Genomic DNA, 107820 nt, shown 5'->3' with positions numbered 1-107820 from the left:
CGTGACGCAGATGGGTATCCTGAAAATGATTTGAGTGGTTTACACCAAGCGTACCTGGAACGCATCCGACTCGCCGCAACGACCCCCGATGGTGGTAGAGCCATTCCTCTCATCGTCGAAAGTCAGCATTTTCAGACAATCAACGATATTCCCGTTCGCGATCTGTTGACTGCGATGTCCGCCGAGGGATTAACCGCCTTCGATCAAGGCATCAAAATCACTTTCCCTGCGCCAGGACCACGCGGCCGCGACACTACCTATTGGCAGAACGTCAAAGACAGCATCCAGTATGAGCTGGAACAGCAACTCAAGCGTCGCGGCGGCACCTACGGCGACTCGCCCGCGCTGGCAGTAGTCGGCTTGGCCGACATCCCGGCTTTGATGATGCTGGGCCAGAGTATCGGCGACCGTTCCAAGCGCTTGATCTTCTCCTTTCACCGCGAACATCGTTTGCGCTGGCCCGATCAGTCCGCTGAGCCGCCCGTTTTTTTGTTTACACCTCCCCCCGAAGGCGACGGGCCACTGGCGCTGGTGCTCTCCATTTCTGCGCAAGTCCCAGTTCGCGACGTGACCGACGCTCTGCCGGGTGCACGTATTGCAGAGCTGTCGATCCCAGAACCAAGCTATGCGATGGTACAGAACCGTCGAGTGATTCATGCCTTTCGCGACGCACTTCAAATACGACTGAGTCAGCTTGAAGCTCTGACTCCTGACCCTATCCACGTCTTCGCCGCTATTCCTGCGGCATTGGCCATCGAGTTTGGCGCGTTGCTCACAACGCAGCATCAACATACGTACCTGATCTTCGATCGGGACAAAGAAAACCAGGATCGGTTTACGCAAACACTGCAATTGGGCTCGGTGGCCCAGGAGGCTAGGTAAATGCTATTGAGCAACGAACAGACCAAGCGCAGCAGTTGGGAATATTTTCTGCTTCGCGCCGCGCGGGAAATCTCGCTGTCGGAAGCGCAGTACGAAAAAATAAATGACCGCTACTCCCAACTGGAAAAAATCCTCTCGGCTTCCGACAACCCGCTACTCGCTGAGGCCCATATCTTCGTTCAAGGCTCGATGCGGCTGAAAACGACCATCAAGCCAATCCCCGGCGCGCCTGCGGATCTGGACACCATTGATGCGGACGCGATCATCTGGTTCCCTCACGCTCAAGGCGCTAGTGCGAAGGAAGTTCTAGAGGCGATTGAGCAGCGTTTTAGGGAAGGTTCCCGCGTTCAGGAAGAAGTTAAACAATTACGTCGGGGCATCCGCATCGTTTATGCCGACGAAAATCCAGGCTTCCACATCGACGTCACGCCTGCCCGCGCGATCAACGGAAATGGCGAAGCCAACGGCGAGGGTAAGCTGGAGGTTCCGGATCGGGTCACAGGGTGGAAAGCAAGCAGCCCTATCCCTTACTCGAATTGGTTACAGGTTGCTTCTGCCCAGGAAATCTCTCTAGAAAGCTTGGTAGTTGCCAAGAGCCAGCGGATGCTCGATGCCGCGACGCAAGATCCTTTGCCGCATTATCAGGATTACATCGATCAAGATCCCCTGCGTGCGACTATAAAGCTGCTCAAGCGGCATCGCGATGAATGGGCCATCAACACAAGGAGCGCTGATACTCGCCCCATATCGGCGGTCATCACCACCCTGGCCACTCACGCATACTTGGATGTCGTGAAGGAATCGCAGTCGAAGCCTTTGGCGCCGCTCGATGCAATTTTGGAAATCGTTCGCAGAATGCCGCAGCACATCGCGCAAAGAGGTAGCGATTGCTTTGTCTGCAACCCTGCCGATAACGGCGAAAACTTTGCAGAAAAGTGGAATCGACCAGGCGAAGGGCAAGGCTATCGCCAAGCATTTGCCAAGTGGCATGCGGACGCCAGTGCATCCGTATCATTGGGTTTGGAAAGTTTTGAATCCAATGATTCCTTTGCCGAGGCAGTGAAAAAGAATTTCGGTATAGCACCGGCATTCATTACGGCAGTGAACAATGAGATCCCTGCGAATTGGACCATGCCCGGCCGACCGGAAGGCACTACTCGAAACTCTGCTTCGATGGGTTCGCTCTTCGGAGGGGCCAGCGGTGGCGCAACCTCTCAGTCGAGCGTAAAGCCAGTTGGACGCCTTGGCTGATCCTATTACGACGCCACTGCAGCGCGGAATCGCCGCACTGCGAAATACCCTAGGTCAGGACGCTGCCGATGCATTGCTCCAGCCCGCACCCATGCGGGCTGACGAAGCGGCATCCTTTTACTTTCCCTTGCCCATCGATTACACGGGGCAGGAGCGGCGACTGCGTATTGGTTTCCCCTCCAATTTTCCCCGTGGGCTTTTGCGGCTGAACGTCGAACCCTCTCCATGGCTGGTTTGGCCGCATGCCACCAGGTCGGGGCTTTGCCTTCATGGCTTTCAGGAACGCCCCATCATGGGCTCCCCGGAGGTTGTGGTAGAGGACAGCCTTGCTCGCTTGGCACAGATCGTTTCGTTGTCCAAGATGGGATCAAGCCAGGCAACGCGCGATATCGAATTTCAGAACGAGATCACTACCTACTGGTCTTTTCAGCACGGTCAGTCATTCCAGAACCTCTTACTGTTGGATCGACCTCAGGCTGCCTCGCAGATGTTTGCGCTCAGCGATCCGCGCCGGGCTGTGCCATCCGGTCAGGAAACGGTTTGGTTAGCATCGAACGTAGCTGCACTCAAAGGGCATTACCGACGGGTTGTCGGACGTTCCGCTGTCATTCGCGCGGCCGAAACTCCCGGTTTTTACGTCAAGCTTCAGACTTATCCGGATATCCGCACCCCGGATCCAGAAGATTTATTGCCGTGGCTAACGCCCCACCTTACACCAGACGATGCCGAGCAATTGCTGGCATGGTTTGAGCAGAATGGAACGTTGGCGAGTCGATGGATTGTTCTGGAGCTTCCAGGAGGGGCAGATGCTCCAACATATTGCCTGAATGTGCGCTCGCTCGGCGTCCAGCAGGAGCGGGGAGCAAAGTTTGGCCTGCGTACAGCGCGGCGCCGGCCAGCTATCGCAAATGCACATCCACCGGCGCTCGTCCGAGCAACTACCCTGGACGTGCTTAATCGAGCGTCCATTCTGTCCCGCGATATAAGCGGCACTGCGCAGCACCTTGAAAATGCTCGGGTAGTTTGCGTTGGTGTTGGCTCGCTAGGCAGTGCAGTGGCAATACAGTTGGCACGATCCGGTGTCGGCCACCTTACTCTCATCGATCCTGACACTTTGGTGTCAGCCAATCTGGGAAGGCACGTTCTGGGAGCGGATAGTCTAGGGAGACTGAAAGCTTCATCGTTAAGGGACAAGATTCTGTTAGATCTTCCGACGACAGAATGCACCGCATATTCGACTTTTGCCGAAGTGGTAATGAGCAGCAAACCAGAAGTGTTCGATAACGCAGATCTGGTGGTGATCACGACAGCAGACTGGCAGTCGGAAGTCACTGTATGGCGAGTCAAATCCAGCGGCGCTCCTTGGGGGCTTGTACAAGCCTGGAGCGAGCCGCATACCCAGGTAGGTCATGCGCTATTTGCACCAGCCGGCACCTTTGATGGCCGTCATCTATTCACGGACGTCGGCGATTTCGTGCATAGATTCACAGAATGGCCGGGAGGAGGTGTTGTTCCGCTGCCCGCCTGTGGGGAGAGCTTCATCCCAGGTGGCTCACTGGGGATGACCAATATCGCCTCTATGGTGTCGCACACGGCCCTACGCGCATTGACTGGCAACATCGCCACTGCATCTTGGATCAGCAGCATTTACAGACCTGAAGATGTGCTGAGCCTGGGAGGCCAATACCAAGGGCCCAAACTGCCAGAGGGGGCGCAGCAACTCCTACTCGAGCGTGGATGGCCGGAAGATAAGGACGAAACGGTATGACGGATATCGCATGGCGCTGGCGATGGCCGGAGGTGAATTCCGAGCTATTGGTGTCCCAAGCTGTCGCGGACATCTTGGTTAGTCATCGGCAGGGCCTTTTTGGCGTGGAGCGAGGGGGACAGTTATTCGTCAACCCGGTTGATCCGAAAGGGTTGCTGCTGGCCTTGGCCACGGTGCCTCATCGCGCCGATCGGTCAGGCTGGTCTTGGCTAGAGTTGGATGCGGAGCGGTGCCGCCAGGAGATCCAGGCTGCCAACGAACAAGGGTTACGTCTAGTGGGGTATTGGCATACGCATCCCCAATCCGTTCCGGTGATCTCTCCGGCAGACATCGGCAGCTTCTCCAAATTTGCTGCACGTTACACGCAGGATCTGCCGCGCCCGATAGCCGTTATTGTCGGCAAGTCCGAAAAACCCGAAGGTATCAAGGCGTGGTCGTTCAGGGACGGCAGATATGTTGAGGCAACCTGGGTCAGATGAGCTTTAAGTCCGTGAGGGTGGAAGGCAGGTCAGCGTTTACCTTTACCCGCTAGCATCAGGGCGAAGAGCTCTGCCTGAAAGCGGGCATCATCCAATGCGTTATGGTTCGGCTCGCTGAGTGGCTTCAGCGCAGCGGTCATTTTGGATGATTTTGTTTCCTGCCAGCTGCAACCTACAGCGCCCATAAAGTAGGCCTTCATGTCGATAGCGGTAAACCCAAAGGGGTTGGTTTCCAAGTATTTATGAAAGTAGTAGTTGACGAATGACCAGTCAAACGGTGCATTGAGTCCTACGAAAATGACCTTTTGCCCCGTTTTGCAGGACGACTTCAGCCACTTATCAAATGTCAGCATCGCCTGTTGCGGAGCGAGGCCATCGCGCTCCAGCTTCTCCAAACTCAGCCCCGATACTGCCAGCGCTTCGGGGTCGTGTTTCGGACTGTCAGGTCGTAGTTCAAGATAGATGAACGTTTCAGGTTGGGCTACAAGACAAGCGCCAATGGAAAGCAGACTGTATTCGCCTGGTATAGGCCCAGACGTCTCGACATCGACGGAAACATAAAGCTCATCAGGGTGCATGTCATATCCTTTCGTGTAGTTACCTGATCACGCTCAGGCTTAGCCATGTGAAGGTGGAAAGGCAGGTATTGCCGTTGACCCATTTTTTGCCCTTTCACTCGCTATCCGGCGTTCGAGCAGCGGCAGTGCCTGGCTGTCAGCGGATCGCCGATTTTCCTTTGGTCAGCTCTGCGCCCAAGCATAATGATGTATGTCATTCTGATGGCGGATGAGGGCCGGACGATCATGAGTGAAAACGAGCGTTGGATAGTCAAGTGCCAAAAAACTGAGGACGGCACTGGCGATATCATCATCGATCTGCCTCAAGAGTTGCTTGACCAAATGAGGTTAGGTGTTGGGGACGACCTGGAGCTAACCGTAGCGAATGGCACATTAGTGCTAACGCCCGTGCACAACGCAACATCAGTGCGGCCCATGGTTTCTGTCGTCCTGCGTCAGGATGTCTATCATGCTTATCGCATGCGTCTGGAGAGGCTTCTTCATATCTCTGTCAATGCCTCGGATCTGGACATTCACGACATGATAGTAGCTGGCTTCTCGGTCAGCCTGATCAAAATGCTTTGTGATGATGGAACCTTAAGCGACGAAGAGCGCGACAGAATCATTCAACCCAAAACGCTAAAAACAAGATTGTCAGCCAATCAGCTTTTAACGCTGCCTGAGAGCGACCGCCTTTTCCGGTTTGTACATATTACCGCCATGGCCGAGGTGATCTTCGGTGACAAAGTTAAGGCCAAACAATGGCTATCCAAACCCAAAGCCCGCTTTTTGGGAGAAAGTCCATCGTCGATGGTCGCTACAACCTTTGGCACACATCTAGTCGAAGAAATGCTGATTCAGGTGTCTGAGGGCATGTCGTTTTAATCCAGTCGCACCCGAGTAGAACCAACACAGCTGGCATTGTTAAGGCGACTGCTCCGTTAAGTCAGTTGCCCTCGGAATTGGTGAATATTTTTCTGACCTATCTTCAGATAGAGCGCTGATTCACTCGCTTCGACAGCTCTTCAACCGACTCTTTGCGTTCCGAGTAACGGTCTACCAAGTAATCTTTACGGTCACGCAATAGCAAGGTGAACTTCATAAGTTCCTCCATCACGTCGACCAGGCGATCGTAGTAGGAGGAAGGCTTCATACGCCCATCCTCGTCGAATTCGGTAAACGCTTTGGGCACTGAGGACTGATTGGGGATTGTCACCATCCGCATCCAGCGACCCAGTACCCGTAACTGATTCACCACGTTGAAAGACTGAGAGCCGCCGCAAACCTGCATTACTGCGAGGGTTTTACCTTGGGTTGGACGTACTGCACCCATCGCCAAAGGCACCCAGTCAATCTGAGCTTTAAAAACGGCGCTCATCGATCCATGACGCTCCGGAGAACACCACACCTGTCCTTCCGACCATTGCATTAGCTCGCGGAGTTCCGCGACTTTCGGATGGGTATCCGGAGCATCATCAGGCAGTGGTAATCCTGACGGGTTGAAGATTCGCGTTTCCGCACCGAAATGCTCCAGCAACCGCGCGGCTTCTTGGGTAACCAACCGGCTGAACGAACGCTCACGGGTCGACCCGTAGATCAGAAGGATGCGCGGTTTATGCATGGACGGTTCACGAGGATTGAGTCGTTCCATGCTTGGGACGTCGATGAGATCTGCTTCGATGTTGGGAAAATGGTCTTTCATAGTAACTCCTGGCCCCTGCGACGCTGGGCTTACAACGTGCCGATGCGGGTTAGCTCATTTTTAAGGTCTGCCTCGCTCAACGTAGCGATAGGCAACGAAATGAACGCGTTGACCCGCTCTTGGATTTTACTCAGGGTTTGCTGGAATGCCGCCTCGATTTGCGCTTCAGATCCCGAAGCTTCGGAGGGATCTGCCAGCCCCCAGTGAGCCTTGAGCGCCGGGCCGAAGAAAATCGGACAGGCTTCGCCGGCAGCCCGATCGCACACCGTGATCACGATGTCTGGTGGCGACCCTTCAAAGGCATCGGATGCTTTACTGCTAAGACCTTCAGTAGGGATACCAGCTGCTTTGAGCGTTTCAATCGCTCGCGTGTTTACACGACCACTTGGGAAGCTTCCGGAACTGACGGCTTCCATCCCTTCAGGGGCAAGGTGATTGAACACCGCCTCGGACAAAATGCTCCGGCAGCTGTTGTGGGTGCACATGAATAGGACTTTCATCGTGGTCTCCTGGAATCAAAAGCTGAGGCGCAAAGCCAAGGCGCTCAGGGTGGCAATGAGGATTGGAAGCGTGAGCACCACACCGGTCTTGAAGTAGTAACCCCAACTGATGGTGATGTTCTTTTTAGCCAGCACATGTAGCCAGAGCAGTGTGGCTAGGCTGCCGATTGGAGTGATTTTCGGGCCAAGGTCGCAGCCAATGATATTTGCGTAGACCATGGCTTGATGAACGACGCCAGTCGCTTCCGTTGCATGGATCGAGAGCGCGCCGATGAGCACTGTTGGCATGTTGTTCATGATCGAAGACAGCACGGCGGTCAGGAGTCCTGTACCCAGCGATGCCCCCCAAATGCCATATCCAGCAAATACGTTGAGCAATTGAGCAATGTGATCAGTCAGTCCGGCGTTCTTCAAGCCATACACGACCAGGTACATGCCCAGCGAGAAGATCACGACTTGCCACGGCGCGCCCTTGAGCACTTTGCTGGTGTTAATGGCGTGACCTTTGGCTGCGATGACATAGAGCACCAATGCGCAGGCGGCGGCGATGGCACTGATGGGGATACCCAGTGGCTCGACAACGAAGAAGCCGACCAGCAACGCGAGCAGCACCCACCATCCAGCCACGAAGGTTGCACGATCTCGGATCGCATCTTCAGGGGCATGCAGTTGTGCCAGGTCATAAGTCTTGGGCAAGTCTTTCCGGAAGAACCACAAGAGCATCCCCAGCGTTGCAGCAATGCTGACCAGGTTGACCGGCACCATGATTGCGGCGTACTCGCTGAAGCCAATGTTGAAGTAATCGGCCGAGACGATATTCACCAGGTTGGAGACCACCAGCGGCAGACTCGCGGTGTCGGCAATAAATCCTGCGGCCATCACAAACGCCAGAGTCGCTGCGGGTGAAAAGCGCAGGGCCAGTAACATGGCGATCACGATAGGAGTAAGGATCAGCGCCGCACCGTCATTGGCGAACAGTGCTGACACAGCTGCTCCCAACAAGATGATGAAGGCAAATAACTTGCGGCTGCTGCCACCTCCCCAGCGAGCGACATGCAAGGCCGCCCACTCGAAGAAACCAGCCTCGTCGAGCAGCAGACTGATGATGATCACGGCGATGAACGTCGCCGTGGCGTTCCACACGATATTCCATACCACCGGGATATCGCCGAGGCTGACCACGCCGCTCAACAATGCAAGCGCGGCACCCAATGAGGCACTCCAGCCAACACCCAGCCCTTTGGGCTGCCAGATAACCAGAACGATGGTGACAATGAAAATGAGTAAAGCGATTAGCATGCGAGCGACTCGTTTCGAAGGTTGGATCAGTCGCACACGGCCTGATTGACTGGACGATCATTCATTTCACAGAGCCGCTTGGTTTCTGTGTCCAGCCACTGCTGGTTGGCATCGACGACACCTTTAAGCACTTCGGTGACCCAGGTCGGCAGTTCGGGATGGAGTCGGTAGTAAACCCATTGGCCTTGGCGCCGATCCGCCAGTAACCCGGAGGATCTCAGCAGCGCGAGGTGTCGAGATATTTTTGGTTGGCTCTGCTCAAGAGCGGCGGTCAGTTCGCATACACAGAGTTCGCCCTCGCGGACGATGAGTAGCGTTATTTTGGTTCGGGTGTCATCTGCCAGGCTTTTGAACAAAACGGTAGGAGTGATTGGCTCGTTCATGAGGCATCCAGGTGTTTGGTATTCACCAATACAAATAATTTGATGCATACGTGGATATCGTGAAGTGCGTGCTTCTTCCGTGTACGGAAAATTGAATATACGACAATTCGAATATGCGGTAAACCGAATATGCATAGAAGATCCCGCGTAATCCTTTCCAAGGTCAGGTGCGAGCTGCTGATTGGTGCGTTGGCTCTGAAACGTCTTCGGCCAAGAGTCGGTGAAAACTTGAGGGAGAGGAGCTACAGCCTATCAATTCAGCAGCATTTGCTTGGCAGAAAGTCGTCACGGCTAAGGTCTTTCAGACCGCAGCGTTGTTCGGTGGCGTTGGCGAAGCGACGAAGCATTTCGATCGCCCCGTCACGTGCTTCTTTCGACAAATCGAAGGCCAGATTGCGAGCTTCACCCACCAGATCCGACCGAATACTTTCATAAATGGCCGTGCCTTCTGGCGTCACCGTGATCGCCAGGGCGCGGCCGTCAGTTGCGTCGGGCACACGGCGAACCAGCCCTTGTTTGGCAAGCGAATCGACCAGCCGACTGGCGTTGCTCTTATCGAGAAAAAGCTCGCTGGCCAACGATTGAACGCGAACCGGCCCTGCCTTAATCACATGCTCAAGTGCGTAGCATTGAGTGACGGATAAGCCCTCGCAGCAGCTGCGATCTCTATCACGAAACTGGTACACGCGAACCAAATGACTCAGCGCTTCATAGAGCTGTTCGGCGTCCTGGTCGATCTGATCAATCTTTGGCATAGCACTCGGCTCGCAATTCCGGGGAAAACGCTAATACCACCTTAGCAGTCGTAGCGACACATTTTTTTGGGCATAAGGGTCGACGAAATTGTTCCAAGATATTAGTTGCGGTGCGCAACGTATTTTGCGATTGTGAATTGGAGGTATGGCTTGCGGGCTTTTTAGAGGCGGCTGCGGTAACGCTTGGAGGTACAGGGATGTTGGTAGAAACGCTTAGGACGAAAACAGGCTCCCGGTTACGAAACCTATGGAGCAGTGTTTCCATTCCTCTACCTGTAGCGATGCTACTGGGCGCGATCCTGATCCCCATTCTTGCCGGGGCTAGCAGCAGTGACGTTTTCCAATCGCTGAGCAAAGGATTCGGAAACAACCTCGGCTATTTCGCCATCGTCATCCTGAGCGCGTTTTTCATTGCTGGCTGGATCTCGACGCAGGGAAGCGCTTCCTTCGGAAAGTTCGGTATATCACTGTCACCTTTGCTCGGTGCCGGCATGGTCTGTCCCGATACCGCCTACGCCTCTCTTGCTCCCATCGCAGGACAGCACAGAAAGTACATTGCGATCGGATGCTACTCGGGGTTCAAGCTTCTGATGCCCGCAGGCCCACTTATCATTGGGATCGGGTTGGGGGCCAATACTCATGATCCGAAATTTCTGTATTTAGGGCTGCTGCTTACGGTCGTTACCTGGGTGGCCGGGACGATCTGGACTTACTGGACGACACGCTCAGACTTTTCATCCCCAAGCGATTTTACTGACTCAGCCGCGCCTCAGGACTCGGTTATCAGAGTCATTCTCCCTCTGGCTGTATTTTTCGTGCTCCTGATCACCGGCTACGTCATTCCCAAGAACCAGCACTCCGTAATCGAGTTCTTCACTACTCCCGCCGGTGCGCTGATCGCCACATCGTTATTGATCGCGATTAGCTGCAAACCTGACGAGGTTCAAGATCTGCTCTCCAAAGCAATGCGTAGAACCAGCTCGTTATTGTTCACCATAGGTTGTGCGTCTGCGTTGGGCCAAGCCCTTGGTATGGTGCTTCCCAAGGATCTGATTCAGCAGGCATTCAGCGCGTCGGGTAGCACCACGCATATTTTGGTTGGGGTGTTTCTGCTGGCAGCGGTATTTAAAACACTGAATGGTTCTTCGCTTGCGACCTTTGCTGCCATCCCACCTGTTCTCTCGCCAATCTTGGCGTCGAGCGGAGTGGATTTGATGAGCGTCACGTTCGCCGTATGCCTGGGATCCTTCGTCGCCATTCTCCCTAACGACAGCTATTACTGGTTGGTCAAAACCGACGCCTTTCCCGAATACAGCACAGGCAGGTACATGCGCCTGGTGACCGCCGGCTCAGTTCTACAAGCATTGATAGGCTTGGCAGTCCTTCTGCTGATCTCGCTTTAACTTCGAATTCCTACAAAACCATCAGTGACTCCAGTCACCGAATCGTCGTGCCTGAGCTCAAGGAGAAAGAGAATGAAGTACCTGGTCGCCAGTACATTCGAAGGGGGGTATCAACCGCTCAACGCGATATCCGCAACCACAGCTCTACTCGATGCAGATATCGAAGCGCAGTTGATCGATATCTACGTCGAGGGACTTGCCCTGGAGAGATTCAGTGACGCAGATTTGGTCTTCATCTGCGTACCGCTTTTTGACTCTCTGACTGCCGGAACGCAGCTGGCCAAGCAGCTTAAAGAAGCGAAGCCCTCCCAGAAAATTTGCTTCTTCGGTCAATACGCGACCATCAATGCAAAAAGCCTGGCCTCCAAATACGGTGACTATGCGATCGCCGGCGAGTGGGAAAAACCCATTGTCAGCTTGGCTAAACACCTGAGTGGCGAACAGGGACAAGATCTACGCGGAGTGATCGATCGGACTCGCGGCCTTTCCAGTGAGATTGTTGTGCCTCAGTTGATCCGTGACGGGTTCCGCCTGCCGCGCAGGGACTTGGCACCGCCTCTACACAAATACCCGCAACCTCAGCTGGAGAAGCTGCTCGGCGAAAAGAAAGTTGTGGGTGGGGTCGAAGGGTCGCGCGGATGTCACCACAAGTGTTCCTACTGTTCGGTGTATGCGGCCTATGACGGCAAGGTGCTTTTGGTCTCCGACGATCTCGTTGAGCGCGACGTGGCGAATCTCGTCGCACAGGGAATGACTCACCTCACCTTTACGGATGCTGATTTTTTCAATGCCAAGAAGCACGGTTTGAAAATCATCCGGACTCTGCATTCGCAGTTCCCCGACCTCACGTACGACTTCACCACTCGCGTGGATCATATTCTGGAGAACAAAGACGCCATCAAGGAAATGGGGCAGCTAGGGCTTGCTTTCATCACCACCGCGTTGGAGTTCCCCAAGCAGGAGGTTCTCGACCAGGTCTTCAAGGAAATGAACGTGCCCATGATCGAGGAGGCGTTGGCGTTTCTGAAGGAGGCCGGCGTCAAGGTTAACCCGACCTTCATCACGTTCAACCCTTGGGTGAGCCTTGAAGACATGGCCGAGCTGCACGATTTCATTGCTCGCAACGAGTTGGAGAACATCGTCGACCCCATCCAGTTTGAGACTCGGCTGCATCTCTACAAAGGTTTACCGCTGCTCAACAACGACACGGTGAAGGAGTTGCAGTTGGAGGAGCACGAGTTTCACTTCGACTGGCAGCATGCGGACTCCCGCCTGGACAAGCTCTTCATGGACTCGGTCACACCGCCAGAAGAAGGTGTGTTCAAACGTTGCTGCCTGAAATGCTAAGGAGATAACAGATGTCGTCACTTACTTTGTTGCAGGCGGCTCTCAGGCTGGCCAACCAAACTGATGGTCTCCAGGTGCCGGGCCATATTGCTTGGCGTGCTCATAACGAGGCGTTGAGCAGGTCGCTGAAGGATGGCAAAGACACTCTTTTCATCTGCTCCGCGAGCCGCAATGACGAACTCACAGCCCAATATGGGCAAGGCTGATGGCGTAGCGTTCAGTTCGAGTGCGAATGGAGCCGATCCCGCTGCGGCCGCGTTCGCGAGCATTTACTGGGAAGGGTTCAATGCTGAGCCCGAGTTTGGCCGAATCGCGCAATCGCTCTACGAGCGACTGCAACGTCATGGTCGCTTGGTATTCCCGGCGATTTTGTCTGACGAGGAAGTCGTATCGCTCCGGGCCTTTACTGTTGAGGGGTTGGAGTGCAATAACGCGCTCACGGAGCCCGCTGTTGCCGAGCAACTCTGCGAGGCGGGTTTCCATGGCATTACCTATGAGCTCACCTCCGAGGTGCCTGTCTCCATTCAGGACGGCATTGAGTTCCGCCTGTTCACCGTGAGCGCATACAAGGGCAAAGCCGGCGTGTGCCTCGACCAGGGACATGCCGTTATCTACAAAGGCCCCTGGAAACATACCGTCGACGACGACGGCCATACCTACCAGCGCGGCATCCGTACAGCGGTGTGCGAGAAGACCTTCAATCTGCTGATGTCCGCGCCTTACCAAGGCCAATTCATCCCAGTGCGTTGCTATGTCGAACCAGCCTTGGACAAGAGCGGTTTCTTCGACTGCAACACGCCTTCAGTTCGAGATCCCAAGGTCACCAAAGGGCTTGTACCCATCGCAGGCTCTGCCGAGGAATCGTGCTGCGCTGATGGTACTTCATGTTGCTAAACGGGAGATGTGACTAATGACTTCTGCAATTGAAAACACAATCATCGCCGACTACACCGAGGCGTTGAGCAACGGCAACGTTGTCCTTGAATCGCAGCTGACTGAGAGCTGCTGCAGCGACGCTTATGGTGCCCAGTACCTGAAGAACATTCCATAGCGAATCATCGAAGCCAACTTCGGTTGCGGTAACCCGACCAACTATGTGCGCGAGGGTGATGTCGTCCTGGACTTGGGCTCAGGGGCCGGTCTGAATTGCTACGTTGCTGCCCAAATCGCCGGCAATAACGGTGCTGTCTTTGGTATCGACATCAACCCAAGCATGTTGCAGATCGCTCGTGAAGAAGCGAAGGCGTTTCAGAAGGCAACGGATAGCGCACCTTTGCGTTTCTACAAGGCATCCGCGAGCAACCTGAGAGTCGATCAGGAGCTGGCCGAAGAACGCCTGCGTACAGAGCCATGTGCTGATTGGGCATCATGGAAAAACTTCGAGCAGTTCATCAGCGATAGCTCCCAGTCCAGGCCTCTTATCGACAGCCAGTCTATCGATCTGGTGATTTCGAACTGCGTGATTAATCTGGTTGGTGAGACCGAAAAACAGAATGTTTTCGCCGAAATTTATCGAGTGCTGAAACCAGGTGGCCGTTTCGCAATCTCTGACAACGTCTCAGATATCGCCATTCCTGACGAATTGAAACGAGACACCAAGCTGTGGTCGGCCTGCTACTCAGGCGTGCTTCAAGAGCAGGAGTTCTACAAGCAGCTTCAGGAAGTCGGTCTCACGGGAATAAAGATTGAGGCTCGGGACGACGCCTCAACCAAGCGAATTGGCTCTGTCCGGTTCTACTCCGTCACTGTCACTGGTACCAAGCCTGAAGTTCAGACTGGGAAGTCCGTGACTGTGATCTACCGAGGGCCTGGGCTTGAACTTACCGGCGATAGCGGCAGGGTTTACAAGCGCGGTGTACCCACGGATTTGGCCTCACAGGATGCCTACCTTTCCACCGACGATGCGCTGTATGTCGTGGAGGGAAGTCAGCCCGTCAAGCCCAAGTCCTGCTGCTCGTAACAGCGCCTGCGGCTACGAGCCAGCTCAGTAGCCGCTACCCCTAAAATCTCTCCTCATAGAGCCTATCCAATGAGTACTTCACGGAAGATCTTGGCTGAGTTTCTCGGTACAGCAGTTCTGCTGTGCACCGTAGTTGGTTCTGGGATCATGGGTCAGCGCCTGGCGAACGGTAACGATGCGCTAGCGCTTCTTGCCAATGCGCTGGCAACTGGCGCGAGCCTGTACGTACTGATCGTGTGCTTCTCCACTTTTTCCGGTGCGCACTTCAATCCGGTGGTCTCTGTAATCGATTATTTGCGCGGAGGACTGAGCAGTAAACAACTGGGCCCCTACGTGGCGGCTCAAACAACGGGTGCAATCTTCGGAGTATTCGCTGCGCATTTCATGTTCGAGCTGCCTGTGGTCGAGTTCTCCCATCATGTTCGCACCGGGCCGTCGCAGTGGTTCAGTGAGTACCTGGCAACGTCGGGATTGGTGCTGACAATTCTGCTGTGCGATAAATATCACAAAGCAAAAGTGCCTCAGGTGGTTGCCGCGTATGTTGTCGCAGCCTACTGGTTCACGTCCTCTACGAGCTTTGCGAATCCGGCGGTGACGATTGCTCGCGGGTTCACCGATACGTTCTCGGGGATACGGATATCAGACGTAGCGCCGTTTATCATTGCGCAGTTTTTCGGTGGGCTGACGGCGCTGTTCCTGGCGAAGGTTCTCGGTGGTAAAGAGGTCGTCGTGGATATCCCACAGCCTGGTCTCCAGGAGCAGAAGCTACCAATTCAGTGAACGGTGCTCTCTGCGGTACGTGGAAGCGGTGAGCCGGTTTGGGGAAAAGTTCACGGTTCTATCGCGACATTCTGAAGGGCTGAGCCTTGCATGGGTCAGCCCTTCAAACACAATTCTTCACAGGGGCAGCAAGGAAAGAAATGAACTACAACGTGAGGGTTGCCACACCCGCTGATGCCTCTGCCATCCAGGCTATCTACGCGCCAATGGTTTTGGACACGGTCATCTCGTTCGAGCTGATACCACCGACTGTTGATGATATGGCCGCACGAATAGCCGCAACACTGCCGACGCATCCCTATCTGGTAGCCGAGGTGGAAGGCAAGGTCGTTGGATACGCTTATGCAAGCCAGCATCGAGCGAGGGAAGCCTATCGTTGGTCGGTGGATGTCACCGTGTATGTCGACCCGGTTGTGCACCGAAACGGGGTAGGTCGTGCGCTTTATCAGCAGCTTTTACCACTTCTAGAGAAACAGGGGTTTCATGCCGCCTATGCCGGCATTGCCTTACCCAACGCGGGAAGCATAGGCATCCATGAAGCGCTCGGCTTCACCCACATTGGCACATACCCTGAGGTTGGGTTCAAGCACGGCCAGTGGCATAGCGTGGGTTATTGGCGTAAACCGCTTTGTGCTGTGACTCCGCCAATAGAAATCATCCCGTTCAGTGAGGTGGAGGGATTGTAAACGTGCAGACTGTGAGGTGACGTTGCTGCTATTCGTCGGCATTGGAACCAAGCGACCCACTGGAAGCTATGCTGATGGATGATTCTCGTTCGAGTCGGTGTTTTGATCGACTGGAGGAACGAATGAATTTGGCTGGGTTTATTTCACTTCTTTCCGCGGGTGAGGAAATAGGCGGGTGCCAACTCGCGCCCTCAGATGCTGTGGCACTCGCCCATCTGCATTTTCCTTCACGTGCCTATTGTCTTGTTGCTGAATGGGCAATATTAGATCTCGACGTTACAACCCTTCAGCGAAAAGCGATCACCGATAGAGAGCTAATCCCTGCTCTGGTTTACGCTGTAACTGTTATCAAAGACAGCAAAGGTCGCTTCCAACCTGGTGATTGGGTCAGAACAACGCTCGGGGTTTCGTTCACCCACGCTTGCTTATTTGAGACGAAAAATACGGTTTATGTGCTTATGGGAGCCGGACGTAGGTTGCGCACAGATATAGACACCGCATTGAGCTTGTGCTGAAGATCGTATGCGCTCCTTCTTCATGACTGCTGCCTCTAACTGTTCGTGTCAAACTATGTTGTGAGCAGCCGGGCACTATATTTGACGCTCAGCCAATCTGTGTCAATCTATGTTGCTGTAGTCTTCACCCCGAATCATCCTACAGACCCCGGTTTACGGGAGGGGTTGTGTCAAACTATGTTGTTGGTAACCATGTGGTTTTTGTGAATTAAAGCTGTCGCTTGTGAATTAAAACCGTCGCAAGCGGCCGCTCTCCCCCTTTTGCGTTCTCATGACGCCGCGAACCCCGCAAGCTCCGGCGCGCACTGAGAGGTCTTGAGCGATCTGTGATCGCATCCTGTGGCGGCTTGGAGTCGTTCAATCTAGGGTCTGAACCGAGTTGATGTGTGGACGCCGGCGCCGAATTGACCCACGCGCCGATGCAACACTGACCCATCTCCAACCTACGCAAATCCAGCACAACAATGATTCGCAACGGATCAGACTGGGTTCAGTGAAATCTCGGCAAACGGGTCAATTCGGCGTCAGCGCCAACAGCTCAGACGTTACCAATGGGCTTGCTAGACATCTGGGGCAGTCAATTACCTACACAGCAATTTCACCATCGCCAAACCGAAGCGGCGCGCGGTAAACCTCTACAGTACGCGGGTTGCAGCGTTCTTCTTTATTCGGACCACGCTGTGCAAAGTCCCAAATACGTAACATGGCACGTCGCCATGCTCACAGGTCAGCTCATTGGCTAGGAAATTTCTGATGTCGGGTTTACCGCCGGCTTGCTTTTAAAGACGAACATCTATTAGGCGCAGAGAAATTGAGCGTACCCTGCGCGCAGAGGGTCTGCGAGCGGTCGGTTCATTTTGAAGCTGATCAGCGTCAGAAAGCGACCGAAGCATTAGTTGCTCAGGTATTGCCCAGTTCATCCCCCCACTTCATAGCGGAGTTTTTGGAATGGTTGCTCGGTGGCAATGGCTATTGATTCAGACGACCAAACGGCTGTGGTTCAGGGCGGGGCTATTTTCGTTGTTGGGGGTGGTGACGGCATTGATTGCAGTGGTTTTTCGAGATCATATTCCGATAGACCTACCAGGTAAGATAGGCGCTGATGCCGTTGATAAGATTCTCGGCATCATTGCCTCCAGCATGCTGGCTGTAACCACGTTCTCCCTAAGCACAATGGTAACGGCATACGGAGCTGCAAGCACCAGCACTACCCCTCGCGCCACTACGCTGGTCATGGAGGACGCGACCACTCAGAACGCTCTCTCGACCTTCATCGGTTCGTTTCTGTTCAGCCTGGTCGGTATCATCGCTCTGAGTACGGGAGCCTACGGCGCCCAAGGCAGAGTTATTCTGTTTGCCGTAACCATCGTAGTGGTCATTTTGATTGTGTATACCCTGCTTCGATGGATTGATCACCTCTCCAGGCTAGGCCGGGTCGGCGAGACGATCGACAGGGTCGAGGCCGCCGCCATCAAGGCACTGACGGACCGGCGCCAGCTGCCCTATCTGGGCGGCTGTGTTTATCCTGATCGGCTAATGCCGAGCCTAGAGATTTGTAGTCGAAAAGTGGGCTATGTGCAGCACATTGATGTGTCAGCGCTGGAAGCTTTTGCGCAGAAACAGGCCGCCATGATTTATCTAGAGATTCTTCCGGGCAGTTTCGTCTACGAGGGCGAACTACTGGCTCAAATTGTGCGCAGTGGCACAGTCCCTTTGGAAGAGTCTCAGGTGACGCAAATCCTGTCCGCCGTCACCATTGGCGTGAACAGGACCTTTGAGCATGATCCCCGCTTTGGCCTGTCGGTCCTTTCCGAAGTCGCGTCTAGAGCACTGTCGCCAGCCGTCAATGATCCGGGCACGGCTATCGACGTCATTGGCAGAGGTATACGCGCTTTCAACGCATACGCCAGATCCAGTGACCCCGAAAAAACGCAAACACTTTGCAGCTGCGTGCATCTTCATGGACTCAGCGTAGAAGACATGTTTGATGATTTCTTCTCGCCTATCGCGCGTGACGGCGCAGCATTGATAGAAGTGAATATTCGGCTGATTAAGGCCCTTGGGAGCCTGGCGCAGTTGAGTCCAGAGTTGTACGCCGACGTGAGCATCAGGCATATGAGCGTTGTTGTGGAGCGGGCGGAAGCGGCATTGAAGCTTGATGCAGACAAGGCAAGATTGAAAGCATGCATTGCCGCTTCGATACCCTAAAATCTGTTGTCAGCCCTTCAACTGTCCTCATTTTTTGCAGGGCATGACCCGCTTCACCAGTGTGCCAATGCTCATACCCTGAACCAGGATTGAGAAGACTACGACCATGTAGGTCAGCGATACCACTACGTCCCGGGCATACCCTGGAGGGAGCGACAGCGCCAGCGCCACTGATATCCCTCCCCGCAGCCCTCCCCAAGTCATTACGCTCCAAGAACCGGCAGGCAGGCGAAAACGCTTGCCCAGTGCCGCGACAGGAGCACCGACAGTCAGCAACCTAGCCAGCAATGTCAATACGATGACGGCCAGTCCCGTTATAGCAAGCGCGCTCGAGAAGCGAATCAACACCACTTCCAACCCAATGAGTACGAAAAGAACTGCGTTTAGAATCTCGTCAATCAGCTCCCAGAACATATCAAGATTTTTCTCGGTTTCTTCCGACATGGCGTAGGAGCGGCCCTGATTACCGACAATGAGGCCCATTACAACCATTGCCAATGGGCCCGAGACGTGCAGATGAATGGCCAGCGCGTAGCCGCCGAGTACAGCTGCGAGGGTAATGAGTACTTCTTCCTGATAGCTGTCGATGCTTTTAAGCATTTGGTAGGTTACATAGCCCAGAACTGCGCCAACCAATGCGCCGCCGCCGGCCTCCTCTACCAGCAGTTGTGAAGCGCCTAGCACAGAGGGCGCGTCCCCACTGATGATCATCGCCAAGATGAGTGAAAACAGCACGACGCTCACGCCATCGTTAAATAGGGACTCGCCTGAGATCACCAGTTCAATGCTGGCAGGTGCACCTGCAGATTTCAGAATGCCCATGACCGCGATGGGGTCCGTGGGTGAGATGAGCGCGCCAAACACGAGGCAGTAAGAAAGGGGTAGTGCCAAGTCGGTGAGCAATAGCAGCCCCCAAAGCGCAAAGCCTACAAACACGGTCGAAATAGTCGTTCCGACGACCGCCAATGATGCCACTTGCCATCGATATGCACGCAGCTGCGACAAGTCCACATGTAGTGCGCCGGCGAATAGCAGCAGCGATAACATGCCTTGCATTAAAAGCTCGGAAAAATCGATGGATTCAACTAATGACGTTTCGAATGTATGCAACGCTTCAAAACCAATTGCACTGAGCGCCATGTTTAGCAGCGAAAGCGCCAGCGCAATGCTCATGACACCAATGGCAGGCGGCAGTCCCACATAACGTCGGTTGAGAAATGCTAGCACCGCGGTGATGCTAAGAAATACTGCGACGGTGTCCAACATCGATTTGAATCTCCGGTTCAGAGGGGGTTGAGGGGGGCAGCGGTTAGAGGCTCGGTACCGTTCGCGCCGCCCTGACTATCCATCTACATCCCGGATCGGGACCTTCTACATAATGCATCACGCGACCATGCATCTGGTTGATGCACCGGCTACCGCCGAGCCGTTTCGCGCAATGGTTTCCGCTCTATCGCCTTAAGCGATCCCCTCGCTTTAGAGTTGAAACGGCAAACGTTTATCCAGTCCTTCATATGAGTCAATGATCATTCCTGTCAGCTCGGCTGGCAGGTCGATCGCTTCCACCCAGCGGATAACTGTCAAACCCATCTCGGGATGTGACGCTTTCAATAAACACCGTCCGGGAGGGATGGGCAAAGGTTACGCCCAGTTCGGCGAAGGCGTCGACGATTGCAAGGTTGATCGCTTGTTGGACATCCATGTAAATGTTGTAGCTGGGATCAAGGACGATGTAGACCGTTTCAAACTCTAGAGCACTGCTCCCGAAGCTGCGGAAGTGACAGCGATCGAAACGGGCCAGTTTTTGTTGCCGAATGATGCCTTCAATACGTTGCGGCACTTCTTTGATCTGTCGAGCGGAGCAGCCATAGGTTAATGATAGTTCGAATACGATCCGGCGCTCCTGCAGCCGCTTGTAGTTTTGGATTGTGCTACCGATCATCTCGGCATTTGCCATGACAATTTGTTCACCTCCGAGGCTTCGGATGCGGGTTGTCTTCAGACCGACGTGCTCGACGGTTCCCGAAAGTGACCCTACGACGATGAAGTCACCTACCTCGAATGGCTTGTCTACAGCAATGGACAGCGAGGCAAACACATCGGCAAGGATATTTTGGACTGCCAAAGCAACAGCGATGCCTCCCACACCTAGACTAGCGACAAATGCTGTGATGTTGACGCCCACATTCGATAGCATCGCCAAGACGACGACTACCCATAGAAATACCTTGGCACCCCATAAGCTCAGGGTCGCAAGCGCGCTGCCCTGATAAATTTCTGCGGTGCTGTGACGGCGAAAATACCGGGCAAGCGTCAGAGCCAGCGCTCGGTTCACCCACAATCCTACTTGCAGCGCCGCGACCACGAACCAAAGGCTGCTTACACGTCCTAGCCATCGCTCCGGTAGATCCAGGACACCCACACCAATGAGAATCGAGGCTAGTAAGAGCAAGGTGTTACTGGTGCCCGATAATACCTCAACCGCAATTTGACTCAGGTGCGCGCTCGGCTTGGTTGACTGCCGACGAAATCTTCTTAGGAAGAAACCAATCACCGTCCTTGCCAATACAAAGCTGATGACAATCAGCGCACCCGCAAGAATCCAGTTGGCTAGGGAGATGCTCAAAAACGTGTAGTTAACGAAAAAGCTGATGACTTCTTGAAACATGTAGTCCTCGATCTGATGCAGAGCCGCCATCGTGGATGGGCGACAGGATTCTGCGTTTTGAACATGAAAGCGGGAGGCAGCCAGAAGCGCGCTAGCGCGATTTAGCTATGTGTTAGCTGCCTGTCGATCGCAAGCTGGGACGGTCGACACCGGGTGACAAAAACGTCTAAATAAGAGCCCGACGAGTGGGGCTCTTATTTACCGATCTGCGCTTATCGCTTCGAAGGCAACGCATAGGCGATAAGCGAGTCACCCATCTTCGTTCCAAACGATCCGTGCCCGCCCGCCATAATCACAACGTACTGCTTACCGTGGCTTTCATAGGTCATCGGTGTAGCCTGACCACCCGCTGGCAAGCGCGCTTCCCAGAGCAGGTCGCCGTTGGTGACGTTGAAGGCGCGCAGGTAGTTGTCCTGCGTACCGGCGATGAACATCAGGTTACCGGCCGTGGATATCGGACCACCCAGCATTGGCACACCGATCTTCAGCGGCGGCAGTTGGATGCCTTTAAGGCTGTCGCGGATGGTGCCAATGCGTTTGCGCCAGACCACGTCGTGGGTCTTCATGTCGACGCCGGCAACATAGCCCCATGCCGGCTCTTTGCATGGCAGGCCCAGTGGCGACAGGAAGGCGTTGATTTCGACGCCGTAAGGCACGCCGTACTGAGGCTGAATGCCCATTTCGGTACCGCTGCCGGTGGCACCTTCTTTAGGCCACAGCGGGTTGTTCGGGCCACGGGGAATCAGCTTGGACACGAACGGCAGGGCCATCGGGTTCATCAACGCAACCTGACGGTCAGCGTTCACCGAGATACCACCCCATTCGAAGACACCCAGATTACCCGGAAACACCAGCGTCCCTTGCTCGGATGGCGGCGTGTACTGGCCGTTGTAGGACAGCTTTTTGAAGATCACCCGGCAGACCAGTTGGTCAAACATAGTCGCTCCCCACATTTCCTTGTCGGACAGCGTCTGGATCGACGTCAGATTGAGGTCCGAGCGCGGCTGCGTCGGGCTGACCCGGTCGCCTGGTGCGGCTTCACCGGCTGGTACCGGCATTTCATGAACCGGCACGATTGGCTTGCCATCGCGACGGTCCAGCACGAAAAGGTTTCCGGCCTTTGTCGGCACGTACACCGCAGGGACGGCTTCGCCGCTGCCGGTTTTCACGTCAGCCAGGGTAGGCTGGGCCGGTACGTCCATGTCCCATAAGTCGTGGTGAGTGGTCTGGAAACTCCACACCAGTTTGCCGGTGGAACCGTTCATCGCGACGATCGAGCTGGCGTAACGCTCCATCACCGGAGTGCGGTTGCCGCCCCAGATGTCGGGCGTCGGATTGCCGGTTGGCACGTACACCACATCGGTTTTCGCGTCATAGGCCAGCGGAGCCCAAGCGTTCGGCGAGTTGTTGACCAGGGTTTTGCCGTCGCCGGGGATGGCGTTCGGGTCTTCGGCACCGGTGTCAAAGATCCACTTCAACGCGCCGGTGTTGACGTCGTAGCCACGGATCGCGCCGGACGGCTCGTGCACCGACAGGTTATCGGTCACCGAGCCGCCGATGATCACGGTGGTGCCCGTTACGACAGGCGGGGAGGTGGGTTCAAGGCCGCCCGGATACGGATAGGGCTGCAAGTGCAGCAGATCGAGCTCGCCGTTTTTGGCGAAGTCGGCGCACGGTGTGCCGTTGTCAGCATTAATGGCGAAAAGGCGACCGTCGTTGACCGGCAGGAACACCTTGCGCGGGCAACTGGTGGCGACCGGTTGGATGCCTTCCAGGCTTTTCGCAAACTGAGTGGTGTCAGCCTGATCGAAGTACGCGACGCCACGGCAGGTCAAGTGCTGGAAGGATGGGTCGGATTTGAGCTTGGGATCGAATCTCCACTTCTCTTTACCAGTGGCCGGGTCCAGCGCCACTAGGATCTGGTGGGTGGTGCAGATGTACATGTTGTCGCCAACCTTGATCGGCGTCAGCTCGTTGGTGGTCTCGCCGGAGTCATTGGCGGTTTTCGATTCACCGCTGTTGAAGGTCCAGGCCACCTGAAGGTCTTTGACGTTGCCTTCGTTGATCTGAGTCAGCGGGGAATAGCGCGTGCCCGACTGGGTGCGGCCATAAGCAGGCCAGTCGCCGTTGGCAATGCCCTCGACAGGCTGATGCTGCGCCGGTTGCGCCGTCGCCATGCTGCCGTTGATTTCCTGCGGGTCGTTGAAGATGGAATAAACCATCACCACGATCGCCAGCGCCAATGTCGCGGATAAAAAGGTTTTGCCCGGCTTCAGACGCTCCGGAATATCACGGGTCACCCCCGGAATCAGTAACCACAGACCCAACACCCCGAGGATGTCGAAGCGCGGCACCAACGCCCAGAAGTCCGTGCCTGCTTCCCACAGGCCCCAGACCACAGTGATCAGCATCAGCGCGCTATAGAGCCAGAGCGATGCCGCGGAACGTCGCCATAACAGGACGGCGAACACCAGCAGCGCGACGCCCAGGAATAGATAATAAAAGGAACCGCCCAGTGAGAGCAGCCAGATACCGCCTGCCAACAGAAACAGGGCGAAGATACCCGCAATGATGGAGGTGAAGCGCCTCAATCCGGAAGCTCTCGAGAAGTTATTCATTGAAGTATTCCCTTGGGGTGTAGGGCATGGACTGTGTGTGGTATAGGGGGTTCAACGCTTCGGGTGCTAATTTTAAAAACGTGAGCTTCCGGCCAAAACCTTTGCCTGTTACCAGCTACCCTTCGCCTAGACCAGAAAATACGCGTGTGAACGCGCTGTCCTAACCTGGCGAATACCCCGATCGACTTGATCTTGCTCGGAAGCTCAGTACGTCCCGAACAGGAAATCGGGCTATTACCGCAGTCGTATTGGACAGTGGCTACCGATCTGCGGTGACGCTAATACCCGGTAGAAATTGTTTTTGATCGCTTCTGTTAAATTAGGGTTTCAGACTGCCAGTATACTGACCGCTAGAAACGCCATTTACGCGCGCCGCTACGCTAAACCAAGCCCGGAATTCTCAATCCTGTGAAGATTAGATCTCAAGCGCGAGCAGGCTACCGTTGACGCTCGACTTCAACTAAATCGGTCGAAAACAGGCTGCCATCGTCTGCAACGAAAACGCTCTGTACCAATCGCGCTGCTGCGTCAGGCAATATCGCGGCTTGGAACCATCATCACAAAAGGAGCTACACTTTCTGACCCGATAACTATCCGGAGAGGAAAGCCGTGATTTCAGACTTGGAAATCAAACATTTACTCGAAGTGGCATTCTTGCCTAATAGGTGTGTTTGTAATATTCCCCCATATGGGTCGATTAGCCTTCAAATTTACGACCAAAAATCTGGTGAGCTGCTTTTGACTCTAATCGGAATTGCTCGTACAGAAATCGCTTCGAGCCGTTCGATCGCGAAACTCGTGGGTGAAATAAGACACGAAATACGTCTGAGAGCGACTGTCGGACTTGACGGCTCGATCAAGAAAAACGGCTAGTACTAATGTGCTCAAACACGCTTTGCGGGAAGAGCCGCCAGTGGTGATGGAAGCGCCTTTGGCTTTTCAGGGTATGTTGACTGACGGCCCGCTGGCCACGCTCGCTGGCGCCTCATCCGTGTTGCTCACATCACTGCGTCGCCAATTATCCAGACTGCCATGCAGACCATCATCAGATTCTCTGTGAGCGAGATGAATCCCAACGGCACATTACTGTCGCCTCCAACGCAGGCACACTTCAAGTCGCGTTTTTCAATATACACCGCCTTGAACACGGAGTACGCACCGACCGCGCCAATGAATAGCGCCAAAGAGGCCGCCAGCCCAGTCAGAACCCCGGCGATCATCAGAACGCCTGAAACTGCCTCAGCGAACGGATAAAAGTACGCGTACCGGACGACCTTCCTGGCTAGAAGGTCGTAGCCCAAGAACATGTTCGAGAAGCTCTCAAGATCCCGCAGTTTCAAAATCGCCAGGATGCACATGCTGAAGGCAATGAACCACTTTACCATCTGGAAAGAAAACAACGCTCCATGAGCAAAATAGCTGATGGCCATGGCCATGGCCATGGCTGCTGCGACAGCAAAGACAGCGATCACCGGTTGATAAGTCACTGCTTCCGGATCACGAAGGGGTTTACCCAAATATCGGCGTAGGTCGTCATATCCTCCAATACGCTTACCGTCGATGAATACCTGAGGTGTTGTTTCGACACCCTCCTGTCTCATGTAAGCATCAGTTTCATCTCGCGTCCTTAACCAGTGGTCGTGAGTATTGAATCCTTCACGTATCAACAAATCCTTAGCCTTCAAACCAAATGGGCAGATGTGGTCCTTCATGACCATTCGGTAGATTGTCGCTTCTTGGCCCATGCTCACTGCTCCGCTTAGCGTTTGCTCGGCCCGGCGCCGCACGCGCTGTTGAGCGTAAATGGACGCCGGTTTATGGAGTAAATGAGGTGTTAAATTCGAGAAGGTTCATCGCAAACTACTGGCCGCCTCCATCTGCGCGTGGCGCGGCGAGCATGGAAAATCCTTGCGAGCTTTTGTGCCGTTGATGTTCGCGCTGGGCGAGGCTTTCCTGTTCGATTGGAGTGAAGATGGTCTGCTGATCGGCGGACTGTTCAGGCGCCTCCCACATGAACCTCTGGGCCAGCCGTGCTTTTTGGCTGGCGGCCTATCCAGCCAAGGTCACGAGATATCGTTTGATGCGTATAACCGTCTCAAGCGACGAATGATCGGACTAGCTCTCCCGTGGCGAGTGTTGTAGGCGAGCTGACCATGCCCTTAGTCAGAAGCGTAGCCGCATCACAAGGGTGGTATGGATGCGTGGGATTCAACCGGCTTTTGCATACCCGTCATTGTTAGGTGGGGAAAAGGGGACTCCGGAGCAGGGCGTAGGCCTAAAACGCGCTGCCACGTACACCAAGCGTGCCACGGCAATGCTGAGTTAGGGGGCTTGTGTTATCGCCGAAGCAGGATTGATCTAGGTAACGAAATTTCGCTGACCTAGGCTCCTGACTCGGGGGATATTTTCAGTGCTGGAATTTTGCCGATTGGGCTTGGGTTAGCGTGGCATCGGCCGTTGGGTCAATCCGGCGTCAGCGCTCACACTCAGCCAGTATTAGCCAGCCTGTAAGTCATAGCGGTCAGCCGATCGTACGAGGTTCGTCCCTCCCCCCAGTCGTTGCTCTTGGTCGGGCGGGAGGCCGCGTCGTTTATGGCGGCGACAGTTTTAATTCTCTAGAGCGTTCGGCGTGACCAGCTCTTTGGGAGGTTGCGACAGTTTTGCGAGATTTCGCAAACGAGCTGGACGCCGCGAAAAACGACGTCCTTCTGCGACAGCTTTAATTCTCAAATTTCAGTTGGGAACTAGAGCTGTCGCCGGTCGGCCATGAATCGATCGGCGACAGCTTTTTACGTTCGGTCCAACAGCCAGTCCCACGTCAAGAAAAGCCACCAGCGGTTTCTCCCCCCAAATTTACGCGCTATAACGGAACCCTTCAGAACGATCGATTGAAACTTCGGCCCCGAGGGCGTTATGGCTAGCAGACCTTCTGTAGAACAACGACGCGAGTTCGGTAAGTTTCTCTCCAGCCGACGTGCTCGCCTTGAGCCTAAGGATTTTGGCCTCCCCGAAGGACCCAGGCGTACGCCGGGATTGCGCCGCGAGGAAGTGGCGGTGCTGGCGGGGGTCAGTGTCAGTTGGTACACCTGGCTTGAGCAGGGCCGTGATATCCAGCCGTCTCCCGACGCGCTGCGGCGTATTTCGAAAGTTCTCAAGCTTGATCGCGTGGAGTCTGCGCATCTGTTTGCGTTGTCCTCACTCGAGGCACCTCAGGCCGAGACCGGCGGCGGGGTCAGCGCAGGGCTGGAAATGCTCGTGCGGGCGATCAATCCCATTCCGGCCTACGTGCGTAACGCTCGGCTCGACATCCTGGCGTGGAACGATGCCATCGCCGATCTGTTCGTCGATTACGGTTCGCTGCAGCCTCATGAGCGCAATACGTTGCGCCTGTTGTTCCTGTACATCCCTTATCGGACCGTGATCCTGGACTGGGAGCAGATGGCGCGGGGTATGATCAGCGCCTTTCGCGCTTCCCGTGCCTTGGCTCAGGACAAGGCGCCATTCGACAGCCTGATCGAGGAGCTGTCCGCGCTAAGTCCGGAGTTTCGCGAGTGGTGGCAGGACACGGAAGTCAAAGGCTTCGACGAAGGCCGAAAACGACTGCTGCATCCGGTCAGTGGTTACATCGACTTCACCTACGTGGCCCTGACGCCAGAGGGCCGGCCGGATCTTTCGCTGGTCACATACATCCCTCGACACACTCCCTATGACTCACAGTCATAGGATAACAACACGCCTTCCTGGCCCTGTCGGGCTTACCTAGAGTGACGGTCATCGCAGCGCAAACAGCGCTGCACCACCGCCAACGAGGTGATACCGATGACTAACCTGAACGCAACTTCGACCCCCTCTGCCTTCGCCACATCGCGTAACCCGGCGACCGGTGAACTGATCGCGACTTACCCGTTTCAGACACAGAGCGAAGTCGAGCAACTGCTGGACGTAAACGCCGCTGCCTTCCGCTTGTGGCGTGCCACGCCGATGCGCGAACGTGTCACCGCCTACCGTCGTCTGTCCGCTGTCCTGCGCGAGCGTTCGGACATCATCGCTGCGCTGATCACCGCTGAAATGGGCAAGACCCTGGTGTCGGCGCGGGCTGAAGTGGAGAAGTGTGCGGCGACCATCGACTGGATTGCCGACAACGGCCCGGCGATCCTGGCCGATGAGCCTGTCAACGTAGACGGTGACGACGAGGTTCACGTTTCCTTCTTGCCGATCGGCACCGTGCTGGCGGTGATGCCGTGGAACTTCCCGCTGTGGCAGGTGATTCGCGCATCAGGGCCGATCATGCTGTCGGGTAACGGCTTCATGCTCAAGCATGCGCCGAACGTCATGGGCTCGGCCTACGCCCTGCAGGATGCCTATGAGGCCGCGGGCTTTCCCAAAGGTCTGTTCGCCAACCTGATCGCGGATAACGATACCGTTGCTCGTACCATTGAAGACCCTCGCATCGCCGGTGTGACGCTGACGGGCAGCATGCGCGCCGGTTCGGCCGTCGCGGCGACGGCGGGCAAGGCGCTGAAAAAGAGTCTTCTGGAACTGGGCGGCTCCGATGCCTTTATCGTGCTGGCCGACGCCAATATCGACCTGGCGGTGAAGGCTGCGGTTGAAGCGCGCTTTCAGAACGCCGGACAGGTCTGTCTGGCGGCCAAGCGCTTCATTGTCGAGCAGCCAATTGCCGAGGAGTTCACCCGCAAGTTTGTCGCGGCGGTGAAGCAGCTGAACGTCGGTAACCCGCTGGACAGCGCCAACAATGTCGGGCCAATGGCTCGCGGCGATTTGCGCGATGAGCTCGACGGTCAGGTACAGCGCACCCTTGCCGCTGGCGCAACGTTGCTGCTCGGTGGCAAGAAGATTGAAGGTCCAGGCAATTTCTACGAGCCAACGGTGCTGGCCGACGTCCAGCCTGGCATGGCCGCGTTCGATGAAGAAACGTTCGGCCCCGTCGCAGCGATTACCGTTGCCAACAATGCCGAGCACGCCATCGTTCTGACCAACACCAGTGATTACGGTTTGGGTGGCAGCCTGTGGACCCAGGACATGGATCGCGCACAACGCATCGCCCGTCGCCTGGAAACGGGTGGGGTCTTCATCAATGGCTTCCCTGCAACCAACGCGCGTATTCCGGTGGGTGGTGTGAAGAAGAGCGGTTACGGTCGCGAGCTCTCGCATTTCGGCTTGCGGGAATTCACCAATGCGCAGGCCGTCTGGGCCAAGAGCATCGATTGAACACCTCCATAACGTGCCTGAATTGCAGAGAGAAAAATCATGAGTGATCGTTTCGCAAGCCCTGTCCTGCAGCCCGTCAAACTGGGCGGACTGCAACTGAAGAACCGCATTGTGATGGCGCCGATGACCCGCAGCCGCGCGGACGATGCCGGTGTTCAACCCGACTACGTCGCCGACTATTACGCCCAGCGGGCAAGCACCGGGCTGATTGTGACGGAAGCGACCAATATTTCGGCCCAGGCCCGAGGCTACACGCGAACCCCCGGGATCTGGACCGAAGCGCAGATCGCTGCGTGGAAGCGTGTGACCGAGGCGGTCCATCGTCAGGACGGCAAGATCTTCCTGCAGCTCTGGCACACCGGACGCATGTCGCACCCTGATATGCACGACGGCAGCCTTCCCGTTGCGCCATCGGCGATCAAGCCTCACGGGCAGATCCGGGTGCATGAAGGCATGAAGGATTTCGTCACGCCCCGGGCACTGGAAACCGATGAAATCCCGCTGATCGTCGAGGATTATCGCCGGGCCGCTGAAAACGCCAAAGTGGCCGGCTTTGACGGTGTGGAGGTGCATTCGGCGAACAACTATTTGCTCGAGCAGTTCGTGCGTGACAGCACCAACCTTCGAACAGACCGTTATGGCGGCTCGCTGGAAAACCGCCTGCGCTTTCCTTTGGAGGTGGTCAAGGCTGTGATTGACGTGTGGGGTGCCGACCGCGTTGGTATCCGCATCTCTCCGGTGACCACTACGCCTGGCGAAACGCCGCTGGACAGCAACACCATGGCCACCTTTGGTGCCTATGTTGCCGCGCTATCGGACCTCGGGCTGCTGTACATCCATGAGATTGAGGGCGTCACTCAGCTAAGCCGCGAAGAGGTCAATGGCGTCAACTTTGCCGAACTGCGGCAGCGTTTCAGCGGCGCGTATATCGCCAACAACCAGTACACGCTGGATCTGGCCGAACAGACGCTGGCAGCGGGGGATGCTGATTTGTTCAGCATTGGTCGTCCCTTCATTGCCAACCCTGACCTGATCTACCGCCTGGCCAGCGGAGCGCCGCTGGCGGAAGCGCCAAAGGCCTATTGGTACGGCGGCGACGCCACGGGTTATTCAGACTGGCCGGCAATGGGCTGACGTCGCATCCCCTCGTTAATCCGCGCTCCATCCCAAGCCGTCGCCCATGCGACGGCTCTTTCATGCTCCCTGTAAACCCTTCTCCCGCCGACCATCACCTCCTGAAGAAAGCACCGTGCATGCTTGTGATCCACGGCAACCTACTGCTCCAGCGCCTCCTGCGCAGGTATTAGATGGATACCCGGACATCTGTTGATAAGCCGTCGTTGTCGCGGGCGATACCTTGCCGGCGTTTGATTTCAACCTCTGATACGTCGGTGCAGTTACCGGCCGTCCTGGCGTGAAGCTCTTGCGCAGCGCGCTTATCCCGGATGCGCCTGCCTACGTGCGCTTCACCTCTAACGGGGACTCGGTTGAACGCGTTGCCCGAGGGCAGCAACGGCAGGGGAGGCTCCTGCTTAATGAGATGGAGTGCCCAGAGGATCACAGACTTGCAAGCGTGAGCCTGCGCGCGAGGACGTTCACATTCGACGGGCTTATTGACTGCGACGCTGTCATCGCGACTTGGCTCATGCCAGAAAAAGCCTTTGGCGCGGGTAGACAACGGGCAAAGGAGGAGCGGTCGCTCAATGAGCTGCGCACAGGCTCTCGTGCCTGACGCGTTTCAAGTTGTCATGTCATGAGCCCGGAAACGACAAAGCCCGACATAGAGTCGGGCTTGGGGAAGTATTCAGGGATTACCAGTTCATGGCATTGATCTCGCGGCAGCAGTGTGTGGAGGGAGGTGTATACACCTCCCGCGTCGGCCAGCGCTCGGACCGCTTACTTGTTCAGTTCAGCGATCAGGGATGCTGCCGCAGGTCCGGAGGAAGCGGGGTTCTGCCCGGTGATCAGCAGACCGTCATTGACCACGTAAGGACCCCAATCCGGGCCTTTCGAGTAGATGCCGCCCAGGGTTTTCAGCACGTCTTCAACCAGGAAGGGCACCACGTTGGTCAAGCCGACCGCTTCTTCTTCGCTGTTGGCGAAACCGGTGACTTTCTTGCCTTGAACCAGCGGCGAACCGTCAGCGTTCTTGACGTGGCGCAGAACGCCAGGGGCGTGGCAGACAACGGCGACGGGTTTGCCTGCTGCGATGAACGACTCAATGAGCTGGATGGAGTGCTTGTCTTCGGCCAGATCCCACAGAGGACCATGGCCGCCCGGGTAGAACACTGCATCGAAGTCCGCTTGCGACACGCTGTCCAGGCGCACGGTGTTGGCCAGTTGTGCGGTGGCCGCAGGGTCGGCTTCAAAGCGACGGGTCAGCTCGGTCTGGAAATCCGGTTCATTGCTTTTTGGATCGAGGGGCGGTTTGCCGCCCTTTGGCGAGGCTAGAACGATTTCGGCGTTGATATCGCTGAATGCGTAGTAGGGCGCCGCGAGCTCTTCCAGCCAGAAGCCGGTAGGACGGCCAGTGTTGCCAAGCGTGTCATGGGAGGTCAGAACCATCAGAACTTTCATCGGATATATCCTTTTCTATCGAAGTTAAAGGTGGCGTTAGCGCTAGGTTAGAGCGTTGAAGCTGTGCGTCAGGCCATTAAGTAGACCAGTCGTCTAATGTTTCGGTAAAACAAAATCATTGGGCGGCTTTGATGATCAAATCCGCGACCGCCTTCGGGTAAGCCAGCATGGCAACGTGGCTCGACGGCACTTCAACTGTAGTCGCGTGCAAGCGTTTTGCCTGGTCTCGTTGCTGTTGTGGCGAAATGATCTGGTCCTTGCCCGCGATAACCACGAACGACGGAACCTTGTGCCATGCGGCGTGAGGAACGGGCTGACTCAGGGCCTTGATGTTCAGGGCGCCCTGGGTCGCAGCGACCAGTTTCTGTTCAGCGCGGGGCAGGTCCGGGGCAAAGAATTTGGCAACGCCTGCGTCGCTCACTTTCACGTAGCCATCGGCGTCTTTCACGAAGGACGCTTGTCCTGGCATCTCGGGGTAGCCTTTCACCGAATCGAAAACGGATTGGCCGTCATCCGGAGCGTAGGCGGCGACGTAAACCAGAGATTTGACCTTCTCGTCGACATTTGCATCGCTGATCACAGCGCCCGCCCAGGAATGGCCGACCAGAACCACAGGCCCTTGAGCCGCTGCGATGGCCCGGTTGGTCACGGCAACGTCGCCATCCAGCGAATCCAGAGAGTTCTGCACGGCGACCACGTTCAGGCCGGCTTTCTGGAGTAGTGGAATCACCTTGTTCCAAGAGGAACCGTCGGCGAAGGCGCCATGCACAAGCACCACCGTTTTGGCCGTCAGGGCAGGGGCTGGACGCTCCTGGGCGTTCGCCACGCCGACGAAAGTGGCCAGTGTCAGCGCGGACACGAGCGCAGCGATTGTGGTTTTGGTTCTCATCACTTCAGTCCTTGTGGCGGGTTAATGTGGGTACACCTTAATCAAGAGTAGACCAGTCGTCTAGTGAAGTTTTCAATTATTTCCAGGACCGGTTTTTCAAAGGGTTTAATTGGGAAGGGAACTGCACAGGCCGGATGCCGACCTGTAGCGGTGCACAACGTGTGGGGTTTACCGGAGAAGACATCGGCGCCGAAGCGCCGAGAGCGGGTGTGCGTCAGGGCAGACGAAGGATGACCCGGGTCGTCGCCATCGCCATTTGGAAGGGCGCAGGACTTTTTTCGATCTTGACCATCACGCTGGCGCCTACCCAGAGCTGGTACAGGCTCTGTGCAACGGCATGGGGATCGCCGCACTCTGGCAGCGAGCCGTCGGCGTTACCCGCTTCGATCGCGCTGGCCAGGCGATCCGTGATGCCCGAAGTGCCGCGCTTGAGCACGGCGCGCATCGGCTCGGACAGATCAGCCACCTCGACGCCCAGCTTCACCGCAAGGCATTTGCCCTGGCAGTCGTGGAACGATTGCGTGTCCTGCCAGATGCGCCAGTAGTTCATCAGGCGTTCACCCATCGTAAGGCCCGGCTCGGCCAGGACCCGGTCGATGTCGGCCAGGTAGCCCTCGAAGTAGTCCTCGAGCAACGCCTCACCGAACGCGTCCTTGGACCCGAAGTAGTGGTAGAACGAACCCTTGGGAACACCCGCAGCAGCGAGAATTTCGTTCAGGCCGACCGCGGAATAGCCTTTGGCGGCCATGATTCGTTGGCCGACATCGAGGATTCCCTGACGGACATCAGATGTCCCGCGGGCAGAAGAACGTGCAGTAGAAGTAGTCATGGGCGAGAAGCATACCTCCTAGCCGATCGGTCTACTAGTGGTGCGTGAGCGCATGAATTTCAGAGATGTGAGGATACTGGCGATCACCGGGCACAGGCGCTTATCCTCAAGCGCTGTTAAACGCCGTTTCAAGTGGATATGTCTTTCACACCTGTTGATAACGTGGACCTGATCAAGCCGCATGCATGGCGGTCACGCGTTTGCCTTCCGATTTACCCGCCTGTTGCACCGCCCACTTCATGAATTCCACAATCGCCCATTCCTCGCGCCGCTCCTTGGCGCAGTACACGAAATAATCGAATTTCAATTCTGACGTCGCGTTGGTGACCTGCACCAGGCGTTTGGATTGCAGGGCTTCGGAGGCGAAGACGTTGTTGACCAGCGCAATGCCCTGGCCGGCGCATGCGGCACTTATCAACAGGGACTCGTCGCCGTAGCTGGAGCCCTGAATCATTTTGCGATTGCCCACCCCGAAGGCGTTCATCCACACCTTCCAGTAATTGCGTTCGGTGTCCTGCAGCAGTGGATAAGTCAGGCAATCCTGCGGGCTTTCGATCGTGCGTTGTTTGGTGAGCAGGTTCGGGCTGCAAACCGGGATCAGGTAAGAGGACCATAAGCGGGTGGCGTGGTTGTCCGGGCTGCTGGCCATTTCTCGCTGGATGGAGATATCCACATGGCCATGCTTGAGGTCCGAAAGGCCGTTGCAGATCTGGATCGAAATTTCGATGGTGGGGCAGCGTTCTTTGAAGTCGCTCAGCGCGGGGATCAGCCAGGAACTGGCGATGGTGGACGTCGTGCCAATGACCAGCCGGGTTTGCCGAGGTTGTTTAAGGGCTGCACCCGACCAGGCTTTTTCGATGACGTCGAAGGTGTCTGACAGTTCGTCGAACAGGCTGCGGCCGCTGGCCGTGAGCTGAATGCCCTTGGCGTCGCGCTCGAACAGGCGCTTGCCGATCTGGTCTTCCAGGCCTTTGATCTGCTGACTGATGGCGGCCGGGGAAACGCACAGATGGTCCGCGGCGCGTTTCATACTGCCGACCTTGCACACCTCGACGAAGGTGCGAAGGGCAATCAACGGGATCGCTCTGCTCATTGTGCATACTCCGCCCAAATGTCACAGCCACTCAGCCAAAGGGTCAATGCGTCTGATCGTGTTGCCATCTCGATACGTCCTAAAACTGTGCGTGTCCCATGGCCGAGAAGAAAAAGCGGGCACGGCCGGGCCCCGTCTGGTTAACGCCACCAGACAACTGCGTTTCGGTTTCAGCTGTGGATAAGTGAAATCAGGTGGCGGCAGGCGAATCCTGCGCGGCCTGTACCGGCTTGGGCTTGCTCTTGCTGAGCACGAACCACACGGCCAGACAGATCAGACCGCCGCCGTAGAGATGGCCGGTGGACAGGTGTTCATCGAGGAACATCACGCCCCACAGCACGCCGAACGGTGGAATCAGGAAGGTCACGGTGAGAGAACGGACCGGGCCGATATCGGCAATCAGCCGGAAGTAAAGGATGTAGGCACATGCGGTGCAGATGAAACCGACGGCCGCCAGCGACAACCAGACAGTGGAGTCACCCCAACTGGCGGGTGGATTGACGGTGGTCGAAATCGCGAAGAACGGCGCCAGGAACACGGTGGCGCCGACCTGACTGCCGAATGCGACCAGTTTGGCATCCAGACCGCCTTTGTCGGCGATCCACTGACGTGTCAGGAAGCCTGCTGCGCCGTAGCAACTGGTGGCGACCAGGCACGCCAGTGCGCCCATCACCACGGTGGTGGTGAAGGTCATCGGGCCGGTGGTGGTCAGCAACGTGATTCCCAGCAGGCCAATGAAAACGCCCGCTGCTTTTTTGGGTGTGAGCGTGTCGTTGAAGAACATCGAGCCAATCAACACGCCCATCAGCGGCGTGGTGGCATTGAGAATGGCGGAGTAACCCGCAGGCAACAGCATGGCGGCCATGCTGTACATCAGGAACGGAATACCCGAGTTGATCACGCCCAGCACCATCGTGGCTTTGAGTTTGCCCTGAAAGTCATGCTGGGTTTTGAGGACGGCGAGGATCACCAGCAAGCCGATCGCGCCGAGCAGCACACGAAAGAACGCCGTGGGTAATGCACCCAGTACGGGAGCCGCCACGCGCATGAACAGAAAACTTGCTCCCCAGATCGCGGCGAGGAGAAGTAGCCGAACATAATCCGATGGCCTCATGACACGTCCTTCCTGAATCTACTGCATTCAACAAAACGACCCGGAAGGTGTAGATTGACGCTCGCCGAGTCAGGGTGTGATGATTTGAGCAGTGTCTGAAGTCGTGCTCAAGCGAGCTTTTCTTAAGCACATTAGATTTTCTTAACTGAGGACCGGCATGAAATTCCCGCCCCTGTACGCCCTGCTGTGTTTTGAAGCGACGGGGCGTCACGCCAGCATGAAGAGCGCGGCGGGCGAGCTTTTCGTCACTCCGGCGGCCATCAGCCAACAGATCGCCAAGCTCGAAAAGGCAGTGGGCGTCACGTTATTCATCCGTAACACCAAGCGCCTGGAATTGACGCCCGAAGGCAAGATTTACCTGCGTGCCATTCGCCCCGCACTCGGGCAGATATCCGACGCGACCCAGCGTCTGATGAGCGATAACGGTCCCAATACCATCACGGTCAGTTGCACCAGCGGCTTTGCAATGCAGTGGCTGCTCCCGCGCTTGCCTGATTTCCAGGCCATCTGTCCCGGTATCGAAGTGCTGATCAGCACCACCAACCGGCTGGTTGACCTGCTCGGTGACGGCGTCGATTTTGCTGTGCGTCATGGCCTGGGCCGGTATCCGGGGCTTGAGGTCGAGATGCTGATCAATGACCGTCTGCAGCCGGTGTGCAGCCCAGGTCTGTTGCCGGATTCGCGTTTCTTGTCTTCGCCCATCGATCTCAAGAACTACAACCTGCTGCACGATGAGCACCGCGAAGACTGGGCGTTATGGCTCAGGGCGGTGGGGATCGAGGATGCCGAAGCCGCCGTGCACAAGGGCTCGGTTTTTGTGGATTCCAACGGCGTGATCGAAGCCGCCCTGGCGGGCATGGGGATTGCGCTGGTACGTCGCTCTTTGATTCGCGAAGAGCTGGCCTCGGGCCGTCTGGTGGTGCCTTTTCGCGCGACCATCGACACGCCGATTGCGTACTACCTGGTGTATGACGAGACGGCCATCCTGCCTAAGTCCAGTCGACAATTCAGGGACTGGCTGGTGTCACAGGCCATCGCCAGCCAGCGCGAGTTTACGACGCGCTGATTTCCTGCCGTCCAGGGCGCAATACGCTTCCGGGCATCACGCTGTCTGGTTTTAATGGCTGTTTTTCTGAGCAGTTAAGCCCTGCTTCAGTGCCGATTGATGGACCAATACCCGCCAGAAAGCTACCTAATTCCTTGATAAGTCGGATGATTAAGCAATGTTGAGTTAAGTCAAACTTAACCGGTAATTGCGTATTTCTTGTTTGCTCCCTTCTGCGATTTTCTTCAGCTTATCCCTCAACTCAACGGCGTTGCCCTGCACGGGCGGACGCCGATAAACAACGAGCAGGGATGCTCCGGGTTGAAGGAGAACTTCATGACAGACTTTCAAATTTTTCGCCCCATGGCCTGGGACAAACTGGTTCATGAATATGACCTGGACGGTTCCCGACTGCTGCCGTGGGACGGTTATGCGACCCCTATCGGCGGTGGCTGGTGCGTCGTGCGCCCGCACACCCAATCGTTGTCGCACACCCAGATTGATCAAGAGTTCTTCATCGGGATAAAAGGCACCGCCAAGCTGGTGGTCGGCGACCAGACGTACCCGTTCACCATGGGCGATATCGCCGCCATTCCCAAACACACCGATCACTATGTGTTGAACGACACGGACGAAGACTTCCATTTTTATGTGGTCTGGTGGGATCGTGATTCCGCCAACCGCTTCCTCGATGAAGACGCTCAGCAAGCCGTGGCGTCGAACGCGTTCGCGTTGCAAAAGGCGACGGTACACGACGTGTCCGAACCGAGGGCCTCGTGATGGGCAAGTTACTGGTTACCATCACGCCGCCAACCCCCAACGGCGACCTGCACATCGGTCACATGGCCGGTCCTTTCCTGGCCGCCGATATCTTCACGCGCGCGCAACGTCAGCGGGGTCATGACTGCACGCTGGTGTCCTACTCCGACGACTATCAGTCGTACATGCTGCGCCGAGGCATCGAACTCGACCGCGCGCCCCAGGAGCTGGCGCTGGAGAACACCGACAAGATCAACGACACCCTGAAAAAAATGGGGATCGAGGTTGATTTCTGGATGCGTCCGTACCGCAACAATTACTTCAAGAAAGCTGTGGAGGAAATGTACGAGTACGCGGTGAAGGCGGGTGCCATTTACAAGAAGGTCAGCCAGGAACCCTACTGCGAGCACTGCGACAAATGGGGCTACGAGGCGTTCGGCCGCGGCAACTGTGACTACTGCGGCTCGGACTCCGATGCGAGCCAGTGCGAAGAATGCGCGCACACGCCCAATGCCTCGAAGATGAGCAACTTCCACTGCAAACTCTGCTCCTCGCAAATGATATGGCGACCGGTAGAGCGCGAGTTTCTGGCGCTGTCCAACTTCCGTAACCACCTCAAGAGCAGCTTCGAGCATGCGCCGCTGCGCCCGTTCATCCGCCGCTTCCTCAACGAAGAGTTCGAGCTGGGGCCGCTGGACTGGGCGATCACCCGTCCGCACGACGGCGGACTGGACCTTAAACCTGATGGCAGTCGACGTATCCACACCTGGGTGATGGGATTGTCCGGCTACCTGGGCGCGTTCCGCGAATACCTCAACGAGCACAAGCACGCGCCATGGGAATACGACGAGTACTGCCGCTCCGGCAAAGGCCGGATGGTGCATTTCTTGGGTTATGACTGCGCCTTCAGCCACATGATGGTGTATCCGTCGTTGTTGCAGACCATGCACGGCTACCGCATGCGTCAGACCTTCTACACCAACCAGTTCCTCACCCTGAACGGCAAGAACCTGTCTACCAGCCGCAACTATGCGATCTGGGCCCGCGACCTGGTTGACGATGCCTGCACCGACAGCGCTCGGTTCTATCTCGCATTGATCGCGCCTGAGCAGGACACCGACGACTTCGACGTGGAGAAATTCGCTGCCTGGCGCGAAGAGACCTTCAAGGAGGTGCTGGTCAAGCTGGCCGCGCAGGCTGAGCGCGAGCGGGTCGACGGCGACAGCCTGAAGGTGACATCGGCTGATGCGGCGGCGATCAAGATCCTCGTTGCGCGCTGGTTCGAGGTCACATCGGTGGATCACTTCACCATGAAAGGCCTGGCCGTGTTGCTGTCCGACGTGATCAATGCGGCCCGTGATCGCCAACTGCTCGGCAAGCGGATTTTGCCGTACATGGCATTGATCGGCGCCATTGGCGCGCCGGTGTTTCCGGACCTGGCCCGGCAGATTCTGCGCTACTGCCGTTTCACCGAGAACGAAGTGTTCCAACAGCTGGTGTACGTCAGCGCAGTGGAATACGAGATCTGATCCGGGAGGCCGCCGATGAAAACCTCATTCGATGTGATCGTGATCGGCGCCGGCGTCATGGGCGCCTCGATTGCCGCCGCGCTGGTCGAAAACGGCCTGGACGTTGCTCTTATGGAGAAGGGCATCGGCGGCGGTCAGGGCGCGACGCGCGATACCGGTGGCATCGTCAGAGGCCTGGAGCTTGACCCTGCACTGCGTCCGCTGACCCGTCGTGGGGCGCACCATGGCAGCACCGGCATTGTTCATGCGTTATTCGAACAAGCGCTCAAGCGCACCGGTGTCGCCTACATCGCAAGCTCCGAGGTGTGTGGTCAGTACCTGGATGCCGTGGGCACCGAGGGCACCCAGAACATCGAGCTGCACGCGTCGGTGAGTGCGTTGGATAACGGACGTTTTGCGGCGTTCTGTCCCGACCAATGCCTGCTCATCGAGCGCAATGGCGGCACGGTCGATGCGCGGGTCACGGTGTCCAATCTGTGCCGCTACGTCAGCGAAAAGGCAACGTTCCTTGATCATCTGGCGGTTGACCGCTGCATCGAACTCGACGGGCATGTGCAGGTTCACGCGGGGAAATTGTGCCTGGAGGCCACGTGGGTCGTTGATGCCTGCGGTGCCGACGGACCGCTGGCGCGGCCTCATGGGGCGGTGCATGCGCGCACCATTCCCTTTACCCGCCTGGGCTGCGACCAGGCGCCGAGCATGCCGGTCATCGCGCACCACCTCAATACCTATCTGCTTCCGCTCGGACGCACTCTGATGCAAGTCGGCGGTCAACGGCGCCAACGCGCGGCGCATGCGAGTCAGCTGAACCTGTCGGTGATGGACAACGAGCAGGACGTGATGGAGCGCGTGGCCAGATTGGGTTACGACAGAGATCACTGCACGCCCGTCGTCACCCAGATTGCCTGGGATGCCTACACCGACGACGGACACCCATTGATTGGCCGCGCCTCCGCTAAAAGCCATGTCTACCTGGCGACTGGGTTCTGCGGCATCGGCTTCAAGATGGCGCCGAGCGTGGCCGAATTGCTGGCCTTCGAGCTGGGGGGGTTGATGTCCGGCACGTCCATGGACGCCGGCCATCGCGCCATCATGCAAGCGTTCTGCCCTTCGCGGTTTACCGAGGTCGCGTTGTCATGATGCGCCTGGGAATCTGCGCGGCGCTGGACGTCGGCACCACGTTACATGCACGCAGTTTTCTGCGGGGCGTTTACCTCTCCAGCCATCTGTTCAGCAACGTGCGCACTGCGCGGCATTTCTACTTTGATGATGGCGCCAATGCCGAAGGTGGAAGGGCGGCGGCGAGGTATTTCATCGATGCGAAAGTCGATGCAGTGATCGGCCATTTCGCCTCCGAGTCAGCGGCTGCTGTGGTGGAAAGTTATGCACAGGCTGGCATTCCCTTGATTCTTCCTGCGTCCACCTGCGCCGCACTGACTGAAAACGGCCTCACAACCTTCAGAGTCTGCGCGTCCGACCGTGTGCTCGCCGGGCGCTTATTGGGATTTGCCGAAACTCAAGGGCTCATGAGACTCGCACTGTTCGCCGATCCGAGTCTTCACGGGCAACAACAGCTACGCGAACTCCAGGCCGCAGCGAAGTTATCCACAGTCGAACTGGTTGAAGACAGTGCGCAGGCAGACGCCTTGGTCTTTTGCGGTCGCTTAAAAGCCAGCCGGCAATTCCTTGTGGAAAACCGGGCATCGGGTTGTGGATTACCCCTCTTTTTTACTGACGATGCGGCGTCGCCTGCGTTGGTCGCGGGATTGACGCACACCGGCACCGTCTATGTCGTCAGCTTCCCGGTGGCCAGCGATCTCCCTGAAGCGCAATCGGTCGATCTGGCTTACCAGCGCCTGTATGGCGAACAGGCCCCGGTGTACGCCATTGAAACGCTGGCGGCGTTTTCGCTGGTGGATCTGGCGGCTCGTCAACGCGGCGGGCTGCTCGATGCGCTGCGCTATGAACAGTTTTCCACACCTGCCGGCCCCATCAGTTTCAGCAATGGGGAGAACGATCACGCCCGGGTTTCGCTGTGGGTCTACGCCGACGAGCGCGTCCATGAGCGACGTTTGCTGAGTTGAATCGAGCCGCTTCACGGCTCGCCAAGTCTTTAAACCTTTCAGGAAGAACCACCATGAATCAGTTTGAAATCGAGGGTTTGCGTCAGGAGCTGGACGTCGTGTCGGTCGGCTTCGGTCCCGCCGGTATCGCGCTGGCCTGTGCGCTGGAAGACGAGGCAGAGGACAACGGCAAGAAGCCGTTTGCGCGTGTGCGGTTTTTCGAGAAAGGCCGCGATTCGACCTGGCATGGCGCGTTTCTGCTGGCGGGCACCGACATTAACCATCATGTGTTTCGCGACCTGGTGACCCCGCGTAACCCGCGTAGCCGCTTCTCGTTTGCCATGTACCTGAAAGAAAAAGGGCGCCTGTACAAATTCGGTTTACTGGGTCGTCCGGCCAGTCGAGTGGAATGGTCCGACTACATCGGTTGGGTTGCCGCACAGTTGAAGGACTATGTGTCCTACGACGAAGGCGTGCTCGACGTACTGCCAGTCGCGGAAAAAGGCATTTTGCGCGCTGTCGATGTGGTGACCGCTCAAGGCACCTATCGCACCAAGCGTCTGGTGTTGTCCCACGGCAGCCTGCCGAGAATCCCCGAGGCGTTCAGCGCTCACTTGGGTGGCCGTGTGTTCCACACCTCGCAATACCTCAAGAACATTCATCTGGGCGGCGGCCCCATTGCCCAGCGCTGGCTGGTGCTGGGCTCAGGCCAAAGCGCGGGTGAGGCCGTGGCGCATCTGTTGGGTGCAGCGCCGACCACCCAGGTGCATTCGGTACACCGGGGCGTGGGTTTCCGGGTTGGTCAGCTGGGGCAGTTTCCCAACATGGCGTTCCTGCCCGAACAGGTGGATTACTTCCATGAACTGGAGCCCGCGCGTCGCAGCAAGGTGTTCGACGAGATTCGTTCGACCAACTACGCGGGCATCGACGCTGACGAGAGTCAGGCGTTGTACTCCTTCCTGTACGAAGGCGAGGTCAGTGGGCATCAGCGCCTGAATCTTCACACCTGGTCCGACGTGGTGTCTGTGGAAAAAGTCGGTGATGCCTACTCTGTGGTGCTGCGTGACAGCAACACAGGTCTGGAGACCACGCTGTACGTCGACGGCATCGTGCTCGGCACGGGCTACGAGCAACTGGCAGTGCCGCCGTTGTTGACCTTGCTGCAGCCGTGGCTGCTGCGCGACGAGGACGGAACCTTGGCCGTGGATCGCCATTACCGTGTGGGTCTTCAGCACAGTGAAGGCGTACAGATTCTCGCCAACGGCACGTCGGAAAAGACCCACGGCATCAGTGATGCGCAGTCGTTTTCGATGGTGGCGTTGCGGGCACAGCAACTGACCGACGCGCTCATGGCGACCCAACCCCGGCAATTGGCCTCCGTGGTCTCGCACCCGGCGCGGTCCAGATCGATACGCGTCGAGGCACGGCCATGAATTTCATTTCCCACATCGTCGGCGATTCGAATTTCGTTCGCCTGAAAGGGCTAGGTTTTGAGAACCTGCATTTGAAGCTCGAGTCCTGCAACCCGGCAGGCTCGATCAAGATGAAAACCGCCATCGGCCTGATCGACGCCTACGCCGAGCGTCGACTTATCCACAAGGACACGGTGCTCATCGAGTCGTCCTCGGGCAACCTCGGGGTCGCGCTGGCAATGATTTGTGCCGAACGTGGCTACAGGTTCTGCTGCGTGGTCGATCCCAACACCAATCTGCACAACATCAAGATGATGGAAGCGTTTGGCGCGCAGATTGTCATCGTCACCGAACGTGACGACAACGATGGCTATCTCGGAACGCGCATTCGCTATATACGCGACACCGTGGCCCGCGACCCGCGCTACCTGTGGCTCAATCAGTACAGCAATCCGGCCAACGCGCGCACCCACGAACTGACAACGGCCCGCTCGATCCATATTGCCTTTCCGGCGCTGGACTATCTGGTGGTCGGCGCTGGCACCACCGGAACGTTGATGGGCTGCGTGCAGTATTTCCGCAAGCATTCGCCGCGCACCAAAATCATTGCCGTGGACAGTACGGGGTCGGTGACATTCGGTCAGGCGCCGGGCAAGCGGTTCATTCCAGGCCTGGGTTCCAGCCAGATGCCACCGATCTTCCGCGCCAATCATTTGCACAAACAGCAGGTGGTGGACGAGCGCGCCACCGTCGCCATGTGCCGTTGGCTGGCCAAGTCCAATGGCGTTCTGGCAGGAGGCTCGACCGGCACCGTGGTCGCGGGACTGGCGGCACCTTCGCTGGGCATTCCAAAGGACGCTGTGGTCGTGGCGATCTCTCCGGACGCGGGTGAGCGTTACCTGGAAACGATCTACAACGACGAATGGGTGATGCAGAAATTTGGCCGCGCCGAACTGGCGGCGCTGAGTTCACAACCCATCAGCCGCTACTTGAAAAACTACGTTCACACCTTCGAGGGAGAAGCGCTGAATGTCTGATTTTCATGTCATTCCAGGGGCGGTGATCAAGGACATTCTCGACGGCCAGTCCCACACCATGGTGGCGAGGGTCGAGCAGGTGTACCTGCAGCATCACGACGGCCAGACCCTCAACCCGGATAGCTATTTCCTGCGTTTTCCACAGCAACCGGCCAACCGCATCATCGCGTTGCCGGCCTCCCTTGAGGGCGACGATGCGGTGGCGGGGATCAAATGGATTTCGAGCTTCCCTGGCAACGTCGCTCAGCAAAAACCACGGGCTTCGGCGGTGGTGATTCTCAACGACCGTGAGACGGGTTATCCCTATGCGTGCCTGGAAGGCGCGCAGATCAGCGCAGTCAGAACGGCTGCTTCTGCGGTGTCGGGCGCTTACTGGCTCAACGGCCGGTCGCACAAAGCGGCGTCTGTAGGGTTCATCGGCGCAGGCGTCATTGCGCGCAACATTGCGCGAATGCTGGCGGTGGAAAACTGGGAAATCGGGCACGCCGTCGTGCACGATTTCGATGATGCTTCGGCCAAAGCGCTCACCGCGTATGTCGAACAGGTCGACTTATGCACAGCCCGCGGCGGGTCGCTGGAAGAAGCGCTGGCCGCTGATCTGGTGATCTTCGCCACAACCGCTGGCGAACCCTACGTGAAGCCGCCAATGGGTTTCCGAGCCGGCCAGGTCGTGCTGAACATCTCCTTGCGGGACATCGCGCCGCAACTGCTGCTGGCGGCCAACAACCTGTGCGATGACGTCGAGCATTGCATGAAGGCTAACACTTCACCTCATCTGGCCGAGCAGCTCACCGGAAACCGTGACTTCATGAACGGCACGCTCGCGGGCCTGATTCGCGGCGAGGTGGCGCTCGACCTTGGTAAAGCGTCGATCTTCTCGCCATTCGGGCTTGGCGTGCTGGACCTGGCGTTGAGCAAGTTCATCGTCGACACCGCGCTGGCTGAGTCACGCGCTGTTGCCATTGATTCGTTCTTTGGAGAAACACTGAGATGGAACTGAGCACCGCGCTGCCAACGGAAAGACTCACTGTGGACGGTGCGCAGAAGCCTGCCATCAAGATCGGTATCGTCGGCTGCGGTTCTCGCGGGCTGACCGTGCTGGAGCGCGTGTGTGCGCTGGCGGGCGCGGGTGAGCGCCGCATCGAGATCAGCCTGTTCGATCCCCATCGACCGGGGCCAGGCCTGCATTCGGTGGAGCAGCCGGAGTACCTGATGCTCAACACCGTGGCGTCTCAGATTTCGATGTTTCCCGATCAGGCTGCACTTGGCGGTTTCAGTGGCCGCCAAGGGCCTGACTTTTATCAGTGGTGCCTGCGCTTCAAATCCGGAGAGCGCAGTGTGCAGCCCAACGCATTTCTGCCTCGTGCGTGGCTGGGGGAGTACCTCGCCTGGACGTATGAGGAGGTGATCCGTTCCCTGCCATCTAACGTGCGGGTGACACACCATGCGCGGGTTGTGGATAACGTGGAGCACACTGATTTGGGCGGATTTGTGTTGTCCACAGGCGCTCAAAAACACCGGGTTGATGGGTTGCTGATAACGGTCGGGCACGCAGAACGTGCTGCATCGGCGAACGACTACCAAGGTGCTACGAAAAGGTTTCAGACTTATCCACAGCCGTATGCGCTGGAGGGCATTTCGTCCACAGATGCGGTTGGCATCGAAGGGCTCGGCCTGTCGGCCATGGATGCGGTGGCGGGCCTGACGGTCGGTAGAGGCGGGCAGTTTGTGCAAGCGCCTGAAGGCTTGCGTTATCAGGCTTCTGGCCAGGAACCCCGACTGTTCATGTATTCACGCAGTGGCCTGCCATACCGGACCCGACCGGACATCACGCCACACCGTGTGGGCGGTTCGCCGCTGATCTTCACCTTGTCGGCAGTTGCTGACCTGCGCGCTGCAAACCCTCAGGGACTGGACTTCGAAGCCCAGGTCCTGCCGCTGCTTCAAGCTGAAATGCTGGCTGAGTATTTCGGCATGATTGCAGCGCTTCAAGGCGAGTTGTCCTTGAGAACCAAATCCGAGATCGCCAACGCCTTTCTGATGGGCGAAATCCAGGCCAAAGCCGTTGAGCTGGCGCAGCGGTTTGCCGTGGACATGCTCGACGAAAGTGCCTTTGACCCTCGATCCCTGCAAGCGCCTGTGGATAATTATTCGGCGTGGGTCAAACGCTTCATTGAAGATGATGTGAAGGAGAGCATCCTCGATCTTGATCACAGTCCGATCAAGGCCGCAGTCGAGGTGTGGAGAAGCTGCCGTGAACAATTGCGTCGCGTTGTGGATAACCAGGGCCTGACGCCTCAATCTCACCGGATTTTCTTCAATGAGTACGCGCCACTGGTCAATCGCCTGGTCGCCGGCCCGCAAAAGGAACGTCATCAGGAGCTCCTGGCCTTGGCTGAGGCGGGCGTTCTGCAATGGGTGCATGGGGCAAACGTTATGCACAGCGCCGGTACATCAGACGTTTCAGTCACGCTCGACGATGGTCACGTGTTAGTGCTCGACGCGTTGATCCGTGCCCACGTCAGCGATAACCAGACCCTCGCCACGCAGCCGCGCATTATCCGGCAACTGCACGAAAGCGGAATTATCCACAGCGTCAAAGGAGGCGGCGAAGCGCCGTACGTCGACAGCCACGGCAAAGCACAGCCCAATCTGTGGATAACCGGCCCTATCGTCGAAGGCGCAACGTATTACAACCACTACGTGCCTTCATCCGGCAGTTATTCGAGAGCGTTTGTGGACGCTGACCGGATAGCGCGGGAGATACTGGGAATGACAGTCATTTCTTAAAAGTTACTTGTAGCCTCGCTGAAGCCCCTGTGGGAGCGAGCTTGCTGACGAATGCGGCGGGTCTGCGATATCAAAGGTGAATGACACGTCGCATTCGTCAGCAAGCTGGACTCCCACAGAGGTATGTTTCAGATCCGGAATCGTCATGAATCCTAGGCTCAACACACCGTCCCCAAACCCGCGCAACTCAAGCCTGCCTTCACCGGCAAATACTGTCGACGGATGCGCTCCAGTTCCCCGCTGGCGCGCAGGGTGTCGATTGCGCGATTGATGGGCGCAAGCCATTGCGCGTGCTGGGGCTGAAGCTTGAACACCAGTGGCGCCTCGCTGAGTTTGGCGCCTTGACGGAACAGGTTGGGGTCCAGGTGGTTGCTGGTCACTAACGCGTTGAAGATGTCGTCGACCATCGCAATGGCGTCGACGCGTCCGTTGCCGAGCAGTTTGATCAACGCATCCTCTTGTGACGTCTCGAGCCGATCGAGCCTGTGGGCCGTTATGGCCGGATCCAGTGCCCAGTAGGTATAGCCGCGCACCATGCCGATGGTGAGCTGATTCAGCTGCTCGATGGACTGCTTGCGTGCGGGATGATCGGCGAGGAAGTAGAGGTGCTCGTTGACCACGGAGTAGGGTTTGGAGAAGACGTAATGGCGCTGTTCTTGCGGGCTGTTCCAGATCAGCGCGTCGGCGTAGTTAATGTCGATTTCGCCTTTCTGCAGCATGGATTGCAGGCGGTTGACCGGGTATGTGACGAAGGTCACGTCGACATTGGCCAGCTCCATCACCCGCCGTGCGATGTCGACGGACACGCCGAGTAAATGACCGTTCTCGTCTTCGTAGGCGTAAGGCTTCCACTGCGCGCCGCCCGCCACGTAAGGCCCTGCTAGAACAGGCAACGCGAGCAAGCAAAGCAAACAACCGCTCAACAGTCTGCGTCGAAATCCCATGCGATCCGTCAGCCCAGGCCCAAAGTGGATCCCAAGGCTACCAGTTGAAAATGTCTGGGATGTGTCGTAATGCCACTATTTGCAGGCGGCTTCACGAAAATCCGCAAAAAAAGCCCGCGCTGACGGGTATCAGGCGGGCTTGAGGTCTCTAGAGCGTCGCAGCGAGGATCAGGCGCCGGGACTTAAACGGATGATCTTGGGAAATTCGGACAGCGTTATCGGGGTCGAGCACTGATCTGCGTTGCATCGCCAGTGCTGTTCGCTGTCGGTCATGCCCTTGTTTGGAGACTGCGTGTCCAGTATGCGGACGGGACCGTTGTTCATCGCCGTGGCGTTGACCTGGTCCTCACGCGATCTCCCGGTTGCCCAGACCACCATGATGCGTTCGCGGCCGTCGCTGAAGGCCAGCTTGTACACGTTATCGGCCTGCAGGCTGTTGCTGGCGTCGTAGTTGAAGTTGCGCAGATAGGGACTGATTGCCTTGAGCGTCGCGTACGCAGGCTTGGGGCTCAGGTCGATATTGAGCAGCCCGAAGTTATGCTCTTGATCGTCCCGCGCCGTGCCGTCGTTGATCAGGTCGTACCACCACATGCCCTTGATGTTGGGCACGGTGCGGGCCAGGAAATAGGCGCGGGCCAGATACGCCGACTGGCGCACCGCGCTGATGCCGCAGTTGCCCTCGTGGCTGGGCCATGCCATCTCGGTCAGGTACAGCGACACAGGCTTGCCGGCTTTGCCGGAGAAGCGACGGTCCAGATCGCGCATCCAGTTGATCCAGCTTTCGGGCGTGTTGTGATCGCGACCTTCGCAATGCACATAAGGGTGCAAAGAGAGGCCGTCCGCATACTTGAGCACGCCAGCGGCCAGCATGCGGTCAACGAAACCACCTTTGATCCCCGCCGACGTGACGGCGCCTGCCAGCACTTTTGCCTGTGGATTGTTCTTGCGAATGATTGGCGCGGCATCCTTCACCAACGCCACATAATCGCTGCTCAGGCGCGCATCACTCGGGCCTTCGATGTCCCACTCGTTCCAGACTTCGTAGTACTTCACCGGGTTGCCGAGCTGCCGGGTGGTGTAGTCGACGTAGCTCAGGTACGGAATTTTGATTTCAGGCTTGCGTGGCTTCGCGTTGCCATTGAACGAGGTGCCGTAGCCCAGAATGACCATGGGGCTCAGGTCCAGCGCGCTGGCGGTGTTAAGCCAGGCGCGCCATTGCGGGATGATGCGCAGTTGTTTCGGTGTCGGCTCGGCCGTGGACCAGAACGCGTCGTCACGTACCGATGTCACCCCTGCCGCCGTTGCCAGTTCAAGGCTGCGCAACGGTTGGGCCAGGTTGTTCATCGAATGGGTGGCGACACCGACGATGAAGGGATCCGCTGCGGCGACGTTAGCCAGGAACAGGCTGGACAGTAACAGCAGGCCTTTACGGCCAATACGCAGTGCATTCATTGGGGAACTTCCGTGTCAGCTCAACCCGGGCAGGCCGGTCCATTGCGCTTGTTCATTCGGCTTTGGGACGGAGGCTTTCGCGTGCGACCTCGCTGCAAGCGCATGTCCGATGGCCATGCCGAGAAACAGGTTGGCCAAGGTCACTTCCAGGGTGTCGGTGGTCCAGCTGACGATGCAGATGCAGAAACCGGTCGCCAGCATGGCGCGTCCATAACGAGTGACGCTGTCGGCCAGGATGAAAAACAGCGGGATGTGCATCGCATACAGGAACAACCCGGCCAGGCCGAAGGTTGCCCAGAGGTAAACCACGGTGCTGTCCGACACCATGAAGATGTCCGCACCGACCACCGGGAACGCCGCCACGGCACTGCCGACCAGCCCGAAGCCTGCACCCGTGTACTCGCGGTCTTCGTTCATCAGCACTCTGATCACGTTGGGCCAGGTGTTGACGAGTCGGTCATAGATCGATGACAGCGAGTTGCCCGCCGAGACTTTGTTGGGGTCGAAGTCGAACGCCATCGCAATGAAAGGCAGTGACATGCCGAGCAGTACCGCTGCGATGATGGCGCCGCGCGTGGTCCAGCGAAACCGCGTGATCATCAGCAGGCCGACGCCGCCGATAAACGCCAGCGCCGGTGCCTTACTGGTGGTCAGCACGACGCCGGCAAAGCCGATGGCGCAAACCCCGATCACCAGCGTTTTTGAACGCAGGGTTGCCATCAGGTAAAGGCTGAAGATGGAGATGATGATTGCCAGCGCACTGGATATCCGGGCAAAGCCGGCCGGGCGGTCAGCTTCTTCCGACGCCCAGGTGGTGTTGGCGCTGAGTTCGGTGCCGCCAATGCTGTAGCTGTAACCCTTCCAGGGCAGGTCGGTGTATTTGTCCAGCGCGATACCGGCCAGAGATGCCAGCAGCGCGAAAGCGATGGCCCACATGAACAGGCGCTTGTGCCGGGTGATCTGGTCGCCGCAGGCCATCCCGAACAACAACGGGCTGATGCCATACAGCGCGAACGCAAAGTTGCCCGCGCTCGCGCCGTTCAACGCCGCCCAGGCCGCAGACAAGAGCAGCACCAGGAAGCTCAACCACACGCCGGGCCCGGCTTTGAAGCTGCGCAGTTCGAGGGCGAAGAACAAGAGGCACGCGACTTTCGGGGCGTACAGCAGTACCGAAATCCCGGCCTTGTCCAGATAGAAACGCAAGGCGCCGGAAAAGGTTTCGACCAGAATCAGGCTGATCGCGACCAGCACGATAGCGGTTGATTTGTCGAACGACAGCATCGACGGCTTTTCAACGTAAGCAGGGGAGGTCGACATCATGGTTACTGCCCCTCGGGAGCGCAGAAATGGGAAGAGATCATCAGACGTGGAGGCGCAAGGCGAGCGCGTCGCCTGCAAGGCAAAGCTACCGCTCATCGAACTCGGCGGTGGCCGTCGATTGAGCTTGAAAAAAATAGATTCAGGCGCAGGCCATATCGAGGAGGTGACCGTGGTTCAGGTCCCTCTCACGCGGTGTGACAGGGGATATATCAGCCTCAGAAGCAGAGGCTGTCAATCAATTAGTCAAATTTTCGGACAGTTCTAAGAGGTCCTGAAATTCGCGATCTGTAACCTGTTGAATTGATTGATAGATAGAAATTTGACGCTATTAAACAGGAGGGGAAATGAGCCATAGGCAGGGCTGCCTATGACTCATTTTCGTTACACGTCAGGCTGAAAACCTGCTTTTGTGAACATCAGGTGTACTTGCGTTTGTCGGGCGCAGGAGGGAAATACTGATACAGCCACGTTTCGCTGAGAGTGCGGTCGCCGGTCTTGATGAACATGCGCATTTCCACCGGGTCCACCGAGTCGCTGGTCGGATACCAGTCGAAGGTCACGCGAAAGCCCTTGATGTCCGGGAGCACCAGGACGTTGAAGTCCTGGACCTTGCCGTTCGACACCGTGACCACCGGCTCGATACCCGAACCCTCTGGCAAGCGGTCGATCCCGCCGCCATTGAAATCCACAGCGAAACGGCGTGCCCAGACGTCCGGGTAATGCTCGCCCGGCGCCCAGCCTTCGATGAAGCCGCCCATGCCCGAACGGGTGGCATGAACCTGAGCCAAGGGCGTGCTCACCGGTGGCAGCGGGCTCCAATACAGCTTGTAGCCGTAGTTCATCGACATGCCGGCCTTGATCGGCACTTTCGGGTTCCAGAATGCAACGATGTTATCCAGCGTCTCGCCGGTCGTTGGCAGCTCCATCAGATCAATCGACCCTTCACCCCATGCCGTAGTCGGTTCGCACCAGAGGCTCGGTCGGCGGTGATACCAGTCGACGGTGTCTTGGTAGGTCTTGAAATCGTGGTCGGTCTGCACCAGGCCGAAGCCTTTCGGGTCTTTGTCGGCGAACGCGTTGAACTGCAACTTCGCCGGATTGTTCAGCGGGCGGCAAATCCACTCGCCGTTGCCGCGCCACATCGCCAGCCGGTCCGAGTCATGAATCTCCGGGTGAAGGGTGTCGCACATCCGGCGTTCATGGGTGCCGCAGCTGAACATGCTGGTCATGGTTGCGATGCCCATCTGTTCGATATCGGCGCGGGCATTGATGTGAGCGTCGATGTCCATGACCACGCGATCGGCCTGACAGTCGATGTCGAAGCGGTACGCGCCGGTTGCGCTGGGCGAATCCAGCAGCGCGTAGACCACGAAGCGCGTGGCGTCCTTGGTCGGTTTCTCGAACCAGAATTTGGTGAAATCAGGAAACTCTTCAGGCTTGTGGGCGTAGGTGTCGATGGCCAGACCCCGCGCCGACAGGCCGTACTGCTTGTTGCTGTCGATTGCGCGGAAGTAGCTGGCGCCGAGAAACGAGAGAATGTCGTTGATCGCAATCTCCGGCGCCTTGAACAGCTTGAAGCCGGCAAATCCCAGATCGCCCTTGAGCTGGCTCTGGTCGATTCGACTGGTTTCGTAATTGAACAGCTCGGGACGGAAGTGCACTTCACGCGCTTCTTGAGAGGCGGGGTCCACGCTGTACATGCGCACGGGGGTCTTGAAGCCCGCGCCGACGTGGAAGAAATGCACGTCGAGCTGGCCTTTGACGTCATTCCAAAGGGAATGGCCGGCGTCGTATTTGATCGCATTGAACTGCTGAGGCGTCATGTTCGCCAAGGTGGGCGGCAGGTTCTGCTTGGTGCTGACATAGGCTTTGCCGGCCATTTGCTTGGCGAGGTCTTGCAAGGTCTTGAAGTCGAAATGCTCGATTTCGCCATCGGCCGCTGCGGCCAATGCACGTGCAGCGTAAAGGCCCGAGGCGGGCAGCGCGCTATAGGCTGCCAACGCCATGGACGCTTTCAGGAGATTCCTGCGATTCATAAGGTGAAGCCTCTGAAGAAATGCTGTGCCTTCCTGCACAAAAAAGTGCGCTTTCCCAATCCTTGCCGAACGCAAATTACCAACAAACAGATAACAATCTCGTCATCTTGTTCGCAAAAAAGATAAAAAATCGTTTCAGAGCACTACTATCGTTTCTTCAGCGTGTTGCGGAGTGTGTCCTCAAGCCTGCTGGATGAACGCCAGGCGCACAGCGAAGCCGATCAGCAGGCTGCCGAACAGCCACTGTTGTATCCGTTGCGCCGTCGCATTGCGCGCCAGCCACCTGCCGATCCAGCCACCCGCCATGGCGTAGACGCTGTCGAACGAGAGGCCGATCAACACCAGAATCACACCGAGTTGGGCGAATTGTCCGGCCACCGAACCCGCGTTGGCGTCGATGAACTGCGGCAGCAGCACCGAACAGAACAGCAGCGCCTTGGGGTTGAGCAGATTCGTCAACAGGCCGCGCAGGATGGCCGTGCGCCAAGAGATGGCCGATTCCCCGGAGGGGCCTTCGCTGGCGCCACTCATGATGCCCGGCTTGAACATCTTCAACCCAAGCCACAGCAGATAAGCCGCCCCGACGATGCGCACCCCTTCAAAGGTCCAGGGTGAGACTTTGAACAACGTCGCCAACCCCAATGCCGCCAGCGCTACATGGCAACCTCGGGCGATGGCCAGACCCAAGGCGGTCGCCAACGCTTTTGCGCGACCTTGGCGCGCTCCGGTTTGCAGCAGCAGGATCATGTCGGGCCCAGGCATCAGCAAGACCATGGACAGGGCGAGGATAAACAGCGTGAGGTTTTCCATTCTTCAGCTCTCCGGCAGGGATAACGGAAGAAAATTCTACGGTCGAAGGCGGGGGCAGGTGGTTGCGTGTTTGACCCTTTAAGCGCTTAGTATTGGCAGTTTCTGCCCTTTACTGCCCTGGAATGGCCGCACCTATGCCAAATCGATTGAACGTGAAACTGGATGCCTACGACCGCCGGATTCTCGACGCGCTTCAGCGGGACGGTCGTTTGACCAACGTGCAGCTCGCCGACGAGATCGGGTTGTCTGCCTCGCCCTGCTTGCGACGCGTTCGCCATCTGGAGGAAACCGGGGTGATTCGCGGGTATCAGGCAACGCTGGATGCCGAGACGCTCGGCTTGGGCCTGACGGTGTTTATCGGGGTGAAGGTCGATCGCCATCATGAAGACGAGGCGCAGAGGTTTCATCAGGTGGTGTCTGAGTGGCCGGAGGTCATCTCGGCGTATCTGGTGTCCGGCGAGTCGGATTTCCTCCTGCATGTGGTGGTTCCCGACTTGCGCGCGTACGACAGGTTTCTCTCCGATACCCTGCTGAAGATGCCGAGCGTGCGGGACATCCGCAGCAACTTCGCGATCCGCACGCTCAAGCCACAAGGGCCGCTGCCGCTCGGGCATTTGCCGGTTTAAAGCCAATGTCCGGTGCGCGACCTCGCTGTAGGAGCCGGCTTGCTGGCGAACGGGTTCTATCCGCTAATGGATCTGTCACTGATCCACCGCTTCGCCAGCAAGCCGGCTCCTACAGGAGTCATCGATCGCGCCATGCCGGTAGTTTACGCCTGCGTCGTATGCCCCCCGGCTCCCATCGCTGCCTGGCGCAGCGCTTCGGAGCGCGTCGGGTGAGGGTGGCAGGTCAGGGCGATATCTTCCGCTGACGCCGCGAACTCCATCGCCACGCAGTATTCGGCGATCATCTCGCTGACGCTTGGGCCGACCAGGTGTACACCGAGAATTTCGTCAGTCTTCTCATCAGCGAGCACTTTCGCGAAGCCATCGGTTTCGTGATTCACTTTCGCCCGGCTGTTGGCGCTGAAAGGGAATTTGCCGACCTTGTAAGCACGGCCTTCCTCCTTCAACTGCTCTTCGGTCTTGCCGACACTGGCGAGCTCCGGCCACGTGTAGATCACGTTGGGGATCAGGTTGTAGTTGAGCTCGCCTTTCTTGCCGACGATACGCTCCATGCATACCGCCGCTTCGTCCTCGGCCTTGTGCGCCAACATCGGCCCCGACGTCACGTCGCCGATTACCCAGATACCGTCGACGGCCGTGCGATGGCCTTTATTGGCGAGCACGCCGCGCTTGTCGACTTCCAACCCGACGGTTTCCAGGCCCAGACCTTTCGTCACGGGACGGCGGCCGATGGAAACCAGCACGTAGTCCGCTTCGATCACTTCAGCTTCACCGCCTGCAGCAGGTTCGACGGTCAGGCTGACGCCTGTATCGCTCGCAACGGCCGAGGTCACTTTTGAGCTCAGCTTGAAGTTCATGCCCTGACGCGACAGCGAGCGGTGCAATGTCTTGCCGGCTTCCAGGTCTGTGCCGTGGGCAACGTGGTCGAGGAACTCGACGACCGTGACTTTCGCGCCCAGACGCCGCCAGACCGAACCCAGCTCCAGACCGATCACGCCGGCACCGATGACAACCAGGTGCTTGGGCACTTCACTCAACGACAGCGCGCCGGTTGAATCAAGAATGCGCACGTTGTCGATGGTCACACCGGGCAGCGGCGTAGGTTCGGAGCCTGTGGCAATGATGATGTCCTTGGCTGTCAGCTCGGTTTCTGCACCGCTGGCGTCTTTGACAATGACCTTGCCGGGGCCTGCAATGCGTCCCCAACCCTTGATCCATTCGGCTTTGTACTTGCGGAACAGGAACTCAATGCCTTTCGTCAGGCCCGTCACGCTCTCGGCTTTCTGCGCCATCATTTGCGCCAGGTTCAACGTGGGCGTGACCTCGATACCCAGCTTCTTGAATTCCTCTCCGGCGGCCGCTTCATACAACTCGGACGCATGGAGCAAGGATTTGGACGGGATGCAGCCGACGTTCAAACAGGTGCCGCCCAAGGTTTCCCGGCCTTCGACACAAGCGACCTTCAGGCCTTTCTGGCCCGCGTGAATGGCAGCGTTGTAGCCGCCTGGGCCGCCACCGATGATGACAACGTCGTAGTGACTCATGAGCGCACTCCTGAATGAAAAATCGACAATGGAGGGAAGCGTAGCCCGCTCTCCAAAAATGTCTCGAAAGAACCGGGATCACTTAAATTATGATCGTAATATGTGTTCAGGTTGGAGTTGAGGTCAAGCACTGTGCTTTTCAAGGGGCATCAAGAGGCAACGTGCTGGTATGAAGTTCGCCTGTGGATAACGTGTTGGCAGGTTGTGTGTAAAGCTGTTGAAACAGTTCGCTCAGTCCGGTGCATAAACCTCCACCGTCGGGGGCTTGGTCACCTCCGCGACGGCGCGACGAATGCGGGCAAAGATGGTGATCAACAGCAGGACAGTCATTACCGCGAGGGCAATATTGATCGGCGCAGTGAGTACATAGCCCGAGCCGATTCCCGCACCGAAAACGCCAAAGCACACCAGACGCATGTCACTTTTCAACGGGCCGTCATGGCGCCGCGATGCCTTGATGAGCGGACCGAGCAGACCTGCAAACTCACTGAAGATTGCCAGTAAGGTGACGGTTAGAATCAGCAGGAGGCTGACCTTTGGAATGACCGCAAACGGCAGGAATAGCGCGGTTTCGGCCACAATACGGCTGAGTTCGTGGGCGCAGGTTCCGAGGCGGGAATGTTGGCCGAATTCGCTGATCAGCACCGCTTCGACGGCATTGAAGAGCATGCGAATGAGTATCCAGATCGGGATCAGAACGAAGATCCAGGGATGAAAGGCGAATGCCGCGACGAGTACGCCGACGGCCACTGAAATGAGTCCTGCGCACGACGTCACATGGATGGCGCGTACGCCGTCATCGAACAGGATTTTGGCCAGCGGATGCAGAAGTTTCTGCAGCCCGGTTCTGAGTGGGGTGAGCATGATCGCAGGCCAGCTCCCTGTGGATAACTGTCTGGGAGCATAGTGCAAGGTTTTTGGTTGTGCAGGCCCGGCATGCTGACGTTGTTATGCGCCCGGAGTAAGACGCGGTCTGCTTAGCAGCCAGATGGGTCCAGCCCATGAAGGGCTAACCTGTCTACGGGCTGTCTGAGTGAATAATTCGTCATGCAGGCCTGCAATTACCAGACGAAAATTTCACTACTTCTGTTATATCGTAACGCCCCGTAAAACGGTGTTTGGGCGTGTTGATAAGCAGGCCTGAAACGAACGGGAAGGGTGATGAATACAGCGTTCAGCAGGTTTTGGAGTGTCGATGCGGGTTGATCTGGATGTTGAAGGGGCTGAGCCGGCAAGCCTGCCGAGGTTCCAGCGTGCGAGTTTTCAGGCCGCGCGCCTGTCGCGACTGACCTACGTGCTGGGCGCCATGGGTGTGCTGGGTCTTGTGGTGTCGTTGTTCGTCGACCTGTTTTCTCCCAATTCGCTGTGGACCGCGGTGCTGACCAACAGCGCGGCCAGTCTGTTGGTGCTCGCTGCGGCGCTGCAGTCGGCGCAGGTCGTTGCGCTGTGGCGCGCCCACGTCATTGCACCTGATGAAGCAGTGATCGCGGTCGATGAGCAAACCGAGAACGAGCAGCCGGGTTGGTATGACCGCCTGCTTGGGCGCATCGGTAGTGCCGGGACGTCGATGGTCGGGCAGATCGGCACGCCGGTGTTCTGGTTGGCGGGATGGGCGTTGCTAGCGCTGATCAGTATTTCGATGATCTGGAACATGACCCTGGTCGGCAGCAGTGTCGGCCTGACGGGGAGCGTGGTCGGTGGATTGTTGCTGCTGATCGGCTTTGGTCTGCTGGTGCTCGAGCGTCAGTTCAGTAACGAATCCGAAGCGAGCTGGCCAGAAGCCGAGCAGTTGGCCCAGATCAGCCGGGTGGCCATTGGTACGTTGCTGATCGCCGCCTTCTGTCTGTTCTTTTCTTCCGCAGATCGCGTCTGGCCCGCTCGACTGGCCGTGCTGATCGGGCTGCTCCCGGGGCTGGTCGCTGTCGAACTGTTGATCCGTGCACTGCTGTCGATCTTCAGCCCGCGCAACGAGCGCCTGGAGCCGCGTCTGGTCGCCAGCAGCTTCGCCGCCGGCTTGCTGCGCTGGCCACCGCGTCCGCTGACAGCGTTGCAGAACGAATTGCACAACCGCTTTGGCATCGACTTGCGGCAGATCTGGGCGTTTACCTACATGCGTCGGGCGTTCCTGCCCGTGATGGCGGTGATCGTTGCCCTCGGCTGGGCGCTCAGCGGTGTACACGAAATTCCCATGCAGGGCCGAGGCATCTACGAGCGTTTCGGTAAACCGGTCGAGGTCATGGGGCCTGGGCTGCACGCCGGCCTGCCGTGGCCGTTCGGGACGGTACTGCCGGTCGAAAACGGCGTGGTTCACGAGCTGGCGACCAGTGTTTCCGAAGGCGCCAGCACGGAGCAGACCCTGGATCCCGCCGAAGGTCCGCCGCCCGCCGTTGCCAATCGACTCTGGGACGCCACGCACATCAACGACAAGTCGCAGGTGATCGCCAGCGGCTCGGGCGACAAGCAGAGCTTCCAGATCGTCAACATGGACGTGCGCTTCGTTTATCGCATTGGCCTGGACGACGAGGCCGCCATGGCGGCGACGTACAACAGCGCCGACATCCCCAGCCTGATTCGCAGCACCGCCAGCCGCGTGCTAGTCCACGATTTCGCGTCGCGCACCCTCGATGAATTACTGGGTGAGCAACGCACGGATCTGGCGGCCGACATCGGCAATGCCGTCGCGCGCGACTTGAAAAAGCTCGACAGCGGCGTGGAGATTCTCGCCACGGTGGTGGAGTCGATTCATCCGCCTGCGGGCGCCGCCAACGCCTATCACGCCGTGCAGGCCGCGCAGATCAGCGCGCAGGCATTGATCGCCCGTGAGCGCGGCGCCGCGGCGGATCAGGCGAACCTGGCGCAGCTGCATGCCAGCATCGCCCACGATCAGGCGGCCGCCAATTCGCGTGAAGTCATGTCGACCGCCCAGAGTGCCGACCTGCGCTTCAGTGCCGAACAACAGGGTTATGCCAAGGCGGGTCAGGCGTTTCTGCTGGAGCAGTACCTGAGCCAACTGACGCTGGGCATGACCCACGCCAAACTGCTGGTGCTCGATCATCGCCTGGGCGGCACCAGTGCGCCCACCATCGATCTGCGTTCTTTCACCCTCCCGGTCGACCCCGCGTCGTCCAAGTCAGCTGAACAGCCTTCGGCTGAATAAGGAGTCCTCCCTTGAGTCTGTTTCATAACCACGATCACCACGACCATGCAGGTCATGACCATGGCGGTCATCATCACGGGCATCACCATCACGGTGAAGCGTCGGGCCCGGCAGCCTTTCCCTGGCGTCGCGCGTCACTGGCAGCCGTGCTGATCGCGTTTGCCGTGGCCGCTGCGAGCCTGGTGCAGGTGCGTTGCGGCGAGGCGACGGTGGTGACGCGCTTCGGCAATCCGTCCCGCGTATTGCTAGACCCGGGCCTGAGCTGGCGCTGGCCTGCGCCGTTCGAAGCCGCAATTCCTGTGGACCTGCGCCTGCGCACGACATCAAGCGGCTTGCAGGATGTCGGCACCCGCGACGGCCTGCGCATCATCGTTCAGGCGTATGTCGCCTGGCAGGTGCAGGGCGACCCCGACAACGTGAAACGCTTCATGCGCGCCGTGCAGAATCAGCCGGATGAAGCCGCCCGCCAGATCCGTACGTTTGTGGGCTCCGCACTGGAGACCACCGCCGCGAGTTTCGACCTGTCGAGTCTGATCAATACCGACGCCAGTCAGGTGCGCATCGCCGATTTCGAAAACCAGCTGCGTCAGCAGATCGACAAGCAACTGCTGACCACTTATGGCGTACGCGTCCTGCAGGTGGGTGTCGAGCGTCTGACGCTGCCTTCGGTAACCCTCAATGCCACGGTCGACCGCATGCGCGCCGAGCGTGAAACCATCGCCACCGAACGCACGGCGATCGGCAAGCGCGAAGCCGCGCAGATTCGTTCGGCTGCCGAACGTGATGCGCGGATCGTTGAGGCGGATGCCACCGTGAAAGCCGCCGACATTGAAGCCCAGTCCCGCGTCGAAGCGGCGTTGATTTATGGCCGCGCTTACGCCAGCTCGCCGCAGCTGTACAACCTGCTGCGCTCGCTCGACACCCTCGGCACCGTCGTGGGCCCGACCACCAAGCTGATCTTGCGCACCGATGCCGCGCCGTTCCGTGTGTTGGTAGACGGTCCGCCCCAGTTGGACGGGAAGCAGGATGGCAAGGCTGGAACGCAACCATGAGTGACCAGGACTCGATGCAGGTCGAGCGTCCCGTGGTCAACAGCCCGTGGTTGCAGGCCAGCCGGTTGGCGTTTTTGGGGCTGTACGTGGTCACGTTGCTGGCCGCGCTCGGCTGGGCCGTGTCCAACGTGCGTCAGATCGACCCGCAAAACCGTGCCGTGGTGTTCCGCTTCGGCGAGCTCGATCGGGTACAGAACGCAGGCCTGTTGTTAGCCTGGCCGCAACCTTTCGAACAGGTCGTGCTGCTGCCCTCGGCAGATCGAGTGATTGAGCGGCATGTGGAAACCTTGCTGCGCTCGCCCACCGCATTGGCGGCTGACAAGGTCACCAGCTTCGCCACGCCCATGAGTGATGCGCTGGCGGGGTCCGGTTATCTGCTGACCGGTGATGCGGGTGTGGTGCAGCTGGATGTGACGGCGTACTACAAGGTCACCGACCCGCGTGAGTTTGTGTTGCAGGGCGAGCACGTGTTGCCAGCGCTGGACCGTTTGGTGAATCGCAGCGCCGTCAGCCTCACGGCGGCGCGGGATCTGGACACGATTCTGGTGGCGCGGCCTGAGTTGGTCGGGTCGGACAGTCAGTCGGCCGAGCGTCGCGAGCGTCTGCGTGGCGATCTGGTGCAAGGCATCAACAAGCGCCTTGATGAACTGACGGCAACGGGCGTCGGATTGGGCGTGGAGGTGGTTCGGGTGGACGTGCAATCCAGCCTGCCTGCAGCGGCCGTGAACGCATTCAATGCTGTTTTGACCGCCAGCCAACAGGCCGATCAGGCGGTGGCCAACGCCCGTACCGATGCGGAAAAAGCCAATCAGACCGCCAACCAACAGGCCGATCGTACCTTGCAGGTTGCTCACGCCCAGGCGTCCGAACGATTGGCCAAAGCACAGACCGACACCGCTGCTGTGACCGGTCTGGCGCAGTCGATCCAGAACAAGAGCGACCCTGGCCTGCTGCTGCGCATTTACCGCGAGCGTGTGCCGGGCATTCTCAAACAGGCCGGTTCCGTGACGACGGTCGATCCCCATGACGATTCACGCCTGATCATTCAGGGAGCTGACAAATGAGTGGCGAAGCTGTACACAACCACGCGGATGAACACGCGCACGACCACAACGACTCGCCCGCACCTGGCAGCATGCTGACCGGCAAAGAACAGCGCAGCGCCGCCCGCCAACTGACGCTGGCAATGCTCGCGCTGGGGTTGTTGGCGTTGGGTTTGGTCTGGCGGTTTTTTGCGCCTGAGCAAGTCGGCGTCAGTCAGTTATTGCTGGGCGCCGCCTCATTGCTGGTGGCAATTCCGGTGGTTAGTGCCGGCTGGCACAGCCTGCGCTATCCCAGTCTGCACGGCATCACCGACCAACTGATCGCGTTGGCGATGCTGGGTGCCTGGGCCACGGGTGACCTCATGACCGCCGCCTTGCTGCCCATCATCATGATCTTCGGCCACGTGCTGGAAGAGCGCAGCGTCATCGGTTCTCAGGAAGCGATTCAGGCGTTGGGTCGCCTGACTCGAAGCCATGCGCGCCTGATCGCTGCCGACGGCTCGATCCGTGAAGTCGATAACGGCTCGCTGGTGGCCGGTGATCGGGTAGAGGTACGCGCGGGCGATCGGGTGCCGGCCGACGGTCTGGTGATGTCCGGACAGGCGAGCCTCGACACAGCGCCCATCACCGGAGAATCAGTGCCGCTGGAAGCGCGTGCCGGCATGGAAGTGTTTGGCGGTGCGATCAACCTCGACGGCCTGCTGCGCATCGAAGTGACGCGCATCGGTAACGAGTCGACGCTGGGCAAGGTCATCGCCCTGATGCAGAGCGCCGAACGTTCCAAACCACCGATTACACGCCTGCTGGAGCGATACGCCGGCAGTTACATGGTGCTGGTGTTGCTGATCGCGGCCGTCACCTGGTTCATCACCAATAACGCGCAAGCCATGCTCGCGGTGCTGGTCGCCGCATGCCCGTGTGCACTGGTGCTGTCGGCGCCCGCGACGGCCATTGCCGGGATCGCGGTGGCGGCGCGTCACGGCATTCTGATTCGCAGCTCGGCATTCCTTGAGGAGTTGGCCGACCTGACGTCGCTGGTCGTCGACAAGACCGGGACGCTCACGTACGGCAGCCTTCGCCTGCAGTCGATACAGGCCGAGGAGGGCGCAGGCGAGGACGTGGCCGCGCTGGCGGCGAGCCTCGGTTCGGCGAGCAGCCATCCGGTCAGTCGTGCGCTTGCGGGGCTGGTGGAAAAAAAGGACTTGCTGGCGCTGGAAGACATTCGCGAGCGTCAGGGCCTGGGTGTCGTTGCGCAGACTGCGCGAGGCGAAGCGGCGTTGGGGCGTCCTGAATTGTTCGCCCAGTTGGGCATCCCGACGTCGCCGGTTCCCAATCACGACGGCCCGATTGCCGGATTGGCAGTCGACGGTGTGTTCCTCGCCTGGCTCCTGCTGGCCGACAGCCTCAAGCCTGAGGCGCGTCAAGCGTTGAGCGAGCTGCGTGATCTGGGGATGGGGCGTCAGTTGTTGCTGACCGGTGACCGTCAGAGTGTGGCTGACACCTTGGGGCACGAAGTGGGCATCAGCGACATCCATGCCCAGGCCTTGCCTGAGGACAAGCTCAATCGCGTGATGGGCGAGATCAAGAGCGGCTTTCGGCCGATGGTGGTCGGCGATGGCATCAACGACTCGCTGGCCTTGAAAGCGGGCGTCGTAGGCGTTGCCATGGGCGCTGGCGGTGCCGACATCGCGCTGGCTTCCGCCGACATCGTGCTGATCGGCAGCGACCTGCGTCGCCTGGGCACCTGCGTGCGCCTGAGCCGCCAGTGCCGACACACGCTGCAGGTCAATGTGATCATCGGTCTGGGCTGGACGCTGGCCATCGTTGCACTTGCCGCGTTCGGCGTGCTTGGCGCCGCAGGTGCGATGATTGCGGCGGTTTTGCACAACCTCAGCACCCTGCTGGTGCTGGGCAATGCTGGCCGTTTGTTGCGCTTCCACGAACCGATCGCAAAATTTCACAATCCCGCGTAAGCCTTTGTATTCGGCGCTTTCTCTGAGAGCGCCGGGTTAGAGGCCTTGGCTAAGTATAAAAATTCGCTTGAGCTTTGAAGAACTCTGTAACAAATTATCCTACAGTCATGAAGAGGGTGCTCCATCGCAGGCTTCAAATTGGCTAGAACCCCGGGGCGCATGGAAGGCCCGCATTCTGGTTCACCGTCGTTATTCAAAAAGCCGATAGCCTGACGATTCCTACGTGGAATCGGTTTTGGACTACCCTTTTCCGTGTTCCTGGATCAGGGGGTTTTCTCAATGCTCGCGCAACTTCCACCGGCGTTACAGAAACTTCATCTACCACTGCGACTCAAGCTTTGGGACGGCAACGAGTTTGATCTGGGGACTGATCCCAGCGTCACCATCGTCGTCAAAGACCCTTCATTGGTTTCCGATTTCTCGCACCCCAGCCTTGATCTGCTGGGCAGCGCGTTCGTTGAAGGCCGGCTTGAACTCGAAGGCTCGATCAGCGAAGTCATGCGGGTGTGCGATGAGTTGACCGCCGCCCTGGTGGACGAAGACGACAACGTCGTCCCGGTGCGCACGGAACACGACAAAGAAACCGACGCCAAGTCGATCTCCTACCACTACGACCTTTCCAATGCCTTCTACCAGTTGTGGCTGGACAAGGAGATGGTCTATTCCTGCGCCTACTTCAAGACAGGCCACGAAACGCTGGAGCAAGCGCAGCAGGACAAGTTCGACCACCTGTGTCGCAAGCTGCGCCTCAAGCCCGGCGAGTACCTGCTCGATGTCGGTTGCGGATGGGGCGGCCTGGCACGCTTCGCGGCGCGAGAGTATGGCGTGAAGGTGTTTGGCATTACCTTGAGCCGCGAGCAGTTGGCGCTGGCCAGAGATCGGGTAAAAGCCGAGGGGCTGGAAGACCGTGTCGAGCTGCAATTGCTCGACTACCGCGATCTGCCCCAGGACGGTCGTTTCGACAAAATTGTCAGTGTCGGTATGTTCGAGCACGTTGGTCATGCGAACCTGGAGCTGTACGCCAAGTGCCTGTTTGGCGCGGTGAAGGAGGGCGGTCTGGTGATGAACCACGGCATCACCGCCAAGCACACCGACGGTCGTCCGGTAGGGCGCGGCGCGGGTGATTTTATCGACCGCTATGTGTTTCCAAATGGCGAGCTGCCGCACCTGTCGATGATCACCGGGTTCATCAGTGAAGCCGGGCTGGAAGTCGTCGACGTCGAAAGCCTGCGTCTTCACTACGCCAGGACCCTCGATCACTGGAGCATGCGTCTGGAAGAGAAACTGGACGTGGCGGCGGCGATGGTGCCGGAGCAGGCCCTGAGGATCTTCCGTCTTTACCTGGCCGGCTGCGCGTACGCGTTTTCCAAAGGCTGGATCAACCTTCATCAGATCCTGGCGGTGAAGCCGCGCCCCGATGGCAGCCATGACTTGCCGTGGACGCGGGACGATCTTTACGCGTGAAGCAGGGCGAAGTCTGTTCTGCGTAGGAGCGAATTCATTCGCGAGACGGCGGCACAATCGCTGAACGTGTGCCGCCTGTACCTTGGCTTCGCGAATGAATTCGCTCCCACATTGGCGCTGCAGGATGTTAGAGGATCGGTGAAATCAACCGCGCGACGCGCATCCCCAGTTGCTGCAAGTGATGGGTTTCTTTGCTGTCCTCGATTGAAATTTCAATCGCCTGGGCGAAGTCATCGCTGAGCATGGCCTCGACTTCCCGGGCGAAATCCTCGTCCACGGTCAGCAGCATCAATTCGAAATTCAAGCGAAACGAGCGGTTATCCAGGTTGGCGCTCCCGATCGCTGAAATTTCGTTGTCCACCAGCACCACCTTCTGATGCAGAAAGCCCGGCTGATAGCGGAACATTCGCACGCCGGCGCGCACCGCTTCAAAGGCAAACAGGCTGGACGCTGCATACACGGTGTAATGGTCAGGGCGCGAAGGCAGCAGCAGGCGTACATCGACGCCCCGCAAAACGGCCAGGCGCAACGCTGCCGACACCGCTTCATCGGGGATGAAGTAGGGTGTGGTGATCCATACCCGTTGTGTTGCCGAGTGAATTGCTTCGACGAAGAACAGCGAGCAGGTTTCCTGGGAGTCTGCTGGACCGGTCGCGAGGAACTGACACAGCACGCCATCTTCGGGGTAGCTGTCAGGCAGGATCAGTGGCGGCAGTTGCCGCGTCGCCCAAAACCAGTCCTCGGCAAACGACTCCTGCAAACACGCCACTACCGGGCCGACGATGGCGACATGTGTGTCGCGCCAAGGCGCCAGCGGCGGCTTGAGGCCCAAGTATTCATCACCGACGTTATGCCCGCCGACGAAGCCTTTCACGCCATCCACCACGACGATTTTGCGGTGATTACGGAAGTTGATCTGAAAGCGGTTGAGCCAGCCGCCTCGAGTGGCGAATGCCTTGATCTGCACGCCGCCTACGCGCAGTTTCTCTATATAGCTGGCAGGCAGCGCATGGCTGCCGATGCGGTCGTACAGCACAAAGACCTCGACGCCTTCGGCGGCCTTCTCCAGCAGCAGCGCTTGCAGTCGTCGTCCGAGGCCATCGTCATGAATGATGAAAAACTGCACGAACACTACCCGCTTCGCGGCGCGTATCGCCTCAAGGATCGCGGTAAATGTCGCGTCGCCATTAATGAGCAGTTTCACTTCGTTATTGGCCAGGCAGGGCATGCGCCCCAGCTTGGGCATGGCGCGCAGCGATTCGTAGGCGTCCGAACGGCGGGCGGCTACGGCTTCTTCGATCCAAGGCTTCCAGTTGAAATCGACGATGGCGTTGCGCATCTCGTTGTTCGCCTGCCGTCGTGCCTTGATGTAGGCGTCGAAGGTGCTGCGGCCAAAGACGAGGTAGGGAATGAGGGTGATGTAAGGGATAAAGATCAGCGGCATTGCCCAAGCGATTGAGCCTTGTGCGGTGCGCACGGTCAGCAACGCATGAATCGCTGCTACGATGCCCAACAAGTGAGTAAAACCCAGCAAGTAGCCAAAGAAATACGGGCTGTGATAATCCATGCGCAACCTTGTGCTGTAGGCGTCTTGGTGTCTAACAGACCACAGTACGGGAGGATTGTCGCTATTTTATTAGGGCTGCAACTGGCGGCACGATTCGTCGTCTAAGCCTCATCGTCTACCGGCTTTAAAGGGCCGTGTTCAAACTGCTTCTGAGCAAAAAGGAAATCAGGTTCATGAAAAAGCGCGTATTGGCGTTGATGGTTTGTCTGGCTGCGCCCTTCGCTCAAGCGCAAGTGCTGCAACCCGGGCTCTGGGAACTGACATCAAGCAACATGCAGGTCGATGGTCAGCAGATGCCTGATATGCAGGTCATGCTCGCCCAGCTGCAAATGATGGCCCCGCAGCAGCGCGCGGCCATGGAACAAATGCTGGCAAAACAAGGCATTACGTTGGGCGGGCAGGGCGTACGGGTTTGCCTTACGCCGGAGCAGGTGAAGAACGAGCAAATCCCGCTGACGGACCCTAAGACGGGATGCACGCAGCAGATCACCGACCGCAACGGCCCGACCTGGAAGTTCAAATTCAGCTGCCCACGTGCGCAAGGGACAGGCACTGCGCAATTTCTCAGTGATCGCGCGTTCAACACCCACGTGATCGGCTCCTTCAATGCCACCGGCCAGCAGCAAAACGGCAGCATGGACACGAAAGCAGTTTGGCTGGGTCAGAACTGCGGCACCGTAAAACCGAGGACCTGATAGACCGTTTGTCTGAACGCCCCGCCTGTCGGGGCGTTTTTATGTGCATCGTCCATTTCGTGCTCATGTTCCACGTGGAACATCTTCTTGTTTCACATGAGTTTTTTGTTCTTAACCTTTGATTTACGTCTCAATTTTTATCCGTTCTTATCAAAAGCTTCATCTTTGACCTTTGGTCGGCATGTTATATTGTTACTAAGAATGTCATGTCTATCAGAGCCGGGATGCTCGCTTTTCTACGGAACGTGTCATGCACCGACGTCAAATGCTGCTCAATATGCTTTTGGCCAGCGCCGCCTTCGCGCTTCCTTTTTCTGTCCATGCCGCTCAAATTCGCAACGCCCGACTCTGGCGTTCCGATAACAAACTGCGACTGGTGTTCGATCTCAGTGGTCCGGTGCAGTACAAGACCTTCACGCTGAGTGCGCCGGACCGCATCATCATCGATGTCAGTGGAGCGCGGCTGGAAGGCAACTTCCCCGAGCTGGCGCTGGAAAATACGCCGGTCAAGGCGATTCGCTCCGGGCATTTCGGACAGGGCGACACCCGCATCGTCCTGGACCTGACTTCGCCGGTGCAGCTCAACAGCTTTCTTCTCGGGCCAGAGGGTTCACAGGGCAATCGTCTGGTGGTGGATCTGGGTCACGACCTGGTGACGCACACGCCAGCGGCGCTCGCCGCCGCGCCTGCCGTACCGGTTAAAGAACCGCCTGCTCCTGTTCTCGATAAAAATCACCCCAAGCGCGACATCATGGTGGTGGTCGACGCCGGTCATGGCGGCAAAGACCCTGGCGCCATTGGTTCCAAAGGCGAGCGGGAAAAGGACGTGGTGCTGTCCATCGCTCAACTGTTGGCCAAACGCCTGAAGCGGGAAAAGGGTTTTGATGTGCGGTTGGTGCGTAACGATGACTTCTTCGTGCCGCTGCGCAAGCGCGTGGACATCGCCCGTAAGTACAACGCCGACATGTTTATTTCCGTGCACGCAGACGCTGCGCCAAGGCTGACCGCGTCCGGCGCATCGGTGTTTGCGCTGTCTGAAAATGGCGCGACCTCTGCCACCGCGCGATTCATGGCTCAGCGCGAGAACGGCGCAGACCTGATCGGTGCGACGAGTCTGCTCAATCTGAAAGACAAGGACCCGATGCTTGCGGGCGTGATCCTCGACATGTCGATGAACGCCACGATTGCTGCCAGCCTGCAGTTGGGCCACACCGTGTTGGGCAGTCTGGAAGGCGTGACCACGCTGCACCAGAAGCGCGTGGAGCAGGCGGGTTTCGCCGTGTTGAAATCACCGGATGTGCCGTCGATTCTGGTCGAGACCGGCTTCATCTCCAACAGCCGCGACAGCCAGCGCCTGGTGACGGCGCGTCACCAGCAGGCCGTGGCCGATGGCCTGTTCGATGGCATGAAGACGTACTTCGAACGCAATCCGCCTGCCGGTTCGTTCATTGCCTGGCGGCAGGCGCAGAAGGCGGCGGAACAGGCGGTCGTTTAACGACAGCCCATCACGCGATCACAGGTGATCTTGCTCCGGCTGCCGCTGGAGCTCGCCACCCGGCTGATCGTCGTCCAGCCGACCTTCCGGATGTACCCCGCCCAAGCCTCGCCATCCGAGGCCAGTCCTGTAAAAAACGTCATCGAGCCATACCGGCTATTGGTTTGCGCCCAGCGGCGACTGCCAGCGCTTTCATAGCCGCGCAAGTACATCGTCGTCCCCGACGTCGCCACGCTGTAGCGGTTGCCGTAGGCGTCGACGCACGCCAGTAATGTTGCGCTGCGGGTGCACAGCGCCTGACCGAGTCTGGGCGACGGCGGGGCAGCGAAGACCGGAGCGCTCAGCAGCAGGAAAAGGCCCATCAAAACCCTCAAAACGCTGATCATCGAGACGCCCTTGTAAAAAGTGTTAGCAGGTTTGTATTGTTATACTATAACGTAAAAAGCACCTGAACCTGCTAATGATGAGATGTCCATGAACCGCCTTCCCGTGACCGTTCTGTCCGGCTTCCTCGGTGCCGGTAAAAGCACCCTGCTGAACTATATTCTGCGCAACCGCGAAAACCTGCGTGTCGCGGTCATCGTCAATGACATGAGCGAAATCAACATCGACGGCAGCGACGTGCAACGTGATGTCAGCCTTAACCGCGCCGAAGAAAAGCTCGTGGAAATGAGTAACGGCTGCATCTGCTGCACCCTTCGCGAGGACTTGCTCGAGGAGGTCAGCCGGTTGGCCAACGATGGCCGTTTCGACTACCTGCTGATCGAATCCACCGGCATTTCCGAGCCGCTGCCGGTTGCAGAGACCTTCACCTTCCGCGACGAGTCCGGGCAGAGTCTCGCCGATATCGCGCGGCTCGACACCATGGTGACGGTGGTCGACGGCCTTAATTTTCTTCAGGACTTCCAGGCGGCTGAAAGCCTGGACAGTCGGGGCGAAACCCTGGGTGAAGACGACGAGCGCTCCATCACCGATCTGCTGATCGAGCAGGTTGAGTTCGCTGACGTGATTCTGATCAGCAAAATTGATCTGATCAGCTCAAGTGATCGACAAGAGTTGTTGGCGATCCTAAAACGGCTTAACAGCCAGGCAGAGATTCTGCCGATGGTGATGGGCGCGGTTCCGCTGGGCAAGATTCTCGATACCGGACGTTTTGATTTCGAGCGTGCGGCCCAGGCGCCGGGCTGGCTCAAGGAACTGCGCGGTGAGCACACCCCGGAAACCGAAGAGTACGGGATCGCATCCACGGCTTATCGGGCGCGTCGACCGTTCCATCCGCAGCGGTTTTTCGACTTCATCAATCAACCCTGGACCAACGGAAAGCTGCTGCGATCCAAAGGCTTTTTCTGGCTCGCGAGTAAACATCAGGACGCAGGGAGCTGGTCTCAGGCGGGCGGTTTGATGCGTCATGGGTTTGCGGGGCGCTGGTGGCGTTTCGTGCCCAAGGCGCATTGGCCGCAGGACGAGGAAAGTACGCAGGTGATCATGCGCAACTGGCTCGCGCAAACCGGAGATTGCCGTCAGGAACTGGTGTTCATCGGTCAGAACATCAACTTCACCCAACTGACGGCTGATCTGGACCGTTGCCTGCTGACCGATGCGGAAATGGCAATCGGTGTCGAGGGCTGGAGCCAACTGGCCGATCCATTTGGAGACTGGTACGGCGACGCGGCGTGAGGTAGCGGGGCAGTTGTGGGAGCGAATTCATTCGCGAAGCGGGAGTGCAGTCAGACATGGCCATATCGCCTGAAACATTCTTCGCGAATGAATTCGCTCCCACAGGGCTTTGTTTATGTGCAGGTTCACTTGACGTTCATCCGCTCACTGCGCTTTCCACACACCCTTGCTTTGCTGCTCGCAAAACGGCTTCAGGAACGCCGCATCGCTGGCGACGCCGTAATAGTGAATGTTCTGCCGATAGGGCATATTGGCGACTTGCGCGTTGTTGCACTGGCCGAACGACCCCGATGGGCATTGTTCCAGGTAGGTGACTTCGACCTTTTGGTCTTTGAGCTGTGGTTTGCAGAAGCCATCGTGAAACAGGTCGGGCGGGATGTTTAGATTTTCCTGGCAGACTTTCACATCAAGCCGTTCGGCCTGGCTGTGAACCACGCAGGACTCAGCCCACGCCTGACTCGACGTCATCGCCAACACCATCAACGCCAGCCGCACGGGCAGCCAGTTTGCTCGCATCGATTACCTCCGTCTGCGCTCGTTTTCGGGAGCGACGTTCAAGAATGGCCGGACATGCTGCAGAACATTCCCACCCATGTCATTGCTGGCCCATTGGGCGCAGGCAAGACCAGCCTGATCAAACACCTGCTGGCCCAGAAACCGGCGAATGAACGCTGGGCGATCCTGATCAATGAGTTCGGCCAGATCGGCCTGGATGCGGCGCTGCTGACCACGGCCGAGGATGGTATCGCACTTGGCGAAGTGGCTGGTGGATGCCTGTGTTGCGTCAACGGGGCGCCGTTTCAGATCGGTCTGGGGCGCCTGCTGCGCAAGGCCCGGCCGGACCGGCTGTTCATTGAGCCTTCCGGTCTGGGTCACCCTGTGCAATTGATCGCGCAGTTGCACGAGGCACCCTGGGTTGGCGTCCTCGCGGTGCAAGCCGGTGTCATGGTGCTCGATGCGCAGGCGCTAGCGGCCGGTAAGGCCTTGCCGCCGACACAGCACGAAGCACTGGCGCAGGCCGGTTTGCTGGTGTTGAACAAGTCTGAAGCACTGGATCAGGGCAAACGTCAGGCGGTCATCGATGCGCTGCCTGCTCGACCCGTCTTCTGGACCGAACGCGGTGCGCTTCCCGTTGATCGGCTGCCCGGCATCAGCGCGCGTGCCAGCGAGGGTGTGGAGAACCCTGTTGTGCCGAACGTCGCTGTGCCGAGGACGCTGAGCCAGTTACCGGCTGTATGGACCGACCCAATGAAGCCAATTTGCCTGAGCCAAGGCCAGGCGGAAGGCTGGAGCATCGGCTGGCGTTGGCATACGGATCGGGTATTCGATGCCCAGAAGGTCCAGAAATGGGTGCAAAGCCTTGATTGGCGTAGGGCCAAGCTGGTTATCCACAGCCCGACAGGATGGGTCTCGGCTAACGCGCTGGAGGGTGGGGCATTGACGTGGTCGCCGAGTGAGTGGCGCAAGGATTCACGTCTGGAACTGATCTTCGCATCGCCGCAAGACGAGGCAGCGTTGAACGCGCAGCTGGCAGCCTGTCTGGCCTAGCAGGGGTTATCCACAGCGAATTACTGCTTCCACTTGTTGTGTTCCTGGCGCCATTCCGCGAGCTGAATGATCTCAGCGGTTGGCTTCGGATTCTTGATCTCGAACGGGTAGGGCGCCAGCTCGATCTGCGCGGTGTGCGCACCGAACATCGTGATGGTACCGGGGTGACGCTGTTCGCCGGTCACGGTGAACTCGAAGTTATACACACGCGCCAGACGCTTGCGGCCTTCATTGTCGCGCTTGAACGTGATGCGACGTAAAGCGACGTTGCCGTCGAGCAGTTCGATGTCCAGTTTGGCGCAGTGCTGTTTGACGCGCTCAAGCGCCCGTTCACGCAGACCATGGGAATGCCACAGCCAAGCGCCAGCGGTCGCCAGCAGCATCAGGACGAATATGTTGCCCAGGGTTAGCATGAAAAGAGAGCTCCCACAGAAGATGTCCAGCTTAACTGCGTCAGGTGACTGACAGCCATAGTCCGATAGCTTAATTTCGCTTCACTTCGTCCGGCTTCGCTACTACTGTGCTGTCCCGGCTTCAGGAACCTGTCATGAAACGTTCGCCTCACCTACTCGCCATCCAGTCACACGTGGTTTTCGGGCACGCCGGCAACAGCGCGGCCGTGTTTCCTATGCAGCGTATCGGCATCAATGTCTGGCCTCTGAACACTGTGCAGTTCTCCAACCACACTCAGTATGGGCACTGGGCGGGTGAAGTGTTGGCGCCGCAGCAGATTCCGGCGCTGGTCGACGGGATCGCGGCGATTGGGGAATTGGGAAATTGCGACGCCGTACTGTCCGGCTATCTGGGCAGCGCCGCGCAGGGGCGAGCGATTCTGACGGCCGTCGAGCACATCAAGCGCGCCAATCCCCGTGCGCTTTACCTGTGCGATCCAGTGATGGGTCATCCAGAGAAAGGCTGCATCGTGCCGCAAGAAGTCAGCGATTTCCTCTTGGATGAAGCGGCGGCAGTGGCTGACTTTCTATGCCCGAATCAGCTGGAACTGGACAGTTTCTCGGGTCGAAAGCCCTCGTCGCTGCTCGACTGTCTGGCGATGGCTCGGGCGCTGCTGGCGAGAGGTCCGAAGGCGATTATCGTCAAACACCTGGATTATCCGGGAAAGCCTGCCGATGGGTTTGAGATGCTCTTGGTGACCGAGCACGAAAGCTGGCACCTGCGCCGACCGTTGCTGGCGTTCCCCCGGCAACCCGTGGGCGTGGGCGATCTGACGTCCGGTCTTTTCCTGTCCAAGGTGTTGTTGGGCGAAGACCTGCGCAGTGCGTTTGAATACACCGCCTCGGCAGTGCACGAAGTGCTGCTGGAAACTCAGGCCTGCGGCAGTTATGAGCTTGAGCTGATCCGGGCGCAGGATCGGATCGCGCACCCGCGGGTCAAGTTTGAAGCGACTCGCCTGTAACACAATGGTCTGTAGGAGCGTGGCTTGTCCCGCGATCGGCGGGGCACCCGCCGTAAATCCGTTTCACGCGTTCGTTCTCACAGACTGCACACAACGTTTCTGCTGCCGGTGCCCGGCAGATCGCGGGACAAGCCACGCTCCTACATTTATCTCGCCATCGACTTGAGTCTGAGAATCAAACCCCGTCTTCCCTGATCTCGCGATAACGCTTTTCCAGTTCCTGACGAATCTGGCGACGCTGTTGCGCTTGCACGTAGCGGCGTTTGTCTTCGCTGGTCTGTGGGCTCAGCGGCGGTACGCTCGCCGGTTTGCGTTGATCGTCCACCGCCACCATGGTGAAGAAGCAGCTATTGGTGTGACGCACCGAGCGCTCGCGGATGTTCTCGGTCACCACTTTGATGCCGACTTCCATGGACGTATTGCCGGTGTAATTGACCGACGCCAGGAAGGTCACCAGCTCGCCGACATGTATCGGCTCGCGGAAAATCACCTGATCTACCGACAGAGTCACTACATAGCGACCGGCGTAACGGCTTGCGCAAGCGTAAGCGACTTCGTCGAGGTACTTGAGAAGGGTGCCGCCGTGCACGTTGCCAGAAAAGTTGGCCATGTCCGGGGTCATCAATACAGTCATCGACAGCTGGGCGTTTCCGGGTTCCATAGCGTGCTCACGGTCAGTTGAGTCAGAAAAATTGGCACCTGTTTCGGTGCTCGATGCAAATCGGTCATCAAGACCCACATTATCGGGACGCTGACAGTTGGCCTGCCGTCACGCCTGTTGCCTATCTGTTTCCATATATTGCACCGGCTTTATCCGCTTTTGTGCGGTGTTAACCTGCGAAAACCCTTGGATGGGGTATTTCCTGCGTTTTGATAAGCCTTTTCTGGCCTTGCTGGCGACTTTTCGTACAGCAGGCGTCCGTCTTTTCGGCAGAAACGCGCATCTTCACGGTTCGTTACAAGGAGTCCGCGCCCATGCATGCCATCAGTTTCATTCAGGACCTGGCCGTTATCATGCTGGTGGCTGGCGTGGTCACCGTGTTGTTCCACCGGCTCAAACAGCCGGTCGTGCTGGGGTACATCGTGGCGGGCTTCATCATTGGTCCGCATACGCCGCCGTTCGGCCTTATCCACGATGAAGACACCATCAAGACCCTCGCCGAACTGGGCGTGATCTTCCTGATGTTCTGCCTGGGACTGGAATTCAGTCTGCGCAAACTGTTCAAGGTCGGTGCCACGGCGTTTATCGCGGCATTCCTCGAAATCATGCTGATGATCTGGATTGGTTACGAAATCGGCCAGTTCTTCGGCTGGAGCACCATGGATTCGCTGTTCCTGGGTGCGATCCTCGCCATTTCTTCCACCACCATCATCGTCAAAGCGCTCAACGACCTGAAAATGAAGAACCAGCGTTTTGCGCAGTTGATATTTGGTGTGCTGATCGTCGAAGACATTCTCGGTATCGGCATCATCGCACTGCTCTCAGGGATTGCCGTCAGCGGCACTGTCAGCTCCGGAGAAGTGTTTTCCACGGTCGGCAAGCTGTCGCTGTTCATGATCGTCGCGCTGGTCATTGGCATTTTGCTGGTGCCACGCCTGCTGGCATATGTGGCGAAATTCGAAAGTAACGAGATGCTGCTGGTGACCGTGCTAGGCCTGTGTTTTGGCTTCTGCCTGCTGGTGGTCAAACTCGAATACAGCATGGTGCTTGGCGCGTTCCTGATAGGCGCAATCATGGCTGAATCGAAACAACTGGCGAAGATCGAGCACTTGGTCGAACCCATTCGGGACATGTTCAGCGCGATCTTCTTCGTGGCGATCGGCTTGATGATCGACCCGCAGATCCTGCTTGATTACGCCTGGCCCATTGTTGTGATCACCGTCGCCGTTGTACTGGGCAAGATGCTGTCCTGCGGCCTGGGCGCGTTCATTGCCGGTAACGACGGCAAGACCTCACTGCGCGTGGGCATGGGGCTGTCACAGATCGGTGAGTTCTCGTTCATCATCGCGGCGCTGGGGATGACGCTTCAGGTCACCAGTGACTTCCTTTATCCGGTCGCCGTGGCAGTGTCGGCGATTACCACACTGCTCACGCCTTATCTGATCAGGGCAGCGGATCCGCTGTCTCACTCACTCGCCGCCATCGTTCCGACGCGTGTGGCCCGGGTGTTCGGTCTCTACGGGGAATGGCTGCGCAGCATTCAGCCACAAGGACAAGGCGCATTGCTTGCGTCGATGATCCGCAAGATCCTGCTGCAGGTCGGCGTGAATCTGGCCCTGGTGGTGGCGATTTTCTTCTGCAGTGCGTATTTCGCCGAGCGAATTGGCGACTATTTCAGTGAGTGGGTCAGTGAGGTGGGTCAGCAAAAAGCCTGGATATGGGGCGCTTCGCTCCTGCTGTCGTTGCCGTTTCTGATTGCGGCGTATCGCAAGCTCAAAGCACTGTCGATGCTGTTGGCTGAAATGGGCGTCAAGCCTGAGATGGCGGGCCGGCATACTGCACGCGTGCGACGGGTGATCGCCGAGGTGATTCCGCTGCTGTCGCTGGTGGTGATTTTCTTGCTGATCGCGTTGCTCTCGGCGAGCATGCTGCCGACCAGTGAATGGCTAATGCTGATCGTACTGGTCGCGGCGGTCGTCGCTGCGGTGCTATGGCGGTGGTTCATACGCGTGCACACACGCATGCAGATCGCGCTGCTGGAAACGCTGGGGAATCATCAGGAGCCTTCGGAGCGTTAAGCTCAGAGGGCTCATGGATGAGCGGTGCGGGTCTCAGCTTTCCAGCCAGACGTCCCGCGCCCAGTGCCAGACCGATTCCCAGCTTTCTTCGGTGACGAGTTCTTCTTCGCCGGACCACAGCACCACGGTGCCGTCTTCCTCGACGCAGTAATAGTCCTCGCCGTCCTGACAGATCGGGATCAGGTCGCGCGGTACACCGGCATCCCAGGCATTAGCTGCCACTTCCGGTAAGTAGGTGTGCAAGCTAGCGTCGGTGACAGTCACCGGCTCCAGGCTGCCGTAAACCACGTCACTGACGGTCAGCAGGAACTCTTTGAAGACAAAAGGGATGTTGATGAACAGCTCTTCTTCGATCTCGACAAGCTGATCTTCGTCCGGCAGCTCAAGCGGGACGGGAACCGGCTCATTGGCTTCACGGAGTTGTTCGATGACTTCTTCCACGACGTGGATCCTCTAACGGTTTGCGCGGGTTATACAGTAGCTCAAGGGCATCACCAAATTAACTGCGCCGTTCCAAAAACAAAACCCCGAAACAAGTTCGGGGTTTTGACTAGAACGGTGCCTCAGAGTTTCAGCCGTTCTGGCGGATACCTGCCACCAGCCAAGGCTGGTTGTCGCCAGGCGCGCGTTCCATGTTCCAGCTTTCGCTGAACACTTCGCCCTGGTCAAAGCGCGAGGTCTTCGACACACCGTTGAAGGTCAGGGTCGCGATGGTCTTGTCGGCGCGATCGTCCAGACCGTCCAGTTGCACGGTCAGGTTGTCGATGTAGGTCGACTGGAAGCCGTCACCCAGGTCCGCACGTTCTTTTTTCAGGAACTGCAGCATTTGTGGGGTCACGAACTCGGCGATCTTGTCCATTTCGTTCGCATCCCAGTGCTGTTGCAGCGACTGGAAGTGCGTACGCGCGGCTTCAAGGAAGCGCTCCTCGTTGAACCAGGCCGGTGCGCTGATCACTGGACGCGCTGCTGCTGCAGGCGAGCCCCCGAACATCGAGTTGGTCTGTTGAGGCTGCTCGAAGGTTTCACGCTGGTACGGCGCGCCCGCTGGAGCCATTTGCGGCTGCTGCTGTTTGCGTCGACGTGCCGCGATGAAGCGGAAGATCACGAAGGCGATGATGGCCATGATCAGGATGTCGAAGAACTGCATGCCCTGGAAACCACCGCCCATGAACATGGAGGCCAACAGGCCGCCTGCAGCGATACCGGCCAGTGGGCCCAGCCATTTGGAAGCACCGCCTGCAGCAGCAGCAGGACGGCCGGCGGCGTTAGGCGCGGCGGCAGGAGCGGAAGGAGCTGTTTGGCGCGCCTGGTGACTTGGCGCCGAGCCCATGCTCTTGCCACCACCGAAACGCGCGGCGTTGGCATCCAGGCTCATGGTGAGCCCGATGACCAGCGCCAAAGCGATGCTTAGAAAACGTTGCATATTGGGAATTCCCGTTTGTGGATTGCACGCGCGCCATATTGAACAGGACAAATGTGTCTGACCAGCGGCCATATGTTTCCGGCTTTTGCGTGGATCTTCAAAGCGCCTGTAATACTTGGGTTGTAGGCCGGTGAAGAAAGTTCTGTAGGAAAGATGGGGGCCGGATGTAGGAATGCAAGTGGGAAGGGGTGTCCGGCGACTGATTACCTGCAATCAGGCGAACCCTTTGTGGAAGCGAATTCATTCGCGACGGGGTTTGTCAGCCTCTGAATCTCTATCGGCTGTACTGGCCTCTGGCGAATGAATTGGCTCCCACAGATTTTGCGCGGTATCAGCGACGGCTCAAACCGGCTCCAGCTTCGCGTAACCCAGCATCAACCATTTGCTGCCTTCGGCGAAATTCACCTGAACCCGCGCCTGGGCACCCGCGCCTTCGAAATTGAGGATCACGCCCTCGCCGAAGACTGCGTGTTGTACGCGCTGCCCCAGCGAGAACTGGCTCTGCGGGATGCCTTCGCCGTCAAACAGACGGCTAGGCGCCATGGTTTTGGAGCCACCGAAAGGACGCGTCACGCTGTTGGACAGCCGCACTTCCTGAATCAGGTTCGGCGGAACCTCGCGTACGAAGCGCGACACCTTGTTGTAGGTCTCGCTGCCGTAGAGGCGGCGGGTTTCGGCGTACGTCAGCACCAGGTGCTGCATCGCCCGCGTGATACCGACGTACGCCAGGCGGCGCTCTTCTTCAAGACGGCCTGGTTCTTCGAGGCTCATCTTGTGCGGGAACAGGCCTTCTTCCATCCCGACCAGGAAGACATACGGGAACTCGAGGCCCTTGGCGCTGTGCAGCGTCATCAACTGAATGCTGTCTTCGTGCTCATCTGCCTGCGTGTCGCCGGCTTCCAATGAGGCATGGCCGAGGAACGCTGCCAGTGGCGTCAGGTCTTCCTCGTCCTCGCTGGTCTCGAAGGCACGCGCGGCGCTGACCAGTTCCTCAAGGTTTTCTACCCGTGCCTGGCCCTTTTCGCCTTTTTCTTCCTGGTGATACGTGATCAGCCCGGATTGTTCGATCACGGTCTGGGTCATCAGGTGAAGCGGCATCTCCATGACCTTGGCCGACAGGTTTTCGATCAGCTCTATAAAGGCACCGAGCGCGCCGGCCGCGCGGCCGGTCAAGCCCTTGTTGGCGACCAGCAAGCGCATGGCTTCCCACATCGACACGTCAGAGTGCCGCGCGTGTTCGCGGATCGCCTCGACGGTCTTTTCACCGATACCGCGCGGCGGGACGTTAATCACGCGTTCCAGCGCCGAGTCGTTGCCGCGACCTTCCAGCAGGCGCAGATACGCCATGGCGTTCTTGATTTCGGCACGTTCGAAGAAGCGCTGGCCGCCATAGATGCGGTACGGAATGCGTTCGCGAAGCAAGGCTTCTTCCAGCACCCGCGATTGGGCGTTGGAGCGATACAGAATGGCGATATCGCTGCGCGACATGCCGGTCTTGATCGCGCTCTCGATGGTTTCGACTACGTAGCGCGCTTCGTCGTGTTCGTTGAAGGCGGCATACAGGCTGATCAGTTCGCCATCGCCGACATCCGTCCACAGCTCTTTGCCCAGGCGGCCGCTGTTGTTGACGATCAGGCCGTTGGCAGCTTTCAGGATGCTCGCGGTGGAGCGGTAGTTCTGCTCCAGACGAATGACTTCGGTGTCCGGGAAGTCATCGGAATACTGATGAATGTTCTCGATCTTCGCCCCGCGCCAGCCGTAAATCGACTGGTCGTCGTCGCCGACCACCATCAGGCTGTCTCCGCCTCGGGCCAGCAGTTGTAGCCAGGCGTACTGCACGGCGTTGGTGTCCTGGAACTCGTCGACCAGAATGTGACGGAAGCGACGTTGATAGTGTTCCAGCAAGCCTTTGTTGTCGCGCCACAGATCCAGCGCCCGCAGCAGCAGTTCGGAGAAGTCGATGACGCTCGCGCGCTGGCAGGCCGCTTCGTAGTTTTCGTAGATCGATTTCATGGTGCTGAGGAACAAGTCCCCAGACGCCTGGATGTGTTTCGGGCGCAGCCCTTCATCCTTTTGCCCGTTGATGAACCACTGCGCCTGGCGTGCAGGCCAGCGTTGTTCGTCCAGGCCCATTTCTCGAATCACACGTTTGACCAAGCGTTGTTGATCGTCGCTGTCGAGGATCTGGAAGGTCTGGCTCAGACCCGCTTCCTGCCAGTGTGCGCGCAGCAGGCGATGCGCCAGCCCGTGGAACGTGCCGACCCACATGCCCGCCGGGTTGATGCCCATCAACTGCTCGATGCGGTGGCGCATCTCGGCGGCGGCCTTGTTGGTGAACGTCACCGACAGGATCGAGTGCGGTGAAGCGTTTTCGACCTGCATCAGCCAGGCGATACGGTGCACAAGCACACGGGTTTTGCCGGAACCAGCGCCGGCCAGGACCAACTGACGACCCAAGGAGGCGGCTACGGCCTGACGTTGGGCATCGTTGAGGGAATTAAGCAGAAGGGAGAGATCATCGCGCATCGGCGCATTCTAGGGTGCCGGGATGGTGTGGGCAAACTCTAACGCTGGCCGGTCGCAAAGTTATGCCTTTCTTCAAACTGTAGGAGCGCGCTTGCCCGCGATTGCTGTCTCGGGGCGACACCATCGGTAACCGGTCCACCCTCATCGCGGGCAAGCTCGGTCCTGCAGGTGTGACGGGTATCCGACCGTCCATACAATTTAATTTTCTGACTGTTTGGTCTCTCCGGTGGCTTGTGTATGCTCCGCTGACGTTCAAGGCTCACTAATTATAAGAACCGCCATGACCCCCAGCTCAGAAGCCCCGGCCGACTCTGTGGCGACACGCCGTGTTATCCACAAACAGTTCGCCACCCAGCTTGCCGTCGAGCGCACACGCCTTCTCTATCAGGGGTCGTTGCTGCCGACCCTGTTCATGTTCATCAATGGTTTGCTCTGCGCCTGGCTGCTCTGGAGCCCGGAGCGCTACGTGCTGGTCAGCGTCTGGGTCGGCTGTCTGTCTGCGCTGGTCTGTCTGCGCGTGCTGCAAGTGGCGGCCTTTCGTGCCGCCTCGCCCGAGCGTCAGGCGCAGCCGATCTGGACGCGCATGTTCCTGGCCGGGGCCTGCGTCAGCGGCCTGACCTTGTCCAGTGCTGCGTTGGTGCTGGTGCCAGTTGAAAGCTTCATTCAGCAAGCCTGGGTCTTCGGGCTGATTGGCGCTGCCTCGTTATCCGCAAGCGTGGCCTATGCTGCGAGCATTCCGGCGTTTCTGACCTTCACCGTCCCGTGCCTGTTACCGCCGATTGTCTACCTGTTCTGGGGTGGCGACGTGCCGTTGCGAGGTTGGGGCTGGCTCGGATTAATTCTGCTGTTGGCGCTGATCGTGGTCGCCGCGCAGGTCAACCGGTTGATCCAGCGCGGCTTGACGCGCCGTTTTCAAAACCTTGCGCTGATCGAACACCTGCAACAGGCACAGGCCAAAAGCGAAGCGCTCAATCGGGAGCTCGCACGACAATACGAGGAGCGCACGCGCTACCTGTCGCATTACGACGAACTGACGGGCCTGGCCAATCGTTCGTTGTTCAATGAGCGGTTACGCGAGGCCAACCAGCGCGTACGTCTGGGCGGGCGAAACCTGGCCTTGCTGCACATCAACCTCGACCGTTTCAAGTTGCTTAACGACAGCCTGGGACATGACGTCGCCGATCAGCTGCTGCGTCTGGTGGGACGTCGGTTGAGTGCTGAGCTGGCAGAGGCCGATACGGTTGCGCGCCTGTCGGCTGACGAGTTTGCGGTGCTGTTCAACACCTACGGCAATTTGACCACGCTGGCCCGCGTGACGACGCGGCTATTGGCCAAGTTGCGTGCCCCGGTATCGGTGTCCGGGCACGAACTGGTGGTCAGTGCATCCATCGGTATCGCGCTGCTGCCGGATTCGGCACGGGACATTGCCGCGCTGGTTTCTCAAGCGAACATGGCGATGCAGCATGCCAAGCACCTGGGCGGGAATAATTTCCAGTTCTACACCGAAAGCCTGCAGGCCCGAACGCTGGAGCGTCTGCAACTGGAGATTCAGTTGCGCCGCGCGATTGAGGACGGTCAGCTTGAGGTGTTCTATCAACCCAAACTTGAATTGGCGACCGGGCGATTGAGCTCGGCGGAAGCGCTTGTGCGCTGGCGTCATCCGGTTCGCGGCATGGTGCCGCCCGGCGAGTTCATCGGGCTTGCGGAAGAGACGGGCCTGATCGCGGACATCGGAGCGTTCGTGCTGCGTCAGGCGTGTCTGCAGGCGCGGGAATGGCAGCGCAGTGGCCTGTCGCCTATCCGTGTGTCGGTGAACCTGTCCGTGCACCAATTGCGTCAAGGCAAGCTGGTGAGCCTCGTGCGCCAAGTGCTTGATGAGGCCGGACTGATGCCCGAATACCTCGAACTCGAACTGACCGAAAGCCAGCTGCTGGACAGCGTCGAACACATCATCAGCACTTTCCAGCAGTTGCGAGAACTGGGCGTGAAGCTTGCCATCGACGATTTCGGCACGGGCTATTCGTCACTGAGCTATCTGAAACGTTTTCCTGTGGACTACGTGAAGATCGACCAGGCTTTTATCCGGGGTCTGAACGAAGGCACGGAGGACGCAGCGATCACCCGGGCGATCATCGCCATGGCGCACAGTCTGGAGTTGAAGGTGGTGGCCGAAGGGGTCGAGAACGCTCAACAGCTGGAGTTCTTGAGAGAGCACAAATGCGATGAGGTACAAGGCTACTTGATCAGTCGGCCGGTGGAGGCCGGTGCGATGGGCGATGTCCTGCGCAAATGTGAAGCCATCGCCTGGAGCCACGCGTGAAAAGTCCTACACTGCAAGGCGACCTGTCATCCAAGACTCATAGGTTGCGAACAGCAAACTCGTTTAGCTGTGCGGTTTGCAGGTCATGTAGTATAACTACAAGAAAGCTACAGCCCGGCCCATCCTTCTATTGAGTCCTGTCCTTTGAATCTGTTGCAGCACATTGCCCAGTCCCGCCATCTCTTGCGTAAGTCAGAGCTCAAGGTAGCCGACCATGTGCTGCTTGATCCGGCTGCCGTGATGCACAGCTCCATGGCCGATCTGGCCCACAGCGTTGGCATCAGCGAACCCACCATCGTGCGTTTTTGCCGTGCCATCGGCTGCACCGGTTTTCAGGATTTGAAACTCAAGCTCGCGCAAAGTCTGGCGGCTGGCGCAAGTTTCGGGCAGTTCGCAATACACGAGGACGACTCGGTCGCCGACTACAGCCTGAAGATCTTCGACACCACGTTGCACACGTTGATGGAAGTGCGGGAGAAGCTTGATCCCCACGCCCTGCAAGCGGCGGTGACGGTCATGGCCGCAGCGCACCGGGTCGAGTTCTACGGTTTCGGTGCTTCAGGCGCCGTGGCGGCGGATGCGCAGCACAAGTTTTTCCGCCTCCTGCTGACGGCGGCCTCGTATTCCGACCCGCACATGCAAGCCATGTCCGCTGTGACGCTCAAGCCTACTGACGTTGCCGTGTGCATCTCTCAGTCGGGGCGTTCGAAAGACCTTCTGATCACCGCCAACCTGGTCCGTGAGAGCGGCGCGAATCTGATCACCTTGTGTCCAAGCCAGACGCCGTTGGCCGAGCTGTCCACGGTCAACCTCGCAATCGATGTGCATGAAGACACTGAGATCTATACCCCGCTGACCTCGCGCATTGCGCACCTGGTGGTCATCGACGTGCTGGCGATGGGCGTTGCCATGGCCCGTGGCCCGAGCCTGGTCAACCACCTCAAAAGCGTGAAGCGCAGCTTGCGCAGCCTGCGTCTGTCGCCGAAGTCGATCAAGTCCGCTGAGGATTGAGCGCTCGCGCTCCTGCATTCGATTGCCAGCTGGCTGCGCAGCGTTCACTAACTTGTAACCCCTACGCCACCTGATCGTCACGGCTCAAGGCCACTCTGTACTCCCGCACACGCAATGGGAGACAGGATATGCCTCGGCACTACGATGACTCGCACCAGCACAGCACCTCCAGCGTCAAGACCCGTCGCCAGCAGGAAGACCAGCGCCGTATGGCGTTTCGACGCGCGATCGAGACGTACTCCGAAGAGCGTCGCTTGAATCAGGAACTCTGCGACTACCTCGACGCCGCCTCGGCCAACTTCTGGCAGGGCGCTAGCGTTTCGGAAGGTGGCCGTCAAAGCGCCCCATTACCTCGCTGATCTGCGCACGTTCGGTGCGGATGAACGCAAGGAAGGCGTGAGCCACCGGCGACAGGCGCTTGTCCCGCGCCTGCACGACGCACCAGCTTCGATACAGCGGCAACTCGGCCACTGGCAACTCTTGCAGCGTGCCGGTGGCCAATTCCAGACTCAGCGCATGTCGCGTCAGCAGTGCAACACCCAACCCCGCAACCACGCATTCGCGCTGCGCCTCCGCTGACGACACTTCCAGCGTGTGCTCAAAGTGGATGCGCTTTTCCTTGAAATACTCTTCGCACGCCTTGCGGGTCCCCGAGCCCGGTTCGCGAACCACCAGTGTCTGGCCTTCCAGGTCCTTCAGCCCCGGGTTGGGCAGCAGGCACAACGGATGGTCCGGGCGCGCCACCGCCACAATGGGGTTGTTCAGGAAGGGCAAGAATTCCAGCCCCATGTCCTGCGGCACCATCGACATCACCACCAGATCGTCGCGGTTATCAGACAGTCGGCGGATCACTTGCGCACGATTGACTACAGTCAGATTGAGCATGACTTCGGGGTACTGGCGCTTGAACGCGGCAAACAGGTGCGGCACGAAGTATTTCGCGCTGGATTCAATCGCCAGCTTCAATTGCCCCTGCAGTGATCCCTGCATGTCAGACAGCTGCATATCCAGGTTTTCCAGCCGTCCGAAGATGTCGCGACTGGCGAGCTGCAGCGCTTGTGCGGCCTCGGTCAGGTAGAGCTTTTTGCCGACGTATTCGAAAAGCGGCTGGCCAATGAGCTCTTCCAGTTGACGAATCTGCAGGCTGACCGCGGGTTGCGTGAGCGACATTTCCTCGGCCGCGCGACTGTATGAACGCAGATCGCACACCTCGTTGAAGATTCGCAGTTGACGCAATGTCATACGCATCAATGACTTACGCAATTTCAGGTCGCTCCGCAAATGGCTGAATGCGTGACTATAAGGTTTTACTTATGTTTAACCCAATTTTTACTCATTTTTGTTAATTGCTGATTCGTCATAGGGTGGCCCCATCGCTGCGACGCAACATGCAGTAACGGAATGTCGCCACGTACTGACCGGGTTTCCGGTCCGTCTGCTCATCGGTCGAGGAAATGCCAGTGATAACAAAAATCCTGATCGCCAATCGTGGAGAAATCGCTGTTCGTATCGTGCGCGCTTGCGCCGAAATGGGCATTCGGTCGGTTGCGATCTATTCCGACGCGGATCGCCATGCGCTCCATGTGAAGCGTGCGGATGAGGCTTACGGCATCGGTTCCGAACCGCTCGAGGGTTATCTGAACCCGCGCAAGTTGGTGAACCTGGCCGTGGAAACCGGTTGCGATGCGCTGCATCCCGGTTATGGCTTCCTCTCGGAAAACGCCGAACTGGCTGAGATTTGCGCTGAACGTGGAATCAGGTTCATCGGTCCGTCCGCTGAAGTGATTCGTCGCATGGGCGACAAGACAGAAGCGCGCCGCAGCATGATCAAGGCCGGTGTGCCGGTGACGCCGGGCACGGAAGGCAACGTTGCCGACATCACCGAGGCTCTGGTGGAAGGCGATCGCATCGGCTATCCGGTCATGCTCAAAGCCACCTCGGGTGGCGGCGGTCGGGGCATTCGTCGCTGCAACAGCCGTGAAGAACTGGAGCAGGCTTTCCCCCGGGTCATTTCCGAAGCGACTAAAGCGTTCGGCAAAGCCGAGGTCTTCCTCGAAAAATGCATCGTCAATCCCAAGCACATCGAGGCTCAGATCCTGGGCGACAGCTTCGGCAATGTGGTGCACCTGTTCGAACGCGACTGCTCGATTCAGCGTCGTAACCAGAAGCTCATCGAGATTGCCCCAAGTCCTCAGTTGACGCCTGAACAACGCGCCTACATCGGCGACCTGTCAGTACGCGCGGCCAAAGCCGTGGGTTACGAGAACGCCGGGACTGTGGAGTTCCTGCTCGCCGAGGGCGAGGTGTACTTCATGGAGATGAACACCCGCGTTCAGGTCGAGCACACCATCACCGAAGAAATCACCGGCATCGACATTGTGCGTGAGCAGATCCGCATTGCGTCCGGTCTGCCGCTTTCGGTCAAGCAGGAAGACATCATTCACCGTGGTTTCGCGTTGCAGTTCCGGATTAACGCCGAAGACCCGAAGAACAACTTCCTGCCCAGCTTCGGCAAGATCACCCGTTACTACGCACCCGGCGGGCCTGGTGTGCGCACCGACACGGCGATCTACACCGGCTACACCATTCCGCCGTTTTACGACTCCATGTGCCTGAAGCTGATTGTCTGGGCGCTGACCTGGGAAGAGGCGATGGACCGTGGCCTGCGCGCGCTGGACGACATGCGCCTGCAAGGGGTGAAAACCACCGCCGCGTATTACCAGGAAATCCTGCGCAACCCGGAATTCCGCAGCGGCCAGTTCAACACCAGCTTCGTTGAAAGCCACCCTGAACTGACCAACTACTCGATCAAGCGCAAACCCGAAGAGCTGGCTCTGGCCATCGCCGCCGCCATTGCCGCCCATGCAGGCCTGTGAGGAACACGTAAATGTCCAAGAAAATCTTCGTTACCGACACCATCCTGCGCGACGCCCATCAATCGCTGCTGGCGACCCGCATGCGCACCGAGGACATGCTGCCGATCTGCGAAAAGCTCGACAAGGTCGGCTACTGGTCACTGGAAGTCTGGGGCGGCGCAACGTTCGACGCCTGCGTGCGTTTCTTGAAGGAAGATCCGTGGGAGCGTCTGCGCCAGTTGCGAGCGGCATTACCTAACACTCGTCTGCAAATGCTGTTGCGTGGTCAGAACCTGCTGGGCTATCGCCATTACAGCGACGATGTGGTCAAGGCGTTCGTGGCCAAGGCCGCTGTCAACGGCATCGACGTGTTCCGCATCTTCGATGCCATGAACGATGTGCGTAACCTGCGCGTTGCCATTGAGGCCGTAAAAGCCGCAGGCAAGCATGCTCAGGGCACCATCGCTTACACCGTAAGCCCGGTTCATACCGTCGAAGCCTTTGTCGCTCAGGCCAAACAGATGGAAGCCATGGGTTGCGACTCCGTCGCGATCAAAGACATGGCGGGCCTGCTGACCCCTTATGCGGCTGGCGAGTTGGTCAAAGCCCTTAAAGCCGAGCAGTCGTTGCCGGTGTTCATTCACTCCCACGACACGGCCGGCCTGGCTGCAATGTGCCAACTCAAAGCCATCGAAAACGGTGCTGATCATATCGACACCGCGATCTCGAGCTTCGCGTGGGGCACCAGCCATCCGGGTACGGAGTCGATGGTCGCCGCGCTGAAAGGCAGCGAATTCGATACCGGACTCGATCTGGAACTGCTGCAGGAAATCGGTCTGTATTTCTACGCGGTGCGTAAGAAATATCACCAGTTCGAGAGCGAATTCACCGCAGTCGACACGCGCGTGCAGGTCAACCAAGTGCCGGGCGGCATGATTTCCAACCTCGCCAACCAGCTCAAAGAGCAGGGCGCCCTGAACCGCATGGGCGAAGTGCTGGCTGAAATCCCCCGTGTTCGCAAGGACCTCGGCTACCCGCCACTGGTGACCCCGACCTCGCAGATCGTCGGTACTCAAGCGTTCTTCAACGTGTTGGCTGGCGAGCGCTACAAGACCATCACCAATGAAGTGAAGCTTTACCTCACGGGCGGTTACGGCAAGGCGCCGGGTCAGGTCGACGAGAAGCTGCGCCGTCAGGCGATCGGTAACGAAGAGCTGATCGACGTGCGTCCAGCCGACCTGTTGAAGCCTGAAATGACCAAGCTGCGCGGCGAAATCGGCGCACTGGCTAAATCCGAAGAAGACGTGCTGACTTATGCGATGTTCCCGGACATTGGGCGCAAGTTCCTCGAAGAACGCGCAGCGGGTACGCTGACACCAGAACCGCTGTTGCCCATTCCAGAGCCGGGCACCGTGGCCAAGGCGAGCGGTGAAGGCGTTCCGACCGAGTTCGTCATCGACGTGCACGGTGAAAGCTACCGCGTGGACATCACGGGTGTGGGCGTCAAAGCCGAGGGCAAGCGCCACTTCTACCTGTCCATCGACGGCATGCCGGAAGAGGTGGTGTTCGAACCCCTTAACGAGTTCGTCGGCGGTGGCATCGGCAAACGAGCCCAAGCCAGCAAGCCGGGCCACGTCAGCACTACCATGCCGGGCAACATCGTCGATGTGCTGGTCAAGGAAGGCGACATGGTCAAGGCCGGTCAGGCCGTGCTGATCACGGAAGCGATGAAGATGGAAACCGAGGTCCAGGCCGCTGTTTCCGGCAAGGTCGTCGCGATCCATGTGGCCAAGGGCGATCGCGTGAACCCTGGCGAGATTCTGGTCGAGATCGAAGGTTGATCCCGATGCGGCAACGATAAACAGCCTCCCGCGCACAGACGCGGGAAAGGCTGACGGTTACCTCTGGGGGAGCTCTCGTGGCTCCTCTTTTTTTTGCCTGCGAAAGGGTGAGGCATTCAGCTTCTGCCTAGAGGGTGTGGCGATTGCTTGATCAAAAGCTCATCTGCCATTGCCCCATCAGCGCATGGTTGCGGCTGTTGCTGCCCAGTTCGCCGTTGTAGCCGACGCTCAGTGTGTGATGAGCGGAGAGGCCCAGGTCGAGTCCGGCTTCGACCATCAGGCTGTCACGATCCAGCGCGGTGCCTTCGACGCTGAAAGCGCTGCCGCCGAGCACGAAGGCCTGACGGGTTTCGCTGTCGACGTCGCCGTAGGTATGGCGCCACCCCAGGCTCCCACGTGGGGTCAGGCTCATGCCGTTCTCCAATTGACTGAGCTGTGCCAGACGTACGCCGAAGGTGCTGCTGACATTGTCCTGGCTCTGGTCATCGACGCTCAATGCGGCCGCACCCCCTTTCTCGGTATAGCGGTCGCGGTGGTAGCGCTGATAACCCAGATTGGCGAACGGTTCGACATTGAGGCGCCCGCTGCCCATGGCATACCCGAGCTCGGCAAAGGCCTGCTGGCTGTCGGCGTCGTAGTTGCCTTTTGGTCGGTCACTGAACCCGTCGAATTGAACGGTGCGTTTGCTCTCACCGTCGTGATTGCTGTAAGCCGCGCCCAGACGCAGGGCAAGCGGGCCGTCCTGACGCTGCGCATAGGCGCCGACATGCCAGCTGTTGACCTTGCCGTCGACGCCGGCGCTGTCCAGGTCGGTGCGTGAATAACCGCCCAGTACACCCATCCGCCACAGAGGCGTCAGCGACCAGTCCACACCCAGCACGCTGCCTTTGGTGCGCTGCTCCAGGCCTGCACTGCCATGTTCGCCGTCGAGCTTGCCGTAGCTGCCGATACCCTGAAGCCAGACACGACCGCGTGCGTTGGGGTCGTTCAGATTGCGCGCGGCATTGGGCACGCCGGTGGCGGCAAGGGCAGGGGTGTCCTTGTCGTCCATACCAACCAGCAGGCTTGAGCCATTGCTCATGCCCTGCATGGCCGACATCATGGTTGCACCGACCTGCGAGGTGCCGCTCAGTGTCGCGCTGGTGAGGTTGGCGTTGCTGCTGCCGGCCAGTTGCTCAATGGCGGAACCGGCAGAAGACGTGCTGGTGTTGAGGAGTGCATTGTAGAGCGCATTGTTTTTGCCGAGCGATGCCAGGCTGGTGGCGGCCTGATTGCCGTTACCGGTGCTGGCGTAATCGGTGAATGCCACATCGTTACGGGTGTACGTCAGGCCCACGAGGGTGGGTTGATAGCTCAGCGTCGGGGTGAGGAACGCATAGTCGCTGCTGACGCTGCCAAAGGTGCCGCTGATGCTGCCCGCTTGCAGCACGGTGTACTGGCTCTGCCACGGGTAAGTGCCAGGGCTGGCGTTGACCACCAGTGAAGCGCCGTTGAGGTTGGCGTTGCCGCTGACCTTGATCGTGGCGCTGCTGCCATCCGCGTCTGCGCCGAAGGCCAGAGTGGAGCTGCGACTCATGTTCAGGTTGCCGTTGACCTGCGCCGCGCCAAGGGACTTGCTGGCGACCAGTGTGCCGTTGACGTTCAAACCGCCGACGATGCCACCACCTGCATAAACGCCACCTTGATCGACCGTCGTGCTGCCTGCGATGCCGCCTTGGTTGATCAGCTCGGCGCCGCTGGACACGCGGCCGCCTTGGCTGAAGTCACCAAGGCCGGTCAGCGTCCAGGTGCCTTGGCGAACCTGCAGGGTTTCGAAGTTCTGACTGGCGCCGAAGCTGCCGCCGAGTGCGTCGTCCATGATCACGGTGTCGTTGCCGGTGCCGCCATCGACCAAGCCGACAAAGCGGCTGTTGTGACCCAACGTCAGGGTGTCGTTGCCGCCTCCCATGTCCAGCGCCAGGCCATTGCTGCCGCTGATCAAGCCGTCGTTGAACACGCTGTCGGCAAAGTCGCCGACCAGCTTCACACCGAAGCCGCCCAGGCCCTCGATCGTGCCGTGGTTGATCAGCGTCGTGGCCGCGACACCAGAGCCGCCGCTTCCATCGTCGACCAGAATGGCGCTGTCCACACTGCTGATCAGTCCTTTTTCAGCGTTGTAGAGGTAACCGCCGCCTGCTGCGATACCTTCGCTGCCGTTGGCGAAGCCGTTCTTGTCGACCCCGCTCGCGCCAAGGCCTTTGATGGTGCCGTAGTTCTCGATGTGGGCGACCAGATCGATGTCTACGCCGTCGCCGTCACCGTTGGGTTGCAGGCCATTGTTGCTGCCGGTGATGGTGCCGTAGTTGATCACTGTGCCCACGCCGTCGGAGCCGAAGCCTGAGCCGTTGCGACCCATTACCGTCCCGAAATTGTTCAGCGTTGCGCCCAGATCGGTGGTGATCCCATGGCGCCCTCCCGAGATCAGGCCGTAGTTATTGACCGTGACACCCGTCGCCGAGTCGATGTCCACGCCGTCGAACTTCTGATCGGCGTTGGTCGAGTCGCCAGACGAGATCTCGCCATAGTTGGTGACAGTGGCATTGCCGCCGGTTTTCATCCCGTCGCTCAGTTCGCCCCGGATCAGTCCCCCTGCACGGTTGATGATGGTCGTGGTCACGCCCGCGCCGCGCACCGCGTCCAGGTCAATGCCTTGGCCGGTGGACGAGCGAATGGTGCCACTGTTATCAATCAGGAGGGTGCCGCTGGGAACGTTGCTGTTGATCCGCAACGCGTCGTCAAAGCCACTGATCGTGGCGCCGGCGCGGTTGGTGATGGAATAGTTGCGCGCTGCGGTTTCGTCACCGCTGCTGTCGAACGCCCGCCCGCCGGTGGACGTGATGGTTCCGCTGTTATCGACGACAACGCCGGCTCCACTGGTTGTGCCTTTGAAGCTGACCGCCTTGCCGCTCGCCGTGATGCCACCGGTGGTGGTCACTGTCAGTTTGTCGGTGCCGCTCAGTTCCACGCCAGCCTGGCCGGGTGTGCTGATCACGATGTTCTGCGGTGCCGGAACGGCGATGGCCTCGGCAGCAAAGCCTCCGGAAACGACTACAGCAATGTGCAGGGCGAGGCGAGACTTGACGCGAGGCATGCAGGACGGCCTTTTTTGTATTATGGGGCCGTCCTGTATAGCGGTTGGATATGACAGGTTTATAACGTGCGCAAATGCTCGAGCGTATTGATCTGCTGTCCGTCGTTGAAGTTATCCACAGCCAGCCACGCTTTGAACGCTGTTTCCAGCGACGGCCATTCGCTGTCCAAGATCGAGAACCAGGCTGTGTTGCGGTTTTTGCCTTTCACCACCATGTGCTGGCGGAAGGTGCCTTCGAAACTGAAGCCAAAGCGTTCCGCAGCGCGCATCGAGCGGGCGTTGTCGGCGTTGCACTTCCATTCGAGGCGACGGTTGCCCAGGGCAAATGATTCCTTGGCGAGCAGATAGACTGCCTCGGTGCTCTTGGGCGTGCGCTGCATCGAAGCGCCGAAGGTCACGTGGCCGATCTCGACGCGACCCTGGCTCGGGACGATGGACATCAGGCTGAGAAACCCGTCCAGCACGCCGGTTTTCTGATCGACGACGGTATAGAACCAAGGGTCGGTCGACGCTTGAAGGCCAGTGAGGTAGTCCTCAAAAGCACCCCGTTCAGTGAACGGGCCTATGGCCAGGTAATCCCAGAGTTTCGGATCGGCGCCCGGGCCTTCCAGTGCTTGCCATAAACCGTCCGCATGACGCGCTGCGTCGAGTTTTTCCAGGCGAATGAAGCGTCCTTGCAGCGTGCGTGAGTCCGGCAGCTTCGCCGATTGCCAGTGTTCAAGGTTCGACATGATCGGATTCCAGTCCTACAGCGGTTTGCGAAATTGAATGTAGCCAGGGCGTTCGGCAATGCGTTCGTACAGCTGAATGGCGGTAGCGTTGGTTTCGTGGGTCAGCCAGTGCACCTTGTCGGCCCCGCCGTTCTTCGCGGCGACGTACACATACTCGATCAGCTTGCGACCGGCGCCTGTGCCCCGTTGCTCGGGGACGACCAGCAAGTCCTGCAGGTAGCAGGAATAGTTGATGCTCCAGTTCGAGCGGTGAAAGATGAAATGCACCATCCCGACGGCCTTGCCGTCTTCCCAGGCTAGCGCCGCGTGAGTGGGTTCGTTGCTGTCGAGAAAGCGCCGCCAGGTGCTTTCGGTCACCGCGTCCGGCAATTCGGTTTTATAGAACGTCAGGTAGGCCTTCCACAATGGCAACCAGGCGTCATGGTCGGCGGCGGTGACGGGACGGATTTCTACGTCAGACACGGGTCTCTCCTTGGCTCATCAAGCGAGCGATTTCCTGATCGTTTTGATCCTGGCTGGTTGCCAGGCCTTTGCTGACGCCGGCAATGTCTTCGGCGCTGCGGTTCTGGTTGAGCTTGCGCTTGCCTTCCAGGCGTTCGATGGGAATGGCAAAACCAACGATACCGTTGAGCATTTTCTGGATGTAGTCATCCGGAGCGTCGCTCACGGCCCAGGGCTCGGCGCGAGCTGCCTCGTGTTTGTCGGTCAGACCGCTGACCACGCGCAGCAGCCGCTCGGGATCGGTGAAGACCTCGGCGCGGCCGTAAGCGTGGACCGCCAGGTAATTCCAGGTCGGTACGACTTTGCCGTGTTCGGCCTTGGCAGCGTAGAACGAAGGGCTGATGTAAGCATCGGGACCTTGAAAGATCACCAGCACTTCAGTGCCCAGCGCGAGTGTTTTCCACTGCGGGTTAGCTTTGGCCAGGTGACCGGTCAGCACGCCGTGGGCGCCCTGAGCGGGATCGAGCAGCAGCGGGACGTGGCTGGCTTGCAGGCCGTTTTCGTCGAAGGTGACCAAGGTTGCCAGGCGCGTGCCTTCGATCTGGCTGTGCAGGCTGGCGAGATCCGCATCGTTGAAATAGCTGGGCGTATACATGAGATTTTCCTTGGCGATTGGCCTAATCCTAGGCAGCCTATTGGTCTGTTGTAAGAACCATTAATGGTCAATTTCATAGGACCAATTCGATGCCCGTCGCCACGCCCTCATTGACGTTCGATTTCGCCGGAATCCAACTGGACCGCCGCCAGGGCTTGAGCCGTCAGCTGTATCAGGCGCTGCGCGAGCGCATTCTCGACGGGCGTTTGAGCAGCGGGACGCGCCTGCCCGCCAGCCGCGATCTGGCAGCTTCGTTGTCCATTTCCCGCAACAGCGTGATGCGTGCCTACGACCAGCTTTACGCCGAAGGCTTCACCGACGGCCGCATTGGCGACGGCACCTATGTCGCACAATTGCCGGACAAACCAACGCCTGCAAAAAAACTATCCACAAAAGTGTCCACAGGGTTATCACCAAGCTTATCAACAGGTTTATCCACAAAATCGTTAAATCATGCTGGTGATTTATCCAGTAAAGTTATCCACAGTGCTTCCATGGACCTGCTGGAACGGCACCATTTGAGCGCTCACAAAACCGGTTTGCCACGCGCTTTTCGCGTGGGTATTCCGGCGTTCGATCTGTTCCCGTTCGACGTGTGGGGCAAGCTCCACGCGGCTTTCTGGCGAAAACCGGGTCTGCATCAGTTGGGGTACGGCGATCCGGCCGGAGAGTGGCGGCTGCGGGAATTGATCGCGGTGTATTTAAGAACATCTCGTGACTTGCAGTGTGCGCCTGAACAAATTGTGATCACCAGTGGCGCCCAGCAGGCGATTGCTCTTTGTGCACAGTTGCTGTTGAACGACGGAGATGGCGTCGCGATTGAAAATCCGGGGTATCGTGCGGCGGGCCACGCCTTTGCGGTTGCAGGCGCAACATTGTTTGGAATGCCGGTGGACGCTGAAGGCATGCAATGCCCTGATTCGAACGATAGCCGCTGCAAGGTGGCGTATGTGACGCCGTCTCATCAGTACCCGTTGGGCGTCACGATGAGTCTGGCGCGCCGCCTGGATTTGCTGGCGTGGGCTGAACGGACACAAGGCTGGATCGTCGAGGACGACTACGATGGCGAATACCGTTACAGCGGCGCGCCTTTGGCACCACTGGCGGCGCTGGATCGGCACGGGCGGGTGCTCTATGTCGGCACCTTCGGCAAGGTCGCTTTTCCGGCGTTGCGTCTGGGGTACCTAGTGCTGCCCCGCAATCTGGTCAAGCCCTTCAGCCAGCGCCGTGCTGTGGACATGCGGCATTCGGAGATCGGCACTCAGGCCGTCATGGCCGAATTCATAGCGTCGGGCCACTTTCAACGGCACATCCGGCGCATGCGTCGTGCGGCATTGAATCGACGCGATGCCTTGCTGGCGGGCTGGCCTCAAGACCTGCCCGGTTGCAGTCCGATGCCCAAGCCGTCGGCGGGCTTGCATGTGACGGTGACGGTCGAAAGCCAGGCCCGTGAGCAGGACCTGGTGGCGAAGGCAGAAAGCGTCGGCGTTGAGGTGGCCCCGCTGAGCGATTACTGGTTACCCGATTCCGATACGCCTGTGGATAACCGCGCGGGGCTGGTGCTGGGTTTCGCGGCGGTACCGGAAGCGGACATTGCCTCGGCGCTGGAGCGGCTGCGTGGTGTGTGGCGGTGAGATGCGTACAGGAAAGGGTTAAACCATTGAGCCTAGAACGGCCGGCAGCGGGGTTATACTCGCGCCCATTGCAACCATTTCCTGAGATACGTCCATGAGCCTTCCTCTTTCTGCGACGCCGGAACGCAAGTTCGGCACGCCGCTGATTGCCTTCGTTTTATTGGTGATCGGTGCTTTGTTTCTTCAGTCCGCGGTCGGCGGCAAGCAAGTGCTGCTGTTGATCGTCGGTGCGGCGCTGGGCCTGACGCTGTATCACGCCGCGTTCGGTTTCACGTCTGCCTGGCGGGTGTTCATCAATGAGCGTCGCGGCGCGGGTCTGCGCGCGCAGATGGTGATGCTGGCCATTGCCGTCGTCCTGTTCTTCCCGGCCTTGGGCGCAGGCACGTTGTTCGGCACACCGGTCACCGGACTGGTAGCGCCAGCCGGCGTTTCCGTGGTCTTTGGCGCGTTCATTTTTGGCATCGGCATGCAGATGGGGGGCGGATGTGCGTCGGGCACGCTGTTCACCGTGGGCGGTGGCAATGCGCGGATGCTGGTAACGCTGCTGTTCTTCATCGTCGGTTCGGTGGTGGCGACCCATCACGCCGACTGGTGGTTCTCGCTGCCCTCGTTCCCGGCAACTTCCATCGTCAAAACCTTCGGGGTGATCCCGGCCCTGATCATGAGCCTGGCGCTGTTCGCCGTGATCGCGCTGGTCACCATCACGCTGGAAAAGCGCCGCCATGGCGAGCTGGAACCCGCAGTTACCAGCGAGCACGTGGGCTTGCGTCGTTTTCTGCGCGGTCCATGGCCCTTGGTATGGGGCGCCGTTGCGCTGGCATTGCTCAACTATGCAACGCTGGCGCTGGCTGGCCGTCCTTGGGGCATCACCTCGGCGTTCGCCCTGTGGGGCGCGAAGGTCGTCAGCAGTCTGGGCGTAGACGTCGGCAGCTGGGTGTTCTGGCAGATGCCTGCCAACGCCAAGGCGCTGGCCGCGCCGGTATGGGAAGACATCACGACAGTCATGGACATCGGCATCATGCTGGGTGCGGCAGTGGCAGCGGGGCTTGCAGGACGATTCTCGCCAAGCCTGAAGATCCCGACCCGTTCGCTGGTAGCGGCGGTGATCGGTGGCTTGCTGTTGGGCTACGGTTCGCGTCTGGCCTACGGCTGCAACATTGGCGCGTACTTCAGCGGTATCGCGTCGGGCAGCCTGCATGGCTGGTTGTGGCTGATTGCAGCGTTCGCGGGTAACGCCGTCGGTGTGCGGATTCGTCCGTTCTTCTTTGAAGGTGAGCGTCGTCCGGTGGTTTTAAGCGGCTGCTGATTCAACGTCGTCACACGCTCCAAATGTGGGATTGAGCTTGCTCACGAAGAGGCCGGTGCAGCCGACAGGTATCCATCGGATGTACCGCAGTCTTCGCGGGCAAGCGCGCTCCTACAGGGCCTGATTACTGGCCGATCTGCTCCTTCGCTACCTTGGCAATGTTCTCGGCCGTAAACCCGAACTTCGCCTGCAGCTTCTCGATCGGGGCGGAGGCGCCGAAGGTGTTCATCACGATCTTCGCCCCCGTCTGACCCACGTAACGGTCCCAACCCACGGGGCCGGCCTGTTCCACGACCACGCGTGCCATGACATTCGGCGGAAATACGCTGTCGCGGTAAGCCTTGTCCTGATCCTCGAACAGCTCCCAGCTCGGCATCGACACCACGCGCGCCGCCACGCCGTCAGCCTTCAGTTTTTCGAACGCCTCGACGGTCATGCCCACCTCGCTGCCCGTGGCGATCAGGATCACGTCCACTTTGCCTTTCACCGCATCGGCCAGCACATAGGCGCCTTTGGCGACGTTTTCAGCGCTGGCGTATTTCGAGCGGTCCAGGGTCGGCATCGGCTGACGAGAAAGCACCAGGCAGCTGGGGCGATGGGTTTGCGCCAAAGCGACTTTCCAGGCTTCGGCGGTTTCGTTGGCATCCCCCGGTCGCAACGTCAGCAAGCCGGGCGTGGCACGCAATTGCGTGAGGTGCTCGATAGGCTGGTGGGTCGGGCCGTCTTCGCCGACACCAATGGAGTCGTGGGTGAAGACGAACACCACCGGCAGCTCCATGATCGACGCCAGACGAATCGGCGGTTTCATGTAATCGCTGAACACCAGGAAGGTCGACGTGTATGGCCGTATGTAAGACAGCGCCAGCCCGTTGGCAATCGACCCCATGGCGTGTTCACGGATGCCGAAATGCAAGTTGCGGCCGCTGTAACTGCCTGCCTCGAAGCTGCCGGCGCCCTCAAACGTCAGATTGGTTTTAGTGGAAGGGGACAGGTCCGCCGATCCGCCAATCAGCCACGGGATTTGCTGGGCAAAACCGTTGAGGACTTTACCGCCCGAGGCACGCGTGGCGAGCCCTTTGGGGTCGGCGTCGAAGCTGACCGCGGTGTTGCGCCAGCCTTCTGGCATTTCACCCGCGCGCATGCGTTTGAGTTCGTCGGCCAGTTGCGGCTGATCTTTCTCAAAACGGGCGAAGGTCTCTTGCCAGGCGTCGTAATCGCCGCCGTTGCGGCTCAGCAACGCATCGCGCAAGTAATGGCGCGCTTCGTCGGGCACCAGAAAGCTGCTGTTTTCATCCCAACCGTAGGCTTTCTTGGTCAGCTTGATTTCATCTTCGCCCAGCGGTTCGCCGTGCGCCGACGCGGTGTTGTGTTTATTCGGCGAGCCGTAGCCGATCACGCTGTCGACCACGATGAGGGTCGGTGCGTCGTCGGTCTGCTGGAAGGTTGTGATCGCCTTCGCGAGCGCCGCAGCATCGTTGGCGTCCTTCACATGCAGGGTTTTCCAGCCGTAGCCTTCGAAACGTTTCTGCGGATCGTCGCTGTAGGCAAGTTCCGTGTGGCCTTCGATGCTGATGGTGTTGTTGTCATAGATCCAGCACAGGTTCGACAGCTTGAGGTGACCGGCCAGTGAGGCCGCTTCGGCGGTCACGCCTTCCATCATGTCGCCGTCGCCGCACAGCACGTAAACGTTGTAATCAAACAGCGTGGCGCCCGGTTTGTTGAAGCGCTCGCCTAGCCAGCGCTCGGCCATCGCCATGCCCACGCTGTTCGCGCAGCCTTGGCCCAGCGGACCGGTCGTGGTCTCAACGCCTGTGGTCATGCGGTATTCCGGATGGCCTGGAGTCTTGGAGTCCATCTGACGGAATTGTTTGATGTCTTCCAGGCTCACGGCCGGTTTGCCGGAGCGCTTGCCGTGCTCGTCGATCTCGACCACGCCCGCCAGGTGCAGCAGCGAATAAAGCAGCATCGACGCATGACCGACCGACAGCACGAAGCGGTCGCGGTTTGGCCAGTCAGGATGTTCCGGGTGATAGCGCAGAAAATCTTTCCACAGGGTGTAGCCGACGGGCGCCAGCGCCATGGGTGTGCCGGGGTGACCCGAGTTGGCCTTTTGCACGGCATCCATCGCCAGGGTGCGAATGGTGTTGATGGTCAGTTGGTCGCGTTCGCTGTGTTCTTCGATGGAATGAGAGGTTAAAGACGAGCCCATTACATTCTCCTCGTGACAAGTGGCTGAAGCATCCAGATAGGTGTTGAGCACGCGCGCGGCGGGTTCGTTCCATGAAATCTCTGTCACCCGACCGGGGCGAACGATTTATCGCTGAAATGTTTCAGTTGCGAACCAAGCAAGCCATCTGCATTCGAATGCCCTTGAGGTCAGCGTGTGTCGCTTGACCCATGAGATAACAGACGGGGGTGGCCTTTGCAGGAAACGATCATCAAGAAATACCGGGCCATGCTCAGGACCTTCACCTACATCGGTTGGTCGCTGTTCTGGCTGTTGATCTGGGATGTGATTGTCACAGTCGATTTCATGCTCTACCTGGAGCGCAAGATCACCTTGCCGTCGATGCCGCTGACCCTGCTCGGTTCGGCATTGGTGGTGCTGACCAGCTTTCGGAACTCGAGCGCTTATAACCGGTGGTGGGAGGCGCGAACGTTATGGGGGGCTTTGGTCAACAATTCCCGCAGCTTCGCGCGCCAGGTGCTGACGCTGATCGACGACGAAGGCGAGCTGAATCCGGTCAAGGCTGTGCTGCTGCGTCGGCATGTTGCCTACGTTGAATGCCTGTCGGCGCACTTGAAGGGAAGCGATTGCGGGGAAGACGTGACGGCCATGATTCCTCGCGAGGAATACGAGCGCCGTAAGCGCACCAATAACTTTCCGAACGACATTCTTAACGAGTCCGCTGCAATCATCGCGAACGAATACAAGGCTGGCCGGCTGGACAGCATTCGTCTGGAGCGGCTGGAAGCGACGTTGGTTGAGATTTCCAACTGCCAGGGCGGCATGGAGCGGATCGCCAATACGCCACTGCCTTATCCGTACGTGACCTTTCCCCGATTGTTCATCACGTTGTTCTGCATCATTGTGCCGATCGGTCTGGTGGAAACGCTGGGCTGGTTCACGCCGCTGGCCTCGACAGTCGTGGGCTTCATGCTGCTCGCCATCGAGAAGATCGGCAGCGACCTGCAAAGCCCGTTCAAGGCGTCTGAACACGAGATTCAGATGAAGGCGCTGTGCGACAACATCTCCGGGAACCTGAACTCGATGCTGCGTGATGCCACGGAAAAGCAGCGCTGACTGTCGGCTGAATATCCGATCGTTCCACGCTCCGCGTGGTAATGCCGCCTGTGACGCTCGGCGTCACCCAATGGGCACGATCAACACAGTCTGTAGGAGCGCGCTTGCCCGCGATGGCGTTGTGTCAGTGTCAGGTGTGTGTTTGACACGACGCATTCGCGGGCAAGCGCGCTCCTACAGGACGTTCAGGTGCCGGATTTGATCTTGGTCCACACCCGGGTCCGTGCGCGTTCTGCATCACGCGGCAGCGGCGTCAGCGTGTAAAGCGTTTTCATTGCTTCGGCGGTCGGGTACAGGTTGGGGTTGTTGCGGATCGCCGGATCAACCAGTTCAGTCGCGTCCTTGTTCGGGTTCGGGTACCCGACAAAGTCGCTGATCGGCGCGATCACCTTCGGTTGCAACAGGTAGTTGATGAACGTGTGGGCGTCTTCCACATCCTTGGCGCCTTTCGGAATCGCCAGCATGTCGAACCAGATCGGCGCGCCTTCCTTCGGCAGACGCATGTCCACCACGACGCCGTTCTTGGCTTCCTTCGCGCGGTTGGCCGCTTGCGAGAAGCTGCCCGAATAACCCACGGCCACGCAGATGTCGCCGTTGGCGATGTCAGCCATGTACTTCGAGGAGTGGAAGTAGGTGATGTAAGGGCGGATCTTCATCAGCAAGGCTTCTGCCTTGTCGTAGTCCTTTGGATTCTTGCTGTTGGGATCCAGCCCCAAATGTTGCAAGGCCAGAGGCAGAATTTCTGAAGGGGAGTCGAGCAGCGTCACGCCGCACTGCTTCAGTTTGCTGATGTTCTCTTCCTTGAAGATCAGGTCCCAGCTGTCCACCGGCGCGTTGTCGCCCAGCACGGCCTTGACCTTGGCCGGGTTGAAGCCGATCAGGATGGTGCCGTACATGTACGGCACGGCGAACTTGTTGCCCGGGTCGTTGGCTTCCAGCAGTTTCATCAGCTTGGGATCAAGGTGCGAATAGTTGGTCAGCTTGGACTTGTCCAGGGGCTGGAATACGCCAGCCTCGATCTGCTTGGCCAGAAACACGTTGGATGGCACCACGACGTCATAGCCCGAGTTGCCTGTCAGCAGCTTGGCTTCCAGCGCTTCGTTGGTGTCGAAAATGTCGTAGATGAGCGGGATCTTGGTGTCTTTTTTGAAGCTTTCCAGGGTCTGCGGCGTGATGTAGTCGAACCAGTTGTAGACCCGCAGGGTTTTTGGCTCGTCGGCGTGCGCCGCGCCGCCGAGCATGGCCACGCCAGATGTTGCCAGAAGCGTCGATGCGATAAAGCGCTTGAGTCTGTTCATCGTTGTCTCTCTTGTTCGAAGGTAGAGGGTCAGACGCGTTCGAAACCTTCCAGCACGTTTACGGCGTTAATGCCGATTTCTTCGACGGCATAGCCGCCTTCCATCACAAACAGGGTGGGCTTGCCCAGGCGCGCGATGCGCTCGCCCATGCGCAGGTAATCCGGGCTGTCGAGCTTGAATTGCGAGATGGGGTCGTCCTTGTAGGTGTCCACGCCCAGCGACACCACGATGACGTCCGCACCGTAGCGTTCGATCTCGCCGCACGCCTGCTCCAGCGCCGCGCTCCACTGCGTCCAGTCGCTGCCCGCCGCCAATGGATAATTGAAGTTGAAGCCTTCGCCTGCACCTTCACCCAGCTCGTCTTCATAGCCGAGAAAGAACGGGAATTCCGCTTCCGGGTGACCATGAATGGAGGTGAACAACACGTCGCTGCGCGTATAGAAAATCGACTGGGTGCCGTTGCCGTGGTGGTAGTCCACGTCAAGAATCGCGACCTTCTTGTGACCTTGGTCGAGGAAGGCCTGAGCCGCGATGGCCGCGTTGTTCAGGTAGCAATAGCCGCCCATGACATCGCTGGCAGCGTGGTGCCCCGGCGGACGGCACAAGGCGAAAGCGCTGCGGGCGCCGTTCTGAATCGCAGCTTGGGCGGTGAGAGCAACCTGGGCCGCGCTGTATGCGGCTTGCCAGGTGCCTGCGGTAATTGGGGCGCCTGCGTCGAAGGTGTAATAGCCCAACTGACCGTGCAGGCTGGTCGGGATGACCGAGCGCAGCGTGCGCGCAGGCCAGGTGTAAGGCAGCAGATCACCTTCAGGGTCGGTTTCGGCCCAGCGTGCCCACGCGCCTTTGAAGAACGCCAGAAACGCTTGGGTGTGAATGCGTTCGATCGGCGCAATGCCGAAATCCTGCGGGCCTTCCACGGCACCGATTTCGCGATCCTTGACGCGCTGCAACACGTGATCGGCGCGCGACGGCATCTCGAAGCAGGGCATCAGCTTGCCGTCGATCAACTCGCAGCGGCCATGATGCAGATGGTGATCGTCTGAATAGATCGTCAGCATTTTCTTGTTCTCCAGGGGCTAAAGTTGTCCGACATTCTTGTGGCGCAAGGCCTTTCGGAGAACGACGGAAACGGCCAAAAGGGGATTATTACGGCCATAAACTCTGTCCGTAAATCGCCCCTAAATGAGGCGAAACGCCCTTTTTCGAGGCGTTCTGGTCTTTACGGCTTGCAATGTTCTCTGCGGGAGCGAGCTTGCTCGCGAAGACTGAAGCTCAGTCACTGAAGATGTGCCGGGTGTACGGACGATTTCGTGAGCAAGCTCACTCCCACAGGGATTCGGTGGCCGGAGAAACGGCATTCACACCCGAAACTGACTCGGCGCCACACCGCTCCAGCGGATGAAGGCATGACGAAAGCTCGCGGTTTCGCTGAATCCCAACGCTTCAGCGATGCGATGAATCGGCAACTGCTCGTCTTGTAGTAATTGCTTGGCGCGCTCGAAGCGTAGCTCGTCCAGCAACTGTTGGTAGCTGCTGCCCGTGGCCTGAAGATGACGGCGCAAGGTACGTTCGGAGCAGTTCATTTTTTGCGCAAGCACGCCCAGGCTCGGCGTCTGGTCGAGCTGCCCGGCGAGCAAATGACGAATCCGGCCCAGCCAGGCCTGACGCCCCGTGAACTCGATGTTCTGACGACGGCAGCGCTCGCGCATGTCGCGGTGCGTCACGGGGTCGGCCAATGTCAGCGGTTGGTCTAGCCAGCGTTTGTCGAACGCAAAGGCGTTGTCTTCAGCGTTGAAATGCAGCGTACAGCCAAAACTTTCCCGGTAGCTGGCCTGATAATCCGGCGCGTCATGAGCAAAGCGCGCGCCAAGCAGCGGCAGCGGCTTGCCCAGCAGGTCATCGCAAATCACCTTCAGCGACGCCATGCACAGCTCGGCGTTGAACACCCGCAGCCCCTCGTCATCACGGTAGTCGCTGGCGCTGAACCAGATACAGTCCCCGTCTTCGATCAGCTGCAACTCGAACAAAGTACCCAGCAGCGCCGGGTACTCCAGCGCCAGCCGCAAAGCGTCACCGAAAGTGCCACTGGTGAGCAGGGCGTAACCGAGAATCCCGTAGGACGACACATGCATGCGCCGTCCGAGCGGCAGGCCGATCTCCCTGCGCAGCGCGACAGCGTTGGCGCAGACCTGCATTTCCTGAAACGTCGTGATGCGAATGTCCGGCCGCTTCAAGTCCGCCTCGGTAATCCCGCTCCCGGCCAGCAACGCCTCGCTCCCCCAGCCTTCTGCCGAGAAGGTATCGAGCACCAGCGAAACGGCGTTGAGTGTGGTGAGGTGCGAATGAAGCATGAAGGCCTTCCGATGTTTTGTTCGTCGGGAGGACGGAGCAAGAGCTATGCCGGACGTCATCCTCGCCCTTGGAAGCACTTGGTGACGGTTGTGAACTACTGCAGCCGCAGAAGATTGTCTACGTTGATTCCCGGCAGCACCCGTGCAACGAATTAGACAAAGCATGCCCGCTACGGGTATATATTGAAGGGGGATGGGATGACGGTGTTAAAGCGAAGGGAGTTCGCTAAATGGCAGTCCGCCGAAATGATCGCCGATAGCGTCTTATGTGATGCCATCAAGGAAATGGAGGTTGGGCTGATAGACGCGGATTTAGGTGGCTGCCTTTATAAAAAGCGGATCGCACGCGAGGGTGGAGGTAAAAGCAGCGGGTATCGCACTTTACTCTCGGCAAGAATTGGGGATCGCTATGTGTTCTTATTCGGCTTTGCAAAGAGTGCCCGGGCTAATGTCACCCAAGGCGAAAAGAAGGCATTGCGCTATGCAGGTAAAGTTTTCCTGAGTATGTCGGATGATGCTCTGACGATCGCTTTACGGGTTGGAACGTTAGAGGAGGTCCACTGTGTCTAGCAAAATCATTGAGTCCTTGCGCGCAGACCTTGCAGAGCTTCATCAGGCTGGGGCGCTAAGCAAGATTACGATGCGCGAGTTCGAAGCAATCTGTCCGACACCGGTCCGGGAGCTCAGTGCGGCAGATATCCGAAATCTCAGGCTGGCATTGAATTTTAGCCAGCCGGTTTTCGCACTTCATTTGAACACTACCGCGTCGACAATCCGCAAATGGGAACAGGGCGAGAGTCGGCCTGCAGGCCCGGCTCTGAAGCTTCTGAATGTAATCGCAGACAAAGGTTTGCAATCAATCCTCTGAGGGTGGTGCAGGAGCTAGAGCAACTCCCCACACACATCCCGCTCAACCAACCGCCGCACTTCGTCTTGTGTAAGCCCCGCGCCGAGCAGCGCGTGCAGTTTGCCGAAGGCGGCTTCGCGGGTCATGCCGCCGCCGGACAGCACGCCGACATCGCGCAGGCGGCTGCCCGCTTCGTAGACATCCAGTTCGACGCCGCCTTCATGGCATTGGGTGATGGCGACGACGCAGACGCCTTGGTCACGGGCGCGCTGCAGGCTTTCGAGAAAGGCAGGGTTATCGCTGGGGCCGGTGCCGCTGCCGAAGCACTCCAGGATCAGGCCCTGGATGCCGCTGTCGATCAGGCCGTCCAGTTGGGCGGCGCCGATGCCGGGGAACAGCGGCATGACGGCAACGTTGGCCAGTTGTTTCGGCTGGCGATAATCCAGTGCCGTTGGCAGCGTGGAAGCCGCTTCACCGCCGCGTGCCCGATTAAGTGCCGCAAAGGGATTGCGGCCGAAGCTGCGGATTTTCGCGCAGCGGGTCGGCTGCAAGATCTCGCCGTGGAAATACAGATGCACGCCCGCTGGCAGACCTTTACCCAGCGACTGCAACGCGCCGTTGACGTTTTCCCAGGCATCGCTGTCCGGCACACCGGCGGGCAGCATGGAGCCCGTGAAGACCACCGGGGCATTCAGGCCCAGCAACTGAAAGCTCATGGCGGCGGCGCTGTAGGCGAGGGTGTCGGTGCCGTGCAGGATCAGCACTGCATCGCAACCCTTCACCTCGATGGCATCGACCACGGCCTCGCGCAGACGCTGCCAGTACTGGGGCGTCATGTTGGCGCTGTCGATCAGCGGAGACATCTCGCGAAATTGCCACTTCGGCACGACCAGTGCCGGCTGGCCCGTCAACTGTTCGGCCATGCGAGCCTCGAAACCCGAAGCTGGCGCCAGACCGTTCCCGCTGGCCTGCATGCCAATGGTTCCGCCGGTATAGAGCACCATGACGTGCGTGGCCGGTGAGTGGTTTTCGCGATTCATGCCTGTCTCCCTGGACTGACTCGTTGATGATTAAGGGGTGTCGACCACTGCTTTGCCACTGGCCGGAGCAGGCGTCGCAGCAGGCTGTTGATGCCCCGGTTTCGGCCACGCTGTGAGGTCCAGATCCAGGTCAGGAAACTGACTGGAGTCGAACACTGGCGTGTCGATGCCCGCCTTACGCTGTGCATCGTAGTCATTCAACAGGCGCAAACCAATCTTGAACAGCATGGCCAGGGCGATCAGGTTAACGAACGCCAGCAGGGTCATGGTGATGTCGGCGAAGGCGAACACGGTGCCCAGGTCTTCCACGGCGCCCCACAGGATCAACGCAAGCACCAGCGCGCGGTAGCTGATCAGCGCCTTGCGGCTTTCCCCGATCAGGAAGCGCAGGCTGTTTTCGCCCAGGTAGTAGTTGTAGAGGATCGAGGTGAAAACGAACAACGCCAATGCCACGCTGATGAACAGCTTGCCCCAATCACCCACGACGGCAGCCAGCGAGTTTTGAGTCAGGGCGATGCCGTCTCCTTCGAAGCCCGGCGTATAAAACCCGGACAGCAGAATCAGCAGTGCGGTGCAGGTGCAAATCACGAAGGTATCGAGGAACACGCTGAACGCCTGAACCACGCCTTGAGCGATCGGGTGCTGAACCTCGGCGACTGCCGCTACGTTGGGCGCGCTGCCCAGACCGGCCTCGTTGGCGAACACACCGCGTTTCACGCCCATCACGATGGCGCTGCCGATCAGGCCGCCAAACACTTCGTCCATCCCGAACGCGCTTTTGACGATGGTCATCAGCATGTGGGGGACCTGCTCGAACTGCACGGCAATGACGTAGATCGTCACTGCGATGTACACCAGCGTCTTGATGGGCACCAGCAGGTCGGCCACCGCTGCAATGCGCTTGATACCGCCGACGAATACCAGGCCCAACAGCACCGCCAGACCCATACCGGCATAACCGGGCGACACACCGAATGCATCGTTGAGGGAGTGGGTCACGGCGTGGGATTGCAGGCCGTTGAACGCGAAACCGAAGGTCACCAGCAGCAACACCGCCATGACCATGCCCAGCCAGCGCTTGCCCAGACCGTATTGCATGTAATACGACGGGCCGCCACGGTATTGCCCTTCGGCATCGCAGCGTTTGTACAGCTGGCCGAGGGAGCATTCGAAGAAGCTGCTGGCCATGCCGACCAGGGCCGTCACCCACATCCAGAACACGGCACCCGGCCCGCCGAGGGTCACGGCGATGCCAACACCGGCGATGTTGCCCGCACCCACGCGTCCGGCGAGGCTGAGCATCAACGCCTGAAACGAACTGAGTTGGCCCGAGCTGCTGCGCAAGCTGTCGCGAAACACCGCAAACATATGAAAAAAGTGACGTAACTGAACGAAACGCGAGCGAATCGTGAAATATCCACCGAGCCCGACGATGAGCACGATCAGCAGTTTTCCCGAGAGGAAGTCGTTGATGACTTCAAGCATGTGTATTCCTCGCTTTTTTAGAGGGGGCGCACTATACCGATACGCCTTATTGGAGTCTTTATTCGGTTTCCTGCTTTCGAGTTGCGGGTGTTCCTGTAGGAGCGCGCTTGTGACTAACTCGTCATTCAAAAATTCCGGGTAAAAAAAAGGGCCTGGAAGCATCTACTTCCGGCCCTCAAAAGGGTGAGGGGTGTCTAGGCCCTCAGCCTGGTGATCGTCTTGCGGGTGAAGCGGGAGCTTCGGTGATCAGGCCTTCAGCGGCACCAATCGTGGGGCAATCATGTTTTCCGGGCGCAGGATGTCGGCGAGCATCACGTCGTCGAGCAAGCCTTCCTCACGCACCAGTTCCAGTACGCCGCGGCCTGTTTCCAGGGCGACGCGGGCGATACGGGTGGCGTTTTCGTAGCCGATGTACGGGTTCAGCGCGGTGACCAGGCCGATCGAGTGCTCGACCAGTTCGCGGCAACGCTGTTCGTTGGCGGTGATGCCGACGATGCAGTGCTCGCGCAGCATGTCCATGGCGCGTTGCAGCAGACGGATCGAGTCGAAGATCTTGTAAGCGATCAGCGGCTCCATCACGTTCAGTTGCAGTTGGCCGCCTTCGGCCGCGATGGTCAGGGCCAGGTCGTTGCCCATGATTTCGAAGGCGCACATGTTCACGGCCTCCGGAATCACCGGGTTCACTTTGCCCGGCATGATCGAGCTGCCTGGCTGACGCGCTGGCAGGTTGATCTCGTTGATGCCGGTGCGCGGGCCGCTGGACAGCAGGCGCAGGTCGTTGCAGATCTTCGAGAGCTTGACCGCAGTGCGCTTGAGCATGCCGGAGAACAGCACGAAGGCGCCCATGTCAGAGGTGGCTTCGATCAGGTCGGCGGCCGGAACCAAAGGCTGGCCGCTGATGATCGCCAGGCGCTCAACCGCCAGATGCTGATAACCAGGGTCTGCGTTGATGCCGGTGCCGATGGCGGTGCCGCCCAGGTTCACTTCGGTCAACAGCTCAGGTGCCAGGCTGCGCAGGCGGTTGAGGTCTTCGGTCAGCGTGGTGGCGAAGGCGCGGAATTCCTGGCCGAGGGTCATCGGCACCGCATCCTGCAGCTGGGTGCGGCCCATTTTCAGGACGTGGTTGAATTCCTGGCCTTTGGCCGCGAACGCCTGGATCAGGCTGTCGAGGCTGGCGAGCAGGGCGTCGTGACCCAACAGCAGACCCAGGCGGATGGCCGTCGGGTAAGCGTCGTTGGTCGATTGCGCCATGTTCACGTCGTTGTTCGGGTGCAGGTATTTGTATTCGCCTTTCTCATGGCCCATCGCCTCAAGCGCGATGTTGGCGATGACTTCGTTGGCGTTCATGTTGGTGGACGTACCGGCGCCACCCTGGATCATGTCGACGACGAACTGCTCGTGGAAGTCGCCGCGAATCAGGCGTGCACAGGCTTCGCTGATGGCCGCGTGCTTTTCGCTGCTCAGGTGGCCGAGCTGATGGTTCGCATCGGCGGCCGCTTGCTTGACCATGGCCAGGCCGACAACCAGTTTCGGGTAGTGAGCGATCGGAACGCCGGAGAGCCGGAAGTTCTGAACGGCGCGCAGCGTCTGAATACCGTAATACGCTTCAGCGGGTACTTCGAGGACGCCAAGCAGGTCTTTTTCGATGCGAAATGATGCAGCGGAGGACATGATAGAGAAAGTCTCAAGAAAGGCACGGACTAAGCCGGAACGCCTTTAATACTAGGCCTGTGGCCGATTGCGAACCAATGCTGTTAAGCGCTAGCCTATGCACAAACGGCATAATGTTGATGTGACGTTCGGATTGTGACGAGCGTGTGAACGACTTCGCCAATCACTCTGTAGGAGCGTGGCTTGTCTCTGGGCCGCATCCGGACGATCGGCTGCGCAGCAGTCGTGATTCTGGCGAATGCAGTGCGCCAGACAAATCGTGTTCCCGATGATTGCTGCCGCTGCGCGCCAGATCGTCCGGATGCGGCCCAGAGACAAGCCACGCTCCTACAGTTGATGGGCGGCAACCATTGATAAGTGGCGACCCACCCTGCGGGAGAGATTGATGAACCTGGAAAGCAAATGGCTGGAAGACTTCAGCGCGCTGGCCGCAACCCGCAGCTTCTCCCAGGCGGCGGAGCGGCGGTTCGTCACGCAGCCGGCCTTCAGCAGACGAATCCGTAGCCTTGAAGCCGCGCTCGGTCTGACGCTGGTCAATCGCTCGCGCACGCCGATCGAGCTGACAGCGGCGGGGCAGTTGTTTCTGGTGACGGCGCGGACGGTGGTCGATCAGCTCGGCGAAGTCCTGCGTCATCTGCATCACCTTGAAAGCGGGCAGGGCGAGGTCATGCAGATTGCGGCCGCGCATTCGCTGGCCTTGAGTTTCTTCCCACGCTGGATCGCGCAACTGCGCAATGAAGGCCTGAACATCGCCACCCGGCTGGTCGCCACCAACGTGGGTGACGCCGTGCATGCGCTGCGTGAAGGTGGCTGCGACCTGATGCTCGCGTTTTATGACCCGGACGCGGCGCTGCAGATGGATGCGGAAATCTTCCCGTCGCTGCACTTGGGCATGACTGAAATGCTGCCGGTGTGCTCGGCGGACGCGCAAGGCAATCCGCTATTCGATCTCGAAGGCGAAAACAGCGTCCCCTTGCTGGCCTACAGCGCGGGTGCCTTTCTGGGGCGTTCGGTGAACCTGCTGTTGCGTCAGCGCAATCTGCGTTTCACCACGGTTTATGAGACCGCGATGGCTGACAGCCTCAAAGGCATGGCGCTGCAGGGGCTGGGCATCGCTTGGGTGCCTCGGCTCAGCGTCGCGGCCGAGCTGGAGCGCGGTGAACTGGTGGTATGTGGCGGGCCTCAATGGCACGTGCCGCTTGAGATCCGCCTGTATCGCTGTGCGCTGGTGCGCAAGGCGAACGTGCGACTACTCTGGCGTAAGCTAG

The 107820-nt window shown here is 58.6% G+C and carries 93 protein-coding genes and 1 pseudogene (1 of these 94 only partly in view); 52 read left to right on the top strand and 42 right to left on the bottom strand.

All coding sequences use genetic code 11. The features are described 5' to 3' along the window. From BLS87_RS20305 to BLS87_RS20290, 4 genes are all read left to right on the top strand, one after another. On the top strand, positions 1 to 882 hold an 882-nt coding region (locus BLS87_RS20305), incomplete at its 5' end, for an SAVED domain-containing protein (protein WP_074754970.1). Then, complete coding sequence (locus BLS87_RS20300) at positions 883 to 2133, top strand: nucleotidyltransferase domain-containing protein (RefSeq protein WP_074754943.1); 1251 nt, start codon at positions 883 to 885, stop codon at positions 2131 to 2133. Next, a complete protein-coding gene (locus BLS87_RS20295) occupies positions 2117 to 3901 on the top strand; it encodes a ThiF family adenylyltransferase (RefSeq protein ID WP_074754941.1) in 1785 nt (594 codons plus the stop codon). The genes BLS87_RS20300 and BLS87_RS20295 overlap by 17 nt, the downstream gene beginning before the upstream one ends. After that, complete coding sequence (locus BLS87_RS20290) at positions 3898 to 4380, top strand: Mov34/MPN/PAD-1 family protein (protein ID WP_054068364.1); 483 nt, start codon at positions 3898 to 3900, stop codon at positions 4378 to 4380. The genes BLS87_RS20295 and BLS87_RS20290 overlap by 4 nt, the downstream gene beginning before the upstream one ends. Positions 4381 to 4409: 29 nt before the next feature. Here the strand turns inward: BLS87_RS20290 and BLS87_RS20285 are convergent, their stop codons facing one another. Further along, on the bottom strand, positions 4410 to 4958 hold the full coding sequence (locus BLS87_RS20285) for a 3'-5' exonuclease (RefSeq protein ID WP_074754939.1): 549 nt from the start codon (positions 4956 to 4958) through the stop codon (positions 4410 to 4412). Positions 4959 to 5183: 225 nt separating this feature from the next. Between BLS87_RS20285 and BLS87_RS20280 the strand changes: the two genes are divergently transcribed. After that, on the top strand, positions 5184 to 5822 hold the full coding sequence (locus BLS87_RS20280) for an antitoxin Xre/MbcA/ParS toxin-binding domain-containing protein (protein ID WP_244165874.1): 639 nt from the start codon (positions 5184 to 5186) through the stop codon (positions 5820 to 5822). Positions 5823 to 5925: 103 nt separating this feature from the next. Here the strand turns inward: BLS87_RS20280 and arsH are convergent, their stop codons facing one another. The 5 genes from arsH to BLS87_RS20255 all read right to left on the bottom strand — a co-directional run bounded on the left by arsH (position 5926) and on the right by BLS87_RS20255 (position 9576). After that, entirely contained in the window at positions 5926 to 6639 is a 714-nt protein-coding gene (arsH, locus tag BLS87_RS20275) for an arsenical resistance protein ArsH (protein ID WP_074754937.1), read from the bottom strand. Between the two features lie 29 nt (positions 6640 to 6668). Next, entirely contained in the window at positions 6669 to 7139 is a 471-nt protein-coding gene (locus BLS87_RS20270) for an arsenate reductase ArsC (protein ID WP_074754935.1), read from the bottom strand. Between the two features lie 15 nt (positions 7140 to 7154). Further along, entirely contained in the window at positions 7155 to 8438 is a 1284-nt protein-coding gene (locus tag BLS87_RS20265) for an arsenic transporter (protein WP_074754933.1), read from the bottom strand. A 26-nt stretch (positions 8439 to 8464) separates the two neighbouring features. After that, positions 8465 to 8821, bottom strand: coding sequence for a metalloregulator ArsR/SmtB family transcription factor (locus BLS87_RS20260; protein WP_074754931.1), 357 nt, complete (start codon positions 8819 to 8821; stop codon positions 8465 to 8467). A 257-nt stretch (positions 8822 to 9078) separates the two neighbouring features. Next, positions 9079 to 9576: a MarR family winged helix-turn-helix transcriptional regulator gene (locus BLS87_RS20255; RefSeq protein ID WP_074754929.1), complete on the bottom strand. Its 498-nt coding sequence runs from the start codon at positions 9574 to 9576 to the stop codon at positions 9079 to 9081. 197 nt (positions 9577 to 9773) lie between these two features. Here BLS87_RS20255 and arsQ point away from each other — a divergent pair, with 197 nt between their 5' ends. From arsQ to BLS87_RS20215, 10 genes are all read left to right on the top strand, one after another. Continuing rightward, positions 9774 to 10979 (top strand): arsinothricin export permease ArsQ, encoded by a 1206-nt coding sequence (gene arsQ, locus BLS87_RS20250; RefSeq protein ID WP_074754927.1) that lies wholly within the window; start codon positions 9774 to 9776, stop codon positions 10977 to 10979. Positions 10980 to 11051: 72 nt separating this feature from the next. Beyond that, complete coding sequence (gene arsL / locus BLS87_RS20245; protein ID WP_074754925.1) at positions 11052 to 12326, top strand: arsinothricin biosynthesis radical SAM protein ArsL; 1275 nt, start codon at positions 11052 to 11054, stop codon at positions 12324 to 12326. Positions 12327 to 12337: 11 nt separating this feature from the next. Continuing rightward, on the top strand, positions 12338 to 12532 hold the full coding sequence (locus BLS87_RS34695) for a hypothetical protein (protein WP_244165873.1): 195 nt from the start codon (positions 12338 to 12340) through the stop codon (positions 12530 to 12532). Continuing rightward, positions 12498 to 13220 carry a methyltransferase type 11 gene (locus BLS87_RS20240; protein WP_244165872.1) on the top strand — a complete coding sequence of 241 codons (723 nt, stop codon included), beginning with the start codon at positions 12498 to 12500 and terminating at the stop codon, positions 13218 to 13220. Before BLS87_RS34695 ends, BLS87_RS20240 begins: the two co-directional genes overlap by 35 nt. Positions 13221 to 13236: 16 nt before the next feature. Beyond that, a complete protein-coding gene (locus tag BLS87_RS34690; protein WP_244165871.1) occupies positions 13237 to 13377 on the top strand; it encodes a hypothetical protein in 141 nt (46 codons plus the stop codon). Positions 13378 to 13380: 3 nt separating this feature from the next. Further along, the gene (gene arsM, locus BLS87_RS20235; RefSeq protein ID WP_341845438.1) at positions 13381 to 14286 is read left to right on the top strand and encodes an arsinothricin biosynthesis methyltransferase ArsM; all 906 of its coding nucleotides are present in this window, start codon (positions 13381 to 13383) and stop codon (positions 14284 to 14286) included. 69 nt (positions 14287 to 14355) lie between these two features. Then, complete coding sequence (locus tag BLS87_RS20230; RefSeq protein WP_074754923.1) at positions 14356 to 15066, top strand: aquaporin; 711 nt, start codon at positions 14356 to 14358, stop codon at positions 15064 to 15066. 140 nt (positions 15067 to 15206) lie between these two features. After that, on the top strand, positions 15207 to 15752 hold the full coding sequence (locus BLS87_RS20225) for an arsinothricin resistance N-acetyltransferase ArsN1 family B (protein ID WP_074754921.1): 546 nt from the start codon (positions 15207 to 15209) through the stop codon (positions 15750 to 15752). Positions 15753 to 15826: 74 nt separating this feature from the next. Further along, positions 15827 to 16267, top strand: coding sequence for a DUF6957 family protein (locus tag BLS87_RS20220; protein WP_143024428.1), 441 nt, complete (start codon positions 15827 to 15829; stop codon positions 16265 to 16267). Between the two features lie 948 nt (positions 16268 to 17215). Further along, positions 17216 to 18475, top strand: a complete 1260-nt coding sequence (locus BLS87_RS20215; protein ID WP_074754917.1) for a DUF2254 domain-containing protein — start codon at positions 17216 to 17218, stop codon at positions 18473 to 18475. A gap of 27 nt (positions 18476 to 18502) precedes the next feature. Here the strand turns inward: BLS87_RS20215 and BLS87_RS20210 are convergent, their stop codons facing one another. From BLS87_RS20210 to BLS87_RS20200, 3 genes are all read right to left on the bottom strand, one after another. Continuing rightward, positions 18503 to 19741 (bottom strand): cation:proton antiporter, encoded by a 1239-nt coding sequence (locus BLS87_RS20210; protein ID WP_074754915.1) that lies wholly within the window; start codon positions 19739 to 19741, stop codon positions 18503 to 18505. Positions 19742 to 19994: 253 nt separating this feature from the next. Continuing rightward, entirely contained in the window at positions 19995 to 21143 is a 1149-nt protein-coding gene (locus BLS87_RS20205; RefSeq protein ID WP_083370722.1) for a mechanosensitive ion channel family protein, read from the bottom strand. Between the two features lie 212 nt (positions 21144 to 21355). Then, positions 21356 to 23761 (bottom strand): glucose/quinate/shikimate family membrane-bound PQQ-dependent dehydrogenase, encoded by a 2406-nt coding sequence (locus BLS87_RS20200; RefSeq protein WP_074754913.1) that lies wholly within the window; start codon positions 23759 to 23761, stop codon positions 21356 to 21358. Between the two features lie 609 nt (positions 23762 to 24370). On the opposite strand from BLS87_RS20200, the gene BLS87_RS35285 reads away from it, so the two are divergent. Beyond that, complete coding sequence (locus BLS87_RS35285) at positions 24371 to 24634, top strand: DUF1652 domain-containing protein (RefSeq protein WP_074754911.1); 264 nt, start codon at positions 24371 to 24373, stop codon at positions 24632 to 24634. Between the two features lie 125 nt (positions 24635 to 24759). Here BLS87_RS35285 and BLS87_RS35005 read toward each other — a convergent pair whose 3' ends face one another. Beyond that, positions 24760 to 25506 carry a MauE/DoxX family redox-associated membrane protein gene (locus BLS87_RS35005; RefSeq protein ID WP_074754909.1) on the bottom strand — a complete coding sequence of 249 codons (747 nt, stop codon included), beginning with the start codon at positions 25504 to 25506 and terminating at the stop codon, positions 24760 to 24762. Positions 25507 to 25645: 139 nt separating this feature from the next. Here BLS87_RS35005 and BLS87_RS20185 point away from each other — a divergent pair. The 4 genes and pseudogenes from BLS87_RS20185 to BLS87_RS20170 form a co-directional block, all read left to right on the top strand. Then, positions 25646 to 25855 (top strand): annotated as a pseudogene (locus BLS87_RS20185) (IS21 family transposase); the annotation flags it as partial. An 819-nt stretch (positions 25856 to 26674) separates the two neighbouring features. Continuing rightward, the gene (locus BLS87_RS20180) at positions 26675 to 27484 is read left to right on the top strand and encodes a helix-turn-helix transcriptional regulator (protein WP_074754907.1); all 810 of its coding nucleotides are present in this window, start codon (positions 26675 to 26677) and stop codon (positions 27482 to 27484) included. A gap of 96 nt (positions 27485 to 27580) precedes the next feature. Beyond that, positions 27581 to 28990: an NAD-dependent succinate-semialdehyde dehydrogenase gene (locus BLS87_RS20175; RefSeq protein WP_074754905.1), complete on the top strand. Its 1410-nt coding sequence runs from the start codon at positions 27581 to 27583 to the stop codon at positions 28988 to 28990. Between the two features lie 39 nt (positions 28991 to 29029). Continuing rightward, a complete protein-coding gene (locus tag BLS87_RS20170) occupies positions 29030 to 30124 on the top strand; it encodes an alkene reductase (protein WP_074754903.1) in 1095 nt (364 codons plus the stop codon). Positions 30125 to 30886: 762 nt separating this feature from the next. Here the strand turns inward: BLS87_RS20170 and BLS87_RS20160 are convergent. From BLS87_RS20160 to BLS87_RS20140, 5 genes are all read right to left on the bottom strand, one after another. Continuing rightward, a complete protein-coding gene (locus tag BLS87_RS20160) occupies positions 30887 to 31567 on the bottom strand; it encodes a type 1 glutamine amidotransferase domain-containing protein (RefSeq protein WP_074754899.1) in 681 nt (226 codons plus the stop codon). 115 nt (positions 31568 to 31682) lie between these two features. Then, complete coding sequence (locus tag BLS87_RS20155; protein ID WP_074754897.1) at positions 31683 to 32456, bottom strand: alpha/beta fold hydrolase; 774 nt, start codon at positions 32454 to 32456, stop codon at positions 31683 to 31685. 214 nt (positions 32457 to 32670) lie between these two features. Next, the gene (locus BLS87_RS20150) at positions 32671 to 33285 is read right to left on the bottom strand and encodes a TetR/AcrR family transcriptional regulator (protein WP_074754895.1); all 615 of its coding nucleotides are present in this window, start codon (positions 33283 to 33285) and stop codon (positions 32671 to 32673) included. Between the two features lie 172 nt (positions 33286 to 33457). Beyond that, a complete protein-coding gene (locus BLS87_RS20145) occupies positions 33458 to 34378 on the bottom strand; it encodes a LysR substrate-binding domain-containing protein (RefSeq protein ID WP_074754893.1) in 921 nt (306 codons plus the stop codon). A 190-nt stretch (positions 34379 to 34568) separates the two neighbouring features. Further along, the gene (locus BLS87_RS20140; protein ID WP_074754891.1) at positions 34569 to 35492 is read right to left on the bottom strand and encodes a DMT family transporter; all 924 of its coding nucleotides are present in this window, start codon (positions 35490 to 35492) and stop codon (positions 34569 to 34571) included. Between the two features lie 157 nt (positions 35493 to 35649). On the opposite strand from BLS87_RS20140, the gene gcvA reads away from it, so the two are divergent. The 9 genes from gcvA (at position 35650) to BLS87_RS20095 (ending at position 46127) form a co-directional block, all read left to right on the top strand. Then, positions 35650 to 36558 carry a transcriptional regulator GcvA gene (gene gcvA, locus BLS87_RS20135; protein ID WP_074754889.1) on the top strand — a complete coding sequence of 303 codons (909 nt, stop codon included), beginning with the start codon at positions 35650 to 35652 and terminating at the stop codon, positions 36556 to 36558. A 315-nt stretch (positions 36559 to 36873) separates the two neighbouring features. Continuing rightward, the gene (locus BLS87_RS20130) at positions 36874 to 37317 is read left to right on the top strand and encodes a cupin domain-containing protein (protein WP_074754887.1); all 444 of its coding nucleotides are present in this window, start codon (positions 36874 to 36876) and stop codon (positions 37315 to 37317) included. After that, the gene (locus BLS87_RS20125) at positions 37317 to 38825 is read left to right on the top strand and encodes a methionine--tRNA ligase (RefSeq protein ID WP_074754885.1); all 1509 of its coding nucleotides are present in this window, start codon (positions 37317 to 37319) and stop codon (positions 38823 to 38825) included. Before BLS87_RS20130 ends, BLS87_RS20125 begins: the two co-directional genes overlap by 1 nt. 15 nt (positions 38826 to 38840) lie before the next feature. Continuing rightward, entirely contained in the window at positions 38841 to 39965 is a 1125-nt protein-coding gene (locus BLS87_RS20120; protein WP_074754883.1) for an NAD(P)/FAD-dependent oxidoreductase, read from the top strand. Then, positions 39962 to 40909 carry an ABC transporter substrate-binding protein gene (locus BLS87_RS20115; protein WP_074754881.1) on the top strand — a complete coding sequence of 316 codons (948 nt, stop codon included), beginning with the start codon at positions 39962 to 39964 and terminating at the stop codon, positions 40907 to 40909. The genes BLS87_RS20120 and BLS87_RS20115 overlap by 4 nt, the downstream gene beginning before the upstream one ends. Before the next feature lie 53 nt (positions 40910 to 40962). Next, on the top strand, positions 40963 to 42321 hold the full coding sequence (locus BLS87_RS20110; protein WP_074754879.1) for a SidA/IucD/PvdA family monooxygenase: 1359 nt from the start codon (positions 40963 to 40965) through the stop codon (positions 42319 to 42321). After that, positions 42318 to 43337 (top strand): 2,3-diaminopropionate biosynthesis protein SbnA, encoded by a 1020-nt coding sequence (gene sbnA / locus BLS87_RS35000; protein WP_074754877.1) that lies wholly within the window; start codon positions 42318 to 42320, stop codon positions 43335 to 43337. Before BLS87_RS20110 ends, sbnA begins: the two co-directional genes overlap by 4 nt. Further along, entirely contained in the window at positions 43330 to 44337 is a 1008-nt protein-coding gene (gene sbnB, locus BLS87_RS34995) for a 2,3-diaminopropionate biosynthesis protein SbnB (RefSeq protein ID WP_074754875.1), read from the top strand. The genes sbnA and sbnB overlap by 8 nt, the downstream gene beginning before the upstream one ends. Next, a complete protein-coding gene (locus tag BLS87_RS20095) occupies positions 44328 to 46127 on the top strand; it encodes an FAD/NAD(P)-binding protein (RefSeq protein ID WP_074754873.1) in 1800 nt (599 codons plus the stop codon). The genes sbnB and BLS87_RS20095 overlap by 10 nt, the downstream gene beginning before the upstream one ends. 158 nt (positions 46128 to 46285) lie before the next feature. Here the strand turns inward: BLS87_RS20095 and BLS87_RS20090 are convergent, their stop codons facing one another. The 5 genes from BLS87_RS20090 to BLS87_RS20065 form a co-directional block, all read right to left on the bottom strand. Then, positions 46286 to 47038 (bottom strand): substrate-binding periplasmic protein, encoded by a 753-nt coding sequence (locus tag BLS87_RS20090; protein ID WP_167362086.1) that lies wholly within the window; start codon positions 47036 to 47038, stop codon positions 46286 to 46288. 201 nt (positions 47039 to 47239) lie between these two features. Continuing rightward, positions 47240 to 48523 carry a hypothetical protein gene (locus BLS87_RS20085; protein ID WP_074754869.1) on the bottom strand — a complete coding sequence of 428 codons (1284 nt, stop codon included), beginning with the start codon at positions 48521 to 48523 and terminating at the stop codon, positions 47240 to 47242. 15 nt (positions 48524 to 48538) lie between these two features. Next, a complete protein-coding gene (locus BLS87_RS20080) occupies positions 48539 to 49843 on the bottom strand; it encodes a hypothetical protein (RefSeq protein WP_341845437.1) in 1305 nt (434 codons plus the stop codon). 416 nt (positions 49844 to 50259) lie between these two features. Next, positions 50260 to 51879 carry a glucan biosynthesis protein D gene (locus tag BLS87_RS20070; protein ID WP_074754865.1) on the bottom strand — a complete coding sequence of 540 codons (1620 nt, stop codon included), beginning with the start codon at positions 51877 to 51879 and terminating at the stop codon, positions 50260 to 50262. A gap of 180 nt (positions 51880 to 52059) precedes the next feature. Continuing rightward, entirely contained in the window at positions 52060 to 52689 is a 630-nt protein-coding gene (locus BLS87_RS20065) for a LysE family translocator (protein ID WP_074754863.1), read from the bottom strand. Positions 52690 to 52841: 152 nt separating this feature from the next. On the opposite strand from BLS87_RS20065, the gene BLS87_RS20060 reads away from it, so the two are divergent. After that, on the top strand, positions 52842 to 53315 hold the full coding sequence (locus tag BLS87_RS20060; RefSeq protein WP_074754964.1) for an Lrp/AsnC family transcriptional regulator: 474 nt from the start codon (positions 52842 to 52844) through the stop codon (positions 53313 to 53315). A gap of 143 nt (positions 53316 to 53458) precedes the next feature. Here BLS87_RS20060 and lpdA read toward each other — a convergent pair whose 3' ends face one another. Together lpdA and BLS87_RS20050 are read right to left on the bottom strand one after the other, a co-directional pair. Continuing rightward, entirely contained in the window at positions 53459 to 54859 is a 1401-nt protein-coding gene (lpdA, locus tag BLS87_RS20055) for a dihydrolipoyl dehydrogenase (protein WP_074754861.1), read from the bottom strand. A 231-nt stretch (positions 54860 to 55090) separates the two neighbouring features. Next, entirely contained in the window at positions 55091 to 55609 is a 519-nt protein-coding gene (locus tag BLS87_RS20050; RefSeq protein WP_244165868.1) for a CDP-alcohol phosphatidyltransferase family protein, read from the bottom strand. Positions 55610 to 56054: 445 nt separating this feature from the next. Here BLS87_RS20050 and hflK point away from each other — a divergent pair, with 445 nt between their 5' ends. From hflK to cfaB, 5 genes are all read left to right on the top strand, one after another. Beyond that, a complete protein-coding gene (hflK, locus tag BLS87_RS20045; RefSeq protein ID WP_074754857.1) occupies positions 56055 to 58016 on the top strand; it encodes a protease modulator HflK in 1962 nt (653 codons plus the stop codon). Between the two features lie 11 nt (positions 58017 to 58027). Beyond that, positions 58028 to 59068 (top strand): protease modulator HflC, encoded by a 1041-nt coding sequence (hflC, locus tag BLS87_RS20040; protein ID WP_074754855.1) that lies wholly within the window; start codon positions 58028 to 58030, stop codon positions 59066 to 59068. Continuing rightward, positions 59065 to 60132 (top strand): SPFH domain-containing protein, encoded by a 1068-nt coding sequence (locus BLS87_RS20035; RefSeq protein WP_074754853.1) that lies wholly within the window; start codon positions 59065 to 59067, stop codon positions 60130 to 60132. The genes hflC and BLS87_RS20035 overlap by 4 nt, the downstream gene beginning before the upstream one ends. Beyond that, positions 60129 to 62084 carry a heavy metal translocating P-type ATPase gene (locus tag BLS87_RS20030; RefSeq protein WP_074754851.1) on the top strand — a complete coding sequence of 652 codons (1956 nt, stop codon included), beginning with the start codon at positions 60129 to 60131 and terminating at the stop codon, positions 62082 to 62084. The genes BLS87_RS20035 and BLS87_RS20030 overlap by 4 nt, the downstream gene beginning before the upstream one ends. A gap of 279 nt (positions 62085 to 62363) precedes the next feature. Beyond that, positions 62364 to 63548 carry a C17 cyclopropane fatty acid synthase CfaB gene (gene cfaB / locus BLS87_RS20025; protein WP_074754849.1) on the top strand — a complete coding sequence of 395 codons (1185 nt, stop codon included), beginning with the start codon at positions 62364 to 62366 and terminating at the stop codon, positions 63546 to 63548. Positions 63549 to 63675: 127 nt separating this feature from the next. Here the strand turns inward: cfaB and cls are convergent, their stop codons facing one another. Beyond that, positions 63676 to 65115, bottom strand: coding sequence for a cardiolipin synthase (cls, locus tag BLS87_RS20020; protein WP_074754847.1), 1440 nt, complete (start codon positions 65113 to 65115; stop codon positions 63676 to 63678). A gap of 173 nt (positions 65116 to 65288) precedes the next feature. Here cls and BLS87_RS20015 point away from each other — a divergent pair, with 173 nt between their 5' ends. Continuing rightward, entirely contained in the window at positions 65289 to 65810 is a 522-nt protein-coding gene (locus BLS87_RS20015; protein WP_074754845.1) for a DUF3617 domain-containing protein, read from the top strand. 250 nt (positions 65811 to 66060) lie between these two features. Continuing rightward, a complete protein-coding gene (locus tag BLS87_RS20010; protein ID WP_074754843.1) occupies positions 66061 to 67305 on the top strand; it encodes an N-acetylmuramoyl-L-alanine amidase in 1245 nt (414 codons plus the stop codon). On the opposite strand, the gene BLS87_RS20005 is transcribed toward BLS87_RS20010, so the two are convergent. Further along, positions 67302 to 67691, bottom strand: coding sequence for a glutamine synthetase (locus tag BLS87_RS20005; RefSeq protein ID WP_074754841.1), 390 nt, complete (start codon positions 67689 to 67691; stop codon positions 67302 to 67304). The genes BLS87_RS20010 and BLS87_RS20005 overlap by 4 nt on opposite strands. 88 nt (positions 67692 to 67779) lie before the next feature. On the opposite strand from BLS87_RS20005, the gene zigA reads away from it, so the two are divergent. Next, complete coding sequence (gene zigA / locus BLS87_RS20000) at positions 67780 to 68982, top strand: zinc metallochaperone GTPase ZigA (RefSeq protein ID WP_074754839.1); 1203 nt, start codon at positions 67780 to 67782, stop codon at positions 68980 to 68982. Between the two features lie 144 nt (positions 68983 to 69126). Here the strand turns inward: zigA and BLS87_RS19995 are convergent, their stop codons facing one another. Continuing rightward, positions 69127 to 69498 carry an NADH:ubiquinone oxidoreductase gene (locus BLS87_RS19995; RefSeq protein WP_074754837.1) on the bottom strand — a complete coding sequence of 124 codons (372 nt, stop codon included), beginning with the start codon at positions 69496 to 69498 and terminating at the stop codon, positions 69127 to 69129. A gap of 54 nt (positions 69499 to 69552) precedes the next feature. On the opposite strand from BLS87_RS19995, the gene BLS87_RS19990 reads away from it, so the two are divergent. Next, complete coding sequence (locus BLS87_RS19990; RefSeq protein ID WP_074754835.1) at positions 69553 to 70530, top strand: CobW family GTP-binding protein; 978 nt, start codon at positions 69553 to 69555, stop codon at positions 70528 to 70530. A gap of 20 nt (positions 70531 to 70550) precedes the next feature. Here BLS87_RS19990 and BLS87_RS19985 read toward each other — a convergent pair whose 3' ends face one another. Next, positions 70551 to 70943, bottom strand: a complete 393-nt coding sequence (locus tag BLS87_RS19985) for a DUF3301 domain-containing protein (protein ID WP_062379920.1) — start codon at positions 70941 to 70943, stop codon at positions 70551 to 70553. A gap of 134 nt (positions 70944 to 71077) precedes the next feature. On the opposite strand from BLS87_RS19985, the gene pdxY reads away from it, so the two are divergent. Further along, entirely contained in the window at positions 71078 to 71944 is an 867-nt protein-coding gene (pdxY, locus tag BLS87_RS19980) for a pyridoxal kinase PdxY (protein WP_074754833.1), read from the top strand. 175 nt (positions 71945 to 72119) lie between these two features. Here pdxY and BLS87_RS19975 read toward each other — a convergent pair whose 3' ends face one another. Then, the gene (locus tag BLS87_RS19975) at positions 72120 to 72605 is read right to left on the bottom strand and encodes an acyl-CoA thioesterase (RefSeq protein ID WP_062379916.1); all 486 of its coding nucleotides are present in this window, start codon (positions 72603 to 72605) and stop codon (positions 72120 to 72122) included. Positions 72606 to 72919: 314 nt separating this feature from the next. Between BLS87_RS19975 and BLS87_RS19970 the strand changes: the two genes are divergently transcribed. Continuing rightward, positions 72920 to 74683, top strand: coding sequence for a cation:proton antiporter (locus BLS87_RS19970; protein ID WP_074754831.1), 1764 nt, complete (start codon positions 72920 to 72922; stop codon positions 74681 to 74683). A 33-nt stretch (positions 74684 to 74716) separates the two neighbouring features. On the opposite strand, the gene BLS87_RS19965 is transcribed toward BLS87_RS19970, so the two are convergent. The 3 genes from BLS87_RS19965 to uvrD form a co-directional block, all read right to left on the bottom strand. Then, complete coding sequence (locus BLS87_RS19965) at positions 74717 to 75124, bottom strand: SMI1/KNR4 family protein (RefSeq protein ID WP_074754829.1); 408 nt, start codon at positions 75122 to 75124, stop codon at positions 74717 to 74719. Positions 75125 to 75254: 130 nt separating this feature from the next. Then, positions 75255 to 76106 carry a Tim44 domain-containing protein gene (locus BLS87_RS19960; protein WP_074754827.1) on the bottom strand — a complete coding sequence of 284 codons (852 nt, stop codon included), beginning with the start codon at positions 76104 to 76106 and terminating at the stop codon, positions 75255 to 75257. Positions 76107 to 76448: 342 nt separating this feature from the next. Then, entirely contained in the window at positions 76449 to 78632 is a 2184-nt protein-coding gene (gene uvrD / locus BLS87_RS19955) for a DNA helicase II (protein ID WP_074754825.1), read from the bottom strand. Positions 78633 to 78912: 280 nt separating this feature from the next. Here uvrD and BLS87_RS19950 point away from each other — a divergent pair, with 280 nt between their 5' ends. From BLS87_RS19950 to BLS87_RS19940, 3 genes are all read left to right on the top strand, one after another. Further along, positions 78913 to 80952, top strand: a complete 2040-nt coding sequence (locus BLS87_RS19950) for a putative bifunctional diguanylate cyclase/phosphodiesterase (protein ID WP_074754823.1) — start codon at positions 78913 to 78915, stop codon at positions 80950 to 80952. A 144-nt stretch (positions 80953 to 81096) separates the two neighbouring features. Next, positions 81097 to 81963 carry a transcriptional regulator HexR gene (gene hexR, locus BLS87_RS19945; protein WP_074754821.1) on the top strand — a complete coding sequence of 289 codons (867 nt, stop codon included), beginning with the start codon at positions 81097 to 81099 and terminating at the stop codon, positions 81961 to 81963. A 128-nt stretch (positions 81964 to 82091) separates the two neighbouring features. After that, entirely contained in the window at positions 82092 to 82322 is a 231-nt protein-coding gene (locus tag BLS87_RS19940) for a PA3496 family putative envelope integrity protein (protein ID WP_074754819.1), read from the top strand. Here the strand turns inward: BLS87_RS19940 and BLS87_RS19935 are convergent. Next, positions 82276 to 83226: a LysR family transcriptional regulator gene (locus tag BLS87_RS19935; RefSeq protein WP_074754963.1), complete on the bottom strand. Its 951-nt coding sequence runs from the start codon at positions 83224 to 83226 to the stop codon at positions 82276 to 82278. The two genes, BLS87_RS19940 and BLS87_RS19935, sit on opposite strands and share 47 nt — an antisense overlap. Before the next feature lie 197 nt (positions 83227 to 83423). On the opposite strand from BLS87_RS19935, the gene BLS87_RS19930 reads away from it, so the two are divergent. Then, positions 83424 to 84839 carry an acetyl-CoA carboxylase biotin carboxylase subunit gene (locus BLS87_RS19930; RefSeq protein ID WP_074754817.1) on the top strand — a complete coding sequence of 472 codons (1416 nt, stop codon included), beginning with the start codon at positions 83424 to 83426 and terminating at the stop codon, positions 84837 to 84839. An 11-nt stretch (positions 84840 to 84850) separates the two neighbouring features. Next, positions 84851 to 86659: a sodium-extruding oxaloacetate decarboxylase subunit alpha gene (gene oadA, locus BLS87_RS19925; protein ID WP_074754815.1), complete on the top strand. Its 1809-nt coding sequence runs from the start codon at positions 84851 to 84853 to the stop codon at positions 86657 to 86659. A gap of 151 nt (positions 86660 to 86810) precedes the next feature. On the opposite strand, the gene BLS87_RS19920 is transcribed toward oadA, so the two are convergent. Genes BLS87_RS19920 through BLS87_RS19905 form a run of 4 tightly spaced genes read right to left on the bottom strand, consistent with a single transcriptional unit; the run spans position 86811 to position 91616 of the window. Beyond that, positions 86811 to 89789, bottom strand: coding sequence for an autotransporter outer membrane beta-barrel domain-containing protein (locus tag BLS87_RS19920; RefSeq protein WP_074754813.1), 2979 nt, complete (start codon positions 89787 to 89789; stop codon positions 86811 to 86813). Positions 89790 to 89848: 59 nt separating this feature from the next. Next, complete coding sequence (locus BLS87_RS19915; RefSeq protein WP_074754811.1) at positions 89849 to 90520, bottom strand: GNAT family N-acetyltransferase; 672 nt, start codon at positions 90518 to 90520, stop codon at positions 89849 to 89851. A 15-nt stretch (positions 90521 to 90535) separates the two neighbouring features. Next, entirely contained in the window at positions 90536 to 90982 is a 447-nt protein-coding gene (locus BLS87_RS19910) for a GNAT family N-acetyltransferase (RefSeq protein ID WP_074754809.1), read from the bottom strand. Then, positions 90975 to 91616, bottom strand: coding sequence for an FMN-binding negative transcriptional regulator (locus tag BLS87_RS19905; RefSeq protein ID WP_074754807.1), 642 nt, complete (start codon positions 91614 to 91616; stop codon positions 90975 to 90977). Before BLS87_RS19905 ends, BLS87_RS19910 begins: the two co-directional genes overlap by 8 nt. Positions 91617 to 91705: 89 nt before the next feature. Between BLS87_RS19905 and pdxR the strand changes: the two genes are divergently transcribed. Both pdxR and BLS87_RS19895 read left to right on the top strand, forming a co-directional pair. Next, complete coding sequence (gene pdxR, locus BLS87_RS19900; protein ID WP_074754805.1) at positions 91706 to 93250, top strand: MocR-like pyridoxine biosynthesis transcription factor PdxR; 1545 nt, start codon at positions 91706 to 91708, stop codon at positions 93248 to 93250. Between the two features lie 94 nt (positions 93251 to 93344). Beyond that, positions 93345 to 94556, top strand: coding sequence for a YeeE/YedE family protein (locus BLS87_RS19895; protein ID WP_074754803.1), 1212 nt, complete (start codon positions 93345 to 93347; stop codon positions 94554 to 94556). A 124-nt stretch (positions 94557 to 94680) separates the two neighbouring features. Here the strand turns inward: BLS87_RS19895 and tkt are convergent, their stop codons facing one another. Then, on the bottom strand, positions 94681 to 96765 hold the full coding sequence (tkt, locus tag BLS87_RS19890; RefSeq protein ID WP_074754801.1) for a transketolase: 2085 nt from the start codon (positions 96763 to 96765) through the stop codon (positions 94681 to 94683). A gap of 213 nt (positions 96766 to 96978) precedes the next feature. Between tkt and BLS87_RS19885 the strand changes: the two genes are divergently transcribed. Further along, complete coding sequence (locus tag BLS87_RS19885) at positions 96979 to 97860, top strand: bestrophin family protein (RefSeq protein ID WP_143024427.1); 882 nt, start codon at positions 96979 to 96981, stop codon at positions 97858 to 97860. 185 nt (positions 97861 to 98045) lie between these two features. Here BLS87_RS19885 and BLS87_RS19880 read toward each other — a convergent pair whose 3' ends face one another. The 3 genes from BLS87_RS19880 to BLS87_RS19870 form a co-directional block, all read right to left on the bottom strand. Further along, positions 98046 to 99158: a polyamine ABC transporter substrate-binding protein gene (locus BLS87_RS19880; RefSeq protein WP_074754799.1), complete on the bottom strand. Its 1113-nt coding sequence runs from the start codon at positions 99156 to 99158 to the stop codon at positions 98046 to 98048. Positions 99159 to 99187: 29 nt separating this feature from the next. After that, positions 99188 to 100216 carry a histone deacetylase family protein gene (locus BLS87_RS19875; protein ID WP_074754797.1) on the bottom strand — a complete coding sequence of 343 codons (1029 nt, stop codon included), beginning with the start codon at positions 100214 to 100216 and terminating at the stop codon, positions 99188 to 99190. Positions 100217 to 100516: 300 nt separating this feature from the next. Then, positions 100517 to 101509, bottom strand: a complete 993-nt coding sequence (locus tag BLS87_RS19870; protein WP_074754795.1) for an AraC family transcriptional regulator — start codon at positions 101507 to 101509, stop codon at positions 100517 to 100519. 198 nt (positions 101510 to 101707) lie between these two features. Here BLS87_RS19870 and BLS87_RS19865 point away from each other — a divergent pair, with 198 nt between their 5' ends. Then, the gene (locus BLS87_RS19865) at positions 101708 to 102079 is read left to right on the top strand and encodes a type II toxin-antitoxin system RelE/ParE family toxin (protein WP_074754793.1); all 372 of its coding nucleotides are present in this window, start codon (positions 101708 to 101710) and stop codon (positions 102077 to 102079) included. Continuing rightward, positions 102072 to 102377, top strand: coding sequence for a helix-turn-helix domain-containing protein (locus BLS87_RS19860; RefSeq protein WP_074754791.1), 306 nt, complete (start codon positions 102072 to 102074; stop codon positions 102375 to 102377). The genes BLS87_RS19865 and BLS87_RS19860 overlap by 8 nt, the downstream gene beginning before the upstream one ends. Positions 102378 to 102391: 14 nt before the next feature. Here BLS87_RS19860 and BLS87_RS19855 read toward each other — a convergent pair whose 3' ends face one another. From BLS87_RS19855 to BLS87_RS19845, 3 genes are all read right to left on the bottom strand, one after another. After that, positions 102392 to 103396 carry an asparaginase gene (locus tag BLS87_RS19855; RefSeq protein ID WP_074754790.1) on the bottom strand — a complete coding sequence of 335 codons (1005 nt, stop codon included), beginning with the start codon at positions 103394 to 103396 and terminating at the stop codon, positions 102392 to 102394. Positions 103397 to 103426: 30 nt separating this feature from the next. Continuing rightward, positions 103427 to 104881: an alanine/glycine:cation symporter family protein gene (locus BLS87_RS19850; RefSeq protein WP_074754788.1), complete on the bottom strand. Its 1455-nt coding sequence runs from the start codon at positions 104879 to 104881 to the stop codon at positions 103427 to 103429. Positions 104882 to 105127: 246 nt separating this feature from the next. Beyond that, positions 105128 to 106552: an aspartate ammonia-lyase gene (locus BLS87_RS19845; RefSeq protein ID WP_074754786.1), complete on the bottom strand. Its 1425-nt coding sequence runs from the start codon at positions 106550 to 106552 to the stop codon at positions 105128 to 105130. A 385-nt stretch (positions 106553 to 106937) separates the two neighbouring features. On the opposite strand from BLS87_RS19845, the gene BLS87_RS19840 reads away from it, so the two are divergent. Further along, positions 106938 to 107820 carry the 5' portion of a LysR substrate-binding domain-containing protein gene (locus BLS87_RS19840; protein WP_074754784.1) on the top strand. Its footprint extends 20 nt past the window's final position, so only the first 883 of its 903 coding nucleotides appear in the window; its start codon is at positions 106938 to 106940; its stop codon lies beyond the right edge, outside the window.

It is taken from the genome of Pseudomonas abietaniphila, from assembly GCF_900100795.1.
GTDB classification, from domain to species: domain Bacteria; phylum Pseudomonadota; class Gammaproteobacteria; order Pseudomonadales; family Pseudomonadaceae; genus Aquipseudomonas; species Aquipseudomonas abietaniphila.
The sequence above is the reverse complement of the archived record's forward strand: the minus strand, read 5'-3'. Positions and strand labels throughout refer to the sequence as shown.

Bases quoted from the DNA above. Each gene is read 5' to 3' on its own strand.
- BLS87_RS20300 (WP_074754943.1), top strand. From the start codon at position 883: ATGCTATTGAGCAACGAACAGACCAAGCGCAGCAGTTGGGAATATTTT.
- BLS87_RS20290 (WP_054068364.1), top strand. From the start codon at position 3,898: ATGACGGATATCGCATGGCGCTGGCGATGGCCGGAGGTGAATTCCGAG.
- BLS87_RS20285 (WP_074754939.1), bottom strand. From the start codon at position 4,958: ATGCACCCTGATGAGCTTTATGTTTCCGTCGATGTCGAGACGTCTGGG.
- BLS87_RS20280 (WP_244165874.1), top strand. From the start codon at position 5,184: ATGAGTGAAAACGAGCGTTGGATAGTCAAGTGCCAAAAAACTGAGGAC.
- arsH (WP_074754937.1), bottom strand. From the start codon at position 6,639: ATGAAAGACCATTTTCCCAACATCGAAGCAGATCTCATCGACGTCCCA.
- BLS87_RS20270 (WP_074754935.1), bottom strand. From the start codon at position 7,139: ATGAAAGTCCTATTCATGTGCACCCACAACAGCTGCCGGAGCATTTTG.
- BLS87_RS20265 (WP_074754933.1), bottom strand. From the start codon at position 8,438: ATGCTAATCGCTTTACTCATTTTCATTGTCACCATCGTTCTGGTTATC.
- BLS87_RS20260 (WP_074754931.1), bottom strand. From the start codon at position 8,821: ATGAACGAGCCAATCACTCCTACCGTTTTGTTCAAAAGCCTGGCAGAT.
- BLS87_RS20255 (WP_074754929.1), bottom strand. From the start codon at position 9,576: ATGCCAAAGATTGATCAGATCGACCAGGACGCCGAACAGCTCTATGAA.
- arsQ (WP_074754927.1), top strand. From the start codon at position 9,774: ATGTTGGTAGAAACGCTTAGGACGAAAACAGGCTCCCGGTTACGAAAC.
- arsL (WP_074754925.1), top strand. From the start codon at position 11,052: ATGAAGTACCTGGTCGCCAGTACATTCGAAGGGGGGTATCAACCGCTC.
- BLS87_RS34695 (WP_244165873.1), top strand. From the start codon at position 12,338: ATGTCGTCACTTACTTTGTTGCAGGCGGCTCTCAGGCTGGCCAACCAA.
- BLS87_RS20240 (WP_244165872.1), top strand. From the start codon at position 12,498: ATGACGAACTCACAGCCCAATATGGGCAAGGCTGATGGCGTAGCGTTC.
- BLS87_RS34690 (WP_244165871.1), top strand. From the start codon at position 13,237: ATGACTTCTGCAATTGAAAACACAATCATCGCCGACTACACCGAGGCG.
- BLS87_RS20230 (WP_074754923.1), top strand. From the start codon at position 14,356: ATGAGTACTTCACGGAAGATCTTGGCTGAGTTTCTCGGTACAGCAGTT.
- BLS87_RS20225 (WP_074754921.1), top strand. From the start codon at position 15,207: ATGAACTACAACGTGAGGGTTGCCACACCCGCTGATGCCTCTGCCATC.
- BLS87_RS20220 (WP_143024428.1), top strand. From the start codon at position 15,827: ATGGATGATTCTCGTTCGAGTCGGTGTTTTGATCGACTGGAGGAACGA.
- BLS87_RS20215 (WP_074754917.1), top strand. From the start codon at position 17,216: ATGGTTGCTCGGTGGCAATGGCTATTGATTCAGACGACCAAACGGCTG.
- BLS87_RS20210 (WP_074754915.1), bottom strand. From the start codon at position 19,741: ATGTTGGACACCGTCGCAGTATTTCTTAGCATCACCGCGGTGCTAGCA.
- BLS87_RS20205 (WP_083370722.1), bottom strand. From the start codon at position 21,143: ATGTTTCAAGAAGTCATCAGCTTTTTCGTTAACTACACGTTTTTGAGC.
- BLS87_RS20200 (WP_074754913.1), bottom strand. From the start codon at position 23,761: ATGAATAACTTCTCGAGAGCTTCCGGATTGAGGCGCTTCACCTCCATC.
- BLS87_RS35005 (WP_074754909.1), bottom strand. From the start codon at position 25,506: ATGGGCCAAGAAGCGACAATCTACCGAATGGTCATGAAGGACCACATC.
- BLS87_RS20180 (WP_074754907.1), top strand. From the start codon at position 26,675: ATGGCTAGCAGACCTTCTGTAGAACAACGACGCGAGTTCGGTAAGTTT.
- BLS87_RS20175 (WP_074754905.1), top strand. From the start codon at position 27,581: ATGACTAACCTGAACGCAACTTCGACCCCCTCTGCCTTCGCCACATCG.
- BLS87_RS20170 (WP_074754903.1), top strand. From the start codon at position 29,030: ATGAGTGATCGTTTCGCAAGCCCTGTCCTGCAGCCCGTCAAACTGGGC.
- BLS87_RS20160 (WP_074754899.1), bottom strand. From the start codon at position 31,567: ATGAAAGTTCTGATGGTTCTGACCTCCCATGACACGCTTGGCAACACT.
- BLS87_RS20155 (WP_074754897.1), bottom strand. From the start codon at position 32,456: ATGAGAACCAAAACCACAATCGCTGCGCTCGTGTCCGCGCTGACACTG.
- BLS87_RS20150 (WP_074754895.1), bottom strand. From the start codon at position 33,285: ATGACTACTTCTACTGCACGTTCTTCTGCCCGCGGGACATCTGATGTC.
- BLS87_RS20145 (WP_074754893.1), bottom strand. From the start codon at position 34,378: ATGAGCAGAGCGATCCCGTTGATTGCCCTTCGCACCTTCGTCGAGGTG.
- BLS87_RS20140 (WP_074754891.1), bottom strand. From the start codon at position 35,492: ATGAGGCCATCGGATTATGTTCGGCTACTTCTCCTCGCCGCGATCTGG.
- gcvA (WP_074754889.1), top strand. From the start codon at position 35,650: ATGAAATTCCCGCCCCTGTACGCCCTGCTGTGTTTTGAAGCGACGGGG.
- BLS87_RS20130 (WP_074754887.1), top strand. From the start codon at position 36,874: ATGACAGACTTTCAAATTTTTCGCCCCATGGCCTGGGACAAACTGGTT.
- BLS87_RS20125 (WP_074754885.1), top strand. From the start codon at position 37,317: ATGGGCAAGTTACTGGTTACCATCACGCCGCCAACCCCCAACGGCGAC.
- BLS87_RS20120 (WP_074754883.1), top strand. From the start codon at position 38,841: ATGAAAACCTCATTCGATGTGATCGTGATCGGCGCCGGCGTCATGGGC.
- BLS87_RS20115 (WP_074754881.1), top strand. From the start codon at position 39,962: ATGATGCGCCTGGGAATCTGCGCGGCGCTGGACGTCGGCACCACGTTA.
- BLS87_RS20110 (WP_074754879.1), top strand. From the start codon at position 40,963: ATGAATCAGTTTGAAATCGAGGGTTTGCGTCAGGAGCTGGACGTCGTG.
- sbnA (WP_074754877.1), top strand. From the start codon at position 42,318: ATGAATTTCATTTCCCACATCGTCGGCGATTCGAATTTCGTTCGCCTG.
- sbnB (WP_074754875.1), top strand. From the start codon at position 43,330: ATGTCTGATTTTCATGTCATTCCAGGGGCGGTGATCAAGGACATTCTC.
- BLS87_RS20095 (WP_074754873.1), top strand. From the start codon at position 44,328: ATGGAACTGAGCACCGCGCTGCCAACGGAAAGACTCACTGTGGACGGT.
- BLS87_RS20085 (WP_074754869.1), bottom strand. From the start codon at position 48,523: ATGAATGCACTGCGTATTGGCCGTAAAGGCCTGCTGTTACTGTCCAGC.
- BLS87_RS20080 (WP_341845437.1), bottom strand. From the start codon at position 49,843: ATGATGTCGACCTCCCCTGCTTACGTTGAAAAGCCGTCGATGCTGTCG.
- BLS87_RS20070 (WP_074754865.1), bottom strand. From the start codon at position 51,879: ATGAATCGCAGGAATCTCCTGAAAGCGTCCATGGCGTTGGCAGCCTAT.
- BLS87_RS20065 (WP_074754863.1), bottom strand. From the start codon at position 52,689: ATGGAAAACCTCACGCTGTTTATCCTCGCCCTGTCCATGGTCTTGCTG.
- lpdA (WP_074754861.1), bottom strand. From the start codon at position 54,859: ATGAGTCACTACGACGTTGTCATCATCGGTGGCGGCCCAGGCGGCTAC.
- hflK (WP_074754857.1), top strand. From the start codon at position 56,055: ATGCGGGTTGATCTGGATGTTGAAGGGGCTGAGCCGGCAAGCCTGCCG.
- BLS87_RS20035 (WP_074754853.1), top strand. From the start codon at position 59,065: ATGAGTGACCAGGACTCGATGCAGGTCGAGCGTCCCGTGGTCAACAGC.
- BLS87_RS20030 (WP_074754851.1), top strand. From the start codon at position 60,129: ATGAGTGGCGAAGCTGTACACAACCACGCGGATGAACACGCGCACGAC.
- cfaB (WP_074754849.1), top strand. From the start codon at position 62,364: ATGCTCGCGCAACTTCCACCGGCGTTACAGAAACTTCATCTACCACTG.
- cls (WP_074754847.1), bottom strand. From the start codon at position 65,115: ATGGATTATCACAGCCCGTATTTCTTTGGCTACTTGCTGGGTTTTACT.
- BLS87_RS20015 (WP_074754845.1), top strand. From the start codon at position 65,289: ATGAAAAAGCGCGTATTGGCGTTGATGGTTTGTCTGGCTGCGCCCTTC.
- BLS87_RS20010 (WP_074754843.1), top strand. From the start codon at position 66,061: ATGCACCGACGTCAAATGCTGCTCAATATGCTTTTGGCCAGCGCCGCC.
- BLS87_RS20005 (WP_074754841.1), bottom strand. From the start codon at position 67,691: ATGATCAGCGTTTTGAGGGTTTTGATGGGCCTTTTCCTGCTGCTGAGC.
- zigA (WP_074754839.1), top strand. From the start codon at position 67,780: ATGAACCGCCTTCCCGTGACCGTTCTGTCCGGCTTCCTCGGTGCCGGT.
- BLS87_RS19995 (WP_074754837.1), bottom strand. From the start codon at position 69,498: ATGCGAGCAAACTGGCTGCCCGTGCGGCTGGCGTTGATGGTGTTGGCG.
- BLS87_RS19990 (WP_074754835.1), top strand. From the start codon at position 69,553: ATGCTGCAGAACATTCCCACCCATGTCATTGCTGGCCCATTGGGCGCA.
- BLS87_RS19985 (WP_062379920.1), bottom strand. From the start codon at position 70,943: ATGCTAACCCTGGGCAACATATTCGTCCTGATGCTGCTGGCGACCGCT.
- pdxY (WP_074754833.1), top strand. From the start codon at position 71,078: ATGAAACGTTCGCCTCACCTACTCGCCATCCAGTCACACGTGGTTTTC.
- BLS87_RS19975 (WP_062379916.1), bottom strand. From the start codon at position 72,605: ATGGAACCCGGAAACGCCCAGCTGTCGATGACTGTATTGATGACCCCG.
- BLS87_RS19970 (WP_074754831.1), top strand. From the start codon at position 72,920: ATGCATGCCATCAGTTTCATTCAGGACCTGGCCGTTATCATGCTGGTG.
- BLS87_RS19960 (WP_074754827.1), bottom strand. From the start codon at position 76,106: ATGCAACGTTTTCTAAGCATCGCTTTGGCGCTGGTCATCGGGCTCACC.
- uvrD (WP_074754825.1), bottom strand. From the start codon at position 78,632: ATGCGCGATGATCTCTCCCTTCTGCTTAATTCCCTCAACGATGCCCAA.
- BLS87_RS19950 (WP_074754823.1), top strand. From the start codon at position 78,913: ATGACCCCCAGCTCAGAAGCCCCGGCCGACTCTGTGGCGACACGCCGT.
- BLS87_RS19940 (WP_074754819.1), top strand. From the start codon at position 82,092: ATGCCTCGGCACTACGATGACTCGCACCAGCACAGCACCTCCAGCGTC.
- oadA (WP_074754815.1), top strand. From the start codon at position 84,851: ATGTCCAAGAAAATCTTCGTTACCGACACCATCCTGCGCGACGCCCAT.
- BLS87_RS19920 (WP_074754813.1), bottom strand. From the start codon at position 89,789: ATGCCTCGCGTCAAGTCTCGCCTCGCCCTGCACATTGCTGTAGTCGTT.
- BLS87_RS19915 (WP_074754811.1), bottom strand. From the start codon at position 90,520: ATGTCGAACCTTGAACACTGGCAATCGGCGAAGCTGCCGGACTCACGC.
- BLS87_RS19905 (WP_074754807.1), bottom strand. From the start codon at position 91,616: ATGTATACGCCCAGCTATTTCAACGATGCGGATCTCGCCAGCCTGCAC.
- pdxR (WP_074754805.1), top strand. From the start codon at position 91,706: ATGCCCGTCGCCACGCCCTCATTGACGTTCGATTTCGCCGGAATCCAA.
- BLS87_RS19895 (WP_074754803.1), top strand. From the start codon at position 93,345: ATGAGCCTTCCTCTTTCTGCGACGCCGGAACGCAAGTTCGGCACGCCG.
- tkt (WP_074754801.1), bottom strand. From the start codon at position 96,765: ATGGGCTCGTCTTTAACCTCTCATTCCATCGAAGAACACAGCGAACGC.
- BLS87_RS19880 (WP_074754799.1), bottom strand. From the start codon at position 99,158: ATGAACAGACTCAAGCGCTTTATCGCATCGACGCTTCTGGCAACATCT.
- BLS87_RS19875 (WP_074754797.1), bottom strand. From the start codon at position 100,216: ATGCTGACGATCTATTCAGACGATCACCATCTGCATCATGGCCGCTGC.
- BLS87_RS19870 (WP_074754795.1), bottom strand. From the start codon at position 101,509: ATGCTTCATTCGCACCTCACCACACTCAACGCCGTTTCGCTGGTGCTC.
- BLS87_RS19865 (WP_074754793.1), top strand. From the start codon at position 101,708: ATGACGGTGTTAAAGCGAAGGGAGTTCGCTAAATGGCAGTCCGCCGAA.
- BLS87_RS19855 (WP_074754790.1), bottom strand. From the start codon at position 103,396: ATGAATCGCGAAAACCACTCACCGGCCACGCACGTCATGGTGCTCTAT.
- BLS87_RS19850 (WP_074754788.1), bottom strand. From the start codon at position 104,881: ATGCTTGAAGTCATCAACGACTTCCTCTCGGGAAAACTGCTGATCGTG.
- BLS87_RS19845 (WP_074754786.1), bottom strand. From the start codon at position 106,552: ATGTCCTCCGCTGCATCATTTCGCATCGAAAAAGACCTGCTTGGCGTC.